This is a genomic window from Pseudomonas sp. A34-9, assembly GCF_029543085.1.
In the GTDB taxonomy this organism is placed as follows: domain Bacteria; phylum Pseudomonadota; class Gammaproteobacteria; order Pseudomonadales; family Pseudomonadaceae; genus Aquipseudomonas.
Window position 1 is genome coordinate 5,892,672 of record NZ_CP119967.1, and the last position, 115,343, is coordinate 6,008,014.

Annotated in this window: 107 protein-coding genes, 1 tRNA gene and 2 pseudogenes (1 of these 110 only partly in view); 69 read left to right on the forward strand and 41 right to left on the reverse strand. The window is 59.1% G+C overall.

Annotated features, from left to right (window positions below):
* Nucleotides 1-2,376 carry the 3' portion of a bifunctional diguanylate cyclase/phosphodiesterase gene (locus P3G59_RS26445; RefSeq protein WP_277759546.1) on the forward strand. Its footprint begins 1,371 nt before the window's first position, so 2,376 of the gene's 3,747 nt are visible here — the last part of the coding sequence; the start codon falls outside the window, past its left edge; it ends in the stop codon at nt 2,374-2,376.
* A gap of 15 nt (nt 2,377-2,391) precedes the next feature.
* Nucleotides 2,392-2,468, forward strand: a tRNA-Ile gene (locus tag P3G59_RS26450).
* Between the two features lie 120 nt (nt 2,469-2,588).
* Here the strand turns inward: P3G59_RS26450 and P3G59_RS26455 are convergent.
* From P3G59_RS26455 to P3G59_RS26465, 3 genes are read right to left on the reverse strand one after another with little or no spacing between them, the layout of a single operon-like run.
* On the reverse strand, nt 2,589-3,653 hold the full coding sequence (locus tag P3G59_RS26455; RefSeq protein ID WP_277759547.1) for a tyrosine-type recombinase/integrase: 1,065 nt from the start codon (nt 3,651-3,653) through the stop codon (nt 2,589-2,591).
* A gap of 4 nt (nt 3,654-3,657) precedes the next feature.
* Nucleotides 3,658-3,897 (reverse strand): helix-turn-helix transcriptional regulator, encoded by a 240-nt coding sequence (locus tag P3G59_RS26460; RefSeq protein ID WP_141129358.1) that lies wholly within the window; start codon nt 3,895-3,897, stop codon nt 3,658-3,660.
* Nucleotides 3,894-4,142, reverse strand: a complete 249-nt coding sequence (locus P3G59_RS26465; RefSeq protein WP_141129359.1) for a helix-turn-helix transcriptional regulator — start codon at nt 4,140-4,142, stop codon at nt 3,894-3,896. Before P3G59_RS26465 ends, P3G59_RS26460 begins: the two co-directional genes overlap by 4 nt.
* A gap of 85 nt (nt 4,143-4,227) precedes the next feature.
* Here P3G59_RS26465 and P3G59_RS26470 point away from each other — a divergent pair, with 85 nt between their 5' ends.
* The 7 genes from P3G59_RS26470 (at nt 4,228) to P3G59_RS26500 (ending at nt 9,507) form a co-directional block, all read left to right on the forward strand.
* Entirely contained in the window at nt 4,228-4,455 is a 228-nt protein-coding gene (locus P3G59_RS26470) for a hypothetical protein (protein WP_277759548.1), read from the forward strand.
* A 9-nt stretch (nt 4,456-4,464) separates the two neighbouring features.
* On the forward strand, nt 4,465-7,158 hold the full coding sequence (locus P3G59_RS26475; RefSeq protein ID WP_277759549.1) for a toprim domain-containing protein: 2,694 nt from the start codon (nt 4,465-4,467) through the stop codon (nt 7,156-7,158).
* 487 nt (nt 7,159-7,645) lie between these two features.
* Nucleotides 7,646-7,939 (forward strand): hypothetical protein, encoded by a 294-nt coding sequence (locus tag P3G59_RS26480; protein WP_277759550.1) that lies wholly within the window; start codon nt 7,646-7,648, stop codon nt 7,937-7,939.
* Nucleotides 7,940-7,952: 13 nt separating this feature from the next.
* On the forward strand, nt 7,953-8,204 hold the full coding sequence (locus P3G59_RS26485; protein ID WP_141129362.1) for a hypothetical protein: 252 nt from the start codon (nt 7,953-7,955) through the stop codon (nt 8,202-8,204).
* Nucleotides 8,205-8,266: 62 nt separating this feature from the next.
* The gene (locus P3G59_RS26490; protein ID WP_277759551.1) at nt 8,267-8,551 is read left to right on the forward strand and encodes a hypothetical protein; all 285 of its coding nucleotides are present in this window, start codon (nt 8,267-8,269) and stop codon (nt 8,549-8,551) included.
* A complete protein-coding gene (locus P3G59_RS26495) occupies nt 8,545-8,787 on the forward strand; it encodes a hypothetical protein (RefSeq protein ID WP_277759552.1) in 243 nt (80 codons plus the stop codon). Before P3G59_RS26490 ends, P3G59_RS26495 begins: the two co-directional genes overlap by 7 nt.
* A gap of 507 nt (nt 8,788-9,294) precedes the next feature.
* On the forward strand, nt 9,295-9,507 hold the full coding sequence (locus P3G59_RS26500; protein ID WP_277759553.1) for a hypothetical protein: 213 nt from the start codon (nt 9,295-9,297) through the stop codon (nt 9,505-9,507).
* Here P3G59_RS26500 and P3G59_RS26505 read toward each other — a convergent pair.
* Genes P3G59_RS26505 through P3G59_RS26515 form a run of 3 tightly spaced genes read right to left on the reverse strand, consistent with a single transcriptional unit; the run spans nt 9,483 to nt 12,604 of the window.
* A complete protein-coding gene (locus P3G59_RS26505; protein WP_277759554.1) occupies nt 9,483-9,740 on the reverse strand; it encodes an ogr/Delta-like zinc finger family protein in 258 nt (85 codons plus the stop codon). The two genes, P3G59_RS26500 and P3G59_RS26505, sit on opposite strands and share 25 nt — an antisense overlap.
* Nucleotides 9,741-9,792: 52 nt before the next feature.
* Nucleotides 9,793-10,635 (reverse strand): phage portal protein, encoded by an 843-nt coding sequence (locus P3G59_RS26510; RefSeq protein ID WP_277759555.1) that lies wholly within the window; start codon nt 10,633-10,635, stop codon nt 9,793-9,795.
* Nucleotides 10,571-12,604: a terminase family protein gene (locus P3G59_RS26515; protein WP_277759556.1), complete on the reverse strand. Its 2,034-nt coding sequence runs from the start codon at nt 12,602-12,604 to the stop codon at nt 10,571-10,573. The genes P3G59_RS26510 and P3G59_RS26515 overlap by 65 nt, the downstream gene beginning before the upstream one ends.
* Nucleotides 12,605-12,766: 162 nt before the next feature.
* Between P3G59_RS26515 and P3G59_RS26520 the strand changes: the two genes are divergently transcribed.
* The 23 genes from P3G59_RS26520 (at nt 12,767) to P3G59_RS26630 (ending at nt 30,218) form a co-directional block, all read left to right on the forward strand.
* The gene (locus P3G59_RS26520) at nt 12,767-13,690 is read left to right on the forward strand and encodes a GPO family capsid scaffolding protein (RefSeq protein ID WP_277759557.1); all 924 of its coding nucleotides are present in this window, start codon (nt 12,767-12,769) and stop codon (nt 13,688-13,690) included.
* Entirely contained in the window at nt 13,691-14,716 is a 1,026-nt protein-coding gene (locus P3G59_RS26525) for a phage major capsid protein, P2 family (RefSeq protein ID WP_277759558.1), read from the forward strand.
* Nucleotides 14,713-15,417 (forward strand): phage terminase small subunit, encoded by a 705-nt coding sequence (gene gpM / locus P3G59_RS26530; protein WP_277759559.1) that lies wholly within the window; start codon nt 14,713-14,715, stop codon nt 15,415-15,417. Before P3G59_RS26525 ends, gpM begins: the two co-directional genes overlap by 4 nt.
* Nucleotides 15,418-15,513: 96 nt before the next feature.
* The gene (locus P3G59_RS26535; protein ID WP_277759560.1) at nt 15,514-15,975 is read left to right on the forward strand and encodes a head completion/stabilization protein; all 462 of its coding nucleotides are present in this window, start codon (nt 15,514-15,516) and stop codon (nt 15,973-15,975) included.
* On the forward strand, nt 15,972-16,421 hold the full coding sequence (locus P3G59_RS26540; protein ID WP_277759561.1) for a phage tail protein: 450 nt from the start codon (nt 15,972-15,974) through the stop codon (nt 16,419-16,421). Before P3G59_RS26535 ends, P3G59_RS26540 begins: the two co-directional genes overlap by 4 nt.
* Nucleotides 16,411-17,091 carry a virion morphogenesis protein gene (locus tag P3G59_RS26545; protein ID WP_277759562.1) on the forward strand — a complete coding sequence of 227 codons (681 nt, stop codon included), beginning with the start codon at nt 16,411-16,413 and terminating at the stop codon, nt 17,089-17,091. The genes P3G59_RS26540 and P3G59_RS26545 overlap by 11 nt, the downstream gene beginning before the upstream one ends.
* Before the next feature lie 11 nt (nt 17,092-17,102).
* The gene (locus P3G59_RS26550) at nt 17,103-18,218 is read left to right on the forward strand and encodes a DUF2586 domain-containing protein (protein ID WP_277759563.1); all 1,116 of its coding nucleotides are present in this window, start codon (nt 17,103-17,105) and stop codon (nt 18,216-18,218) included.
* Nucleotides 18,219-18,224: 6 nt separating this feature from the next.
* On the forward strand, nt 18,225-18,677 hold the full coding sequence (locus P3G59_RS26555; RefSeq protein ID WP_025111123.1) for a phage protein: 453 nt from the start codon (nt 18,225-18,227) through the stop codon (nt 18,675-18,677).
* Entirely contained in the window at nt 18,677-18,889 is a 213-nt protein-coding gene (locus P3G59_RS26560) for a TraR/DksA C4-type zinc finger protein (protein WP_277759564.1), read from the forward strand. The genes P3G59_RS26555 and P3G59_RS26560 overlap by 1 nt, the downstream gene beginning before the upstream one ends.
* On the forward strand, nt 18,886-19,182 hold the full coding sequence (locus P3G59_RS26565; RefSeq protein ID WP_277759565.1) for a hypothetical protein: 297 nt from the start codon (nt 18,886-18,888) through the stop codon (nt 19,180-19,182). The genes P3G59_RS26560 and P3G59_RS26565 overlap by 4 nt, the downstream gene beginning before the upstream one ends.
* A complete protein-coding gene (locus P3G59_RS26570; RefSeq protein WP_277759566.1) occupies nt 19,179-19,712 on the forward strand; it encodes a lysozyme in 534 nt (177 codons plus the stop codon). Before P3G59_RS26565 ends, P3G59_RS26570 begins: the two co-directional genes overlap by 4 nt.
* Nucleotides 19,712-20,227, forward strand: a complete 516-nt coding sequence (locus P3G59_RS26575) for a lysis protein (RefSeq protein WP_277759568.1) — start codon at nt 19,712-19,714, stop codon at nt 20,225-20,227. The genes P3G59_RS26570 and P3G59_RS26575 overlap by 1 nt, the downstream gene beginning before the upstream one ends.
* Nucleotides 20,224-20,517 (forward strand): putative phage tail assembly chaperone, encoded by a 294-nt coding sequence (locus P3G59_RS26580; protein WP_277759569.1) that lies wholly within the window; start codon nt 20,224-20,226, stop codon nt 20,515-20,517. Before P3G59_RS26575 ends, P3G59_RS26580 begins: the two co-directional genes overlap by 4 nt.
* Before the next feature lie 169 nt (nt 20,518-20,686).
* On the forward strand, nt 20,687-22,672 hold the full coding sequence (locus P3G59_RS26585) for a phage tail tape measure protein (RefSeq protein ID WP_277759570.1): 1,986 nt from the start codon (nt 20,687-20,689) through the stop codon (nt 22,670-22,672).
* Entirely contained in the window at nt 22,669-22,986 is a 318-nt protein-coding gene (locus tag P3G59_RS26590) for a DUF2590 family protein (RefSeq protein ID WP_277759571.1), read from the forward strand. Before P3G59_RS26585 ends, P3G59_RS26590 begins: the two co-directional genes overlap by 4 nt.
* Nucleotides 22,983-24,158: a baseplate J/gp47 family protein gene (locus P3G59_RS26595; RefSeq protein ID WP_277759572.1), complete on the forward strand. Its 1,176-nt coding sequence runs from the start codon at nt 22,983-22,985 to the stop codon at nt 24,156-24,158. Before P3G59_RS26590 ends, P3G59_RS26595 begins: the two co-directional genes overlap by 4 nt.
* Complete coding sequence (locus P3G59_RS26600; protein WP_277759573.1) at nt 24,155-24,679, forward strand: phage tail protein; 525 nt, start codon at nt 24,155-24,157, stop codon at nt 24,677-24,679. The genes P3G59_RS26595 and P3G59_RS26600 overlap by 4 nt, the downstream gene beginning before the upstream one ends.
* 9 nt (nt 24,680-24,688) lie before the next feature.
* Entirely contained in the window at nt 24,689-26,386 is a 1,698-nt protein-coding gene (locus P3G59_RS26605; protein ID WP_277759574.1) for a phage tail protein, read from the forward strand.
* A gap of 8 nt (nt 26,387-26,394) precedes the next feature.
* Entirely contained in the window at nt 26,395-27,102 is a 708-nt protein-coding gene (locus tag P3G59_RS26610) for a hypothetical protein (RefSeq protein ID WP_277759575.1), read from the forward strand.
* Nucleotides 27,099-28,022 carry a hypothetical protein gene (locus P3G59_RS26615; protein ID WP_277759576.1) on the forward strand — a complete coding sequence of 308 codons (924 nt, stop codon included), beginning with the start codon at nt 27,099-27,101 and terminating at the stop codon, nt 28,020-28,022. Before P3G59_RS26610 ends, P3G59_RS26615 begins: the two co-directional genes overlap by 4 nt.
* Nucleotides 28,019-28,573 carry a DNA-binding protein gene (locus P3G59_RS26620; protein WP_277759577.1) on the forward strand — a complete coding sequence of 185 codons (555 nt, stop codon included), beginning with the start codon at nt 28,019-28,021 and terminating at the stop codon, nt 28,571-28,573. Before P3G59_RS26615 ends, P3G59_RS26620 begins: the two co-directional genes overlap by 4 nt.
* Complete coding sequence (locus P3G59_RS26625) at nt 28,570-29,274, forward strand: hypothetical protein (RefSeq protein ID WP_277759578.1); 705 nt, start codon at nt 28,570-28,572, stop codon at nt 29,272-29,274. Before P3G59_RS26620 ends, P3G59_RS26625 begins: the two co-directional genes overlap by 4 nt.
* A complete protein-coding gene (locus P3G59_RS26630) occupies nt 29,247-30,218 on the forward strand; it encodes a hypothetical protein (RefSeq protein WP_277759579.1) in 972 nt (323 codons plus the stop codon). The genes P3G59_RS26625 and P3G59_RS26630 overlap by 28 nt, the downstream gene beginning before the upstream one ends.
* Nucleotides 30,219-30,251: 33 nt before the next feature.
* Here the strand turns inward: P3G59_RS26630 and P3G59_RS26635 are convergent, their stop codons facing one another.
* Nucleotides 30,252-31,205 carry a fimbrial protein gene (locus tag P3G59_RS26635; protein WP_277759580.1) on the reverse strand — a complete coding sequence of 318 codons (954 nt, stop codon included), beginning with the start codon at nt 31,203-31,205 and terminating at the stop codon, nt 30,252-30,254.
* Between the two features lie 319 nt (nt 31,206-31,524).
* On the opposite strand from P3G59_RS26635, the pseudogene P3G59_RS26640 reads away from it, so the two are divergent.
* A pseudogene (locus P3G59_RS26640) lies at nt 31,525-31,953 on the forward strand (hypothetical protein); the annotation flags it as partial.
* A gap of 145 nt (nt 31,954-32,098) precedes the next feature.
* Here the strand turns inward: P3G59_RS26640 and P3G59_RS26645 are convergent.
* Entirely contained in the window at nt 32,099-33,052 is a 954-nt protein-coding gene (locus P3G59_RS26645) for a fimbrial protein (protein ID WP_277759581.1), read from the reverse strand.
* Nucleotides 33,053-33,372: 320 nt separating this feature from the next.
* Between P3G59_RS26645 and P3G59_RS26650 the strand changes: the two are divergent.
* The 13 genes and pseudogenes from P3G59_RS26650 to P3G59_RS26710 all read left to right on the forward strand — a co-directional run.
* Nucleotides 33,373-33,779, forward strand: a pseudogene (locus P3G59_RS26650) (hypothetical protein); the annotation flags it as partial.
* A 130-nt stretch (nt 33,780-33,909) separates the two neighbouring features.
* On the forward strand, nt 33,910-34,062 hold the full coding sequence (locus P3G59_RS26655) for a hypothetical protein (RefSeq protein WP_277759582.1): 153 nt from the start codon (nt 33,910-33,912) through the stop codon (nt 34,060-34,062).
* A 586-nt stretch (nt 34,063-34,648) separates the two neighbouring features.
* Entirely contained in the window at nt 34,649-35,389 is a 741-nt protein-coding gene (locus P3G59_RS26660; protein WP_277759583.1) for a hypothetical protein, read from the forward strand.
* A gap of 161 nt (nt 35,390-35,550) precedes the next feature.
* Nucleotides 35,551-36,012 (forward strand): Lrp/AsnC family transcriptional regulator, encoded by a 462-nt coding sequence (locus P3G59_RS26665; protein WP_007910086.1) that lies wholly within the window; start codon nt 35,551-35,553, stop codon nt 36,010-36,012.
* A gap of 178 nt (nt 36,013-36,190) precedes the next feature.
* Nucleotides 36,191-37,873, forward strand: coding sequence for an NAD(P)/FAD-dependent oxidoreductase (locus P3G59_RS26670; protein ID WP_277759584.1), 1,683 nt, complete (start codon nt 36,191-36,193; stop codon nt 37,871-37,873).
* 12 nt (nt 37,874-37,885) lie between these two features.
* A complete protein-coding gene (locus P3G59_RS26675; RefSeq protein WP_277759585.1) occupies nt 37,886-38,680 on the forward strand; it encodes a carbon-nitrogen hydrolase family protein in 795 nt (264 codons plus the stop codon).
* A 38-nt stretch (nt 38,681-38,718) separates the two neighbouring features.
* A complete protein-coding gene (pqqF, locus tag P3G59_RS26680; RefSeq protein ID WP_277759586.1) occupies nt 38,719-41,133 on the forward strand; it encodes a pyrroloquinoline quinone biosynthesis protein PqqF in 2,415 nt (804 codons plus the stop codon).
* A gap of 156 nt (nt 41,134-41,289) precedes the next feature.
* Nucleotides 41,290-41,364, forward strand: a complete 75-nt coding sequence (gene pqqA, locus P3G59_RS26685) for a pyrroloquinoline quinone precursor peptide PqqA (RefSeq protein WP_003422658.1) — start codon at nt 41,290-41,292, stop codon at nt 41,362-41,364.
* Nucleotides 41,365-41,445: 81 nt separating this feature from the next.
* Nucleotides 41,446-42,357 (forward strand): pyrroloquinoline quinone biosynthesis protein PqqB, encoded by a 912-nt coding sequence (gene pqqB / locus P3G59_RS26690; RefSeq protein WP_064388219.1) that lies wholly within the window; start codon nt 41,446-41,448, stop codon nt 42,355-42,357.
* A 140-nt stretch (nt 42,358-42,497) separates the two neighbouring features.
* Nucleotides 42,498-43,250: a pyrroloquinoline-quinone synthase PqqC gene (gene pqqC, locus P3G59_RS26695; RefSeq protein ID WP_277759588.1), complete on the forward strand. Its 753-nt coding sequence runs from the start codon at nt 42,498-42,500 to the stop codon at nt 43,248-43,250.
* On the forward strand, nt 43,247-43,522 hold the full coding sequence (gene pqqD, locus P3G59_RS26700) for a pyrroloquinoline quinone biosynthesis peptide chaperone PqqD (RefSeq protein WP_277759589.1): 276 nt from the start codon (nt 43,247-43,249) through the stop codon (nt 43,520-43,522). Before pqqC ends, pqqD begins: the two co-directional genes overlap by 4 nt.
* A complete protein-coding gene (gene pqqE / locus P3G59_RS26705; protein WP_277759590.1) occupies nt 43,494-44,666 on the forward strand; it encodes a pyrroloquinoline quinone biosynthesis protein PqqE in 1,173 nt (390 codons plus the stop codon). Before pqqD ends, pqqE begins: the two co-directional genes overlap by 29 nt.
* On the forward strand, nt 44,632-46,443 hold the full coding sequence (locus P3G59_RS26710) for a S9 family peptidase (RefSeq protein ID WP_277759591.1): 1,812 nt from the start codon (nt 44,632-44,634) through the stop codon (nt 46,441-46,443). The genes pqqE and P3G59_RS26710 overlap by 35 nt, the downstream gene beginning before the upstream one ends.
* Nucleotides 46,444-46,554: 111 nt before the next feature.
* Here the strand turns inward: P3G59_RS26710 and P3G59_RS26715 are convergent, their stop codons facing one another.
* The 3 genes from P3G59_RS26715 to P3G59_RS26725 form a co-directional block, all read right to left on the reverse strand.
* Nucleotides 46,555-46,713, reverse strand: coding sequence for a YqaE/Pmp3 family membrane protein (locus P3G59_RS26715; RefSeq protein ID WP_003228885.1), 159 nt, complete (start codon nt 46,711-46,713; stop codon nt 46,555-46,557).
* 109 nt (nt 46,714-46,822) lie between these two features.
* Nucleotides 46,823-47,143, reverse strand: coding sequence for a DNA-binding transcriptional regulator (locus P3G59_RS26720; protein WP_277759592.1), 321 nt, complete (start codon nt 47,141-47,143; stop codon nt 46,823-46,825).
* A 257-nt stretch (nt 47,144-47,400) separates the two neighbouring features.
* Nucleotides 47,401-48,684, reverse strand: coding sequence for an aminotransferase class III-fold pyridoxal phosphate-dependent enzyme (locus P3G59_RS26725; RefSeq protein ID WP_277759593.1), 1,284 nt, complete (start codon nt 48,682-48,684; stop codon nt 47,401-47,403).
* A 169-nt stretch (nt 48,685-48,853) separates the two neighbouring features.
* On the opposite strand from P3G59_RS26725, the gene P3G59_RS26730 reads away from it, so the two are divergent.
* Complete coding sequence (locus P3G59_RS26730; protein ID WP_277759594.1) at nt 48,854-49,768, forward strand: LysR family transcriptional regulator; 915 nt, start codon at nt 48,854-48,856, stop codon at nt 49,766-49,768.
* 227 nt (nt 49,769-49,995) lie between these two features.
* On the opposite strand, the gene P3G59_RS26735 is transcribed toward P3G59_RS26730, so the two are convergent.
* The 11 genes from P3G59_RS26735 to bioB all read right to left on the reverse strand — a co-directional run bounded on the left by P3G59_RS26735 (nt 49,996) and on the right by bioB (nt 64,790).
* The gene (locus P3G59_RS26735) at nt 49,996-51,774 is read right to left on the reverse strand and encodes an acyl-CoA dehydrogenase C-terminal domain-containing protein (RefSeq protein WP_277759595.1); all 1,779 of its coding nucleotides are present in this window, start codon (nt 51,772-51,774) and stop codon (nt 49,996-49,998) included.
* Between the two features lie 211 nt (nt 51,775-51,985).
* On the reverse strand, nt 51,986-53,782 hold the full coding sequence (locus tag P3G59_RS26740; protein WP_277759596.1) for an acyl-CoA dehydrogenase C-terminal domain-containing protein: 1,797 nt from the start codon (nt 53,780-53,782) through the stop codon (nt 51,986-51,988).
* A 90-nt stretch (nt 53,783-53,872) separates the two neighbouring features.
* On the reverse strand, nt 53,873-55,162 hold the full coding sequence (locus tag P3G59_RS26745; RefSeq protein ID WP_277759597.1) for a GGDEF domain-containing protein: 1,290 nt from the start codon (nt 55,160-55,162) through the stop codon (nt 53,873-53,875).
* A gap of 198 nt (nt 55,163-55,360) precedes the next feature.
* Nucleotides 55,361-57,463, reverse strand: coding sequence for a cytochrome c peroxidase (locus P3G59_RS26750; RefSeq protein WP_277759598.1), 2,103 nt, complete (start codon nt 57,461-57,463; stop codon nt 55,361-55,363).
* Nucleotides 57,464-57,736: 273 nt separating this feature from the next.
* On the reverse strand, nt 57,737-59,542 hold the full coding sequence (locus P3G59_RS26755; protein ID WP_277759599.1) for a phenylacyl-CoA dehydrogenase: 1,806 nt from the start codon (nt 59,540-59,542) through the stop codon (nt 57,737-57,739).
* A 275-nt stretch (nt 59,543-59,817) separates the two neighbouring features.
* On the reverse strand, nt 59,818-60,114 hold the full coding sequence (locus P3G59_RS26760; protein WP_034155044.1) for a hypothetical protein: 297 nt from the start codon (nt 60,112-60,114) through the stop codon (nt 59,818-59,820).
* Between the two features lie 107 nt (nt 60,115-60,221).
* Nucleotides 60,222-60,902 (reverse strand): dethiobiotin synthase, encoded by a 681-nt coding sequence (gene bioD / locus P3G59_RS26765; RefSeq protein WP_277759600.1) that lies wholly within the window; start codon nt 60,900-60,902, stop codon nt 60,222-60,224.
* The gene (gene bioC / locus P3G59_RS26770) at nt 60,899-61,708 is read right to left on the reverse strand and encodes a malonyl-ACP O-methyltransferase BioC (RefSeq protein ID WP_277759601.1); all 810 of its coding nucleotides are present in this window, start codon (nt 61,706-61,708) and stop codon (nt 60,899-60,901) included. The genes bioD and bioC overlap by 4 nt, the downstream gene beginning before the upstream one ends.
* Nucleotides 61,701-62,432 (reverse strand): alpha/beta fold hydrolase, encoded by a 732-nt coding sequence (locus P3G59_RS26775; RefSeq protein ID WP_277759602.1) that lies wholly within the window; start codon nt 62,430-62,432, stop codon nt 61,701-61,703. Before P3G59_RS26775 ends, bioC begins: the two co-directional genes overlap by 8 nt.
* The gene (gene bioF, locus P3G59_RS26780; protein WP_277759603.1) at nt 62,425-63,603 is read right to left on the reverse strand and encodes an 8-amino-7-oxononanoate synthase; all 1,179 of its coding nucleotides are present in this window, start codon (nt 63,601-63,603) and stop codon (nt 62,425-62,427) included. Before bioF ends, P3G59_RS26775 begins: the two co-directional genes overlap by 8 nt.
* Before the next feature lie 131 nt (nt 63,604-63,734).
* Nucleotides 63,735-64,790: a biotin synthase BioB gene (gene bioB, locus P3G59_RS26785; RefSeq protein ID WP_064388191.1), complete on the reverse strand. Its 1,056-nt coding sequence runs from the start codon at nt 64,788-64,790 to the stop codon at nt 63,735-63,737.
* A 91-nt stretch (nt 64,791-64,881) separates the two neighbouring features.
* Here bioB and P3G59_RS26790 point away from each other — a divergent pair, with 91 nt between their 5' ends.
* The 5 genes from P3G59_RS26790 (at nt 64,882) to rarD (ending at nt 70,712) form a co-directional block, all read left to right on the forward strand.
* On the forward strand, nt 64,882-65,616 hold the full coding sequence (locus tag P3G59_RS26790; RefSeq protein WP_277759604.1) for a ComF family protein: 735 nt from the start codon (nt 64,882-64,884) through the stop codon (nt 65,614-65,616).
* Between the two features lie 169 nt (nt 65,617-65,785).
* Nucleotides 65,786-66,550, forward strand: a complete 765-nt coding sequence (locus P3G59_RS26795) for a TOBE domain-containing protein (RefSeq protein WP_277759605.1) — start codon at nt 65,786-65,788, stop codon at nt 66,548-66,550.
* A gap of 70 nt (nt 66,551-66,620) precedes the next feature.
* The gene (locus tag P3G59_RS26800; RefSeq protein ID WP_277759606.1) at nt 66,621-68,522 is read left to right on the forward strand and encodes a PhoX family phosphatase; all 1,902 of its coding nucleotides are present in this window, start codon (nt 66,621-66,623) and stop codon (nt 68,520-68,522) included.
* Nucleotides 68,523-68,688: 166 nt separating this feature from the next.
* Nucleotides 68,689-69,663 (forward strand): serine/threonine protein kinase, encoded by a 975-nt coding sequence (locus P3G59_RS26805; protein WP_016983182.1) that lies wholly within the window; start codon nt 68,689-68,691, stop codon nt 69,661-69,663.
* A 161-nt stretch (nt 69,664-69,824) separates the two neighbouring features.
* The gene (rarD, locus tag P3G59_RS26810; protein ID WP_277759607.1) at nt 69,825-70,712 is read left to right on the forward strand and encodes an EamA family transporter RarD; all 888 of its coding nucleotides are present in this window, start codon (nt 69,825-69,827) and stop codon (nt 70,710-70,712) included.
* A gap of 223 nt (nt 70,713-70,935) precedes the next feature.
* Here the strand turns inward: rarD and P3G59_RS26815 are convergent, their stop codons facing one another.
* A complete protein-coding gene (locus P3G59_RS26815; RefSeq protein ID WP_007910018.1) occupies nt 70,936-71,454 on the reverse strand; it encodes a glycine cleavage system protein R in 519 nt (172 codons plus the stop codon).
* Nucleotides 71,455-71,907: 453 nt separating this feature from the next.
* Between P3G59_RS26815 and P3G59_RS26820 the strand changes: the two genes are divergently transcribed.
* Entirely contained in the window at nt 71,908-74,085 is a 2,178-nt protein-coding gene (locus P3G59_RS26820) for a malate synthase G (RefSeq protein WP_277759608.1), read from the forward strand.
* A gap of 147 nt (nt 74,086-74,232) precedes the next feature.
* Here P3G59_RS26820 and P3G59_RS26825 read toward each other — a convergent pair whose 3' ends face one another.
* Nucleotides 74,233-74,679 carry a response regulator gene (locus P3G59_RS26825; protein WP_077574803.1) on the reverse strand — a complete coding sequence of 149 codons (447 nt, stop codon included), beginning with the start codon at nt 74,677-74,679 and terminating at the stop codon, nt 74,233-74,235.
* A gap of 258 nt (nt 74,680-74,937) precedes the next feature.
* On the opposite strand from P3G59_RS26825, the gene P3G59_RS26830 reads away from it, so the two are divergent.
* The 8 genes from P3G59_RS26830 (at nt 74,938) to P3G59_RS26865 (ending at nt 84,189) form a co-directional block, all read left to right on the forward strand.
* Nucleotides 74,938-76,872 carry a putative nucleotidyltransferase substrate binding domain-containing protein gene (locus P3G59_RS26830; RefSeq protein WP_347276976.1) on the forward strand — a complete coding sequence of 645 codons (1,935 nt, stop codon included), beginning with the start codon at nt 74,938-74,940 and terminating at the stop codon, nt 76,870-76,872.
* Nucleotides 76,869-77,576, forward strand: coding sequence for a 3'-5' exonuclease (locus tag P3G59_RS26835; RefSeq protein ID WP_277759610.1), 708 nt, complete (start codon nt 76,869-76,871; stop codon nt 77,574-77,576). Before P3G59_RS26830 ends, P3G59_RS26835 begins: the two co-directional genes overlap by 4 nt.
* A gap of 336 nt (nt 77,577-77,912) precedes the next feature.
* Nucleotides 77,913-78,389: an RNA polymerase sigma factor gene (locus P3G59_RS26840; protein ID WP_238704364.1), complete on the forward strand. Its 477-nt coding sequence runs from the start codon at nt 77,913-77,915 to the stop codon at nt 78,387-78,389.
* Complete coding sequence (locus P3G59_RS26845; RefSeq protein WP_277759611.1) at nt 78,386-79,360, forward strand: FecR family protein; 975 nt, start codon at nt 78,386-78,388, stop codon at nt 79,358-79,360. Before P3G59_RS26840 ends, P3G59_RS26845 begins: the two co-directional genes overlap by 4 nt.
* A gap of 208 nt (nt 79,361-79,568) precedes the next feature.
* On the forward strand, nt 79,569-82,004 hold the full coding sequence (locus P3G59_RS26850; RefSeq protein WP_277759612.1) for a TonB-dependent siderophore receptor: 2,436 nt from the start codon (nt 79,569-79,571) through the stop codon (nt 82,002-82,004).
* 74 nt (nt 82,005-82,078) lie between these two features.
* Nucleotides 82,079-83,209, forward strand: a complete 1,131-nt coding sequence (locus P3G59_RS26855) for a PepSY-associated TM helix domain-containing protein (RefSeq protein ID WP_277759613.1) — start codon at nt 82,079-82,081, stop codon at nt 83,207-83,209.
* On the forward strand, nt 83,206-83,385 hold the full coding sequence (locus tag P3G59_RS26860) for a hypothetical protein (protein WP_277759614.1): 180 nt from the start codon (nt 83,206-83,208) through the stop codon (nt 83,383-83,385). The genes P3G59_RS26855 and P3G59_RS26860 overlap by 4 nt, the downstream gene beginning before the upstream one ends.
* 174 nt (nt 83,386-83,559) lie before the next feature.
* Nucleotides 83,560-84,189 carry a glutathione S-transferase gene (locus tag P3G59_RS26865; protein WP_277759615.1) on the forward strand — a complete coding sequence of 210 codons (630 nt, stop codon included), beginning with the start codon at nt 83,560-83,562 and terminating at the stop codon, nt 84,187-84,189.
* A gap of 181 nt (nt 84,190-84,370) precedes the next feature.
* On the opposite strand, the gene creD is transcribed toward P3G59_RS26865, so the two are convergent.
* From creD to P3G59_RS26885, 4 genes are all read right to left on the reverse strand, one after another.
* Entirely contained in the window at nt 84,371-85,741 is a 1,371-nt protein-coding gene (gene creD, locus P3G59_RS26870) for a cell envelope integrity protein CreD (protein WP_277759616.1), read from the reverse strand.
* A gap of 169 nt (nt 85,742-85,910) precedes the next feature.
* The gene (creC, locus tag P3G59_RS26875; protein ID WP_277759617.1) at nt 85,911-87,329 is read right to left on the reverse strand and encodes a two-component system sensor histidine kinase CreC; all 1,419 of its coding nucleotides are present in this window, start codon (nt 87,327-87,329) and stop codon (nt 85,911-85,913) included.
* A complete protein-coding gene (gene creB, locus P3G59_RS26880; protein WP_277759618.1) occupies nt 87,329-88,009 on the reverse strand; it encodes a two-component system response regulator CreB in 681 nt (226 codons plus the stop codon). The genes creC and creB overlap by 1 nt, the downstream gene beginning before the upstream one ends.
* Nucleotides 88,010-88,077: 68 nt before the next feature.
* Complete coding sequence (locus tag P3G59_RS26885) at nt 88,078-88,581, reverse strand: ATP-dependent zinc protease (RefSeq protein ID WP_007909997.1); 504 nt, start codon at nt 88,579-88,581, stop codon at nt 88,078-88,080.
* A 257-nt stretch (nt 88,582-88,838) separates the two neighbouring features.
* On the opposite strand from P3G59_RS26885, the gene P3G59_RS26890 reads away from it, so the two are divergent.
* Nucleotides 88,839-89,726 (forward strand): acyltransferase, encoded by an 888-nt coding sequence (locus tag P3G59_RS26890; protein ID WP_277759619.1) that lies wholly within the window; start codon nt 88,839-88,841, stop codon nt 89,724-89,726.
* 1 nt (nt 89,727) lies between these two features.
* Here P3G59_RS26890 and P3G59_RS26895 read toward each other — a convergent pair whose 3' ends face one another.
* On the reverse strand, nt 89,728-90,285 hold the full coding sequence (locus P3G59_RS26895) for a DUF2780 domain-containing protein (protein ID WP_123454131.1): 558 nt from the start codon (nt 90,283-90,285) through the stop codon (nt 89,728-89,730).
* A gap of 149 nt (nt 90,286-90,434) precedes the next feature.
* Between P3G59_RS26895 and P3G59_RS26900 the strand changes: the two genes are divergently transcribed.
* The 4 genes from P3G59_RS26900 (at nt 90,435) to P3G59_RS26915 (ending at nt 93,084) form a co-directional block, all read left to right on the forward strand.
* Nucleotides 90,435-91,070, forward strand: coding sequence for a sigma-70 family RNA polymerase sigma factor (locus P3G59_RS26900; protein WP_277759620.1), 636 nt, complete (start codon nt 90,435-90,437; stop codon nt 91,068-91,070).
* On the forward strand, nt 91,067-91,741 hold the full coding sequence (locus tag P3G59_RS26905) for an anti-sigma factor (RefSeq protein WP_277759621.1): 675 nt from the start codon (nt 91,067-91,069) through the stop codon (nt 91,739-91,741). Before P3G59_RS26900 ends, P3G59_RS26905 begins: the two co-directional genes overlap by 4 nt.
* A 209-nt stretch (nt 91,742-91,950) precedes the next feature.
* Entirely contained in the window at nt 91,951-92,289 is a 339-nt protein-coding gene (locus P3G59_RS26910) for a hypothetical protein (protein WP_277759622.1), read from the forward strand.
* Nucleotides 92,290-92,532: 243 nt separating this feature from the next.
* Nucleotides 92,533-93,084, forward strand: coding sequence for a serine protease (locus P3G59_RS26915; RefSeq protein ID WP_277759623.1), 552 nt, complete (start codon nt 92,533-92,535; stop codon nt 93,082-93,084).
* 254 nt (nt 93,085-93,338) lie between these two features.
* Here P3G59_RS26915 and fdhA read toward each other — a convergent pair whose 3' ends face one another.
* The 8 genes from fdhA to P3G59_RS26955 all read right to left on the reverse strand — a co-directional run bounded on the left by fdhA (nt 93,339) and on the right by P3G59_RS26955 (nt 103,313).
* Nucleotides 93,339-94,538, reverse strand: coding sequence for a formaldehyde dehydrogenase, glutathione-independent (gene fdhA, locus P3G59_RS26920; RefSeq protein ID WP_166223435.1), 1,200 nt, complete (start codon nt 94,536-94,538; stop codon nt 93,339-93,341).
* 173 nt (nt 94,539-94,711) lie between these two features.
* Nucleotides 94,712-95,569 (reverse strand): formyltetrahydrofolate deformylase, encoded by an 858-nt coding sequence (gene purU, locus P3G59_RS26925; RefSeq protein WP_008086918.1) that lies wholly within the window; start codon nt 95,567-95,569, stop codon nt 94,712-94,714.
* 124 nt (nt 95,570-95,693) lie between these two features.
* Nucleotides 95,694-96,326 (reverse strand): sarcosine oxidase subunit gamma family protein, encoded by a 633-nt coding sequence (soxG, locus tag P3G59_RS26930; RefSeq protein ID WP_034155013.1) that lies wholly within the window; start codon nt 96,324-96,326, stop codon nt 95,694-95,696.
* Nucleotides 96,327-96,460: 134 nt separating this feature from the next.
* Nucleotides 96,461-99,478, reverse strand: a complete 3,018-nt coding sequence (locus tag P3G59_RS26935) for a sarcosine oxidase subunit alpha (RefSeq protein ID WP_277759624.1) — start codon at nt 99,476-99,478, stop codon at nt 96,461-96,463.
* Nucleotides 99,475-99,804 carry a sarcosine oxidase subunit delta gene (locus P3G59_RS26940; protein WP_277759625.1) on the reverse strand — a complete coding sequence of 110 codons (330 nt, stop codon included), beginning with the start codon at nt 99,802-99,804 and terminating at the stop codon, nt 99,475-99,477. Before P3G59_RS26940 ends, P3G59_RS26935 begins: the two co-directional genes overlap by 4 nt.
* 14 nt (nt 99,805-99,818) lie before the next feature.
* Entirely contained in the window at nt 99,819-101,069 is a 1,251-nt protein-coding gene (locus P3G59_RS26945) for a sarcosine oxidase subunit beta (protein ID WP_003206307.1), read from the reverse strand.
* 20 nt (nt 101,070-101,089) lie between these two features.
* Entirely contained in the window at nt 101,090-102,343 is a 1,254-nt protein-coding gene (gene glyA / locus P3G59_RS26950; RefSeq protein WP_277759626.1) for a serine hydroxymethyltransferase, read from the reverse strand.
* A 259-nt stretch (nt 102,344-102,602) separates the two neighbouring features.
* A complete protein-coding gene (locus P3G59_RS26955; RefSeq protein ID WP_277759627.1) occupies nt 102,603-103,313 on the reverse strand; it encodes a TraX family protein in 711 nt (236 codons plus the stop codon).
* Nucleotides 103,314-103,439: 126 nt separating this feature from the next.
* Between P3G59_RS26955 and P3G59_RS26960 the strand changes: the two genes are divergently transcribed.
* Nucleotides 103,440-104,480, forward strand: a complete 1,041-nt coding sequence (locus P3G59_RS26960; protein ID WP_038363178.1) for a low specificity L-threonine aldolase — start codon at nt 103,440-103,442, stop codon at nt 104,478-104,480.
* 179 nt (nt 104,481-104,659) lie between these two features.
* A complete protein-coding gene (locus P3G59_RS26965) occupies nt 104,660-105,484 on the forward strand; it encodes an NAD(P)-dependent oxidoreductase (protein WP_277759628.1) in 825 nt (274 codons plus the stop codon).
* Between the two features lie 208 nt (nt 105,485-105,692).
* Here P3G59_RS26965 and gbcB read toward each other — a convergent pair whose 3' ends face one another.
* On the reverse strand, nt 105,693-106,793 hold the full coding sequence (gbcB, locus tag P3G59_RS26970) for a glycine-betaine demethylase subunit GbcB (protein WP_141126697.1): 1,101 nt from the start codon (nt 106,791-106,793) through the stop codon (nt 105,693-105,695).
* 297 nt (nt 106,794-107,090) lie between these two features.
* Here gbcB and gbcA point away from each other — a divergent pair, with 297 nt between their 5' ends.
* Nucleotides 107,091-108,386, forward strand: a complete 1,296-nt coding sequence (gene gbcA / locus P3G59_RS26975) for a glycine-betaine demethylase subunit GbcA (RefSeq protein WP_277759629.1) — start codon at nt 107,091-107,093, stop codon at nt 108,384-108,386.
* A 128-nt stretch (nt 108,387-108,514) separates the two neighbouring features.
* Here gbcA and P3G59_RS26980 read toward each other — a convergent pair whose 3' ends face one another.
* The 3 genes from P3G59_RS26980 to P3G59_RS26990 all read right to left on the reverse strand — a co-directional run bounded on the left by P3G59_RS26980 (nt 108,515) and on the right by P3G59_RS26990 (nt 115,270).
* Nucleotides 108,515-109,759: a metallophosphoesterase gene (locus P3G59_RS26980; protein ID WP_277759630.1), complete on the reverse strand. Its 1,245-nt coding sequence runs from the start codon at nt 109,757-109,759 to the stop codon at nt 108,515-108,517.
* 25 nt (nt 109,760-109,784) lie between these two features.
* Nucleotides 109,785-111,653 carry a hypothetical protein gene (locus tag P3G59_RS26985; RefSeq protein ID WP_277759631.1) on the reverse strand — a complete coding sequence of 623 codons (1,869 nt, stop codon included), beginning with the start codon at nt 111,651-111,653 and terminating at the stop codon, nt 109,785-109,787.
* 164 nt (nt 111,654-111,817) lie between these two features.
* Nucleotides 111,818-115,270 carry a GMC family oxidoreductase gene (locus P3G59_RS26990; RefSeq protein WP_277759632.1) on the reverse strand — a complete coding sequence of 1,151 codons (3,453 nt, stop codon included), beginning with the start codon at nt 115,268-115,270 and terminating at the stop codon, nt 111,818-111,820.
* Between the last annotated feature and the right edge of the window lie 73 nt (nt 115,271-115,343).

The following is a 115,343-nucleotide window of genomic DNA, read 5'->3' on the forward strand; positions in this document are numbered from 1 at the left end:
GATGGTTGCCTGCTGGAGGTCAACGAAGCGTTTGAAGAACAGATCGGACTGAAAGCCGAGGAAGTGCTTGGGCAAACGGCGACCGACCTGAATATCTGGGGAATTCCCGGCGTCGGTCCGGGCCTGCTGCAACGTTTGCAGGCGGGCAGCATTCGCAATCTGGAGATGCCTTTTCGCCGCAACAACGGCCAACTGTTCACTGGCCTGATTTCCGCCGAACCCTTCGATCTGGACACCACGCCAGCCCTGGTCGTCGTTGTGCGTGACATCACTCAGCTCAAGGAAACCCAGCAGCAACTGCAAACCTCCGAAGAGAAGTTCGCCAAAGCCTTCCATGCCTCGCCGGATGGTTTGTTGTTGTCACGGCAGAGCGATGGCCTGCTGCTGGAGGTCAACGAAGGTTTCAGCCGTATCACCGGTTTCAATAGCGCCATGTCGGTGGATCGTTCGGCGCTGGATCTGGGCATCTGGGTGAACCTCAACGAGCGCAAACAGATGCTCGACCTGTTGCACCGCGATGGCTTCGTCCGTGACTTCACCTGCCATATCCGTCGCAGTGACGGGCAGATTCGCCTGTGCGAAGTGTCCAGCCGTCCGCTGCCGATCGGTGAAGAAGACTGCATGCTGACCATCGCCCGCGACATCACCGAGCGCCACCTGATGCAGGAAAAACTGCAACAGGCCGCCACCGTGTTCGAAAGCACTGCCGAAGGCGTGCTGATTACCGACACCCAACAGCACATCAGCGCGGTCAACCGCGCCTTCACCGAGATTACCGGCTACAGCGAAAGCGAAGCGCTCGGGCATACACCGCGCCTGCTTGCCTCCGGCCTGCACGACAGCGCGTTCTACGCGGCAATGTGGCACCAGCTGACCGACGAAGGTCACTGGCAAGGCGAGATCTCCAACCGGCGCAAGAACGGCGAGTTGTACCCGAGCTGGCTGACCATCAGTGCCGTGCGCAACCGCGACAAATTCATTACCCATTTTGTCGCGGTGTTTGCCGACATCTCCAGCCTCAAACATGCGCAGGCCAAACTCGACTATCAGGCGCACCACGACCCACTGACCGGCCTGCCGAACCGCACGCTGTTCGAAAACCGTTTGTTGATGGCGTTGAACAGTCAGCAGGAAAACGGCGGTCAGGGCGCCGTGCTGTTTCTCGATCTCGACCGTTTCAAACACATCAACGACAGCCTCGGTCACCCGGTCGGCGACCTGCTGCTCAAGGGCATCGCCGTGCGCCTGAAAGAGCAACTGCGCGACATCGATACCGTGGCGCGCCTGGGCGGTGACGAATTCATCATCCTGTTACCCGGCCTGCAACAGGCCAGCGACGCCGACAACATTGCGTTCAAACTGCTCAATTGCTTCGGCGCGCCATTCCAGGCCGGCGAACACGAGTTCTTCATCAGCGCCAGCATCGGCACCAGCCTCTATCCACGGGACGGTTGCGACGTTGCCACACTGGTGAAAAACGCCGATGCGGCGATGTACCGCTCCAAGGCCAAGGGGCGCAACCGTGTCGAAAGCTACACCCGCGACCTCACTGCCCAGGCCAGCGAGCGCATAGCGCTGGAGCACGAATTGCGCCGAGCCATTGAGCGTGACGAACTGTTCCTCTACTACCAACCGAAAATCAGCCTCGATGACCATCGTCTGGTCGGTGCCGAAGCGTTGATCCGTTGGCGCCACCCGGCTTTCGGCGAAGTGCCGCCAGAACACTTCATTCCGTTGGCCGAAGAAAACGGCATGATCCTGCAGATCGGCGATTGGGTGCTGGAGACCGCTTGCCGGCAGATGTTTGAATGGAACCAGGTCTACGACAGCCTCGGCCCACTGTCGGTAAACCTCGCCGGTGCACAGCTGCGTCAGCCGAATCTGCTCGGACGCATCGAACAACTGCTCAAGGACAACCGCCTTCAGCCGGATTTACTGCAACTGGAAATTACCGAGAATTTCATCATGAGTCAGGCCGAAGAAGCGCTGGCCGTGCTGCACCAACTCAAACACCTCGGCGTGCAACTGGCCATCGACGACTTCGGCACCGGTTATTCTTCGCTCAGTTACCTCAAACGCCTGCCGTTGGACATCCTCAAGATCGACCAGTCATTCGTTCGCGGACTGCCCGACGACCCCCACGATGCGGCGATTGTCCGGGCGATCATCGCGCTCGGGCGGAGCATGCAATTCACGGTCATCGCCGAGGGCGTGGAAACCCAGGCGCAACAACAATTTCTCGCCGCCGAAGGCTGTGAACAGATCCAGGGCTACATCGTCAGCCTGCCGCTACCACCGGAAGAATTCGCGGCAACGTTTCTTCGTGTAACCGTATCGGATTATTCGGATAGCACAGCCGAGAAACCGTCGCTATAATCCGCGACCTACTGAGGGCCTATAGCTCAGTTGGTTAGAGCAGAGGACTCATAATCCTTTGGTCCACGGTTCAAGTCCGTGTGGGCCCACCAAATTGAAAGCCACGTATTACGTGGCTTTCGTCGTTTCTGGCATCTGAAAAAGTCGGTCAGATGAATTGCACAAAATGCGCTCCGTCCAAAATTCGTCCAATTTCAGTTTTGGACGGACGTTTACTCCACCTCAACGACTGCCGATTTCGCCTCCAAGAGGCTGGCCATTGGATTCAGATTGACGACCTCGGCCAAGTGTCCAGGGCTGAAGTGAGCGTACTTTTGAGTCATGGCCAACGTCGCATGCCCAAGCACCTTTTGAAGCGTCAGGATATCCCCGCCGTTCATCATGTAATGGGATGCGAAGGTGTGTCGCAGGACGTGCGTCATCTGCCCATCGGGTAGCTCTAATCCGATCGCCTCAACACTACGCCGAAAGGTGATGGCGCAAGGTCTGAACGGCAGCGCGGCTTTCAATCGTTCCTCAAGCCGTTTCGAGATTGGCACAGACCGGTTCTTGCTGGATTTCGTGCGGCTGTAATGCACCATCTGATTTCGCACCTGGCGCGGTTGAAGCGCTTCCGCTTCGCCCCACCTGGCACCGGTGGCCAGACACACCTCAGCGATCAGCCCGGCGTTTGAATCCCGTGTAGCCAGGTCACTCAACAGCAGCTTAATTTGATCCGCCAGTAGGTAGGCCATCTCTGTTTCGTCAAACTTGAGTTTGCGCACCTTGTCCAACGGGTTGTCGGCGTCCCACTCGCCCAGCCTGGCCAGTTCGTTGAAGACAGCACGTAGGTACGTCAGCTCATGATTCAGCATATTCGCGCTGACGGGCTTCGGATCCGCATCGCCCTTTGAGTAGCCAGCGCCTGGTGTCGTCCTGGAGTGCTTACCTTCTGCGCGCTCGGCGCGGTACTGCGCAAAGTGAGCAGACGTAAACTTGTGCGCCTTCGGGTTCCCCATTCGATTGACCATGCTGATCAAAAGCGCCAGACGCTGTTTGCCGGTCTTCAGGTTTTGCCCATGAACGACGTACCAGCGATTAACCAGCTCAAGCATGCTTCTGGCGTCGTGCTTGGCAGGTTTGGCAACCCGCCCCGACGCAGCCTCTCCCATAACCTTACTGTGGTAATGGGTCGCTTCGTTTTTGGTAGGGAAAATTCTGCGGGTTCGATAGCCGTAGCTGCCATCGGGGCGACAATCAACCTCGTAGCGGCCATCCGGTAGTTTCTTTATCGGCACGGGTTTACACAGGGCTGATCTGCCCTGCCTCCGGGATGGTTTGGCCGGTCATCAGCCACATCGTGTATTTGGTGAACTGAGGGTGCTGAGTAATTTTCAGAAGCTCCGACGACGCGACTGTCTTACTTCTCCCGTACTCATACCCTTTCCAGGTGTTGATCCCGATACCTGAAAGCTCACACATCTCAGACTGGGTAAGCCGCTCCCGAGTACGTATAAGGCGCAGCTTTTCACCGAGGTTCACTGACCGATCACTGGGCTTATCTGGCCACAGTCAGGTGCCGTCTGATCCGTCACCAGCCAGAGCGCGTATTTCATGAACCGAGGATGGGTGGTGATTTTCAGTAACTCGCCTGAACTCACCTCCTTCCGTGCCCCGTATTCGTAGCCCTTCCATGTCCCAAGCTTGATCCCTGTCACTTCACAGATTTCCGACTGAGTCAGCCGCTCGGTTAAACGAATTTCCTTGAGCTTTTGCCCGAGTTCCATGTGCGCCCCTTGACCTTGCTCATTTGAGTACTTAATATCCTCATATGTGTACTTTTGCTGCACATATGACGAAGGAGCTTATCAAATGCAGATCACCATAGACACGCCCTACACAACAGTTCGGGAGCTTGCGCGTCGGTCGGGACAATCCGAACGTGCGATCCGTAACGACATCGCGCGCGGCCGAATCCTTATCCGTGCCAAGGCCGAGGGATCCAAAGAAGCTCTGCTGATCAATATGGTCGCCCTGGCCATGGAAGCAGCAGAACAAGCCGAACGCGTGTCTGCCAAACCGACCTCTTCCAAGCGCTAAGGCCCGGTGATGAACGCAAGAACACGCATTACCTCCGACCAATTCGAAGAGATCTATCAGACTGACGTCGTCAAGGCGCTGGAGAACGATAGAGAGCTGGACTTCAAGGACGTCAGTGACAAGTACCTACAGAAAGGCACTTGTCCTAACTGCGGTCAGCAAAAGCTATTCATCAGTAGAGAAAAACCCTATCGGTTGAAGTGCAACCGCGATAACGAGTGCCAGTTCGAACAGAACACACGGGAGCGTTACAGCTACCTGTTCGAAAACTTGAGCGAGCGTTTCCCGGCTACTGAAGCCAATCCCAACGCCACGGCAGACGCCTATCTAAAGCGCAACCGCGGTTTTGATGTAGCCAAACTCGCCGGCTGGTACACCCAAGCTAAACGCAAGATGAAGTCGGGCGTTTGGGCCGATACCGTGCGTTTTCCGCTGTGCAATGGTTATTGGGAAAGGATCATCGACGAGAGCATGGTTGCCGCCAACAAAGGCGACAAAGCCGGCATCAAGTTCGAAATGTCTTACCAGAACAGCGGCTGGACGCCACCAGGGCAAACCATTGAAAAGAGCGATCGGGTCTACATCGTGGAAGGGATCTTCCACGCGATCGCGCTACACCTGGCCGGCAAAAAGGCGATCGCATCGATCAGTTGCGTGAACTTCCCTTGGGCGATCGTGGAAGCGAATAAAGGCAAGCTGGTGACATGGGTCATCGGCCTTGATGACGACAAAGCCGGTCACAAATACATTCCCAAGTATCTGAAGATGCTGCGCGGCATGACGGAAATAGCCTGGGTTGCTCTCGCCGGTGAACGCGATTGGGATGATGTATACCGGGATGGTGAACTGGACGACAAATTTCTGGACGACGCTTGTTATCGCGGCCGGCTGTTCACCGCTGAAAGCACAAACAAACTTGCCTACTTGCTGTACCTGCGCCGGCCAGCAGGGTTCTATCTGCTGGAGTTTCGTAACCAACTGTATTCGGCCCGGGTCAATCAAGCAGACCTGAGCAAGGATCTGGGCGAAGACAAGGTGGACGGCAACCGCGAGATCTTTTCCCGCAATGTGAAGATAGCGCAAATCTCCAACTGCATCCCCAGCCTGGATTATCTCGAAAAAGACATTATCACCGGCGAGCAACGCTACTACTTCGACTTCCGTTTTCCCGATCGCAGTCGGAGCGTTCAGGCACCACTACCTTCGAGCGCCATTGCAGAGCCGCGTGGTTTCGTTCGGGCAATGCTCGACTTCACGCCAGGCGGAAACTTTGAGGGCGGCGCTCGTGAGCTGGCGATGCTCAAAGCCAAATGGCTGAACGATGAGCGGCGTCCGGTGCGCACTGTTCGCAGCCTGCCGTTCATTGGCTACGACGAAGACTCAGGCACCTACTGCTATCCCCAGTTCGGATTTCATGGCGGTAGAGAGCTGCAGGTCAACAGTCACGGCTTCATCGAAGTCAAAGGCGCCGGGGTGAAAACCGCCCTGGTAAACACAAAGTTCGAACGCGGTACCGACTTTGATCCGGAGTGGTTTCCCGACTTCCTGGCAGTTCATAGCCTGAATGGCCTTGCGGCATTGTCGTGGTGGACAGCGTCGCTGTTCGTTCAACAGATTGGCGTTCAGCAGGCGTCGTTCCCTTTCCTCGAGCTGACCGGCGAACCAGGCGCGGGCAAGTCCACCCTACTGCGATTCCTGTGGCGCCTGATCGGTCGCGACAATATGGAAGGGATCAAACCCAGTGGCACCGGTGCCAGCGCCGTGGGCCTTTCACGCGCCCTTTCCGAAGTCAGCAACTTACCGGTTGTCCTAATCGAATCCGATCGGACTTACACCGATGCTCAGGGCCGTTCGGTGACGGTGCAGTTCGCCTGGGATGAAATGAAGACGCTGTATGACTATCACGCCCCTGTACGTGTAACCGGCGCGAAGACTACCGGTAACGAGACGCGCACCAGCATCTGGCGCGGTGCCTTGGCCATCTCACAGAACGAAACCGTGGATGGCTCCGAGGCCATTCTTTCGCGCATCGTGCATATGCACTGCACCAAGGATCACCACTCGCTGGCCCTAAAGCCGATGGCCGATCGGTTGAAGATCATGAAAGCCAAGGAGCTGGGCGGCTTCCTGCGCCGTGTACTGGCTTTCGAAAAGCAATGGTTGGAACGCTACTTCGAGGCATTCCCGCGCTATGAGAAACGTCTTCAGTCCATCAACGCCCTGACGGAAGCGCGGATCGTCCAGAGCTTCGCGCAAGTCCTTGCAGCGGCCTACGCAACCCAGGCGCTGTTTCCCACCTGGACGGACAGAGACACAGAAAGCCTGGCTAAGCATCTGGAGGCCCGCGCCATCGATCGCCAACAGCGCTGCCGATCGGAGAACCCGACCGCCGCCAAGTTCTGGCAGATCTATCACTACTTGAATGAAGACGTGGTGACCATCATCGATGCCGAAGGCGAACGTGAAGAGACCCGCGAAACGCTCAACCACAGCATCGACAAAGAACTCATCGGCATCAACATCGAGCATTTCCAGCAGGCCTGTAGAAAGGCTGGCCAAGACGTCATTCCTGACACCCAGTTGCGCCGTGCATTGGCCACCAGCACCACCCACAAATTCATTGAGACGCGTAAAGCACGGTCACGACTGGAGAAGCGTTCTCTGTGGCTGTGGTTCTTCAGCAAGCGGGGGGAGGCATCATGAAACGTATGGGTCAGCAGGTGTATCGGGTGTGCATGGGTAAGAGCTTGGCTTTTGTGCGAAGTCCCCTTGTTTGTCCGGAACATCCGGAACATTTCTATTCAATAGATATAAACATCAATAAATACAGTCACTTACTTACAAAAAAATGTTCCGGTCGCACTGGAACATTCCGGAACACACCGGAACGGATTGTGTTCCGGCATGTTCCGGCAATGTTCCGGTCAGCGTTTTTACCGGAACACGGCTGTAGCCCTTACAACACAAGGCTTACAGCCGATTCACAAAAAAACGTGTTCCGGAATGTTCCGGTAGTACCGGAACATTTTCGCTCAGCTACAGGCCCCGTAAATCAATGGTTACAGCCAATCACTTTTTAAATGTTCCGGATGTTCCGGACTCCGAGCGGTCTTGCGCGCGTTTTTTACTGGCGGACTCGACTCACCCTCCTGGATCAAGAGACCCAGGCTCATAAAGAAGGAGCAACACCATGCAAGTACAAGTCATCACCGGCGGCCAAGCCACAGGCAAAACCACCCGGCTACGCGCAATTCAAGCCGAACTGCAAAAGCAGGGGATCGAGGCGCCAATCCTCGTCGGCCAACAGTGGACTACCCCGTACTTCGTGAACCTGATCGCAGAGAAAGCACTGGCTGGGGCCAAGCAATTCCTAGCCGACGACTGCACCCAGTTCCAGATCAAAGCCGCGATGAATCTGCAAGCCCAAGGCATTCACTCCGGAATTCCATCTGACTTTGTGGTTCACCTGGTGCGCCAAGCGTAAGGAGGGGGCAACAATGATTATTCGCTTCGTAGCCAACACCCTGCCCGGCGAGCTGCCGTTACCGAGCAGCTACGTCGACCAGCGCTCACCGGAAGATCTGGCCGAGCTGGCAGCGGCCGCACATTGGAGGGATCACCCGGAGGACACGCCGACGTTCGTCACAGTGGTGCATATGCGCGACGTTGATGGGCATGACCTGGGATTGTTTGAAGTGCGCTGTGAACAGCGCCCGGTATTCACGGCAAGCCAATTGCGGCAGGCGTGAGAGAGACGGTGTCGAGGAGTTCGCACCTCCCCGACACCAACCACCACAAGAGGAGCAACACCATGCAAGCACAGCACCCAAGCAGCAGCGGTAGCAAGGCTATCACACCGCCCGGCCAGCGCAGCAGCACCTTCATGCCCCCTCGCCCTTTGTTGGCCACGGCGATGATTGGAGCGGCTTTGATCGGCTACCTGGTACACAAAACGCCGGACGCCCGGCAGCGTCTCGAAAGCCTGGCCGAAATGGCTCAAACCCTGGGCGATCTGTCCGATCGCGATGCTGACGTGGTCGCTCGACTGCTCGCCAAACCAATAGCAGTAAAACAGAAAGGAGTTAGCCCATGCTGATCGACGGTCAGTTTGTAGCAGTCAGTGAGGCGCAGTACGACGACGCCCGCGAACAGATGGAGTTGCCTGCCGACTTTCACTTGGTTGCGGCCACCGCCCTACTCCACCACAACACCGGAAATGGCATGGCGCATATTCCGTTGCCAGCGGGCTTGGTGGTTGCCGCGTTCGAAGATCCGAGAGGAAATAGGCGTTATGGTGTCGTCTCTCTAACAATGCATCGAAATAAACCGTAATAATTTTCCGCAGTTTGGATTCCAGAACTGTCTTATTGACAAGGGCGCTCCGGCGCCCTTTTTTGTCTTAACAAGGCCACTGTATCACCGCGAGCAACAATGTTTTATTTGCATGAAAACATAGTTTCATGCAAACAAACTAGACGGCACCCAACAGCAAGAACGATCAAATAAATTAAGAAAGTCGCAAAACTTTAGCTCTACTTCGACAATAATAGCCTCCTTCAACTAAAAAAACCTACAACCCGGAAAGCAGGAATCTACGCACTTAAGTAATTACGCATGCATGAAAATATAAATTCGTGCAGACAGCTTTGATTCTAAACAAATAAAAATGCTATCAAAGCTCCAGAAAGCGAGGGTTCCCAGATATACGAGAACCGTGTAGCTTTGATATGTAGGCAACGTAAAACACACACCAAACGCAATCAAAATACTAATTGACAATCTAATTTTTAAATTCGTAAAGTGCGCTGCAATTGATCCGCCCAGCATGGAGCCGAAGTAATGGACGAGCGCGTAATCATCAACACGAGAGATATTTTAGAAGAAGTTGCAAAAGTATTAATGTCGTTAAGCGTGTCAGTCGGTGCTCGACCACTTAACGAGGAAGAAAGCGGCGGAGTTGTAGCAACCATGACTTGGAGTCATGGTCGATTACTGGAATGTTCCAGAGAGCTGGGAGAATTGTTTAATCAGACGGGCAATGAACTGAGTTGATCAAATAACTGACGTTGCTGAGCAATCGGCATCGCACGTAGCCGGTCGAAAATCAATTGATCGACCGACTGGGCCGAGGGGCGCAAAGGGTGCGAGTAGGTAAGGCTCATCACAAACGTATGCCCGCAATGTAGATTGAGGCACTGGCAATACAGCTTTGCGTATTCCCGATTCATGTTTTCTCGCGACTCGATCCGAGCCTTACCCCCACAGTCCCTACAAGTGATCCGCATTGCGCCCCCTCTCAATGGTGTACGTACGCACACTATTCTACGTGAAGCCACTTCAAATCGCTGCGCCTGGCTCAATGGGTTCACGCCATCCGAGACGCCGATCAGGCCGCAGTGAATCATTTAATTGCTCGAATAACTGACAGATCGGACGGATTTCATTGTTGGTGTAAACCCGATCGATCTTTTCAATGTCGCCAAAACCACCGCTGTTCTCCGGAATAATCCCCGCCAGCGCCGGGTTCATCCGCCAGGCCGCAATGACGTCGTTACGGGTGATGTTCTTCACCTTCTCCAACTCATCTTTCGCCTGGAAGTCCCCCACGGGGATGATTTGAATCGCCTTTTCGGTACCGCCCGGGATGTTCACGAACATCGACCTGAAGTTACCCACACCCTTGCTCGCACTGATCTGCGCACGCAGCTCGTTTTCGTCGTCTTCGGTCAAATTCGGGTCGTTGGTGTAGAAGATATAACCCGCGTGGGCACCGTTGCTGTAATAGCGTCGGCGGAAAAGGGTCGCGGCCTCATTGAGTAACAATGCCTGCATACCGCCCAGGTAATCGGGAATGCCGTAGACGTCCTGCTCCACGTCGTAATTCATCACATGTTCGACGTCTTCCTGTTCGAATTCCACTTCCTTGCCGTCCGGCAGCAGCATCACAAAGCCGCCGTCTACTTTTACTCGCATGTTGATCGCCGCCAGGTGATCCATTTCCAGGACTTCGCCGAACACGTTGCGGTTCTTCAGGAAATAGGACTCGCCGAACACCATGAAATCCAGCCCCGCACGGCTCATGGTGCGAATGCTGCACCCCGCCGAAGGAATGAACTCACGCAGCAACAGGTTGCGCTTGAAACCGGGAATGGCGCCGTGGTGCGCGTTGGCCCGCAACAACTTCGCCAGCCCTTGGCGCGACACTGGAGGCGTGTAAATTCGGCCGTCGTGGCTGGCAAATGTGCCCAGATATTGACCGATGTTTTCGCTCAGTACCTGCTCGGGAGCGCCGAACGAAAACGCCCGCACTCGCCCTTGTGTTGGATTGCCGGTTTGCTGGTTTCTTCGCTTGCCCATGTGTACCTGTTCCGCTGAGTGTGTAGGAGCTTCGGCGCTGTTTGTTGGTGTTCAGTGGTTCGTGAGCCAGCGCGTGCATGATTGCCCAGGCAATGTCGGCATGGCCTGAAGCGTCGGTGCGTGAAGCGCTGTAGGTGACTTGGCCACCGCCTGTGGTGCCGCGCTTGATCGTCAGGAATGCTTGGGCGATATCGTTCCAGCCCGCGTCCCATTCGATGCGACTGCCTTGAATGGTGTCCTGCGCCTTGAGCACCAGTGTGTTTTTGGTTTCCAAGCTGTAATGGATCGAGGTCGCACGCGGATAAAAATCGCGCACCAGGTCAAACACGCCGTAGCCAATACCGGTGGTGTCGATACCAATGTGCTGCACGTTGAATCGCTCTGTGAGCTTCTTGACCTGATCAGCCTGGAACTTGAAGGATTGCCCACGCCAACTGTGCTTTTCCAAAATTCGGAACTTGGCGCCAGGCTCCAGCGGCGGGGCAATGACCACACAGCTTGCGTCATCACGGGTGCGGCTTGGGTCGTAGCCGACCCAAACGGGACTGTTGCCATACGGTCGCGGATCCTCCGGGTCGTAGTCCGTCCAGAGTGAAAGGTCGGAATAGCAGCGCTCCAAATCGGACAGCGCGAAAGCACTCATGCTGCTGTCGATAAATTTGCACCGGAACAACTGCTCAAACTTATCCTCGTCATACTCCAAGCGCAGTTGCTCGATGTCGAAAAGATCGCAACCACCGGCAATCGCATCGTCAATGGTGATGATCTTGCGCCACTGCCCATCCGGGCATAGCGCGCCGGCGCTGACATGTTTGTCGCTCGGCCACGGATCCTTGGCCGTCTTGCGTTTGCTGTTGCGAAACTTCTCCCCAGTCCAGAAGGGGTAAGCCTGGTGCGAAACAGCACTGGGTGTTGAAAAGTAAGTCTTGCGCCACTTTTTGTGAGTGGCCATTGCACTGGCTACGGTGTTCAGCTTTTCAAAGTCGCGGATCCAGAAATACTCATCCACGTAAACATGGCCGTGAGGGCCTTGGGCGGTGCTGCTGTTGGTACTGAGAAAGCGCAGTTCCGCCCCGTTGCTGAGCAAAATCGGGTTGCCCGTCAGCTCAAGCCCGAACCACTGCTGGGCGAACTGGACGATATAGCTTCGGAAAATTTCCGACTGGGCACGGCTGGCCGACAAGAACATTTGATTGTCCCCGGTCAGCACCGCATCCATGAATGCTTCGCCGGCGAAGTAGTAGGTCAAGCCTACTTGTCGACTCTTCAAAACGTTGCGGATCCGGCACGTCAGCGGGTTTTGTTTGGCTGCAAACAATTCCTTCTGATAGCCGTACATCTTGCTGATGAACTTATCCAGGAAGTTGACTTCGGTCAGGCCCGAAACATCGTTCTTCACCTTCTTTTCGCGCTTCTTGCCGCTCCTGTCGCCGCGCTCCCTACGCTTATCCTTGCGTTCGCCCTGGTCATGCGCCAGCGACTCACCTGCGACAACCGGCGCCGGTTTGCTCGACTGCTTCAACAGCCGATCGCGGACGGTGGTCAACCGGTCGAGTTCATCCAGCTCACCTTTGGTCAGCGTGGTCTGTTTCTCAAGGATCAACGTCAGGCGCCGGCTGACCGCTGTCAGCGGTTCTTCATCCGACAGCATCTCGTCCCAGCCGCCCTTGGCGATCCAGTAGTAGACGATTCGGATGTTCGGCAGCTTGAGTTGAGCCTGAATCTCTTTCGGCTTGCACCGACGCAAATAGAGACGTTTTGCGGCTTCTTTGACTTCGATTGAATAGAGCATGGACCGCAGTCTATGCGGCGAAAACGCCGAAAACGCGAGGTTAAATTCTGCGATTCTCCTAGATCGTGGAAATAGGAGAAAAGCAAAAGCAAAGCGTTTGTTTGGCGCTCATTGGCTCCCTATCGTGGCGGCTCAAACCACCGATTGAGCGCAGAAACGCCAATGCCCCGTTCCCTTGTTTCGCTTTGGAAACGTGTCGCCACCAGCGGCATCACCGCCGATGGTCGCGAGATCCTTCCACAGGAGCTGCGCGACTGCGCCGAGACCTACAATCCGTCGAAGTACACCGCTGTTATCTGGAGCGAACACGAACGCTGGATGGGCGCACACGGCACTGTTTACGCGGTGCGCGTCGTAGAAGAAGGCGGCGATTTGGACCCCGGCCAGATCGCCTTAGAAGCGCAATTGAAGCCGAACGACAAGCTGCTGGCATTGAACGACCGGGGAGAAAAGCTGTTCACCAGCATCGAAATCACTCCGAACTTCGCCGGTACCGGCAAAGCGTATTTGTCAGGCCTCGCGGTGACCGACTCGCCGGCCAGCCTGGGCACTCAAGAACTCTACTTTTCCCATAAAACCAGCAAGGCCGCTTATTTCGCGGCGTCGGTAGCGCTTGGCCAACTGCTGGAAGCAGAGCCAAAGAACGAAGTAGGCAAGTTGACCGCCTTGCTCACAAAGCTGTTCCAGCGCTTCGGAATCGAAGCCCCCCCCGAAACCCCGAACCCCCAATCAGAGAGCCAAACCCCAATGGATGAAGCCCAAGCCAAAGCGCTGGCCGCACTGGTCGAACAGTTGTTGGTCGTCGCTGCCGGCATTCAAACTTTGATCGCGCCAGACACTGCCGAAGTCGAAGCAGATTCGGAGCAAATCGACACCGTCGAAACTTCCGTTCAGGAAATTCTCGACACCGCTGAGGAAGAACGAGAGTTTTCACGCCGTCGCAAAGGCGTGACCAGCAACCAGGCACTGGTCAAGGCAATGGCAAACCTGGACAAGAAATTCACCGCTCTACTGGATACGCCGAAGGGCCGCAACGTCCCGCGCACCACCGGCGCGACCCAGAGCCAGAAGCGGAGAACCTTGTAAATGGGCGCCTCTCTCAGCAGCCACGCCCAGGAGCAGTTCGCACTTCTGCAGGACGACATGGCCGAGTCGTACAACGTCCATGACGTGTCTCGCCAGTTCGCGGTTGAACCGAGCATTGCCCAAGAGCTGAACGACAAAATCACTGAAAAATCCGACTTTCTCAGTCGCATCAACGTGGTTCCCGTCAGTGAAATCAAAGGGCAAAAGGTCATGCTCGGCGTGACAGGCCCGGTGTCCAGCCGCACCAATACCAAAACCAAAGACCGCGAAGCCAAGGACTTCAGCGACGTATCGGGCCTGGACTACGAGCTGTTCCACACCGAATCCGACGTCGGCCTACCCTTCGCGAAGATCGATAGCTGGGCCAAGTTCCCGGACTTCGCAGAGCGCTACAGCGCGGCGGTGCAACGCCAGATTGCGCTCGATCGCATCATGATCGGTTGGCACGGTGTCGAAGCGGCGGTACAGACCGACCTTGCGGCCCACCCGATGCTGCAAGACGTCAACAAAGGTTGGCTGCAACTGGCTCGCGAGCAGATCCCTGCTCAGGTGCTGAAGGAAGGCAAAGTCGCGGGCAAAATCACCCTCGGCCCTGATGGTGACTACGCCAACCTTGACGCCCTGGTGCACGACGTCAAACAGATGATCGATCCGGTTTTCCGTGATGCCGGCGACCTCATCGCAATCATCGGCAGCGATCTGTTGGCCAATGACAAGGGCAAGCTGTACGCCAAGCAAGGCGACACGCCGACCGAAAAAGAACGCATCGAAAACGCGCAGGTGATCGACACCTACGGCGGTTTGCCGTCCTTCGTCATCCCGCACTTTCCATCCACCGGCGTTGTCGTGACCAGTTGGGACAACCTTTCGATTTACTTCCAGGACAGCAGTTGGCGCCGCCATCTGATCGAGAACCCGAAACGTTCCCGCGTCGAAGATTACAACGGCCGCAATGAAGGCTATGTGATCGAGCAGTTGGAGAAATTCGCGGCGATCGAAGCCGGCAATCTGGAGTTGCTGCCGTGAGTATCGCCCTGGCCCACAAGCGGCGCGTTCTCGCGGAAGGCCCGGGCACAGTGGCCAGTGCGGAGCCTTATAGCTCCAGCACCGCGCTGGCCAGTCCTGCCAATGCACAGAAGCACCTCAAGCTGATGGAAAGCGCGCTGGCCGTGGATCTGGAGCGGCTCAGCAACATCAACAACCACGAAACGCGCCGCCTGATTAAGCGTGACGAGCTGCTGCCTAAGTACATGGAATACGTCGAGCGCTACCGCGACTCGGGACTGAATCACCCCAATCCGGTGCTAGTGCATGTCCTGGTCTGGCTGTTCGACACCGAGCAATTCGAATTGGGTTTGCAGGTCGCCATGTTTGCCATCAAGCAAGGCCAGTCGATGCCCGAAGGATTCAAGCGCGACGTGCCGACGTTCGTGGGTGACGCGGTGATCGACTGGGCCGAGAACGAGCAGAAGTGCGGGCGCAGCCCCGAACCATACCTGAGCGACATGATCCCGTTCGTGGATGGTGAATGGGATCTGCCGGCACAAATCCCGGCGCGCTATCACAAGTTGCTGGGCATCCGCGGCATTGACGCCAAGGCCTGGGAAACCGCCATCCATCACTTTGAACGGGCCACTGAGCTGCATTCGGAAATTGGCGTGGGAACCCGTCTGAAAGGCGCTCGCAAGGCGCTGGAAAAACAACAGGCTGACAACGCCTCCGAATAACCGACTACCCCCCCTGCGGGGAACTGTGGACATGAGTCGGCCATTTATGGCCCGCCCCATGAGAAACAGTTTCCCCGCCCTATTGAGTGCCCAGCAATGAGCTTTTCAGGGAAACCCACGACCTTCGTGGAACAGAACATCGAGAATGACGGCTTCTGGCCGAACCTCTCCGTGGCCGAGTTCCAGAAAGGTTACCGCCTGCCGGCGGAGTACCTGGTAGAGCTGCTGGTCACCGACTTGAATACCGCGATGATCGAGGTCAACCGCGACCTGGCCAAGCGCAAAAGTGACTGGCAGAACGTCGGACTCATCACCGTGGAGAAAGCCGACCCCATGGTGCTGCCTGAGCGCACGTTTCACGCAGCAACGTACAAACGCGCCGTTTATTGCCGCGCCAAGGCCAGTTTGCTGACCCAGTTCGCCACAGTGAACCGTCGCGAAAACGCAGAGAACATCGGCAAGGAATTGCCCGAACGCGGCGAAACCTTTCTGGAGTTCAGCCAGCAAGCCGTCCGTGTACTGCAAGGCCGTGGCCGCATTACGGCGGCGCTCCTGTGATCAAGTTACAAGGACTCACTGCGTACTTGCTGGAACGCCGTCTGGTCGCGCCTGAACAGCTCGACAGCTTCACCGAGCAGGTAAAGCTTTCGCTGATCTGGAAACCCGACGTCGCCGGCATGCACTTTGCCGACATGCACTATCGCGCCGCGATTGTCCTGGAGCGTTTCGCCGACCATCCAGCGCGCCTGATGGCCCTGGTGGGTAGTTGGCTGGAAAACCACGACACCGAGCGCGACCGGTACGAACTGCCGGCGCCGGATTTCGCTGTCGATCCGTTGGACAACGACCTGTTCGACGTGGAAATCACGTTGGAGTTTGTCGAGCCGCAGTATCTGGCCGAAGACCCTGCCGGCGAGATCGACGCCTTCGGCAAGAGCTGGGCTTTCGTGCCGTTTGACCTGTGGATTGCCGAGAACGGCGAGGTGGCCACCGGTGAGCGCTAATCCGTGCGACCTCGATGTCAGGGGGCTACTCAACGTCGACGCTCAACTGGCGCTCCTGGAACTGCCACCGGTGCTGCGCCGCCGCCTGCTGAACAACGTGACCAAGCGCGTGCGCTCGATGAGCCGCAAGCATCAGCGCGCCCAGCAAAACGTCGACGGCTCGCCGTTCGCTGATCGCAAGGGATCAGCCAAGGGCAAGAAAAAGATGGAAGCCGGGCTGGCCAAGCTGCTGCAAGTCACGCGAGTCAGCGCCGACGAAGCCGAACTGGGTTGGAAAAACGCGCTGACTCGCTGGGTCGCCACTCAGCAGCACAACGGTGCTACCGAGCGGCGTACTGCTGCGCAGATGCGTCGCTGGAACACCGTCCCGCCTGGCATCGCATGCACTGAAAAACAAGCGAAACGCCTGCGCCGTCTGGGTTTTCGCGTCCGCCAGAAGGGCAAAAAGACGCCGGCCCGGCCTTCGGTTGCATGGATTCAACAGCATGTGAACTACGCCAAGGCCGGTCTGCTGATCCGCATTCTGAACGATGAGAAAACCGAGACATCTGGCGCGCAAAGCTGGGACATCACCCTGCCAAAACGTCAGTTCCTCGGCGTGGCAACCGGCAATGAAACCCGTGACCTGATTAACCAGGTCTTTCAACAGATCCTAACTTCACCCCGTTAACGAGGCACTGCATGGCACTCGGTCAAGTCACCGTCGACAATCTCAATCTAGGCCAGGGTGCCGTGACAGAGGTTGAGCGTTACTTTCTTTTCATCGGCCCTGCGGCCAAAAACGTCGGTCAGTTCATCCCGCTGAACACCGACAGCGACCTGGACGCCGCTCTGGGCATCCCGGCGAGCGACCTAAAAACCCAGATTACCGCCGCTCGCTTGAACGGTGGCCAGCGCTGGGCCTGCATGGCGGCTCCGGTCGGCCCCGAAGGCGATTGGGCCACCGCACTGCAGAAAACCCAGCAACAAGGGGTGTCGGTGGAAGGGGTAATTGTCACCAAACCCGTGACAAAGGGTGACGAACTGTCGGCCATGCATGACGCGGCCGTTGCCCTGAACAACACCTACGGCCGCCGGGTTTTCTTTCTGGCGAGCAGTGCCGGCATCGCCGTCGACCAGACCTGGGCGCAGTACCTCACCGAGCAAAAAGCGTTGGTAGCGGGTCTGGCAGCGCCGCGCGTTTCACCTGTACCGCAACTGCACGGCAATGACCTGGGCGTGCTGGCTGGCCGCTTGGCTAATTCGGCAGTCAGCATCGCTGATAGCCCGATGCGCGTGGCCACCGGCCCGGTGTTGGGGCTTGGCGACGTGCCTATTGATAGCGAGCTGATTCCGCTGCCGTCCGCTGTACGCAGTGAACTGGATCGGGCTCGGTTTTCTGTCACCCAGACCTACCCCGACTATCCGGGTGTGTACTGGGGTGACTGCAACATGCTGGACACCCCCGGTAGTGACTTTCAGGTCGTGGAATACCTGCGCATCACCGATAAGGCCGCTCGCCTGATCCGTCCGCTGCTGATCCGCCGTGTCGCTGATCGTCGCTTGAACAACACGCCCAACAGCATGGCGGTGAACACCAACCAATTGATGGCGCCACTGCGAGCCATGGCGAAGTCCATCAAGTTCAACGGCGAGGTGTTCCCCGGTGACATCGAGCCGCCGAAAGACGGCGACCTGGTGCTGGAGTGGCAGAGCAAAACCAAAGTCGCGGCCTACATCAAGCTCAAACCCCTCAACTGCCCGAAAGACCTCACGGCGAACATTGCCCTGGATCTTTCCACTGATAAAGCGGAGTAACGCCCCATGGCAAAGATTGGCGGCAAGAACTTTGACGTGAGCCTGGGCGATATCGCGCTGCACGTCGAAAGCTGCACTTTGGATATCACCGACAACTCGGCAGTGGCCCAAACCCGGGGTGTGCCAGACGGCACTGTGGACGGTGACGTGGCCGCTGCCGGCGAATTTGAGCTGGATACCACCAACTTCAACCTGCTGATCGACGCGGCGCGCTCGGCGGGCAGCTTTCGAGGCCTCAAACCGTTCGATGCGGTGTTCTTCGCCAAGGCCGGCGAAGACGAGGAACTGCGGGTGGAAGCATTCGGCTGCAAGGTGAAGCTCTCCAGCCTGCTGGCGATCGATCCGAAGGGCGGCGAGAAGAGCAAACACAAGGTTCCGTTCGACGTGACCAGCCCGGATTTCATTCACATCAACGGCGTGCCGTACCTGGCTGCGACAGAGATCGAGGGGCTGCGCTAATGGTGGATTGGTTCGACCGTGCCCAGGAGCTGGAGCAACGCCAACGTGACCAGGCGATAAAGGTCCAGTTGAGCAAGCCCGTGCCGGTCGGGCCGAGCCTGACCCATTGCCAGGACTGCGACACACCAATCCCGCCGGCGCGCCAGGCGCACGGTGGCATAACCCGGTGCGTCCCGTGCCAGGCGGACGTCGAGAAGAGTAAACGCCGATGACCACTGAAACTTCGCGTCTGGGAACGCTGGAGCGGCAACTTGCCGTGATCGAGCACCGCATGAACGAGTTTGAAGGTCGTCACGAAACCGTGCCGACTCGCGTGACCAAGCTTGAGCAGCAATTCGAAAACATGACTGGCCAGCTCAAGGAACTGAACAAAGGCCAGCAGGAGTTGACCCTGGCGGTCAACGTGATCGGCTCTAAGGTCGGGCGCTTGCTGACCATCCTGACGCTGGTTGGCGCCGTCCTGCAGATGGTGGTGCCGGCACTGTTGCGGATGTGGTTCCCATGAGCCTGCGCGGCAGGATCATGGCCGGTGCGATCGCGCTGGCCAGCACGCCGCTGGTGATCTTCCTGGGCACCTGGGAAGGCAACGGCCAGAACACCGTTTACGCGGACAAGCTCGCCGGCGGACTGCCCACGGTTTGCAAAGGCATCACCCGGTTTACCAGCCCTTACCCGGTCGTTGTCGGCGACTACTGGTCACCCGCCAAGTGCGCCGAGGTGGAGCAACTGGTGATCCGCAAAACGCAGCTGCAGCTCGCCGAGTGCATCACCAACCCGAACGCCAGCCAGAACACGTTCGACGCACTCACCAGTCACGGCCACAACTTCGGTGTGACCAGCACCTGCGCCAGTCGAGCGGTCGCGCTTATCAACGCCGGCCGCATCACCGAGGGCTGCAAAGCTCTGGCATGGGCGCCGGACGGCAAGACGCCGGTATGGGCCTTTGTGACTGACGCCAAGGGCCAGAAGCGCTTTGTGCCGGGCCTGCACAACCGTCGGCTGGCCGAATCCCGGCTGTGTGCGGAGGGCTTGTGATGCTGCGCCAAGCTTTGTTCCTGGTCGTGTTGTGCCTAGTCGCCTGGATCGGTTTTGACTCGCTCGAAGGTCAGCGCGACGAAGCCAGGCGCGAGCGTGATAGCGCGAAATGGGAGGCCAGCGGCCTGCGGGAAGCGGCCCGAATCAGCGGCGAGATGCTGGCCGAGCGGGACGCGATCGACCAACGAAACACCAAGGAATTGACCGATGTACTCACTGAAAACAAGCGCCTGCGCCGCTCTGTTGGCGATGGCACTGGTCGGCTGCATGTCCGCGCGACCTGTACCGCCGCCGGATCTGTGCCCGCCACCGCCAGCACCGCCCGCGTGGCTGATGCAGGACGCGCCGAACTCGCAGCAGACGCTCGACCGGATTATTTCACCCTCCGTAATCAGCTCGCCCTAAGCCGGCAAATGATTCTCGGACTGCAGCAATACGTCCGTGGCGTGTGCCTGCGATCGCCAGCGCACCAGGACACGAATTCTTCCAACCTCAACAAGAGACCAACCCCATGAGCCAACAGAACAACACCGAAATCACCCTGGAAGTCGGCGAACAGGAATTCACCTTCAACCTGACCCCGGCCGACGTCACCAAGTACTTCAACGCCCTGACCCAAACCAACAAGGTCGCCCCAGGCAACAACCTGTTGATGACCACTGTACTGCAGGAACAAAAAAATGTGCTGAAACCGCTGCTGGGCAACCCGGTGATGGTGATGCAGCTCGCCGGCGCGCTGCTGGAAGAGTACGGCCCGAAGGTTGAGGTGCTCGTAAAAAAGCACTCGGCCACGCTGAGCGCTTAAGCGAAAACGGCTTGGGCCAGTTGGTGGCCCTGACGAACCACTGGCTACCTGGTGCCGAACCCACGCCCGAGGCGATGGGGACGGCCAAGTGGCTGGAGGACGAACACTGGAGACGCATGGAGTTTGCCGTGGCTAACGGCATCGCCCTTGCGCTGAACGGGTAACGACTTTGGCAGACCGTAGCGCCAGCCTGGCTTTCATCCTGAGCCTGACCGACAAGGTCACCGCGCCCCTGGGCAAGGTGAAAATGGGCTTTTCCGAGCTTGCGGATCAGAGCGAAAAGCACATCAAGACGATCGGCTTGGGCATGGCCGGCGTGACGGCAGCAGTGGTCGGGATTCGCGAGTCCATGGAACCGGCGCTGGAGGTCAATCGCGCCCTGGGCGACGTCCGATCGTTGGGCGTGGCTGAGGATGCGTTGTCTGCGCTCAATGCCAAGTCGCTGGAATTTGCGGTGAGCTACGGCGAGAACGCCAAGGATTTTGTGGCCTCGGCTTACCTGATCGAGGGCGCCATCAAGGGGCTTGCCGGCAACCAGCTCGCCACGTTCACCAACACCAGCAACTTGCTGGCGAAGGCCACCAAGTCCGACGCCGAAACCATGGGCGAATACGTCGGCACGCTCTACAACCTGCAAAAGTCCCAAGCCGACGCGATGGGGAAAGGCGCGTGGGTAGAAAAGCTCGGCGGGCAAACGGCGCTGGCCGTGCAACTGTTTCGCACCAGCGGCGCGGCGATGAAAGATGCATTCAAGGAAGCCGGAGCGATCGCCACCACATCCGGCGTCGACCTTGCCGAACAGATGGCGGTGATCGGCACGCTGAGCAGCACCATGGAAGGCGGCGACGCCGGCGGGCGCTACAAAGCGTTCTTCGAAAACATCGGCGCGGCTTCGGAAAAGCTGGGCATGCAGTTCACCGATCAGCAGGGAAAAGTCCTGCCGATGATGACCATTCTGGACAAGCTGCAGGGCAAGTTCGGTGATCTGACCAGCGCGTCGGCCGGGGCCAAGTTAATGGAGGCCTTCGGCGGCGAAGGCGCCCAGGTGATTGGCGCGCTGGCCAAGGATACCGATCGACTGCGTAACGGCATCGAGCAGCTGGGCAAGGTGCGCGGACTGGAGAACGCCGAGCAGATGGCCCGGGCCATGGTCGACCCGTGGCAACAGTGGGCGTCCTTGGTCGAAGTCATGCGGGTGGTGTTTGGCCAGGTGCTGATCCCGGTACTGACGCCGTTCATGAACAAGATGGTCGACATCGGCAAAACCCTGGTGCGTTGGTCGCAGATGTTTCCCAACATCACCCGGGTGATCGGCATCACCGCACTGACCATCATGGCGATCATTGGCGCCATGTCGTTGTTGACCGTCGTTGTAGGCGTTGCGCGGATGACCTGGCTTGGCCTGGTGTCGGTGTGGAAGGTTGTTCAGCTGCTCAACCTGCGCACGGTCGTCGGCTTCGCCCTGCAGAAACTGGCGATCCTAGCGTACATGGCCGTGATCTACACGCTCAGCGCCGGTCTTGCCCTGGTGCGCGGCGCCATGCTGCTGTGGCAGGGCGCGATCTGGCTGGTCAACGCGGCACTGTTGGCCAACCCGATGGTTTGGGTTGTGGTCGGTGTTCTCGCGTTGGTGGCGGTCATTGTCGCGGCGGTTCACTACTGGGACGAATGGACGTCTGCCCTGATGAACACGGCCGCGTTCCAGTTCGTCGCCGACAAGCTCCAGAAGCTGTCCGACTGGTTTAACTCAATGGGCGGTTGGTCAGGCATGGCCAAGGCGGCATGGGACAGCATCGTCGGCATTTTCACCACGGCCGTTAACGGCGTGATCGAGCTGCTGAACAGCATCCCGGGCGTAAACATCGAAGCGCGTTTCGGCGGCATGCCTGAAGTGCCTGGCGTCGATGCCGCGACCAATGCTGCTGACACCGCCAACGCGGCGCAGAAAGCCCAGCAGACCATTAACGCGGCAATCCCCAGCCTTTCGCCGGCGCGCCCTTCAGCGGTGCCGCCCGGTGGCTTGCTGACCAGCATCCAGAACAACAACAGCAGCCAGAGCAAGGGCACGCATGTGGAGAACGTGAACATTCACACGGGCAAGACTATGACGCCGCTTGAGATGGAAAACATGGTCGCAATGGCGGTCGGCGGATGAGCGAGTACGTGGATCTGCTGATCATCGATAACGACCTGGCACTGGATCCGTCGCATCAACCTTTGCTCATCGATGACCGCGCCTGCATTGCCCAGGACATCGCTCACATGATCCGCGACAGCGGGTTGCTGGTGACATTGGTGGCCGAGCGCGATCGGCTGCGGCAGCGTGACTGCATCCAGCAACTGGAACTGTTGGTGGAGGACGACCAACGCCTGGTGCCGGGTACGGCGCGGATCATCCAGCAGGAGCCAGGCGTGTACCTGGTCACTGCGAAAACCCTGAAATTTGGTTCGATTGAGGTAAGTCTGTGAGCCAGGTCGATTTTAAAAAGGTGATCGCCGACGCCGGCATCCCGACCACCGAGGCCGGTTTGAAGGCTGCGTGGGAAAAGGAAGTTGAAGCCCAGGGCGCGAAGGTGGCCAACACCAGCAGTTATTCGCCGTTCTGGCGGGTGATGACCGCGCTGGTGACCAAACCGGTGTTGTGGCTGTTGGACTTTCTGTGCCTGACGGTGCTGCCGAACTTTTTTGTCAAAACGGCTGTAGATGCCTGGCTGGACATGCTCGCCTGGGCGGTCAACGTCGAGCGTAAAGGCGCCACCAAAGCTCTCGGTAAATTGCTGTTTACCCGAGCCTTGCCGGACGGCGTCATGGAATTGGAACAAGGCATTGTGGTGCAGTCCGCCGCCATCAACGGCAACGTGTACCAATTGATTACCACGGCGCCGGCGACGTTCATCGCGGGCCAGCTGCAGCTGGAAGTACCGGTGGAGGCGATCGAATCCGGTAGCGGCTTCAATCTTGCCCCGGGTTACTACGCCATCCTGCCAGTTCCGGTACCGGGCATTGTCCAGGTGGTGAACAAGGACGGTTGGCTGGATTCGCCAGGTGCTGATCCGGAGCCGAACGACCAGCTGCGTTTGCGCGTGCGCAACCAGTTCTCGGCGGTGAACCAGTGGCACACCGATGCGGTGTATCGCGCCATGATCTCCGCTTTCCCCGGCGTGCGTCCGGACGGCGTCTACTTCGAACACGGCGCACCCCGTGGGCCGGGCAGTGCAAATGCTTACGTGCTGTTCGACGCTGGTGTGCCGGCGGCGACTTACCTGGAGCAAATCAATTCGCACATTCGCGACTTGGGCAACCACGGACACGGTGATGATCTGCTGGCCATGGTCATGCCGGAAGTGCCAGTGGGTGTCGCGATGAGCCTCTGGCCGCAACCGAATTTGAGCGCCGAGCAAATCGACTCGCTGAAGGGGGAGATCGAGCTGTTCATCCGGGCAGCGTTCCGGGAAAGCACGCCGCGCGACTATCAACCGACACTGACTTATCCCCAGTCGCGTTTCAGCTTCAGTCGCCTCGCGGAAGAACTGCACCAGCAGTTTGCCGATATAGCCTCACTGCGGTTTACCCCGGGCGTCGACATCACCAGCGGGTTAGACATCCCGCGCCTGACGTCGCTGAAGGTGAACGTGCAATGAACAAACTCAAACTGCCGTTTTGGCTGGGTGGCACTGAGCTGTCAAAGCTGGTTGCGGCTGCGCAAGCGTGGTGGGAAACCGTGACCGGCTGGCTGCGCTGGCCTTACTCGCAGATCGATCCTGACACCTGTCACATGAGCATCCTTGAACTGTGGGCCTGGCAGCGGGACGTGACACGTTTCAAGGGCGAACCCGAGTCCTTGTTTCGACTGCGCGTGAAATACGCGTTTATCAACTCGGTCGACGCCGGTAGCACTGCCGGCCTGAAGCGCATTTTTGAGCGTCTTGGTGTGGGTTACGTCGAGATCGAGGAACGCCAGCCCGACCGGGATTGGGACGTGGTGCTGCTGAAGTTCAGCAACGCACAGTTGTCGCTCAATCCCGAGTTGCTGCGTGTGCTGATCCAGCAATACGGTCGAACGTGCCGTCGCTACGACTTCGTAACCATGACCCCCGTGGGGCTACAAATCGCCCTGATTGACTTCAACGACGACCAGCAAACGCTGGTCGCCAGCCTGTAGGAGCGCACCGTGAGCGCCAGTATTACCTTGGCCGGCGAAAGCCAGATTGCCCTAAAACAAAGCCAGAAAAAGCCGCTGATCGTCAGCAAATTCATCTTTGCCAACATTCCACAGCTCAACCCGGAAACCCCGGTAGATCGAGCAGCGGGCAAACCGCAGGCCGGCCAGATCGTTCACGTCTACGACATTCCGCCGGAAAACGCCGGCTTCGTGAATCCCAACCAGGTCGTGTACAGCGCTCAGTTGGGGGCAGATATCGGCGACTGGGACTTTAACTGGGTCGGTCTTGAGGACGCAGACGGCCTCCTGTTCGCCGTGTCTTACGTACCTCTGCAACAGAAGCGCAGGAACATTCCGCCGGAGCAGATCGGCAACAACGTCACCCGAAATTTCCTGGTGGCCTATGACGGCGCCATGCAGCTCACCGGTATCAAAATCGATGCCAGCACCTGGCAGCATGACTTTACGGTGCGCCTTGCCGGCATTGATGAACGCGAACGCCTGAGCAACCGTGAGGTGTACGGCCGTGCCTGCTTTTTTGGTAACTCACTGGCATTCGGCAAGAGCGAAAACGGTTTTCAGCTGGGCGCAGGTATTGCCTACATCGAAGGCATCCGCGTTTTCATGGACAAGCCTTGGCCATTCACCGGCGTTATTCCGGCTGGAACAATTACGCTCGACGTCTGCCTGGAACGACAGTTAAGCGATCGGGTCGCGACATGGAAAGTCGTCTACGGCGAACAGGCCGATTACACCGACGCCGCTGGTGTCCGACATTACTGCGTGCCTATCGCCTTTTACACGTCCACGACTGAGTTCTGGGACGCACGCCAGCAGGAGCCAATCGCCGGGCCATTGGTTCAACACTTCGCGGCTCGTGAAGGTGATTACGCGAACCTGCGCGCTCGGGGAACGACGAAAGAAGACGTCGATCTGGGCAACCTGCCCAACGCAATCAGCGACGATCCGGCTACCAATAGTAGCGAGATTCTGGCCACTACCGCCGCGCTTAACCGGTTACATCAGCAGGTCGGGGATTCCATGACCGGTATGGTGGCGGCGTTCTCTATGAGTTGGCCGCCGGAGGGTTGGTTGAAGTGCAACGGCGCGGCAGTCTCGCGCACTACCTACGCGCGGTTGTTTGCCTTGCTCGGGGTTCATTACGGCGCCGGCGACGGATCCACAACGTTTAACTTGCCCGAAATGCGCGGGATGTTTGCGCGTGGGTTTGATGATGGACGCGGGGTGGATATCGGCCGGGATTTTGGCTCGTCCCAAGCTATGTCTATTCAGTCTCACGTTCACGCGGCTTCGTCTGGTTATGTCGCTGACCACGTCCACGGCGCCTGGACGGACGCGCAAGGCAACCACAATCACAGTGCTTGGACGGATGCTCAAGGCACCCACGATCACGGTTTTCGAATTGTCGATACCGGCGCAGGCATCAATGTGGGCTATCCAGCAGGGGGAAGCGTTTTCACTGAACTGGAAATCCCCGGTGGCAAGAACGCTGATGGCCGACCAATGCGTACCGACTATCAAGGCAACCATGCTCACAACGTCGGCATCGGCGCCGCCGGCCAGCACGCACACAACGTCGGCATTGGTGGCGCCGGTGGCCACTCGCATGGCATCAGCGTTTTCGCTGCCGGCGGAGCCGAAACCCGGCCGCGAAACGTCGCCCTACTTTTTTGCATCAAGTATTGAGATTGAACATGACTGACAAGATCGTTTATCAGACAAATCATCTAGGCCTGTTCGTCGCCGAGGTGGTGGCGGATGAATCGCCTTTGGAGCCGGGTGTGTACATGATTCCGGGCGGCTGTGTGGAGATCCCGCCGCCGGCGATCGCTGACCACCAAGCCGCCTGGTGGAACGGCCAAAACTGGCAGTTGGTGGACTACTTCGGCGGCGTAGTTGTGTACAGCACCGCCACTGGCGAGCCGCGCACGCTGGAAGGGTTTGAACCAGTTCCGGCGGGCTACACCATGAAGGCGCCCAAGCCGAATCAGATCTGGAAGAACGGTGAATGGATAGATGACCTCGACTCTGTATTAACTGCGCTCCAGCAAAAAACAATGCAGGCGATCGGCTCAGACTGCGCCGCCTACATTGCTGGAGGGTTCAACTCGAATGCCTTGGGCGAGACCTACCGTTACAGCAGCGCGATTGATGACCAAGTGAATTTGAATGGCTTGGTGCTGCTGGGCGTAGACGAAATTTACCCTTGTTATGACAGTCATCAGGTGATGGTGTTTCTGCCGCACACGATCGCCCAGTTGCAGAAAGTCAGTCTTGACCTGGTGCGCTTCAGGCAAGCGGCGCAGCAGCACGCGGAGACACTGCGTCAGGCTGTGGCAAAGGCGCAGAAAGACAAAGACCTGAAGGCAATGAAAGCCATCACCTGGACGCCGCCGGCATGACCTGGGCGCCAGTGACGATGCGCTGGCCAGAGCAGGCCACGCAATGGATGGGCGAACTGTCAGCGGCCAAGGATATGGCCGGTGGGGAGCTGGCCAGCACCGCTCAGCGTCTGGCCGGGCTTAGCGGGTTGGCCAATACCAACCCGGGGCCAGTCGGTGATGCTGCAAAAAGCGCGATCGCAGCCGGACGCGCAGCGCTGGCCGAGCAGTTGGGCCAGGTGCCGGCGTGCCTGGTCGTGACACCGTTTCAAAGCGGTATCGGCCAGGGCACGGGCTATCAGCGGTTTCTGTCCGCGCCCAACGCGCTGGAACATCTCGCCAAGAAACTGGAAGACGCCAGCGACAGCGGGCGCCCGACTGGGCCGCAATACGCACTATCGATCCTGTTCCTGGGCACCCGCCTGGAACAGCTGGCCAGCAGCTTGGCGCGATTCAATGCATTGCTGCCGATCCCTGACCTGGTGCGCACTGAGCGCCGCGCTCAACATCTGGTGAAACTGGAGAGCGAAAAGTGGGAGATCCCCGCCGCCGGGCCGCTGCCACGCTGGCAGGGTTTGCCGCTGGAGCGTTGCACGGTGGTCAAAGCCGCCAAACAGTCCATGGCGGGGCAATTGGCCGTGTTGGAAGGCTACGCCGCCGACAGCTCGCCGTTGGCCGATCTGGCGGCGCTGGCAGCGCGCAAAAGCGCCCAGCAGCAGGGGCGGGATAAGCAATTGGCTGAGCTGAAAGAGCTGCTGGCAGGGGGAAACCCTGACGTCAGCATGCGGGTACGCCTTATAGGTCCGGGCAATGCCAGCGAATTGCACCGCGAACTGCTGGCCGGCGATGCCCCGGGCCACGAATGGATTCAATGCGCCGGGGTTTTGTTGGTCGGCAGCAAAGAGGGACTGAGCTTTGTGCGGGAACTGGTGGGCCTATGACGCTGTTACTCGACGGGCAAAAAGTTCAGGGCAAAAACCTCAAGGTCACCGCCAACCTGCGCATCGAAAGCGGCGACATGTCCGGCCAGACCAGCAACACCGACAAGGCCCACAAGGGCTTCAAGCCCAAGACGCTGGCCGTCTCGCTGATGATTCCCTTTGTGGATAAAGCCCAACTGACAGATCTGATGCGCATGGCTGAAACCACGGCCAGCGGCGGGCAATTGCACCTGTACCGGATCGTGAACGACACGGCTGAAACCTTCGGCGTGCGTCAGGTGGAATTCTCCGACGGTGTCAGCGCTAGGGAGGCCGACACCCTGAAAGCCTGGCTTGTGCAATTCACGCTGAGCGAGCGCGAATCGAACCCTGAGAAAGTCGAAAGTCGACGCGCCGGCAACAAGGTAGACGCTCAAGGCGCCCCGGGTAGTCCGGTCGGTGACGGCGGTACCGGCAACGGCGAAGGAACCAGCGACAACCCCGCGCTGAGCGGCTTCGAAAAGGTGCTGGGACGTGTGGATAAGTGGCTGGGCGGGGGTGAGCAGACGTGAAGCTGCACAAGATACTTTCCATCAACGGCGCCCCGATCGCTCTCATCAAGGAGGACGTCAGGCTGGACGCTACCAGCCCTGGCCGGGCGAACTTCACCGTTCAATCCCCTGTGCCGCTGAAAGGACTGGTGACGCTGGATATCGGCTACAACGAGCGCACGCTGCAACGGCATTTCATCGGCTACATCGAGCGCTGCACCGCCGCCAACGCGGTGGAGCAGGTGTTGTTCTGCCGCGAGTTGGCCGCTGTGCTGGCCAACCCGCTGCCGTTGAACCTGCGTCACGTCGATCTGCGCGCTGTGCTGGCCGAGGTCAGTGAGCAAACCGGCTTGCGCTTTCGGGTGCCCGACCAGCCATACGCCGGTGTGAAGGCGCCGTACTTCTACAGCCTTGCCGCCGGTTACCAGGCGATGGACAGCCTAGCCCGCGTGTTCAGTATTCCCGACTTTACCTGGCACCAGCTGGGCAACGGCGAAGTGTTCGCCGGCAGCTGGGCCGACAGTTTTTTTGGCGCCCGGACGGCGCTGCAGATCCCCACGGAGCTGTTCGACGGCTACCAGGGCAACCAGAGCGCAATGGTGGCGGCCCTTCCCGGGTTGCGACCAGGTGCAACGATCAACGCCGGCGAACGTGTCACCAGTGTGGCACTCGCCAATGACCAGATGGCCATCCGATGGAAGACGCAATCCGCCGCGCTGTAGAGCGCCAGTTCCCCGAACTCACCGGCGGTTACCACTTGCCGCGCTTTGCCCAGGTCACCGCCGTGGCAGATGCGCCGGCGGACGCCGGGATCTGCGACGACTTCCGCCCGCGCTACGCCGTGGACATCGTCGTACTCGGCCCAGATGACGAACCAGATCCGGCCATGCCGCCGCTCACTGGCGTTCCGTTGCCGCTTCCAACCGGTGGCGAGGAAATGGGCATTTATGCCTTTCCCGAAGAAGGTACGCGGGTGGTGGTGTGTTTCGCCTACGGCCTGCCGAACAAGCCCTACATTCAATCGATCTTGCCGCACGGGCTGAGCATGCCGAAGGTGCCTAAAGGTGATCAGGTGTGGCAGCACAGCGATGCCGCCCAGCAGCGCGTCGACGCCGACGGCAACTGGCTACGCCAAACCGATGGCAAGATCCGTGATCAGGCGATCGAGCGCGAAGTTGAAGCCCTGGACAACCGCGAGCAGTTCCAAAGTCACACGCAGACGATTGATGACCACTCGACCGAATCTGTGGGAGGAGTGAAGACGATCGAGGCGCTGGGCGCGCTCAAGCTGATGTCGGGCGGATCCGCGAGCCTGGCGGCGGTGGACGATCTGCACCAGGCGACCGGTCGGGATATGAACGTCGTGGTGGGGCAAAAGCACAACGCCACGGTGGGAGGCGATATGCAAGAGCGAATTGAGGGGGTGCGCCGCAGCATCGCTGCGAAGGAGCAGCACCTGTTGTCACCGAAGAACTGGATTGGGTCGGAATCGATTAACTTATTTCAGGTTGTTTGCGATGTGCTTGAATTAATTGAGGATATGAATGTGCAAATCGCTATGCACAATCATGGGGTCACACCCGCACCGAACAATGCGGGCGATTTCACCTCTAATGCATCAAAAGCGTCTGCCAGTACGCTGAACCTCAGGCAAATAACGCTGTAGCCCAAAAGATTGACACCGGTAGGTTTGCTTTCATCATAGGTACTCAATCATATACATGATTTCCGCGTTGGCAGTACCAGGTTCAATCTCGTATCCGGCGGTATACTTATAGTATTTTGCTCGCAATTCAATCCAAATATCTGATCCAGACGAGAAGCCAGTAAAAGTATACTTTTTATTGAGGTTAAACTCCCTAGTGTCTGGAAAAAGTATTTGGACTGCTATTCCTTTGGCCGTAGAACTTGGGTTCAACCTTATTAGGCCGGTGGTTGGGGAGATGACCGGGGATGAGGCAGTAGGTATTAAGCTTAGTTGTACGCTGTTAATGCCTTGGGGGCAATTTGTTAGTCGAATTCCAATCTGCGACCATCTAGTAATAGGTGCTTCATACATGAAATCGGCGAGGGTGTACTTACCCATGTCTACAGCTATGTTGTCTGGTGAGGTGCAGGAGGCCGCTATGACGGTGGCACCGTTGATTTGAATAGATATTGGAGATATTTCTCCGAGTTGGACGTAGCCGAGAATTCCAGCTGGGATTGTGATGCTGCCCGTCACGTCTTTTTCCTTGATTAAGCTCAATTGCCAGCCCGAGTTATTCAAGCCAAAGGTGCCCGCATTACTTGTGTGGCTTGGATTTGGATAACCCGTTAGCTGTCCGAATGAGGCCGCATACAATTTCCAGGAGACTCCTGTATTGCCTATTGGAAATAGTGATGCCGCTGGCGTAGTAGTGCCCACATTGTTCTTGGCACCTACCAGATATGAGGTTGAGCAATTATACGAGCTATTAACTGTTCCCGCCAAAATTTCAGGGGATTGAAATATCACAGTTCCAGCCGGGGCATCACGGGGTATTGAAAGATTTGAAGGGATTTGAAAATTCACGGGATTTTGCTGATGTCCGCTGAGAAACTGGCAGACTGCCACTGCGTTAAATGACCAACTTAACAGTATTACAGACAAACCAATATATCTTATTTTCATCAATTATCACCTTCGTTTCCATGGTAGAGTTCAGACACGTATAGAGTGCTGGATTTTGAATTCCTGATGAGAAAGTTAGCTGTAGTGCTTCGTAATCTTCATTTGTGGAGAAAGAGTGGTTATTTAAGGAGTACTCTGTAGGTTCGTGCTGTATGTAGAAACAAGAAAAGTCTCATTCTCTTTGGCGCGCGATAGGCTTAGCTGCTGTGGATGAAAGGTTTGTATCAAGGGTGGATACACGATCCAGGTTATGCAGTCATCCGTTTTCGCCAACATTTACAGCGGGTCAATGTCCGATGGTCGACAGAAATCTATGCCAACCGAATCGGTGGGTGGGATGAAAACGATCGAGGCGCTGGGCGCGCTTAAGCTGATGTCGGGCGGATCCGCGAGCCTGGCGGCGGTGGACGATCTGCACCAGGCGACCGGTCAGGATATGAACGTCGTTGTGGGGCAAAAGCACAACGCCACGGTGGGAGGTGATATGCAAGAGCGAATTGAGGGGGGGGCGCCGCAGCATCGCTGCGAAGGAGCAGCACCTGTTGTCACCGAAGAACTGGATTGGGTCGGAATCGATTAACTTATTCAGGTTGTTTGCGATGTGCTTGAATTAATTGAGGATATGAATGTGCAAATCGCTATGCACAATCATAGCGTCACACCCGCACCGAACAATGCGGGCAACTTCACCTCATATGCATCGCGAGCTTCTACACACCAAGTGAAACTCAAAAAAATAACGTTATAGCCGAGCCTGCGGCGCCAATAAAGTGCGCTGTATTTATGAGCGCTCAATTAAATGCGCAACTAGAGTCGGCGCTACCAGGCGTAACACTGTGGCTAAAACCAATCAGGCTGCACTCTTTTTATTTGTTAGTCGTAAAATTCCCCAGTCATAAATATTCAATTATAAAGCTCAATTCAGCATTGGCCGTGCCGGGCTTTAGCGCTTCATTATCTATGTGATAGTATGCGGCGGTCATTGGAATTTCAAAGTTTCCACCTTTTGAATCATAGCCGTCATAAACCTCTTGGGTAACGCCATCAATTACCGCTGGCCGGCCATCGGAATGTTTTATCTGGATGCCAAGACCCTTAGCCGTGGAGCCGGAATTCAATCGGATGACTCCATATCGGAAACCGGCGGTCTCGCCGACTCTCATGAAGCTATAACTTATTTTATTCATGCCTGCTGGGCAATTATTCAGTTTTATGCCAAAAGCAACAGGAGTCGCGGTGCTTCCCGGTGCACTCCCAATTTCGCTGAGCGTGAAAGTACCCATTGGGACAGTGATATCCGGTGTTTCGCAGGTTGGCAGTTTCAGGGTAGCGCCATTGGTCTGAAAAAATATTGGAGAAATTTCTCCAGTATAGTAATAACCGAGAATACCAGAAGGAATTACCGTGTTTCCAGTCACAGCTGCTTCCTTAATTAATTGCAGTCGGTATCTAACGCCATTAAATCCGAAGGCACCAGACGGATTCAGCAAGGGACTTGGATATCCTTGAAGCCCTATTTCCGCGCTTCCTTGAATGACTTTCCATGCAATTCCCGTATCGCCTATTGGGTGTGTTCGAGCTCCTGGTCTGGTAGTGCCCACGTTGTTCTTGATGCCTAGGGGGAACGCAGCTGTGCATTTATAAGAACTCGCGATTGTCCCCAATGTGACTTCAGGAGACTCAAATATCACGCTTCCAATTGGGGCGTCCCAGGGTAATGAAATATCTGAAGGGATCACAAGATTTACTGGGTTTTGTCGGTGTCCTGCGTAAAACTCACAAACAGCCGAAGCATTAAGTGACCAACTTAACAGTGCTGCCAACAAACCGATGTATTTTACCTTCACAAATTATCACCTTCGCTTTTACGCTGGAGTTCTGCCACGTATAGAGTGCTGGTATTTTGAATGCGTTATGAGAAAGTGCTCCGCAGTTCTTTGCCACCCTCATTTGTCGAGAAAGAGTAGTTCTTCAGGGTGAATTTTGAAGGTCCGCGTTATCTGTGAAAATGAGAAAAGTCTTATTCTCTTTGGTGCGCGATAGACGGTAGCTGTTGTGGACGAAAGGTTTGTGCCAAGGGTGGATGCAGGATCCAGGTTATGCAGTCACCCGTTTCGCCAACATTTACAGCGAGTCACTATCCGATGGTCGACATAAATCTGTGCCAACCGAATCGGTGGGTGGGGTGAAAACGATCGAGGCGCTGGGCGCACTTAAGCTGATGTCGGGCGATCCGCGAGCCTGGCGGCGGTGGACGATCTGCACCAGGCCACGTGCCGGGATCTGACTCTGGTCGTGGGGCAGAAGTACAACGCCACGGTGGCCGACGATATGCAGGAACGGATCCAGGGGCTACGTCAGAGCGTGGCCAAAGTCAGTCAACGACTGGAGGTGCCAAAGACCTGGATCGGATCGAGCGGAGTGAATGTGTTGCAGGTGCTGTGTAATTTGCTCGACCTAGTGGAACAGATGAATAGCCAGCTACCCACCTCGACGCGGGCAACATTTGCTGCACGACCAAGTTCATGGCAGACCGTAGAGTTGACCATCACGTTGCCCCGGATCGCCGGATAGCGCCGACGCTCTTTCGGATCGAGCGCGACACCGCGCAAGCGCATGGGTGTGGCCAATACGTGCATGTTCCCCCTACTCGTCTGCGTTGAGGTCGAGTAGAGACTCGACGGCATAGCTCCTGGAATCTGGAATGAGCAAAGCCGAGTTGGCACGCCGCCTGGACGTACAGCGGCCACAAGTGGATCGTTTGGTCGATTTCCTACACCACTCCAAGATTGCGAACGTCGAACGCGCTTTGCAGCAGCTTGGGCGACGACTATCGGTGTCGATGGAAGCAGCTTAAGCCCAGCGGCAGAGCGTTGGAGACAAGCCCCCACAGCCCTGGCTGTCGGGGGCTTTTTTGCGCCTGGGGCGTTGATCGCTCCGCCTCTCTGGGAAATCCCGCCGCCAAGAAAAAAACTGCTGAAAAAGCACTTATCCCCCTCCCGCCGACGGGCTTTGCATCAGTTTTTTGTGCAAAGCGCTAAGGGAGTGCAATTGCCCCTCGGGATCAAGCGGGCCGGCGGGTTGCCAGGGCAGGCGGGCATTTCATGATGTGCAAGGTTTTGAAAGGGCATGCAAACGCGGTTAGTTTTTCCGTCCAAAGTCCGTCCAATTTAGACAGTTTTCATTACTGCACATATACACAGAAACGTTCGAAAACCATTGGTTTGCGGGTTTTGCTCAATGACCACGGTACTTTAACTCGGGCTCATAATCCTTTGGTCCACGGTTCAAGTCCGTGTGGGCCCACCAAACAAACAAAGGCTTACGCTAGATGGCGTAGGCCTTTTTTGTTTTTGTGTCTCGTCAGCCAATCAGCCGAATTCATCCCCTTGGATGTGAGAGGTGCGTGCGGGACATACGTAAATCAAATCGCGGAGCACGCAATGAGCGTAATGGAAAAGGAACTTCCAGAAATACACATCGACGACACCATCAAAGTTCTTGAACACTTGAGTACATGCAGGCCCCTGAAGGCATCTGCAAGGCGTAGCAGACTCGAAGTGAATGCAGAGAAATTTGCCAATTGGTGTCTCGTTCTCGGCGGTACCGGGATGGCCGTCGCTGCCTGCATGGCGTACTGGCATACATCGCAGAATCCGCTGCCGGAAGGGGCCAAATACCTGGCTCTTTATCTTGTGCTCGCCTCGACAATCGCTACTTTGCTGTCGCTGCTTACACCTATTCTGGCACTGATCCATGCGCTCTTCCGATGGGAGACCATCACCTTGAAAAGCATGATTGCCGATGTAAAACACGAGAATGCATTAGTAGATTCACTTCAACCTCATCCGGAAGTGGCACTTCTGGATGCAAAATATTGGCTCGAACTCAGAATCAATCGAGCAGAAGCACGTGTTGCCCTGTTTTTTGGAGAAAAAGCTGCAGCCCTTGCTTTGTTGGGCACGGCCTACGTCTGTGCGGAAAAATTCGGTGGTTTTCCCTGGATCAGTAAGACCTTGTTGGCCGGACCTGTGAGCGGAAACTGGGGAAATAGCGCCTTATTGATGATCATCGCCTTGGTACTTGGTCTTTCCATAGGAGCGGTATTGCTCAAACATGTAAATCTGCGATACCGCTTTCAGATCGAGCTTATCGATCAGGCGTTACGCAGAATGGCCAAATAACCGGCGATCCGAATCATGTAAAGCAGCGCAATTGCGCTGCTTTTTCGTTTCAACTCTTCGCTCCCCAATGTGGCAAACCATTCGATTACCGTCCACAAGCGTCTAGCCGGTTGAGCCTGTAACATGCTCGCTCCAGAATCCGCGCCCTATGGAGCCGCCCCTTGCCAGACATCCGCCCACCCGTGCTCGATGAAATCGACCGCCAGCTGATCGCTGCCCTGCAGATCAATGCCCGTGAAAGCGTGGCCATGCTTGCCCGGCAACTGGGCATTGCGCGTACCACGGTGACGTCGCGGCTGGCGCGGTTGGAGAAAGCCAAAGTGATCACCGGTTATGGCGTGCGCCTGGGTCAGCGCGTGGTCGATGGCGGGTTGCAGGCGTATGTCGGGATCAAGGTGCAGCCACGCTCCGGCAAAGAGGTGCTGCGCCGGTTGAGTGCGATGGCGCAGGTCCAGCAGCTGTGTGCAGTAAGTGGCGAGTTTGATTATGTGGCGTGGTTGCGTACGGATTCGCCGGAGCAACTGGATCAGTTGCTGGATCAGATTGGCAGTGTGGATGGGGTGGAGAAGACCACGACGTCGATCATTCTGAGCAGCAAGATTGATCGGGGGCAGCCGGTTTGAATTTTCTCACCGAGATTTCTCGGTCGAAATGAAGTCCAACATCGTCATTATGAACAATTTAATAGCAAAACGACGACACTTTGCGTCTTATTAACGTGTTCTGCGCTCCCTAGAATGGCTGGCATCTTTTCCTATACTCAGACGCGCATCCCGCGTCGGGTCGCCAGCAAGGTCAGCCATGAACAAGAACAATCGCCATCCTGCAGACGGTAAGAAACCCGTCACCATTTTCGGCCCGGATTTTCCGTTCGCGTTTGACGACTGGATCGAACACCCGGCCGGTCTCGGCACAATTCCTGAGCACCATCACGGCGCTGAAGTGGCGATCGTCGGCGCCGGCATCGCCGGCCTGGTGGCCGCTTACGAACTGATGAAGCTCGGTCTGAAACCCGTGGTTTACGAGGCCTCGAAACTGGGTGGCCGTCTGCGCTCGCAGGCCTTCAACGGCACCGACGGCATCGTCGCTGAACTCGGTGGCATGCGTTTCCCGGTGTCTTCCACCGCGTTTTATCACTACGTCGACAAGCTCGGCCTGGAAACCAAACCTTTCCCGAACCCGCTGACGCCGGCCTCTGGCAGCACCGTGATCGACCTGGAAGGGAAAACCCACTACGCACAGAAACTGGCGGATCTTCCTGCACTGTTTCAGGAGGTGGCTGACGCCTGGGCGGATGCGCTGGAAGCGGGTTCGCAGTTCGCCGACATCCAGCAGGCCATTCGCGATCGCGATGTGCCACGCCTGAAAGAGCTGTGGAACACGCTTGTGCCGTTGTGGGACGACCGCACCTTCTACGACTTCGTCGCCACCTCCGAGGCCTTCGCCAAACTGTCGTTCCATCACCGCGAAGTGTTCGGGCAGGTCGGTTTCGGCACCGGCGGCTGGGACTCGGACTTCCCCAACTCGATGCTGGAAATCTTCCGCGTGGTGATGACCAACTGCGACGATCACCAGCACTTGGTGGTCGGTGGCGTCGAACAAGTACCGCAGGGCATCTGGCGGCATGTGCCGGAGCGCTGCGTGCACTGGCCCGAAGGCACCAGCCTGAAATCCCTGCACCGGGGTGCGCCGCGCTCCGGCGTGAAGAAAATTGCCCATGCGGCGGATGGCCGTTTCGCCGTCACCGACAACAATGGCGACACCCGCGAATACGCCGCCGTGCTGACCACTTGCCAGAGCTGGCTGCTGACCACCCAGATCGAATGCGACGAAACCCTGTTCTCGCAAAAGATGTGGATGGCCCTCGACCGCACCCGCTACATGCAGTCGTCGAAGACTTTCGTGATGGTCGACCGGCCATTCTGGAAAGACAAGGATCCGGAAACCGGCCGCGACCTGATGAGCATGACCCTCACCGATCGCCTGACCCGCGGCACGTATCTTTTCGATAACGGCGACGACAAGCCGGGCGTGATCTGCCTGTCCTACTCGTGGATGAGCGACGCGCTGAAGATGCTGCCGCATCCGGTAGAAAAACGCGTCGAACTGGCGTTGAACGCGTTGAAAAAGATCTACCCGAAAGTCGACATCGCCGCGCGGATCATCGGCGACCCGATCACCGTGTCGTGGGAGGCTGACCCGCATTTCCTCGGTGCTTTCAAAGGCGCCCTGCCCGGCCACTATCGCTACAACCAGCGCATGTACGCGCACTTCATGCAGGACGACATGCCTGCCGAGCAGCGCGGGATTTTCATCGCTGGCGACGATGTTTCGTGGACCCCGGCATGGGTCGAAGGCGCAGTGCAGACGTCGCTCAACGCGGTGTGGGGGATCATGAAGCATTTCGGTGGTTCGACACATAAAGCGAACCCAGGCCCGGGTGATGTGTTCAAAGACATCGGCCCTATCGCCCTGCCCGAATAAGAGGAATTCCTGATGCGTGTAGCCCTTTATCAATGTCCACCGCTGCCACTGGAGCCCGCCGCCAACCTGCAACGCCTGCATCAACTGGCGATGGAGGCCAAGGGCGCCGATCTCTTGGTGCTACCGGAGATGTTCATGACCGGCTACAACATTGGCGCCGAAGCGGTCAGCACGTTGGCCGAGGTCTACAACGGAGAATGGGCGCAGCAGATCGGCCGGATCGCCAAGGCTGCGGGTCTGGCGATTGTTTACGGTTATCCGGAGCGCACCGCCGACGGGCAGATTTACAACGCCGTGCAGTTGATCGATTCGAGCGGTGAGCGCCTGTGCAATTACCGCAAGACGCATCTGTTTGGTGATCTGGATCGCTCGATGTTCAGCCCGGGTGATGATGACTTCCCCATCGTCGAACTCAACGGCTGGAAGCTCGGTTTCCTGATCTGCTACGACCTGGAGTTTCCGGAAAACACCCGACGTCTGGCCCTCGCCGGCGCCGAGCTGATTGTGGTGCCGACGGCGAACATGATTCCGTTTGATTTCGTCGCTGACGTCACCGTGCGTTCGCGTGCCTTCGAAAACCAATGCTACGTGGCTTACGCCAACTACTGCGGCCACGAAGGTGACATTCATTATTGCGGGCAAAGCAGCCTCGCGGCGCCGGATGGCAGCCGCATCGCCCAGGCCGGACTCGACGAAGCGCTGATCATCGGCGAACTCGATCGACAGCTGTTGCTCGACTCCCGCGCCGCCAATCGCTACCTCAGCGACCGTCGCCCCGAACTTTACGGCGCGCTCAACCAGCGCTAATCCGCTAGCATTGGCACTTCACTGTTCTGGAAGTGCCCATGCCTGCGCCGACTCAGCCCCGCCCCCACTCTGAAACCCTGGCCAACGGCTTGCGTGTGACCCTGCGTCATGTGCCCGGTCTGAAGCGCAGCGCCGCTGTGTTGCGCGTGGCTGCCGGTAGCCATGATGTGCCGTTGGCATGGCCGGGAATGGCGCACTTTCTCGAGCACTTGCTGTTTCTCGGCACCGAGCGTTTTCCTGCCGGTGAAGGGCTGATGGCCTACGTGCAGCGTCACGGCGGGCAAGTGAATGCCAGCACGCGCGAACGTGCTACTGACTTTTTCTTTGAATTGCCGACGCGCGCATTCAGCGAGGGGCTGGAGCGTCTGTCAGACATGCTCGCCCAGCCGCGTATGAATCTGGACGAGCAGTTGCGGGAACGGGAAGTGTTGCAGGCAGAATTTGTCGCTTGGTCGCAGGACTCTGCGGCGCAGCAGCAGTTTTCCTTGCACGAGGGTTTACCGGTAAAGCATCCATTGCGCGGGTTTCATGCAGGGAATCGGGACAGCCTTCAGGTAGAACAGTTTGAGTTTCAACAGGCGTTGAAAGACTTTCACCGGCAGTTTTATCAGACCGGGCAAATGGCCTTGAGTCTGGTTGGGCCACAGAGCCTTGAAGAACTGAAAGCGCTGGCGGAGACGTTCGCGGAAACTTTACCAACTGGGGATAAAGTTGCGCAGGCCAAGCCACTGCCGTTGGCGGTGAAAAGTTATCAACAGGTCGGTGAACAACGCGGCAGTCTGTTGTTTGCGTTTGATGCCTTGCCTGAGTCGTCTGCCGAGGCTTTGGCGTTTCTTTGCCATTGGTTGAACAGCACAAAACCCGGAGGCTTGCTGGCGCATTTGCAGCAGCAGAATGTGGCGGATGGATTGAACGCCGCGCCGATTTATCACTTTGCCGGGCAAGCGTTGTTGCATCTGCAATTCAGCGCGCCCTCCAAGCCATTCAATGTCATTCGCGAGCACGCTCTCGATTGGCTGAGTTTCTTTGCTCAGCAGGACTGGGCGCCTCTTCGCAAAGAATACGCGGCATTGCTGCAACGTCAGCAGCAAGTCTACGGTGCGCTGCAACTGGCGCGGCTCGATAGTGAAGCGTTCGAAGACGGGTTGTCTGACTCCGGCGTTAAAGCCCTTGAACAGATACTCAACGAAATCGGCACTGTGGATAACTTCAGCGATCACTGGAGCCTGCCTGCTGCCAACCCTTTCCTGCGAGCCAGCGAACCCTTGGCCAACGCCGGGCTGATTCGCGGCCAGACCAGCGCCCACCGGGGGCTGCGCACGTTCGCTCAGGATCGTTCGCGGGGCCGTCGTGAACGCTCGCCGATGCAGTTCAGTCAGGCGTTGCCGGACAACACGGATGAAGGCGCGATTTATCTGCGTTGGCAGGTGGAGTCTGCAGCCAGCGCTGATCTGCAATCGAGGCTGCAGCGTAGTCTTCGGCAAACGCAGCAAGACGCCCGAGAGGCCGGCGTCGACCTGTCTTTCAGCGCCTCTGGCAATCAATGGCTGCTGAAACTCATTGGGCTGCAAGAGCCAATGCCCAGCGTCCTTGAACACGCGCTGAAATCTCTGACGCAAGTTGACGCCGATTCGCCGCGCAGTGAGCCGCAAGCGCCGTTGAACCCTATCCGCCAACTGTTGAAAGCGTTGCCGGAACAGCTGCTGGAATCAGCCAAAACCGGCGACGACGCCAAACACCTGTGGACAACTTCACGCTGGGACGGCCTCGCCTTGGGTCTGAATCAACAGACTCAATCTGCCATGGGCCTGGCCCTGAGCCGGATTCCCGGGATTGCGGACAATCAGTTGCCAGCGCCGACGACGATCACCGCGCAAAAGCACTGGCGACCTATCGTTACCGCGTCCAGCGAATACGCCGCGTTGCTGTTCTGCCCGACCGCCAGCCGCAGCATCGCCGACGAAGCCGCGTGGCGACTGTTGGCGCAGTTGTGCCAGACACCTTTCTATCAGCGCCTGCGGGTCGAATTGCAATTGGGCTATGCGGTCTTCAGCGCACTGCGCCAGATGCACGGGCAAACGGCCATGCTGTTCGGCGTGCAATCCCCGAACACCCAACCCGTGGAACTGCTCGGGCACATTCGGCAGTTCTTCGAAAGCCTGCCAATGCTGGTCGAAAAGATTGATGAGTCGAGCTTCGAGCAACAGCGTCAGAGCCTCGCCGATCAATTCGACGACGCCAACCTGTCCGGCAAAGACGCCGCCGAACTGTTCTGGCAGGCCAGGCTTGCAGGCCACTCGTCGGATTATCTTGAGCAATTGGTCGCCGCCATCGGCCAACTGGATCGCCAGACATTGCTCAGCGCTGCACAGCTCTTGATCAACGCCGAAGGCGGCTGGCTCTGCCTCGCCAGCGATGCGGCGCCCGAGACCTCATGGCAAGCAGTAAATTGATCATTACCGAGGCTGCAAGGAGCTTTCTCAAAGATTCACGGGCAAACCCGGTGAAATTTTGAGTAACATAGCCGCCTAACTATTTGGAACATCGTTGCGCTGCCGTGGACTATACCTATGGACAGCGCTATCCCCCCCACCCTGAAGGAGACACCCATGTCCTGGACAAAACCGGCCTACACCGACCTGCGTATCGGCTTCGAAGTCACCATGTACTTCGCCAGCCGCTGAGTTCTGCTTACAGAGAACTGCAGTGCAACGCCTCGGCTCGCCGGGGCGTTTTATTTTCCGCGTTGAAATGATGGAGTGTTCATGTTCGTCCAGATTCTGGGTTCGGCCGCTGGCGGCGGTTTTCCGCAGTGGAACTGCAACTGCGTCAACTGCGCAGGTTTTCGCGACGGCAGCCTGAATGCCAAGGCCCGCACCCAGTCGTCCATCGCGATTTCCGATGACGGCGTGAACTGGGTGCTGTGCAATGCCTCGCCGGACATCCGTGCGCAACTGCAAAGCTTCGCCCCGATGCAACCGGGCCGCGCCCTGCGTGACACCGGCATCAGCGCGATCATCCTGATGGACAGCCAGATCGACCACACCACCGGCCTGCTCAGCCTGCGCGAAGGCTGCCCGCATCAGGTCTGGTGCACGGACATGGTTCACGAAGACCTGAGCACCGGTTTTCCGTTGTTCAAGATGCTCACCCACTGGAACGGCGGGCTGGACTGGAACCGCATCGAACTCGACCAGAGTTTCACCGTAGCGGCGTGCCCGAACCTGCGCTTCACCCCGTTGCCGTTGCGCAGCGCGGCGCCGCCGTATTCGCCACACCGCTTCGACCCGCACCCGGGCGACAACATCGGTCTGATCGTTGAAGACCTGAAGACCGGCGGCAAATTGTTCTATGCGCCAGGTTTGGGCAAGGTCGATGCACCGTTGCTGGAAATCATGGCGGGCAGCGACTGCCTGTTGGTCGACGGCACGATGTGGGATGACGATGAAATGCAGCGCCGGGGCGTCGGCACCCGCACCGGCCGTGAGATGGGCCATCTGGCGCAGAACGGCCCCGGCGGTATGCTCGAAGTGCTGGAACAGCTTCCCGAGCAGCGCAAGGTGCTTATCCACATCAACAACACCAACCCGATTCTCGACGAAGATTCGCCGGAGCGTGCCGAGTTGGCGCGGCGCAATGTTGAAGTGGCGTTCGATGGCATGAGTATTGTGCTGTAAGCATTTGAGACCGCTGCGCGGTCTATCGCGAGCAGGCTCACTCCTACATTGGAATGCGATCACCTGTAGGAGTGAGCCTGCTCGCGATAAGGCCGGCACAGACACCAGAGATTCCAACGGTTGTTCCCCGGAGAACCGCAATGACCGACACCCCGCTGTCCGCCGCCGAATTCGAAGCGGCCCTGCGCGCCAAAGGCGCCTACTACCACATCCACCACCCCTACCACGTGGCGATGTACCAAGGCCGCGCCACTCGCGAACAGATCCAGGGCTGGGTCGCCAACCGCTTCTACTATCAGGTGAACATCCCCCTGAAAGACGCGGCGATCCTCGCCAATTGCCCGGACCGGGAAATCCGCCGCGAATGGATTCAGCGCCTGCTCGACCACGACGGCGCTCCGGGTGAAGACGGCGGTATCGAAGCCTGGCTGCGCCTCGGTCAAGCGGTCGGTCTCGATCCGGATCAACTGCGCTCCCAGGAGCTGGTGCTGCCCGGCGTGCGTTTCGCCGTCGATGCCTACGTCAACTTCGCCCGCCGCGCCAGTTGGCAGGAAGCGGCCAGCAGTTCGTTGACCGAACTGTTCGCGCCGCAGATCCACCAGTCGCGTCTCGACAGCTGGCCACAGCATTACCCGTGGATCGACCCGGCCGGTTACGAATATTTCCGTACCCGCCTCGGTCAGGCGCGCCGTGATGTCGAGCACGGTCTGGCGATCACGCTGGAGCACTACAAGACCCGCGAAGGCCAGGAGCGCATGCTGGAAATTCTCCAGTTCAAACTCGACATTCTTTGGAGCATGCTCGATGCCATGAGCATGGCCTACGAACTGAACCGCCCGCCGTACCACAGCGTGACCGAACAACGCGTCTGGCATAAAGGAATCACCTTATGAGTTTCGACCGCAGCAAAGTCCCGACCTGGCGTCCCGGCTACCGCTTCCAGTACGAACCGGCGCAGAAAGGCCACGTGCTGCTCTACCCCGAGGGCATGATCAAACTCAACGACAGCGCCGCGCTGATCGGCGGTTTGATTGACGGTCAACGCGATGTCGCGGCGATCATCGCCAAACTCGATGAGCAGTTCCCCGGCGTGCCCGAGCTCGGTGACGACATCGAGCAATTCATGGAGGTTGCCCGTGCGCAGCACTGGATCGAACTTGCCTGATTCGTCGGTGCAAGTACCGCCAAAACCTGAAGTCGGCCTGCCGCTGTGGCTGCTCGCCGAGCTGACCTACCGCTGCCCGCTGCAATGCCCGTACTGCTCCAATCCGCTGGATTTCGCCGAGCAGGGCAAAGAACTGAGCACCGAGCAGTGGATCAAGGTATTCCGCGAAGCGCGGGAGATGGGCGCGGCGCAACTGGGTTTTTCCGGTGGCGAGCCGCTGGTGCGTCAGGATCTCGCCGAGCTGATTCATGAAGCGCGGCAGCTGGGTTTCTACACCAACCTGATCACCTCCGGCATCGGCCTGACCGAGCAGAAAATCAGCGACTTCAAGAAGGCTGGCCTCGATCACATTCAGATCAGTTTCCAGGCCAGTGACGAGCAAGTGAACAACCTGCTCGCTGGCTCGAAAAAGGCTTTCGCGCAGAAGTTGGAAATGGCTCGCGCAGTGAAGGCACACGGTTATCCGATGGTGCTGAACTTCGTCACCCATCGACATAACATCGACAAGATCGACCGCATCATCGAGCTGTGCATTGCGCTGGAAGCCGACTTCGTCGAGCTCGCCACTTGCCAGTTCTACGGTTGGGCGCAACTCAATCGTGTCGGCCTGTTGCCGACCAAGGAACAACTGGTGCGTGCCGAACGCATCACCAACGAATACCGCGCAAAACTGGAAGCCGAAGGGCATCCGTGCAAGCTGATTTTCGTCACCCCGGATTACTACGAAGAACGCCCGAAAGCCTGCATGAACGGCTGGGGCAGCATCTTTCTGACGGTTACCCCGGACGGCACTGCCCTGCCCTGTCATGGCGCCCGCCAGCTGCCAGTGCAATTTCCCAATGTGCGCGATCACAGCATGCAGCACATCTGGTACGACTCGTTCGGCTTCAACCGCTTTCGCGGTTATGACTGGATGCCCGAGCCGTGCCGCTCTTGCGACGAGAAAGAAAAAGACTTCGGCGGCTGCCGCTGCCAGGCGTTCATGCTCACCGGTGATGCAAGCAACGCTGACCCTGTGTGCAGCAAGTCAGAACATCACGGCGTGATTCTCAAGGCCCGCGAAGAAGCCGAGACCGCCACCCAAACCATCGAACAACTGGCCTTTCGCAATGAACGAAACTCACGCCTCATCGCCAAGGGCTGAGCCTTTCAGCGCCTCGCAAGCCGTCGCTGCCGGCATGGATTTCGCTGAACTCCAGCTCGGTGCCCATGGGCTGTTCTGGAATGAATATCGTCCGGAGGATGCCGCATGTCGGATCTGGCATTGGCGCGATGGCGTGGCGAAATGTCTGACGCCGAATGGCTTCAGCGTGCGCAGTCGGGTGTACGAATATGGCGGTGGCGCGTTTTGTCTGGCGCCGGACGGGGTGGTTTTTGTCGCTGAGGCGGATCAGCAGTTGTATCGCCAAAAGTTCGGTGGCGAGCCGCAAGCATTGACCTTGGGTGAATGTCGTTACGGCGATCTGCAATTTGCTTTCGGCCAGGTGCTGGCGGTGGAAGAACAGCAAGATCTGCATCGGCTCGTAGCCATTGATCTGACTGACGGGGCGCGTCATTTATTGGCTGAGGGTGCGGATTTTTATGCTGCACCCACGATCAGTGCGGATGGTCGGCGCCTGGCGTGGATCGAGTGGAGTCGACCCCATCAGCCGTGGACGTCGACCCGGTTGATGGTGGCTGAGCGCTTGACTGACGGCGCCTTCGGTTCGCCGCGATGCGTTGCCGGCGCCGAGATTGAAGAGTCCATCCAACAACCTCGATTCGATGCCGAAAATCGCCTTTATTGCCTGACTGATCGTGGTGGATTCTGGCAGCCGTGGGCTGAGACTTCCGCCGGTTTGGAGCCATTACCTGCTGCGCAAGCCGATCACGCTCCGGCGCCTTGGCAATTGGGCGGGTGCACTTGGTTGCCTGTTGAACATTCGGTTTTAGCCAGTTGGAGTGAAGGCGGCTTCGGCCGTCTGACTTTAGGCGATGACGACTTCACCGGTGACTACAGCCGTTTCCGGCATTTGGCTTTGGATGCGCAATTTATCTACTGCATCGCCGCCTCACCGATCAGTCCTTCGGCAGTCATCGCCATTGATCGAACTACGCGCGAAGTGAAGGTGTTGGCCGGTGGCGTAGCGCCCCTGCCTGCCGAACGCATCAGCCGTCCGCAAACCCTGCGTTACCCGAGTGGCGCGGGTGAGGCTCACGGTTTTTTCTATCCCGCCATGAGCGGTGAGACGAAACCGCCGTTGGTGGTGTTCATCCACGGTGGCCCGACGTCAGCCTGCTATCCGATGCTCGACCCGCGCATTCAATACTGGACGCAACGCGGCTTCGCCGTCGCCGATCTCAACTATCGCGGCAGCAGTGGTTATGGCCGGGAATATCGGCAAGCGCTGCACTTGAGCTGGGGTGAGGTGGATGTTGAGGATGCTTGTGCCGTCGTCACGTATCTTGCCGAACAAGGCTTGATCGACGGTGAACGCGCGTTCATTCGAGGCGGCAGCGCGGGCGGCTACACCACGTTGTGCGCACTGGCGTTTCAGCAAGTCTTCCGAGCCGGCGCCAGCCTCTACGGCGTCAGCGATCCAGTTGCGTTGGCGCGAGCGACACACAAGTTTGAAGGCGATTATCTGGACTGGTTGATCGGTGACCCCGGACAAGATGCCGAACGCTACGCTGCCCGCACGCCGTTGCTGCACGCGAGCAACATCCGCGTACCGGTGATCTTCTTTCAGGGTGAACTGGATGCTGTGGTGGTCCCGCAACAAACCCGCGATATGGTCACGGCACTGGAGCACAACGGCATTCCGGTCGAAGCCCACTACTACCCCGATGAACGCCACGGCTTCCGCCGCGCCGCCAATCAGGCGCATGCGCTGGAGCAGGAGTGGAAGTTTTATCGGCGGGTGATGGGGCTTTCGGACTGAAACCCTCTCCGTGCAGGAGCTGCGGCACGCTGCGATCTGTTGATCCTGATCCTCGAATTAAAATCAAAAGATCGCAGCCTTCGGCAGCTCCTACAGGGGATGCCGCCGAAATCAGCGCTTGGCGATGATGTACACCGCATGCACGATCCCCGGAATATACCCGCACAGCGTCAGCAGAATGTTCAACCAGAACGCCCCGCCAAACCCGACCTGCAGAAACACGCCCAGTGGTGGCAACAGAATAGCGATGATGATGCGAATGAAATCCATGGGGCAGCTCCTGTATGGGGGTTGGCTCGCTTGAGCCATACAAGCTAATCGACCTGCGCCGTTCGTCAGGGTTCAGTACTAATCACGGTATCGGTATCAAACTGATAGCTCAGCTAAGAATTTGCAGTCCGTGCTTCTGCACGATGCTCAGTAACTTCAGCGCCATTCCGCTCGGGTGTTTGTCTCCCGACTCCCATTGCTTGACCGTCGACGCGCTAGTGTTCAAATAGCGAGCGAATACCGGCTGGCTAACGTTATTGCGTTCGCGCAGAGCCTTGATCTGTTCCGCCGGGATCGCTTCAGGAACCGTTGCCAGACACGACTCATCAAACTCGCGCATTGTTGCCTTGCTGATTGCTCCGACAGCCAGTAGAGCGCTGGCTGATTCGTGTATCGATTCAGAAACCTCACTTTTAAATTTCTTACTCATGAAATATCTCCACAAACTCCTTCATCGCCAACAAATCCCGAATCTGCTCTTCGGTCAGTTGCGCGTACGCCTTGGCTAACTTTCTTAAATCCTTCAGTTCAGTGCCGTCTAAAAAACCATTCGTACGACGAACTCTCAAGCTCTAAACGCCATCTGCAAAATCCGGCCACAAAAAAACGCCCCACGCCAAAAGAATCAGGCGTGGGGCGTGCGTTATACCGCGAGACGGTTCTGGGAATCGGCTGGGAAACTTCAGCTCAAACGGCAATCCCCTTGCGGCATTGCAGTTGAGCGGTGCGCACTCGCGAAAAAGCACGGCCCAGGCGCAGAAGCATTTCGTCGATGTTGGCTTTGCTGACGGTGAGTGCCGGGGTGAAGCGCAGGCAGTTGGGGTGCGTGGCGTTGAGCAGCAGGCCTTCGTGCAGGGCGGCATGGACCACAGCGTCGGCGGAATCGTCCGACAGGGTCAGACCGTAGAACAGGCCTTGGCCGCGCAGTTCGCCGTGGTCGTAGCGGTGCGCCAATCGCGCCAATCCTTCGCGCAGGTGCTGGCCGTTATCGTTGACCTGCTGTAGAAAGCTGCGGTCGTGCACGCTGTCGAGTACCACCAGACCGGCCGCTGTCATCAACGCATTGCCGTGATGGGTGCCGCCGAGTTCGCCGGCTTCGAAACAGCACGCCTTGCCCCGAGCCAGCAGCGCCGCCAGCGGCACACCGCCACCAAGTCCTTTGCCGAGCACGACGATATCGGCGCGCACGCCGTAGGACTGTTCCGCGAGCAGAGCGCCGCAGCGGCCGATGCCGGTTTGCACTTCGTCGAGGATCAATAGAATGCCCAGTTCACGACAGAGTCGTTCGACACCCTTGAGGTAATGCTCGGTGGCCGGAATAACACCGGCATCGCTCTGGATCGGCTCCAGCATGATCGCGACGGTTTGCGCATCGACCGCAGCGTGCAGCGCCGGCAGGTCGTTGAACGGCACCCGATCAAAACCCGGCAGCAGTGGCGCAAAACGGTTGTGCAGATTGCAGCTGTCAGATGCGGAAATCGTTGCCAGGCTACGACCATGACAACCCTGCTTCGCAACAATAATCCGCGAGGCGTCGCCGCGATGCAGTTGGCCCCATTTGCGCGCCAGTTTGATCGCTGCTTCACAGGCTTCGCTGCCGCTGTTGAGCAGGTAAGCCTGATCGCTGGAAGTAGCAGCGCACAGGCGCTCGGCGAGGCTGAGCATGCCGCGATTGTGCAGATTGAAACCGGGGTTGATCAGCGCCTGCGCCTGACTGCTGATGGCTTTGACCAGCGCCGAAGGGCTGTGGCCAAGGCTGTTGGCACCACCGGCCTGAGAAAAGTCGAGATATGCGCGGTCGTTGCGGTCCCACAGCCACGAACCCTGACCACGGACGAACACCTGTTGCGGCCGTTCGACACTGGGCATCAACCGTTCGGCGTTAAGATTTTCGCTGTTTTCGGACGGATTGGCCTCGAAGGAAAGGTCATCAAGACTTGGCGTCTGCCGCCGCAAACTGAACAGATTCATTGAAAAAAACCTCGTTCGAGGTTTTTTGAACTGCCTATGCAAACACTGTCGAAGCGAACGCTATTCATCGCGCTTTCTGGCCCTGTAAGCCTTGTGAATGCGGTTAGACTAGGCGTACTGACGGCTCCGGGCCATTTCGATTTACCAGCATTTTCGATAAGCGTTACTTATGGATTTCAAACAACTGCGTTATTTCGTCGCGGTCTATGAAGAAGGTCATGTCGGCCGGGCGGCTGAACGCCTGTCGATCTCGCAACCGGCGCTGTCGCAGCAGATCCGCCAGCTCGAGCAGAACCTCGATGTCACCCTGTTCGAGCGCAGCAGCAAGCGCCTGCTGCCGACCCTCGCCGCGCACACGTTGTACAACCATGCCTTGCCGCTGCTTGATGGCTTGCAACGGGCACGCGAGGCGCTGGGCAACTTCAAGGGCCAGGCCTTGCGCACGCTGGCGATCGGCGTTTTGCAAACGGTACACACCAGTCTGGTACCGCAAATGCTTGAGCGGGTGCGCAAGGCGCAGCCGCATCTGGTGGTGCAGATCTATGAGTTGACCGGACTGGAGATCGAACGGCGCCTGCTCAACGGCTCGCTAGATATCGGCATCAGTTATCTCCCTCCGCGCCAACCGGGCCTGCATGGCGTCATGCTGTATGAAGATGAACTGACGCTGGTGATTCCGGCGGATCATCCGCTGCGTGAATTCAAGAAAGTCTCGATGCGTCAGGCCGCTGAATTACCGATGTTGCTATTGGGAGAAGAGTTCCAGATCCGCCAGATCTGGCAAGCGCAACTGACAGCCTTGGGGCGCCGCCCGCATGTACAAGCCGAGTTGAACAATATGGTGGGGATTCTCGACAGTCTGCCACACACCAAACTTGCGACGGTGCTGCCGGGGCGTTCGCAGAAGGAATACGACGATCAGGATTTGCTCTGGAAGCCGCTGAGCGAACCTCGGGTGCCGCTGAAAGTTGGACTGGTCTGTCGCGATGTGCAACGCCAACAAGCCTCGTTGGCGTTGTTGCGGACATTGCTGGAAGAAGTGATGGAACGTGAAATGAAACCGCCGCTGGATCCCTTGGCCTGAGCACTTTTCTGCAGGCAAAAGAAAACCCCGCCGAAGCGGGGCTTTGCAGACTGTTTCCCTGACATCCCTTTCACTCCGCCACCCTGGCAGAATCCTACGTGTCCGTGTTGTTGCTTTGCGCTTCCTGCGCGACGTCCATGAAATGTAGATTAGCTCTGGATCCAATCCGCGCATATGGGAGAACAGCAGCACGTCATGTAAGAGAATGCTTACATGACGTTACATCGTCAGAATTGCGCTGCATCCAACAGGAACAGCGACTCGCTGCCGGCCTTCACCGACGCGCTCAGCGAGTGAATACGCGGCAACAGGCGGGCGAAGTAGAAGCGTGCAGTACCGAGCTTGCTGGCATAGAAATCGTCTTGCGCTTCTTTGCCCAACGACGCCTTGGCCATCAGTGCCCACATGTAGGCATACGCCGTGTATCCGAATGCTTGCAGATATTCGACCGAGGCCGCGCCGATTTCGTTCGGGTTGTTTTTCGCCCGATCCAGCAGCCACGACGTCAACTCGTCGAGGGTGTCGACAGCGTCGTTCAATGGCTTGGTGAATTCGCCCAAGTCGGCATTGGCCGTCGCGGTGAAGTGGCGAATCTCGTCGGCGAAAAGCTTGTAGAACGCACCGCCGCTGCCGACGATCTTGCGCCCGACCAGATCCAGCGCCTGAATGCCGTTGGTGCCTTCGTAGATTTGCGTGATGCGCACGTCACGCACCAGTTGTTCCTGGCCCCACTCGCGGATGTAGCCGTGGCCGCCGAAAATCTGCTGGCCGTGCACGGTGGTTTCCAGCCCCAGGTCAGTCAGGAACGCTTTGGCCACCGGCGTCAGCAACGCAACCAGATCTTCGGCACGCTTGCGAGTCGCGGCGTCTTCGCTGAACTTGGCGGTATCGAGTTGCATCGCCACGTAGGTGGAGAACGCACGGCCGCCTTCGTTCGAGGCTTTCATGGTCAGCAGCATGCGACGCACATCCGGGTGGACGATGATCGGGTCAGCGACTTTGTCTTTGTTCTGCGCGCCAGTCGGCGAACGGCTTTGCAGGCGGTCGCGGGCGTATTCAACGGCGTTCTGATACGAACGTTCGCCGGTGGCCAGGCCTTGAATGCCGACGCCCAGACGCTCGTAGTTCATCATGGTGAACATCGCGGCCAAGCCTTTGTTCGGCTCGCCGACCAGATAACCGACAGCTTCGTCGAAGTTCATCACGCAGGTCGCGGAGGCCTGGATACCCATCTTGTGTTCGATCGAACCGCAGTTGGCCGGGTTGCGCGCGCCCAGACTGCCGTCGGCGTTGACCATGAACTTCGGCACCAGGAACAGCGAAATGCCTTTCGGGCCCGCCGGGGCGTCGGGCAGTTTGGCCAGCACCAGGTGAATGATGTTTTCGGTGAGGTCGTGTTCGCCGCCGGTGATGAAGATCTTGGTGCCGCTGACCTTGTAGGAACCGTCAGCCTGAGGCTCGGCCTTAGTGCGGATGATCCCCAGGTCGGTGCCGGCGTGCGGCTCTGTCAGGCACATGGAACCGGCCCAGACGCCGGCGTACATGTTCGGCAGATAGGCGGCTTTCAGTTCTTCGCTGGCGTGGGCGTTGATCGACAGGCAAGCGCCGGCTGTCAGCATCGGGTACAGACCGAAGGACAGGCTGGCGGAGTTGACCATTTCTTCGACTTGCGCCGACACGGCTTTCGGCATGCCCATGCCGCCGTAGGCCGGATCACCGCCGACGCCGACCCAGCCGCCTTCGGCATACGTCTGATAAGCCTGTGGGAAACCAGCCGGGGTGGTGACGGCGCCGTCAGCCCAATGACAACCTTCCTCGTCAGCGGCGCGGCTCAGTGGCGCGATGCTTTTGCTGGTGACCTTGCCGGCCTCTTCGAGAATGGCTTCAACGGTTTCGGCGTCGACGGTCTCGGCCAGAGCCGGCAGTTCGGCCCAGAGTTTGGCGACCTCGAACACTTCATTGAGGACGAAGCGCATATCGCGCAGCGGCGCTTTGTAGTCAGCCATGGCAAACCTCGCAAGATCTAAACAGGTGATTCGTGGAATGATGTTTTCTGAGCCCGAGTGTACCTCAACAACTTTTGCGACACATAGGGTCAACCGGTGACCGATTTGTTATTTTTAGTCACCACAAAAAGATCGCAGCCTGCGGCAGCTCCTACAGATAAAACTCGATCCCGTATAGGCGCTGACGCAGGCTGTGATCTTTTGATTTGCCTTACAACGCAAACAACTCCGCCGGCAGCTTCATCAAGCAATCACTCCCCGCCTCAATCGCCGCCCGATGCGCCGCCGTACGCGGCAACAGGCGCTTGAAGTAAAACTCGCACGTCGCCAATTTGCCCCGCAGGTAATCGGCCTCACCCTCGCCCGCCTCCAGCTGCGCCTGCGCCACCAGGCCCATGCGCAACCACAAATAGCCAAGGGTGATGTAACCGCTGTACATCAGATAATCCACCGACGCTGCACCCACTTCATCCGGGTTCTTCATCGCCGCCATGCCGACTTTCAGGGTCAGGTCGCCCCACTGCTGGTTGAGCTCATTGAGTTGTGCAACGAAGCTGCCCAGTTGTGGATGCTCAGCGTTGGCCGCGCAGAACTTATGGACGATTTTAGTGAAACCGCGCAGCAACTTGCCCTGACTGCCCAGCACCTTGCGACCCAGCAGATCCAGTGCCTGAATACCGTTGGTGCCTTCGTAGATCGGCGCAATCCGGCAGTCGCGAACCAACTGCTCCATGCCCCATTCGCGAATGAAACCGTGGCCACCGAACACCTGCATGCCGTGGTTGGTCACTTCCAGGCCGGTGTCGGTCATGAACGCTTTGCAGATCGGCGTGAGGAACGCCAACAAATCCTCGGCGTCCTGCCGTGCTTCGGCGTCACTGCTCAGATGTGCGACATCGAGCAACTGCGCGGTGAAGTAGGTCAGCGCGCGGTTGCCTTCGTTGAAGGCTTTCATGGTCAACAACATGCGCCGAACGTCGGGGTGGACGATGATCGGGTCAGCCGCTTTGTCCGGGGCTTTGGCGCCGGTCAGTGAACGCATCTGCAAGCGGTCGTTGGCGTATTTGATGGCGCCCTGAAAACTTGCCTCGCCCAGACACAGACCCTGCATGCCGGTGCCGAGGCGCGCATGGTTCATCATGGTGAACATGCAGTTCAGGCCTTTGTTCGCCTCGCCGATCAGATAGCCCTTGGCGCCGTCGAAGTTCAGCACGCAAGTGGCCGACGCCTTGATGCCCATCTTGTGTTCGATCGAACCGCAGGACACGCCATTGCGCTCGCCCGCTTCGCCGGCAGCATCCGGCAAGAACTTCGGCACGATAAACAGGGAAATCCCTTTGGTCCCGGCCGGCGCGTCCGGCAACTTGGCCAGCACCAAATGGATGATGTTGTCGCTCATGTCGTGTTCACCGGCGGAGATGAAAATCTTGCTGCCGGTGACCGCGTAGCTACCGTCGGCCTGAGGCACGGCGCGGGTCTTGATGATGCCCAGGTCGGTGCCGCAATGGGCTTCGGTCAGGCACATGGTGCCGGTCCACTGCCCGGCGGTGAGTTTGCTCAGGTAGGTTTCTTTTTGCTCGGCGCTGCCATGGGCGTGGATGGCCGACATCGCGCCATGGGTCAGGCCCGGGTACATGCCCCAGGACGTATTGCTGGAGCTGACCATTTCGCTGATCACCAGCCCCAGCGAAATGGGCAGGCCTTGGCCGCCGTAGGTCGGGTCTGCGGCCAGACCGTGCCAGCCGCCCTCGACGTATTGTGCGAAAGCCTGCTTGAAGCCTGTAGGGGTTGTCACCACGCCATTGTCGAACTGGCAGCCCTCTTCGTCACCACTGCGATTGAGCGGCGCGAGCACGTTCTCGCAAAACTTCGCGCCCTCTTCGAGGATCGCGTTGATCATGTCCGGGCTGGCGTCGTGGGCGCCGAGGGCGGCGTAATTGGCGTGGAAGTCGAAGACGTGGTCGATCAGAAAGCGCATGTCGCGCAGGGGAGCTTTGTACTCAGGCATGGTGGCTTCTCCGTCAGCAGATTGCCTCAACCTACTGCCGGCCACCACACCGGACAATCATTGTGCAGGCGCTGAATGCGCCGTCATCACTCAACCTGTGGCCGTGTCCATGCGCACCGCGCCGCGACGGTTTTGCCCGTAGGCCATCACGCAGTTGCGCCCTGCGCCTTTTGCGGCGTAGAGCGCCTCGTCGGCAGATTTCAGCACTTGTTCCGGGTTGCGCTGCTCCACTCGTTCGGCGACGCCGATGCTCACCGTCACCGACACACTGGACGCCCCCGAGCCCGCGCGGCGCTGACGACCTTGCTGATCATCCTGCGGTCGATTTTCCTGATTGCGCAGTTGGATGTTGTAGGAAGCAATCGACTCGCGGATCACCTCAAGATGCGGCATGCACTCTTCAAGGGTTTTGCCTGCGAACACCAGGGCAAATTCCTCACCACCATAACGATATGCCCTACCGCCACCGCTGATTTTCGACAGCTTGCTGGCGACTAATCGCAGCACCTGGTCACCGACATCGTGGCCGTGGGTGTCGTTGAATTTCTTGAAGTGGTCAACGTCGCTCATCGCCAGCACATAGTTGCGGCCAAGGCGCTGCATGCGTTCGTTGAGCGCGCGGCGCCCCGGCAGACCAGTAAGCTCATCGCGGAAGGCCATTTGATAAGCCTCGTGCGCAACTGCAGCGGCGATCATCAACATCACCTGACTGCACATGATGTTCAGGGTGAACGGCAGGATGAAGGTTTTCGGCAGCATCCAGAACACCCCGAGTAAGCCGACCAGTTGCGCCGCGTGCAATGGGCGTGGATTGCGCCAGTATTGCCAGGCCAGCAGCAGGAACGCCGAGATAAACACCGGGTAGGACAGCTGGATCAGACTCATCCAGGCGCCGTGCAGCGCCGGCCAGCGGATTTCCGAAAGCCAGATCAGCAATGCCTGTGGGTAACTTTGCTCCAGGCCCAATGCCACACTGCCAAAGGCCAGCAACACGGCGAAACGCGCAACCATGTCCTGAAACAGGTGCGTGCGCTCCTGCCACGCCGCAAACAGCCCAAACAACAACGGCAGCAATAAACAAACGAGGTGGAAGACCACCGCAGCGTCTTCTCGCACCTTGCCGTTGTCGCGGTAATAATCGGTTTGGGTATCGAGCAAGAAGTAGGCGATGTACACCGTGAGCATCAGAAACAGTTCACGCTGGCGTCGGTAAACCGCGCAATACGCGCCACCCAACAGCAGCACCAACGTCGGCAACACGTTGAACAGGGAAGTGAAGAACACGTTGAGGTCTTTGACGTACGCAGCCGCCAACCCCGCGAGTAACAACAGCAGTGAAGGTAGGAAATGGCTGAAACGTACAGCGGAAGAACGCGGCAAGGGTAAAGCTCCGACCCGTCATATCAAAGAGATGGCATTGTGCCTGCAATGTGGCCAGTTAAGCACACACAATGTGATCCAGATCACACGCAGTCTCTTTAACGGCAGAAAACCTGACTATCTGAGCGATTTGCCAAGTTTTTTGCCATCCGCGAGCCGCTGGCCACCATCAATGATGGCCAGGCTCGCAATTCCCCCTTACAGATCGTTATAGAACGGCAACAGCGGGCCTTCCGCAGGACTGCGACCCTCAGCACCGTAGGGTTTGAGATTGAGTGAAGCATCCGCTGCCTGGCGAGTCGTAACCTTCGGACTGGCCGGGCGTTGGGTCACGGCGTTTTCATCGCCAATATGGCCCTGCGGGATGACCAACGACGGGTGATCGAACGGCGCCCGCTCCCACGCCACGCGCGGATCGGTCAGGCCGACTTCCATGAACTTCACCAGCGCGTCGACTTCATCCGGCGTGAGGTTGAGGTTGGTCATGTCCGGATCGAGGTTCGAGGTGTTGTGCTGATTCGCCGAAGGGTGCTCAAAGCCGCTGGTATTGTTGGCGTCTTCGCCACGACGGTCGCCACCACGGTTGTAGAACTCCATCACCTGCTTGAGCGTGGCACGGCTGCCGTTGTGGAAGTACGGCCCGGTCAGCGCGATGTTGCGCAAGGTCGGGGTTTTGAAGGCTCCGTCGACCGAATCGCGGAAACCGACGTTGGGCTTGAGCGTGGCATCGCACGGAATCGCGGCGCTGAGTGGCGCTTCAAAGGTGCAGACATCGACGTCAAGCGGATCAGGAATGCTGCCGCCCTGCAACAGCTTGTTGTACTGACGGCTGAACGACCACGGGTTGCCCCAGGCATCCGCACCACCGAGCGCCAGGTCTTCAGAGGTAGGGCGCACGCCAGTGTTGTAGAAACCGTTGTCGTAGAGCGTTGTGAGGTTGTCGGCCATGACCATACGCTCGATGCGTTCACGCGGGTGCATCAGCAAACGGCTGGCGGCGTTGGTCAGCTCCGGGCCGCCATGGCAGTTCACACATTTACCCTTGCCGAGGAACAGGTTCATGCCCTGAACCTGCTGCGCGTTCATGGCGGTTGAATCGCCTTGCAGATAGGCATCGATCGGCGCCTGATCAGAAATCAGGGTGGATTCGTACATCTGAATCGCCAATCCGAAGAACAGCGGAAAGTTGGCCTCCATCTGCGTATACGACGCACCGCCGACCAGCACATTTTGCGTGGCGTTCCACAGGCGTGGCTGGAAGGCGTTTTTGATCAGTTCGCGATAGGTCGGGCGTCTCGCGCCGGATACGGGGGCGAGCACGGAATCGCTGGAGGAAATCCGCTGTTGCTTGAGCATCAACTGATCCAGCATACGCCGGCCGATATCGGCAAAGGTGCGACCGCCGCAGGACATCTCCACTGCGCTGCCCGGCGGGCCCACGGCTTGCGAAGCGGCAGACGCATCGTTGAGCGCCAGTCTGACTTTGGTCGCCACGGTGCTGCGCTCGCTGGTCACGTAAATGCCGGCGTCGGGATCTCGATTGCCGAACGGCGAGAATCCGTTGAACACGTTGTTGGCCCGGCCATCCCAGAAATTGCGCACGTTGAAAGCAGCGTTGATTACCGACGGCGCGTTGCGCCCGGTGCTGCGACGCACGTTAATGCCGCCGACCTGAAAGATGCCATCCGGTTGCTGGGTGCATTTGTCGAAACGCGGCTGATTGGGTTTGACGAAGTTGGCGTCAAACACGCCCTGAGACCCGACAACGTCATCGCTCGAATACACGATCGGCGAGTTGCGCTCCAGTGGATTGCTCAGCACGTGGGTAGGGAAATCGGTTTTCTTCAGCGTGTAGTTCGGCCCGCCCTTACCGCCGGACAGCGTCGCGTAGGACGCCACATCACCGGGAATGTCCGAGGCGACGAAGGGCTTGTTGAAGATCGAGGCGACGTTGGCATTGGTGTGCGCCTGGCCGGGGTTGAGCTGGTTGGTGATGCGATGATCGACGCCGGCGTGATAGTGACAGGATGCGCATGCCGTGGCGCCATCGCTGCCGACCTCCATGTCCCAGAACAGCGCCTTGCCGAGCAGGATCGCGGCGGAGCGGTTGAGCACGTAGTCGGTCATCAGGTCGACCTTGCGCCCGCCCTCGGTTCCAGAGGGATCGGGCGGCGTCATGCCGCGCAAGGACTGCAGGCTTGGCACCTCCGGAACCGGCGGATCGACTTCGGCCGGTGTAGCGGCCAGCGTGTTGAAAGTGGCGAATGCGAGGGCTAACCAGACAAGTCGGCAGATGTTCATGTGCTTCACCCTGACGGTTGTTGTTATGCGTTTTGCCGGGCGAGAGGCGTCGTGGAACAGGACTGGATGTCTCGTTTGCGCCGGTTAATCTGCGCAGTGCAATTAATTGGCCAGCCCCTGTAGAAACATTTTGCATCAATAAACACAGCAGTCGTCTGCTGGCAGCCACCGTTTCTGCTGGGTAATCGCCCCCAGAGTTGGGGGTTGAATCCAGCGCAAAAAAAAACCGCCGCCCCAAAGGAGCAGCGGTTTTTCAATAGACCGCGTTAAGGCTTAGTAGCCCAGTGCGAAGTCTTCTTCTTTCATGTCCATCAGGTTGTTGGCGCCCGACAGCATGGTGGCCACGTGCGTACGGGTACGCGGCAAGATGCGCTGGAAGTAGAAGCGCGCGGTTTGCAGCTTGGCGGTGTAGAACGCCGCGTCGCCGCTGCCTTCTGCCAGTTTCTCGGCTGCCACACGAGCCATGTCGGCCCAGAAGTAAGCCAGGCAGGCATAACCGGAGTACATCAGGTAGTCCACGGAGGCCGCGCCGACTTCTTCGCGATCTTTCATGGCAGCCATACCGACCTTCATGGTCAGCTCGCCCCATTCCTTGTTGATTGCAGCCAGCGGTGCGACGAACTCTTGAACAGCTTCGTTGCCTTCGTTGTTCTGGCAGAACTTGTGGACGATCTTGGTGAAGCCTTTCAGAGCCTCGCCTTGAGTCATCAGCACTTTACGGCCCAGCAGGTCGAGTGCCTGGATACCGGTGGTGCCTTCGTACAGCATCGAAATGCGGCTGTCGCGAACGTTCTGCTCCATGCCCCACTCGGCGATGAAGCCGTGGCCGCCGTAGATCTGCACGCCGTGGTTGGCCGATTCAAAACCGACTTCGGTCATGAACGCTTTGGCGATCGGGGTCATGAACGCCAGCAGTGCGTCAGCTTTCTTTTTCTCTTCTTCATCGACGCCGTATTTGACGATGTCGACCTGTTTGGCGGTGAAGTACACCATCGCGCGGTTGCCTTCGGCGAAAGCCTTCATGGTCAACAGCATACGACGTACGTCAGGGTGCACGATGATCGGGTCAGCGGCTTTGTCCGGTGCTTTCGGGCCAGTCAGCGAGCGCATTTGCAGACGGTCGCGAGCGTATTTGAGGCCGCCCTGGAAACCGATTTCGGCATGGGCAAGACCTTGCAGCGCGGTACCCAGACGTGCGGTGTTCATAAAGGTGAACATGCAGTTCAGGCCTTTGTTCGCCGGGCCGATCAGGTAACCGGTAGCGCCGTCGAAGTTCATCACGCAGGTGGCGTTGCCGTGAATGCCCATCTTGTGTTCCAGCGAACCACAGGTCACTGCGTTGCGTGCACCGACGGTGCCATCCGCATTGGGCATGAACTTCGGAACGATGAACAACGAGATGCCTTTGGTGCCAGCCGGTGCGTCCGGCAGGCGGGCCAGTACGATATGGACAATGTTGTCGGCCATGTCGTGTTCACCGGCCGAGATGAAGATCTTGGTGCCGGAGACTTTGTAGGAACCGTCAGCCTGAGGTTCGGCCTTGGTGCGCAGCATGCCCAGGTCGGTGCCGCAGTGCGGTTCGGTCAGGCACATGGTGCCGGTCCATTCGCCGGAAACCAGTTTGGTCAGATAGGCTTCTTGCTGCTCTGGAGTGCCGTGCTCGGAGATGGTGTTCATCGCGCCGTGCGACAGGCCTGGGTACATGCCCCACGACCAGTTGGCTTCGCCAACCATTTCGCTCACTGCCAGCCCCAGCGACTCCGGCAGGCCTTGGCCGCCGTGCTCGACGTCGTGAGCGAGGCTAGGCCAGCCGCCTTCAACGAATTGCTTGTAAGCCTCTTTGAAGCCCGTCGGGGTTTTCACGCCGGACTCGCTCCAGGTGCAACCTTCGAGGTCGCCCACGCGGTTCAGCGGTGCCAGTACCTGCTCACAAAACTTGGCGCCTTCTTCGAGAATGGCGTCAACCATGTCCGGAGTTGCGTCTGCGCAAGCCGGAAGGCTCTGATAGTGCGCTTCGTAGCCGAGCAGTTCGTCACGAACGAAGCGAATATCACGCAAGGGGGCCTTGTAGTCAGGCATAGCGATAAACCTCTGCTGATGTAACCGGGAATGAACGACCGCGTTGATTTGTTGTGACGGTCAAACAGTTGTTTGAAACATACGTTTACGCCGAAATCTTGTCAAGCATCGATCTTTTGCCGTTCGTCATCAGACCTTTCAAACGCGGGGCACAGCAAACCGCCATGATCTCGAACGAGCCACGGGCGCTGAAAAAAGATTAGTTGAGGGAGAAGGACTTACAACGAAAAACGCCGCGACAAGGCGCGGCGTTCAGGATGCAGATTGCGAAAAAATCAGGCGAAGGTGTCGATGATCGTACCGAGCACTTCGTCGGAGGCTTTGGCGACTTTCACGCCCAGTTCCACCTGGAATTTGCCTTGGGCCATCTGAACCATGTCGCTGCCCAGGTCCATTTGCTGGCTGCGATCCACGCCACGCAGACGATCGACCTGTGCCTCCGAAGACTGGCTGGTAACCGAACGCTCAATGGTGTTGTTGGCAATCTGGCTGGCGGCCTGATCGACGCGGTTCTGCCCGCTCTGAATCGAGCTCAGACCTGCATAAAACGCTGTGCTACCGGAGATTTCCATAACGATTCTCATCCTTGCGAAGGATCAATGGCGCCATTGAACCAGAGGCGCCAGGAAAACGCCCGTCAAAAACACTAATGGCACAGTGCCTGCCCATAGAGAAAAGCTTAGTCGAGCAAATCCAGTTGCAAATGATCCGCCACCGCTTCTGCGCTCAAGACCTTGAGTTTCGGCACGCGCCCCAGGCACGGCGCCGGAATCCGCTCGGCCAACGTCGCCAGATTTTCTTCCAGCCGTGAAGTCTTCGGATCGATGATATTCGCCACCCACCCGGCCAGTTGCAGCCCATCGCGAGCAATCGCCTCGGCCGTCAGCAAGGCATGACTGATGCACCCCAACCGCACGCCCACCACCAGAATCACCGGCAGCTTCAGCGCAATCGCCAGATCCGACAGATTGTCCTGATCTGCCAGCGGCACTCGCCAGCCGCCCGCACCTTCGATCAGAGTGAAATCGGCATTCATCGCCAGAATCTCACGCATCGGCGCCAGCAACGATTGCACGGTCAACGCTACACCGGCCTCGCGCGCTGCCAGATGCGGAGCAATCGCAGGCTCGAACGCCACCGGATTGACCTGTTGATAACTTAGCGGTAACGAGCATTCGGCCAGCAACGCCAACGCGTCGGCATTGCGCAACCCCTTGGGCGTCACGTCGCACCCGGACGCCACCGGTTTGCCCGCCGCCGTACTTAGCCCTGCCGAACGAGCTGCATGCAGCAACCCGGCGGCAACGGTGGTCTTGCCAACATCGGTATCCGTTCCGGTGATGAAATAGGCTGCGCTCATAAGGGTTTCTCCAACACGGCGTAGACCACCTGATAAGTCGCCGGCAACCCCGACGTCTCACGGAACTGCTCGTAAGCTTCGACCAGCCCGAGAATCCGCGCGCGCCCGGTCAATCCGTCCGGTCGCCCGGGATTCAGATTGTGCGCGCCCAAGGCTTTCAATTCATGGGTCAGGCTGCGCACATCCGGGTAATGCAGCACGTGCGGTCGATTCTCCAGACTCAGCGTGCGCAAGCCACTCGCCGCACACAACTGCTCATAACGGGCAAACTCGCGGAAGCGATTGACGTGCACCAGCCCGTCGACCTGCCGCCAGCTCTCGCGCAACTCAAATAGCGTCCCTGCACAAAGACTAGCAAACGCAAAAATCCCACCCGGTTTCAGCACGCGAAAAGCTTCGCTGAGCACCGCTTCGAAATCCGCGCACCACTGCACGGCGAGGCTGGAAAAGATCAGCTCGCAGGTCGAATCCTGCAAAGGCAGCCGCTCGGCATCACCGGCAATGAAATGCTCAGCGCCACCCAATGGACGCGCGTGATTGAGCATGCCCTCGGCAATGTCCAGCGCCAGTCCATGCCCGTCGACAAAACGCTCGGCCAGCGCCCGGGTGAAATAACCCGTGCCGCAGCCCAGATCCAGCCAGCGCGACGGTACGAAATCCACCGGCAAGCGCTGCAGCAACTGTGTACCGACATCACGTTGCAACTCGGCGACGCTGTCGTAACTGGCCGCCGCGCGGGAGAAAGAGGCCGCGACCTGACGCTTGTCAGGCAAGCCGCCAGGCAGCACAAGAGACAAATCAGTCATCACCGCACTCGTGTAGAAAAGCCTGAATAGCGCCCGCCAGTCCGTGGGGGTCTTCCAGAAGAAACGCATGACTGGCCTGTTCGATCAGACCAATTTCGATATCCGGCAACAAGGTGAACAACGCGCCTGCCGCTTCGGCAGGCACCAGTTCGTCGTGGCCGGCAAACAGATGAAACTGTGGGCCACGAAACGCCTGCAATGCTTCGCGGGTGTCCAGTTGCGCGAGCAATTCCAGTCCGGCCATCAACACATCGGGCGCGGTATGCGGTGCGCCGCCGAGCATCAGCCGCGACAAGCCGCGCGCATCTTGAGCGCCTTGAGCGCACAGCAGCGAGAAACGTTTGAGGGTCATGCGCGGATCGGCCTGACAACCGGCGAGAAACGCATCGAAGGTCTCGCCCGGCATCGCGTTCGGCCATTGTTCATGGGCAACAAAAGAAGGATTGCTCGCCAGCGTCAGCAACCCGCAGCAACGCTCGCCGCGCCGTGCCGCCAGTTCGGACGCAAGCATGCCGCCCAGCGACCAGCCACCGAGCCAGACGTCTTGAGGAATGCTCTCATCGAGTTCCTCGAGCCAATCTTGCAGGTCGCTGGAATCCAGCTCCGGCAACGGCTCGATTTCAACCTTCAGACGTTCGTCGAGCCCTTGCAAAGCGGCGGCCAGAGGTTCCATCGGCGACACACCGAGGCCCCAGCCGGGCAGCAGAATCAGGCGATCACGCATGGCTTGGCTCCGACGTCAGTTGGGCAAAGCAATCGGCCAGTCCCTCTAACAATAGCTGCACCTGCGCCTCGCTGTGCGCTGCGGTCAGGGTCACGCGCAGCCGCGCGCTGCCGGCGGGCACGGTGGGTGGGCGGATTGCCGTGACCATCAGGCCGCGCTCGCGCAACATCTGCGACAGCCGCACGGCGCGCCCGGCATCGCCAATCATGATCGGCTGAATCGGCGTGAAGCTGTCCATCAGGTCCAGCCCGATCTGCTCGGCGCCACGGCGGAACTGGCGGATCAACGTCCGCAGATGTTCACGTCGCCAGTGTTCAGTGCGCAGCAGCTCCAGACTTTTCAGCGTTGCGCAGGCCAACGCGGGCGGCTGGCTGGTGGTGTAGATGTACGGGCGGGCGAACTGGATCAGGCTTTCGATCAGCTCTTCGCTGCCCGCGACGAAAGCGCCAGCGGTGCCGAAGGCTTTACCGAGGGTGCCGACCAGTACCGGCACGTCTTCCTGACTCAAGCCGAAATGCTCGACGATGCCGCCGCCGTTCGCACCCAGCGGGCCGAAACCGTGAGCATCATCGACCATCAACCAGGCGCCTTTGGCCTTGGCTTCACGGGCCAGCGCCGGCAGATTCGCGAGATCGCCATCCATGCTGAACACGCCGTCAGTGACCACCAGCGTGTTGCCGGTGGCTTTCTCCAGACGTTTGGCCAGGCTGTCCGCGTCGTTGTGCAGATAGCGATTGAAGCGCGCACCGGATAACAGCCCCGCATCCAGCAGCGAAGCGTGGTTGAGGCGATCTTCCAGCACTGTATCGCCCTGCCCGACCAGCGCCGTAACGGCGCCAAGATTGGCCATGTAACCGGTGGTGAACAACAAAGCACGCGAGCGCCCGGTGAGATCGGCCAGTGCCTCTTCCAGCGCATGATGCGGACCGCTGTGGCCGATCACCAGATGCGATGCACCGCCACCGACGCCCCAGCGTTCAGCGCCGGCGCGCCAGGCTTCGATCACTTGCGGGTGATTGGCCAGGCCCAGGTAATCGTTGTTACAAAAGGCGAGCAAGGGTTTGCCGTCAACCACCACTTGCGGCCCCTGCGGGGACTCGAGCAGCGGTCGCTGGCGGTAGAGGTTTTCGGCACGACGGGCGGCAAGGCGTGCGGCGAGATCGAAAGACATGCAGGCCTCGCATCTGAAAAAAAGACTGTGTAGGAGCTGCCGAAGGCTGCGATCTTTTGGTGTTGTTTTTTAAAAGACAAGATCAAAAGATCGCAGCCTTCGGCAGCTCCTACATGGAATCCGTATGGTGATCAGACGGCAGCGTTATAGAACTGCTCGCTGCTCTTCTGCTCCACCAGCGCCTGCTCGATCGCGGCCTGGTGAACTTCGTCGGCATGCTCTTCACGGGCTTCAGGCTGAATGCCCAGGCGCGCAAACAGTTGCATGTCCTTGTCCGCCTGCGGGTTGGCGGTGGTCAGCAACTTGTCGCCGTAGAAAATCGAGTTGGCCCCAGCGAAGAACGCCAACGCCTGCATCTGCTCGTTCATCGCTTCGCGGCCAGCGGACAGGCGCACGTGGGATTGCGGCATGAGGATGCGCGCCACGGCGAGCATGCGGATGAAGTCGAACGGGTCGATGTCTTCGGCGTTTTCCAGCGGCGTGCCGGCGACTTTCACCAGCATGTTGATCGGCACCGATTCCGGATGCTCCGGCAGGTTGGCCAACTGGATCAGCAGATTGGCGCGGTCGTCCAGCGACTCGCCCATGCCGAGGATGCCCCCGGAGCAGATCTTCATCCCCGACTCACGCACATAGGCCAGCGTTTGCAGGCGCTCGCTGTAAGTACGGGTGGTGATGATGCTGCCGTAGAACTCGGGCGATGTGTCGAGGTTGTGGTTGTAGTAATCGAGACCGGCCTTGGCCAGTGCCTCGGTCTGATCCTGGTCGAGACGGCCAAGGGTCATGCAGGTTTCCAGGCCCATGGCCTTCACGCCTTCGACCATTTTCAGCACGTACGGCATGTCTTTGGCCGACGGATGCTTCCACGCCGCGCCCATGCAGAAACGTGTCGAACCGATGGCCTTGGCGCGAGCGGCCTCTTCAAGGACCTTCTGCACTTCCATCAGCTTTTCTTTTTCCAGGCCGGTGTTGTAGTGACCGGACTGCGGGCAGTACTTGCAGTCTTCCGGGCAAGCGCCGGTCTTGATCGACAGCAGGGTGGAAACCTGAACGCGGTTGGCGTTGAAATGTGCGCGGTGCACCGTTTGCGCCTGGAACAGCAAGTCGTTGAATGGCTGTACGAAGAGTGCTTTGACTTCGGCCAAAGACCAGTCGTGACGCAGGGTGGCAGTGGTGCTCGCGCTCATGGGCAATTCCTTGGTTATGCTTGGCTTGCGGCTGCGGGAACGGAATACCCACAGGTGCTACACGGATGTTCGGCATATTTAAGGAAGAGTCATGCGCTGTCAACCACGATACGAAGGACCGGTTTACATCTGTTTAAATAATATACAGACGTGCCTGCTCTGCGATGAACCGGCAGAAGCACAAATGCCCATCTGCAGCGCCTGCGAAACCGATCTGCCTTGGCTTGGCGAGCAGTGCGTCACCTGCGCTTTGCCGTTGGCCGCAGCGGGCCTGACCTGTGGCGAGTGCCTGCTAGAGCCGCCGGCGTTCGAACAGGTGGTCGTGCCATGGCTGTATGGTTTCCCTGTCGACAGTCTGATTACGCGCTTTAAACACAACGCGAAATGGCCGTTTGGCCACCTGCTCGCCGACGTTCTTGGGGAATACCTGCAACATCGCTTGGATGAGGGTTTGCCAAGGCCGGATGCGTTGTTGCCGGTACCGCTGGCGAAACAGCGCTTGCGTCAGCGCGGTTTCAATCAGGCTGCGATGCTGGCGCGTTGGTTGGGCAAGTCGCTGGATTTACCTTGCGAGGAAGATGTTCTGAGCAGAATTCAGAACACCAGCGCGCAGCAGGATCTCGATGCCAAGGCGCGTAAACGCAATCTGCGCCAAGCCTTCAGACTGAATCCCGATGCGCCAGTGAAGGGGCGACATCTGGCGTTGATCGATGATGTGCTGACGACCGGCGCCACCGCCCAGGCGCTGGCCCGGTTGCTGATGAACGCTGGCGCGGCACGGGTTGACGTCTACTGCGTGGCCCGCACGCCGAAACCCGGTACCTGAAGCCATCACATAACCTCTGTAGGAGCTGCGGCACGCTGCGATCTTTTGATCTTTAAAAACAAGATCGCAGCGTGCCGCAGCTCCTACAGGGGATTGGGTTTGGCTTGACTCTCGCGTCGCGAGCGGCCAACGTCCTCCCCCACCGCCACAGCAAAAAAGCGCCCTGTCCATGTCCATGCCTTCGCTGTTATCCCAGCACATCGTCCGCCGTCCGCAGCGCATCGCTTTGCTGCAACACATCGCCGAACAGGGCTCGATCACCCGCGCCGCGAAGAGTGCAGGCCTGAGCTACAAAGCCGCGTGGGACGCCATCGATGAGCTGAACAATCTCGCGCAAAAACCGCTGGTCGAACGTGCCGTCGGCGGCAAGGGCGGTGGCGGCGCGAAACTCTCCAGCGAAGGCGAGCGCGTTTTGCGCCTCTACCAAAAACTGCAGGCCTTGCAGGCGCAGGTGCTGGAAGCTGCGGAAGATGCCAGCGATCTGGATCTGCTCGGTCGCTTGATGCTCAGAACCAGCGCGCGCAATCAATTGCACGGCAAAGTCGTGGCGATTGAAGCGCAGGGCCGCAATGACCTGATCCGCCTTGAGCTGGCTGAAGGTCTGTGCCTCGACGCGCAGATTACCCACGACAGCACCGTGCACCTGGAGCTGCAACCCGGCACCGAAGTGGTGGCCCTGATCAAGGCCGGCTGGCTGGAATTGCTGAGCAACGAGCAATCTGCAACGTCTGGTCACAATCTTCTAAAGGGCACCATCGAAGCCATTCTCGACGCCGATGACGGCCCGAGCGAAGTGCGTATTACCCTGCCCAACGGCCATACCCTCTGCGCTCTGGCCGAGCCACTCGATTTGCGTACGCGCGGACTGAGCGTCGGACAAATAGTGCAGGTGCAGTTTTCGCCGGCCAATGTGCTGATCGGCACGCCGCTGTAATCAGGCGTTGCAACGAAAGCGTCATCGACGCTCATTAAGGTGGCTGCCAAAACCAAGCAGGGAGCCTGATGTGAGCCTATTAGAAGAAAACCAATCCACTGATCTGGAAAAGATGGTCGGCCTCAGCCGTCGCGGTTTCATCGGCGCGGGTGCGCTGTGCGGTGCAGCGATGTTCCTCGGCGGCAGTCTATTGAGCCGCAGCGCACTCGCCACCGGCGTCAGCGCCGGCAACAGCCGTCTGCTCGGTTTCGAGAGCATTCCGGCCGCGACCACCGACGTCATCAGCCTGCCCAAGGGCTACAAGTCTTCGGTGCTGATCAGTTGGGGCCAGCCATTGCACAAAAACGGCCCGGCCTTCGACCCGAGCGGTAACGGCACCGCGGCCGCACAGGAAGTGCAGTTCGGCGACAACAACGACGGCATGAGCCTGTTCGCCTTCCCCGACGACCGCAACCGCGCGTTGATGGCGATCAACAACGAATACACCAACTACCGCTACCTCTACCCGCACGGCGGCATGCCGCAATCGGCCGAAGACGTGCGCAAGGCGCTGGCCTGCGAAGGCGTGTCAGTGATTGAAGTGCAGCGCAAGAACGGCCAGTGGCAGTTTGTTCAGGGCTCACGCTACAACCGCCGCATTCACGGCAACTCGCCGCTGCGCATCAGCGGCCCGGCGGCCGGTCACGATCTGATGAAAACCGCTGCCGACAAACACGGCAAGAAAGTCCTCGGCACGTTCCAGAACTGCGCCAACGGTAAGACCCCGTGGGGCACTTACCTGACCTGCGAAGAAAACTTCACCGACTGCTTCGGCAGCAGCAACGCCCAGCAGCAGTTCGACCCGGCGCAAAAGCGCTACGGCGTCTCGGTCGCCAGCCGCGAAATCAACTGGCACCCGTACGACCCGCGCTTCGACATGGCGAAAAACCCCAACGAACTCAACCGACATGGCTGGGTGGTCGAGATCGACCCGTTCGATCCGCAATCGACCCCGGTCAAACGCACCGCGCTGGGCCGCTTCAAGCATGAAAACGCCGCACTGGCCGAGACCGATGACGGTCGCGCCGTGGTGTACATGGGCGATGACGAGCGCGGCGAGTTCATCTACAAATTCGTCAGCCGCGACCGCATCAACCACCGCAATGCCAAGGCCAACCGCGACATCCTCGACCACGGCACCCTGTACGTGGCCAAATTCGATGCTGGCGATGGCAACCCCGATCACCCCAAAGGCCAGGGCCAGTGGATCGAGCTGACCCACGGCAAGAACGGCATCGACGCCAGCAGCGGCTTTGCCGATCAGGCCGAAGTGCTGATCCATGCGCGCCTTGCCGCCAGCGTGGTTGGCGCGACACGCATGGATCGCCCGGAATGGATCGTCGTCAGTCCGAAGGACGGCCAGGTGTATTGCACCCTGACCAACAACGCCAAGCGTGGCGAAGACGGCCAACCCGTCGGTGGGCCGAACCCGCGCGAGAAGAACGTCTACGGGCAGATTCTGCGCTGGCGCACCGACCGCGACGATCACGCGTCGAAGACGTTTGCCTGGGACCTGTTTGTAGTCGCCGGCAATCCGGGCGTGCACGCCGGAACGCCGAAGGGCGGCTCGAAAAACATCACCCCGCAGAACATGTTCAACAGCCCGGACGGTTTGGGCTTCGACAAGGCCGGGCGCTTGTGGATTCTCACCGATGGCGACTCCAGCAACGCTGGGGATTTTGCCGGGATGGGCAATAACCAGATGCTGTGCGCCGATCCCAAGACCGGTGAAATCCGTCGGTTCATGGTCGGGCCGATTGGCTGTGAGGTGACCGGGATCAGCTTCTCGCCGGATCAGAAGACTTTGTTTGTCGGGATCCAGCATCCGGGGGAGAACGGCGGGTCGACCTTCCCTGAGCATTTGCCCAATGGCAAACCGCGGTCTTCGGTGATGGCGATTACCCGTGAGGATGGCGGGATCGTCGGCGCCTGACAGGCCCTCATCGCGAGCAGGCTCACTCCTACATTTGGAATGCGCTCCCCTGTAGGAGTGAGCCTGCTCGCGATAGCGTCAGTGAAGACACCAACCAACTCCCCCGCCGCCATCTGCGCTACCATGCTGGGCCGGACGCGGCAGCCTGCTGCGCGCAGGAGTCAGCATGGCCCACCCGTTTGAAACCCTCACCCCCGACCTCGTGCTCGATGCCGTTGAAAGCATCGGCTTCCTGAGCGATGCGCGCATTCTGGCGCTCAACAGCTACGAAAACCGCGTCTATCAAGTCGGCATCGAAGACTCCGAGCCGCTGATTGCCAAGTTCTATCGCCCGCAGCGCTGGACCAACGAAGCCATCCTCGAAGAACACAAGTTCACCTTCGAGTTGGCCGACGTCGAAATCCCGGTCGTGGCACCGCTGATCCACAACGGCGAAACCCTGCACGAACACGCTGGTTTCCGCTTCACCCTGTTCCCGCGTCGCGGCGGTCGTGCGCCAGAGCCGGGCAATCTCGATCAGCTGTATCGCCTCGGCCAGTTGCTTGGCCGCATCCACGCGGTCGGCGCGACCAAGCCGTTCGAACACCGTGAAGCGCTCGCCGTGCAGAACTTCGGCCACGCCTCGCTGAACACCTTGCTCGAAGGCAACTTCATTCCGAAAAGCCTGCTGCCGGCCTACGAGTCCGTGGCCCGCGACCTGCTCAAGCGTGTGGAAGATGCCTACGCCAACACGCCGCACCAGAACATCCGCATGCATGGCGACTGCCACCCCGGCAACATGATGTGCCGCGACGAAATGTTCCACATCGTCGACCTCGACGACTGCCGCATGGGCCCGGCGGTACAGGACATCTGGATGATGCTCGCCGGTGATCGTCAGGAATGTCTGGGGCAGTTGTCGGAATTGATGGACGGCTACAACGAGTTTCACGACTTCGACCCGCGCGAACTGGCGCTGATCGAACCGTTGCGCGCCTTGCGCCTGATGCACTACAGCGCCTGGCTGGCGCGGCGCTGGGATGACCCGGCGTTCCCGCACAGCTTTCCGTGGTTCGGTACTGAGCGTTATTGGGGCGATCAGGTGTTGGCGTTGCGTGAGCAGCTGTCCGCGCTTAACGAAGAACCTTTGAAGTTGTTCTGAATTAAAGATCAAAAGATCGCAGCCTTCGGCAGCTCCTACATGGATCGCATTCCCCTGTAGGAGCTGCCGAAGGCTGCGATCTTTTCGCTTTCTGGACACGACACATCTATACAACCTCCTTACAATCCCTCCTTTGTCAGCTGCCTGAGCAAGGATTCTGCATGCAAGCCGCCAACCCGCGTCGCGGGTATATTCTGGGCCTGAGCGCCTACATCATCTGGGGCCTGTTCCCGATCTACTTCAAAGCCATTGCCGAAGTGCCAGCCGTCGAAATCATCATCCACCGGGTGCTGTGGTCGGCGCTGTTTGGTGCGCTGCTGCTGATGGTGTGGAAACACCCGGGCTGGTTGCGCGAGTTGCTCGACAATCCCAAGCGACTGGCGATTCTGGCCTTGAGCGGTACGCTGATCGCGGCCAACTGGCTGACCTACGTGTGGTCGGTTAACAACGGGCGCATGCTCGAAGCGAGCCTCGGTTATTACATCAACCCGTTGGTCAACGTGCTGTTGGGCATGTTGATTCTTGGCGAACGCTTGCGGCGGATGCAGTGGATCGCGGTCGGTCTGGCGGCGGTCGGTGTGGCGCAACAGGTGTGGCAGGTCGGCAGTCTGCCGTGGGTGTCGCTGGTGCTGGCGTTGACGTTCGGTTTTTACGGTCTGATCCGCAAGCAGGCGCCAGTCAAGGCGTTGCCAGGGCTGGTAGTGGAAACCTGGATGCTGGTGCCGATTGCCATCGCCTGGCTGCTCTTTAACCAGACCGCGACCAGCGCTCAACCAGAGTTCTGGACCACGTCCCAAGCCTGGTGGCTGGTGGCGGCCGGTCCGGTGACATTGATCCCGCTGGTGTGCTTCAACGCCGCCACGCGCCACCTGCCTTACACCACGATCGGCTTCCTGCAATACCTGGCGCCGACGCTGGTGCTGCTGCAAGCCGTGCTGCTGTTCGGTGAACATCTATCGTCCAGCACACTGGTCGCGTTCATTTTCATCTGGGCCGGCCTGGCCGTTTACAGCGTCGATGCCGTGATCAGCTTGCGCCGGCGCGGCTGATCAAAAAACGTACAAACCTTCACAGGCCACGGTTCTCGTGGCCTGCATCGTTCCTTCCTAAGGTTATCCACAGCGTGATCCCCGCCGTTTGTGTGCAAGTCACTGAATGTTGGCGGTTTTTTGATCATCTGCGGCAAAGCCACGGCGGGCCTCGCGTTGCGGGGTGTCTCTACAGGTTATCCACAGGCAGGTGCACGTTTAAACTGGATAACCCGATCAGCGCTTAAACATCTGTGCGTAACACCAGTTCTACCATCAAATCGTCGGCCAGGGTTTCCAGGCGCGACTGCAAGACATCAAGCGACAGGGTCAATGGCACTGCAAGAATCGCCTCAGCGTGGAACAGCGGTTCACTGCTCATCGGTGCAGGACGCACCTCAGTCACCAGCCGCTCAAGGTTGACGCCCTGCTCGCTCAACAGCCGTGTGATGTCGCGCACAATCCCCGGCCGATCGTTACCCACCAATTCCATGGCTATCGGTTTCCAGGTGCAGGATTGTTCGATACCACTCTCGGCGATCAGCACGCGAATGCCGTGCGTCGACAATGCTTGTAAGGAATCGACTAATTCGTCGTAAGCCTCCGCCGGCACGCCGACCCGAAGAATGCCGGCAAACTGCCCGGCCATCCGCGACATGCGGCTTTCCAGCCAGTTGCCGCCGTGCTCGGCGATGCATTGGGCAATGCGCTCGACCTGCCCGGGTTTGTCCGGGGCGAACACGGTGAGTACGAGATGGTCCATGGCGCAGCCCTCTTGTCATGACTTTTGTTGTAGAAGAGCAAGTATAGGCAAGGGACCGTCAGCCGCCTCAGACGCCTGAAACGACAAATCGTGTACAACTTTTTATATTTAGCTGGAACAATCCATCTGTTTTTTGAGAACATCCCGTTCCGCGATGTGACCGCAATGCGACATGAGGTCGCAGAACGACGTAATTAGTCTGATTTTCACAAGCGCAACTCATCATGTAGTATGCCGCAGCGCGCACTACATAACGCTGGATCGATGTCTGCCCAAGGCATGCTCGCAACCCTGAAAGCCCCGTCAGCAAGGCCCCAAGCCGTTGATTGGTCCCAGCCCAGCCGCCAGCAATGGCATGTACTGGTCGGCAGGTTTGTGGTTTAAATGGCCAGAGGCTTCATTGTCAAATTGAAGAGCTGAAAAGCGAAATAGCTGAGCAGAGTGAGGCAAGCAATGACTGAACACGTTCAAGTCGGTGGCCTGCAGGTCGCCAAAGTCCTGTTCGACTTCGTGAACAACGAAGCCATTCCCGGTACCGGCCTCACCGCCGACAAATTCTGGGAAGGTGCCGACAAGGTCATTCATGACCTGGCGCCGAAGAACAAAGCCCTACTCGCCAAACGCGATGACTTCCAGGCACGCATTGACGCCTGGCATCAGGAACGCAACGGTCAGGCGCACGACGCCGTGGCCTATAAAGCCTTCCTGCAAGAAATCGGTTATCTGCTGCCAGAAGCGGCTGATTTCCAGGCAACGACACAAAACGTCGATGATGAAATCGCCCGCACCGCCGGCCCGCAACTTGTTGTGCCGGTGATGAACGCCCGCTTCGCTCTCAATGCCTCGAACGCCCGCTGGGGTTCGTTGTACGACGCCCTCTACGGCACCGACGCGATCAGCGAAGAAGGTGGCGCGGAAAAAGGCAAAGGCTACAACAAGGTGCGTGGCGACAAAGTCATCGCCTTCGCCCGTGCGTTCCTCGACGAAGCTGCGCCATTGGCTGCTGGCTCCCACGTCGATTCGACTGGCTACAAAATCACTGACGGCAAACTGCTGGTCACCCTCAAGGGCGGTAGCAACACTGGCCTGCGCGACGATGCGCAACTGATCGGTTTCCAGGGCGACGCCAACGCGCCAATCGCCATCCTGCTGAAACACAATGGTCTGCACTTCGAAATCCAGGTCGATGCCACCACCCCGGTTGGCCAGACCGACCCGGCCGGCGTCAAAGACATCCTGATGGAAGCGGCACTGACCACAATCATGGACTGCGAAGACTCCGTCGCCGCCGTTGATGCTGACGACAAAGTGGTGATCTACCGCAACTGGCTCGGCCTGATGAAGGGCGACCTGGCGGAATCCGTGTCCAAGGGCGGCCAGACGTTTACCCGCACCATGAACCCGGATCGCACCTACACCGCGCCGAATGGCGGTGAAGTGACGTTGCACGGTCGCTCGCTGCTGTTCGTGCGTAACGTCGGTCACCTGATGACCATCGACGCGATCCTCGACAAAGACGGTAACGAAGTGCCGGAAGGGATCCTCGACGGTCTGGTGACTTGCCTCGCGGCGATGCACAACCTCAACGGCAACACCTCGCGTCGCAACACCCGCACCGGTTCGGTCTATATCGTTAAACCGAAGATGCACGGCCCGGAAGAAGCGGCGTTCACCAACGAGTTGTTCGGTCGCATCGAAGACGTGCTGGGCCTTACGCGCAACACGCTGAAAGTCGGGATCATGGACGAGGAGCGCCGCACCACGGTCAATCTCAAGGCGTGCATCAAAGCGGCCAGCGAACGCGTGGTGTTCATCAACACCGGTTTCCTCGACCGCACCGGCGACGAAATCCACACCTCCATGGAAGCCGGACCGGTTGTGCGCAAGGCCGACATGAAGGCTGAGAAGTGGATCGGCGCCTACGAAAACTGGAACGTCGATATCGGTCTGAGCACCGGCCTGCAAGGTCGTGCGCAAATCGGTAAAGGCATGTGGGCGATGCCCGACCTGATGGCCGCGATGCTTGAACAGAAAATCGCCCACCCGCTGGCCGGCGCCAACACCGCCTGGGTTCCGTCGCCAACTGCCGCAGCACTGCACGCGCTGCACTACCACAAGGTCGACGTGTTCGCCCGTCAGGCCGAACTGGCCAAACGTGCTCGCGCTTCGGTGGACGACATCCTGACCATCCCGCTGGCGGTCAACCCGAACTGGACGCCAGAGCAGATCAAGAACGAACTGGACAACAATGCCCAGGGCATTCTCGGTTACGTGGTGCGCTGGATCGACCAGGGCGTTGGCTGCTCGAAGGTGCCGGACATCAATGACGTCGGCCTGATGGAAGACCGTGCCACGCTGCGTATCTCCAGCCAGCACATCGCCAACTGGCTGCGCCACGGTGTGGTCACCGAAGCGCAAGTGATGGAAAGCCTCAAGCGCATGGCGCCGGTGGTGGATCGTCAAAACGCCAACGACCCGCTGTACCGTCCGCTGGCACCGAACTTCGACAGCAACATCGCCTTCCAGGCGGCGGTCGAACTGGTGATCGAAGGCACCAAGCAGCCGAATGGTTACACCGAGCCGGTGCTGCACCGTCGTCGTCGCGAGTTCAAGGCGGCTAACGGCCTGTAAATTTGCGCTGATGTGAAAAAGCCCTGGTCGAGAGATCAGGGCTTTTTCTTTGGAAACGCAAAATCAAAAGATCGCAGCCTTCGGCAGCTCCTACATGACATCACCTGTAGGAGCTGCCGAAGGCTGCGATCTTTTGATCTTCAAACCTCAGGGTTCAATCCCCAATTCATGCTTCACCAACGCCAACAACTTGCCCGTATCAATCGGTTTGAGCAGAAAATCCACCACGCTCAAATGCATCGCCGCAATCGCATCTTTCACATCGGCATCGCCCGAGACGATGATGATCGGCATCGCCGCCCTTACCGACTCACGCACCTGGCGAATCAGCTCGAGCCCACCTACATGGCCCATGCGCAGATCGGTGATGACCAGCCCGATCGAAGGTTTCTCCTCCAGCATCTTCAGCGCAGTCTCACCACTGGCCGCCGTCATGCAACGAATGCCGTCCAACGCGAGAATCTCCGACAACAGCTCCCGGGCGTCCTTGTCGTCATCGACGATCAATACGCGCTGCGGTGGCAGGTCAGGTTCGAGCATGACTGCACTGAGCGCTTCTCGCTCGGCATCGCTCAAAATATCGTGGTCGGACATGGCGTTCTCTAAATGTTCAAATCAATCCCTTGGCAAGTGGTCAGACATCGCAGGGCAGAGCTTCAATGTGCACTTCGTCGGATTTTTTTCCAAGGGGGTAAGCGAGGGAATTTCCGACTGTTGGCGTAGGGCATCTCCGAAACGGCGCCAATGGTGGCAAAACCTAGACTTACGTCCAATGGGCACCCTGTCCATAGGGGCCGACCATGGCCGTAACGATCCGACAACAACAATTCGAAAAAGACTGCGGTAATGGTTATGAGTAAAGCGGATGCCTTCACCCAGGCAGGGAAAACCGCGGTATTGCAGAACATTCAGGGCACCCTGCAATTCCTCCAGCGCTTCCCGCCCTTCAATCAGATGGAACACGCCCACCTCGCGTATCTGGTGGAACAATGTCAGCTGCGTTTCTATGGCCAGGGCGAAAGCATCATCAAACCCGCCGACGGCCCGGTCGAACACTTCTTTATCGTCAAACAGGGTCGGGTGGTCGGCGAACGTCAGCACATCACCAAACCCGGCACCGAGACCACGTTTGAAATCACCACCGGAGAATGCTTTCCGCTGGCTGCATTGCTCGGCGAACGCGCGACGCGCACCGAGCATCTGGCCGGCGAAGATACGTTCTGCCTGCAACTGAACAAACTGGCGTTCATCAAGCTGTTCGCCCTGTCCAGCGCCTTCCGTGATTTCGCCTTGCGCGGGGTCAGCAGCCTGCTCGATCAGGTCAATCAGCAAGTGCAACAAAAAGCCGTGGAAACCCTCGGCACGCAGTACTCGCTGAACACCCGGCTGGGCGAACTGGCGATGCGTCACCCGGTAACCTGCAGCCCCGACACGCCGTTGCGTGAAGCGGTAAAGTTGATGCACGAGCAGCAGGTCGGCAGCATCGTGGCGGTGGATGAACACAAGGCACCGCTGGGCATTTTTACCCTGCGCGATCTGCGCCATGTCGTGGCTGAAGGCGTTGGCAATTTCAGTGAAGCCATCGAACGCCACATGACGCCCGCGCCCTTCTATCTGTCGCCAGATCACAGCGCGTTCGATGCGGCGATTGCCATGACCGAACGGCACATTGCGCACGTCTGTCTGGTCAAGGATCTGCGCCTGTGCGGCGTGGTTTCCGAGCGCGATCTGTTTTCCCTGCAACGAGTCGACCTGGTGCATCTGGCGCGCACGATTCGCAGCGCACAGCGCGTTGAACAACTGGTGAGCCTGCGCGGCGAGATCGGTCAACTGGTCGAACGCATGCTCGCCCACGGCGCGTCCTCGACGCAGATCACCCACATCATCACCTTGCTCAACGACCACACCGTGTGCCGGGTGATCGAACTGACTCTCGCCGAAAAAGGCGATCCCGGCGTGCCGTTCAGCTGGCTGTGTTTCGGCAGCGAAGGCCGCCGCGAGCAGACGCTGCACACCGATCAGGACAACGGCATTTTGTTTGCTGCCCGCGACGCCGCTCATGCGGCGGAGATTCGCGGCAAGCTGCTGCCGATTGCCCAGCAGATCAACCACAGCCTGGCGCTGTGCGGCTTCACGTTGTGCAAGGGCAACATCATGGCCGGCAACCCCGAGTTGTGTTTGTCGCGAGCGGAATGGGCGCGGCGTTTTGCGGCGTTCATTCGCGAGGCGACGCCGGAAAATCTTCTTGGGTCGAGCATCTATTTCGATCTGCGCGTGGTCTGGGGCGATGAAAAAAGCTGCGAACAGTTGCGCCGGGGCATTCTTGACCAGGTCGGCGACAACCGTTTGTTCCAGCGCATGATGGCCGAGAACGCCTTGCGCAATCGTCCGCCGGTGGGACGCTTTCGCGAGTTTGTACTGGCGCGCAAGAATGGCGAGAAAGCCACGCTGGACCTGAAGGTACAGGGCCTGACGCCGTTCGTGGATGGCGCGCGGCTGCTGGCGCTGGCCAATGGCATCGATGCCAACAACACCCTCGAACGCTTCCGTCAGTTGGTCGAAAAAGCGGTGATCGAGCGGCTGGACGGCGCGGCGTATGAAGAGGCCTATCACTTCATTCAGCAAACGCGCATGCAACAACATCAATTGCAGACGCGGGAGAACCTGCCCTACTCCAACCGTGTCGACCCGGACAGCCTCAATCATCTCGACCGGCGCATCCTGCGTGAATCCCTGCGCCAGGCTCAGCGCCTGCAAAGCAGCCTGACCTTGCGGTATCAGCTATGAGCCTGTTTTCGTGGCTGCGCCCGGCGAGTCCGGCGCTGCCGGCGGATTTTCAGCAGCGTCTGGCGAAGCTGCCGGCGACCACCGAGCTGAGCGAATGCACGCTGCGCGAACAACGTTGGGTGGTGCTGGATCTGGAAACCACCGGGCTGAACCTGAACAAGGATCGCGTGCTGTCGATTGGCGCGGTGGTGATCGAGGACGGCGCGATCGATTTCAGCCAGCAATTCGAACGCACGCTGCAATGTCGCGAACTGAAGCTCAGTCCCAGCGTGTTGATTCACGGGTTGGGGCCGAATGCGATCGCGGCGGGCAGTGAGCCGGCCGAGGCGTTGCTGGAACTCATGGAATTTATCGGCGACAGCCCGGTATTGGCGTTTCATGCGCCGTTCGATCAGCACATGCTCGGGCGTGCCTTGAAGGAACATCTGGGGCACAAGTTGCAGCCGGTGTTTCTGGATGTCGCCGACATTGCACCGCTGGTGTGTCCACAGGCGCAGATTCGTGAGGCCGGGCTGGATGAGTGGATCGACTGGTTCAAGCTTGAGGTGTTCGAACGGCATAACGCGAGCGCCGATGCGCTGGCGACGGCTGAATTGGCCTTGATTCTGTTTAGCCGGGCGCGGCAGCAGCAGATTCACAGTCCGTTGAATTTGCAGCAGCGGTTGAGTCAGTGGAAGCGTAGGCAGCAGGTGCCGTCGTTTTAAATCAAAAGCCCCTCACCCCAGCCCTCTCCCAGAGGGAGAGGGAGCCTACCGAGGTGTCTCGGGTTTTCCATCGACCTGAGAAACCGAGTCGATTATGGATTCACTAAAGATCGCTCAGATCGGTGTACCTCCAGAATATCCCCCGATCGGTCCCCTCTCCCTCTGGGAGAGGGCTAGGGTGAGGTTCTGCCTTTAGCCGCCCACCTGACCAGTGGCCAATTGCTAACCATTCCCACCTCTGCCACAATCGCGAACAATTCGCGTTAGTTAACATTTCCCAATCGGTGATGTCCGGTGTCGTCAGTCCCAAGCCCTCACAGTGAGCTCGTCGGTGCGATGTATCGTGACCATCGCGGCTGGCTGCTGGCGTGGCTGCGGCGCAATGTGGCCTGCCCGCAACGTGCCGAAGACCTCAGCCAGGACACTTTTGTGCGCCTGCTCGGTCGCGACGCCATGCTGACACCCCGCGAGCCGCGCGCCTTTCTGGTGGCAATCGCCAAAGGCCTGCTGTTCGACTACTTCCGCCGCGCGGCGCTGGAACAGGCCTACCTCACCGAATTGATGCTGATCCCCGAAGGCGAGCAACCGTCGGTGGAAGAACAGCAAATGATCCTCGAAGACCTCAAAGCCATCGACCGCTTGCTCGGCAAGCTGTCGACCAAGGCCCGTGCCGCTTTCCTCTATAACCGCCTCGACGGGCTCAGCCATGCCGAGATCGCCGACAAGCTCGGCGTCTCAGTGCCGCGCGTTCGGCAATATCTGGCCCAAGGCATTCGTCAGTGCTACATCGCCCTGTACGGTGAGCCGACGTGAGTCCGGCCAGTTCCAGTCCCGTACCGGCGCATGTACTGGATGCGGCGATTGCCTGGCAACTGACCCTCGATTCCAGCAGTCCGCTGGAGCGCGAAGAGTTCGCCAAGTGGCATGCGGCCAATGAAGAACACGCCCGCGCCTGGCGGCAGTTGGGCATGCTCGATCAACGTTTCAGCGTGGCCAAGGGCCCGGCCCGCAGTGCCTTGCTGCAATCGCGCGAAGGCATTCGCCGGCGGGTGCGCAAGCTCGGCAGTGGGCTGGCCAGCGTGGTGGTGCTTGTCGGTCTGGGGCTGTTCGCCAGCGAACGGTTTATGCCGCTGGATTACTGGCTCGCCGATCAACGCACCGCCACGGGTGAGCAACGCACCGTGCGCCTGTCCGACGGCACCGTGTTGAATCTCAACACCCACAGTGCGGTGGACGTGCGTTTCGATGACAAGCGCCGGCTGATCGTGTTGCAGGAAGGCGAGATTCTGGTTGAAACCGGTCATGGCGATGCGCGCCCGTTCATCGTTGAAACCCGCGAAGGCAGCATGCGCGCCTTGGGTACGCGGTTTCTGGTCAAGCGTGAAGAAGAAGGCACGCGTCTGAGCGTGTTGCAGTCGGCGGTGGCGGCGCATGCGCAAGCGAATCCCGAAGAACAGATTCTGCGCGAAGGTCAGCAAGTGTTACTGCGCAGTGACGGACTGGGCTCGATTGTCGCGCTCAACCCCGGCGCCGACGCCTGGACTCGCGGCATGCTGGTGGTCGACAACGCACGGCTGGGCGATCTGGTGCATGAGCTGGGCCGTTATCGCCGCGGGCATCTGGGCGTGGCGCCGGAAGTGGCAGATCTGCGGATTACCGGCAGCTTCCCGCTGCATGACACCGACAAGGCCTTGAGCGCATTGCTGCCGACTTTGCCGGTGCAGATCGAGCGGCACACGCCTTATTGGGTCACAGTCGCGAAGGCTGAGCCCTCCTCTCCTTGACCTGATCGTTCCCGCGCTCTGAGTCCCTGCCGAAGCGGACGCAGAGCGTCCATTGAGGCATTCCCACGCGGAGCATGGGAACGATCAACCCCACAGAAATGTGGCTGTTTTCCAGTTAATCGAAATTATTTTCATCTCGCCCTATCACTTTTTGCTTTTCATCCGGCACACAGGCAATTGAGAAATATTTCCATTCAGGAGCCGCCGTATGTCCCGTTCGCTAGACACCTTGTTGCGCCCCAGTCTGCTGGCCGTCGCCATCGCGCTCAGCGCGCCGCTGATCAGCAGCCCGTTGCTCGCCGCTGAACAAGCGTCCAGCGTGCGCGCCTACAATCTGCCGGCGGCGCCGCTATCCACCACGTTGAACCAGATCGCCAGCCAGGGCGGCCTCGCGCTGTCGCTGAACCCGTCGCTGGCGGCGGGCAAAACCTCGGCGCCAGTGAGCGGCCAGTACGATGCGGCGGGGGCTCTGCGCGCGGCCCTGCGAGGCACCGGTTTGCAACTGGAACAAAGCAGCAGCGGCACTTACAGTCTGGTCGCGGTGCCTGAAGGAACCCTGGCGTTGCCGGAAACTTCGGTCATCGGCGTGGAAAACCTCGAAAGTGCCTGGGGCCCGGTCGAAGGCTATACCGCCACCCGTACCGCTGCCGGCACCAAGACCGACACCGCGCTGGTCGAAGCACCGCGTTCGATCTCGGTGGCGACCCGTCAGCAAATGGACGACCGCAGCGTGCACAGCCTCGATGACGCCGTGCGCTACATGCCGGGCATCACCGCCAGCAGCTACGGCAGCGACACCCGCGCCGACTGGCTGCGTGTACGTGGTTTCGAACCGACCCAGTTCCTCGACGGCCTGCCGCTGCCGAAAGGCGTGTACGCCAACCCGAAACAGGAAACCTGGAACCTCGACCGCCTCGCCCTGCTGCGCGGCCCGGCCTCTTCGGTTTACGGCCAGACCCCACCGGGCGGCCTGCTCGACATGGTCAGCCGCCGCCCAAGTGCTGAAGCCAGCAACGAAATCCAGCTGCAGTACGGCAGTGACAACCACCGCCAGATCAACTTTGCCAGCACCGGCAAGATCGATGACGCCGGCCAGTTTCTCTATGGCCTCAGCGGCGTCGTACGCGACAGCGGCACACAGGTCGATCACGTCGACAACAAGCGTTACAACATTGCGCCGAGCCTGACCTGGAACATCGACGACGACACCAGGCTCACCCTGCTGAGCCAGTTCACCCGCGACGATACCGGCATCACCAGCCAGTTCCTGCCGGTGCAGGGCACCAAGATCAAGTCACCGTTCGGCGATATCTCCCATCACAAGAATCTGGGTGATCCGGACTGGGAATACTACGATCGCACCTACTACGCGCTGGGCTACGCCTTCGAACATCGTCTGAACGATGTCTGGCAGTTCAAGCAGAACCTGCGTTACACCAAGTCGGACCTGTCGTTCCAGTCGCTGACGCCGGGGTCGTACCCATTCACCGAAGTGGATGATCAAGGCAACGTCGGGCGCACCAGTACAAGCGTCGAAGAAGACATCAGCCAGTTCGCCGTGGACAACAACTTCCAGGCCGACTTCGCTACCGGCGATATCCGTCACACCCTGTTGTTGGGTCTGGACCACCAGCGCAGTAACACCAACTACACCTCGATCTTCGGCTTTTCGGATACCACTCCGGGCACCAACGTGATCACCCCGATCTACGGTCAGCCGATCGTACGTCCAGCGCGCTCCACCGCGTTTTACGATTATGACCAGAAGACCTACCAGACCGGCCTGTACGTGCAGGATCAGATGGCCCTCGACCAGTGGCGCCTGACCCTCGGCGGCCGTGAAGACTGGGTGCACACCAGCACCCGGTTCATCAACAAGGGCGATGCCACCAACACCCAGCGTGACAAGGCGTTCAGCGGCAACGCTGCGCTCAGCTACGTGTTCGACAACGGCTTCGTGCCGTACCTGTCGTACGCCGAATCCTTCCAGCCGACCACGGGCGCCGACGCCACCTCGACCGGCTCGCTCAAGCCGACCGAAGGCAAACAATGGGAATTGGGCATCAAGTACCAGCCACCGGGCAGCAAAACCCTGCTGACCGCCGCCGTGTATGACCTCACCCAGAAGAACGTCTCGGTCAACACCTTCGTCAATAACGTGTCGATCACCAGCCAGACCGGCGAGGTGAAAGTCAAAGGTCTGGAGCTGGAAGCGGTTTCCGACGTGACCGACAACCTGAAAGTCATCGCCGCCTACACCCTGGCCAAATCCGAAGTGCAGAATGGCGTCGACAAGGGCAATCGCCTGCAACTGATGCCGAATCAGCAAGCTTCGCTGTGGACCGATTACACCTGGCACGCCGGCGTCCTCGACGGCTTCGGCATTGGCGGCGGCGTGCGTTACACCGGCAACACCTACGGCGACAAGGCCAACACCTGGCTGGGCAAGGCCGATGCCTACACCGTGTTCGACGCGAGCGTGCATTACGACCTCGGCCGTCTGGACAACAGCCTCAAAGGCGCGTCGCTGGCGGTCAACGCGACCAACCTGTTCGACAAGGACTACATTTCCACCTGCGACAGCTTCTACTGCTACTACGGCGACCAGCGCAGCGTCGTCGCCAGCGCCACTTACAAGTGGTAAGCAACTGAGCTGAAACAGGCCCTGTGACCAGGCCGTCCCTCGTGGACGGCTTTGGTGTTTTTGAAGGTCATGAAATGAAAAGTAAAACAATTCGTCGCTGGTCGTTCGTCCACACCTGGACCAGTCTGGTCTGCACCGTGTTTTTGCTGATGCTGGCACTGACCGGTCTGCCGCTGATCTTTCATCACGAAATCGAGCACTTGCTCGGTGACGCGCCCGAAGTGCGCGAGCTGCCAGCCGACACGCCACGGCTGAACCTGGCGCAACTGGTCGAGGCCGCCGAAAAACATCGCCCCGATGAAGTCGTGCAGTACTTCGGTTTCGATGACGATGAGCCGAATGCCGTGCTGACGATCATGGCGAAAACCGCCGGCACCGAACCGAATTCGTCGCACACCTTCATGCTCGACGCGCGTACCGGTGAGGCGCTGGAAACGCCTTCAGCAAACGGCGGCTTGATGCTGTTTATCCTGCGCCTGCACGTCGACATGTTCGCCGGGCTGCCAGGCAAGTTGTTGCTGGCGTTCATGGGGCTGCTGTTTGTCGTGGCCATCGTGTCCGGGACAGTGCTGTACCTGCCGTTCATGCGCCGCTTGAAGTTCGGCACGGTACGTCAGGACAAATCGACACGGCTGCGCTGGCTCGACCTGCACAACCTGATTGGTGTAGTCACGCTGACGTGGGCACTGGTGGTCGGCGTGACCGGCGTGATCAGCGCCTGCGCCGACCTGCTGATCGCGGCTTGGCGCAACGATGCGCTGACGGCGCTGATCGAACCTTACCGCGATGCACCTGCGCTGACGCATCTGGCCCCGGCCACGCGTTTGCTCGACATCGCCGCCGAAGTGGCACCGGGGATGGAGCCTGATTTCATTGCCTTCCCCGGCACACGCTTTTCCAGTGAGCACCATTATTCGGTGTTCATGAAGGGCGGCACGCACCTGACCTCGCATTTGCTGACGCCGGTGCTGATCGATGCCACCACGCTGCAAGTCACCGCCGTGGCCGAACGGCCGTGGTACATGGACGCCATGGGCATGTCGCAACCGCTGCACTTCGGTGACTACGGCGGCATGCCGATGAAGATTCTCTGGGCCACGCTCGATGTGCTGACGATCATTGTCCTCGGCAGTGGCGTGTATCTGTGGGTGGTACGGCGCAAAGCGGCCAAGCCTGTACCGGAAACGGCGGAGGCCTCCACATGAAGCCGCGTCAGTCGAATTTCTGGAAGGTGTTCAGCACGCCGATCGTGATTGCATTGCTCAGTGCAGCGGGGTTGTTTGCGGCGTTGCTCGGGGACGGAATCTGGGATGCGTTGAGCTGGCTCGGGCTGGGTGTTCCGGCCTTTCTGGCGATACGAGGATTGTTGCAGCGAAGCTAAAGAAACCTGTGGGAGCGAGCCTGCTCGCGAAAGCGCTCTGACGTTCAACACCAATGTTGACTGTACCGACGCCTTCGCGAGCAGGCTCGCTCCCACATTGGTTTTGCGCTGGGCTTGAGGACGTGGCGTTACGCGCTATGCTGCTCCCTCATCGTTCTGATCGAGACCCTGCCAATGTCCGCCCCCAGCATGACCCTGTACCACAACACGCTCTCCCCGTTCGTGCGCAAAGTGATGGTATTGCTGCACGAAACCGGTCAGCAGGATCGCGTCGCCTTGCAAGACTGCGTGCTCAGCCCGGTCAGCCCGAGTGCCGAGCTCAATGCCGACAACCCGCTGGGCAAGATTCCCGCGCTGCGTCTGGCCGACGGCAATGTCATCCATGACAGCCGCGTGATCCTCGAATACCTCGACCAGCAACACGTCGGCAACCCGTTGATCCCCCGCGAAGGTGCGGCCCGCTGGCGCCGTCTGACCCTGGCCTCGATGGCCGACGGGATCATGGATGCGTCGGTGATGGTGCGTTATGAGCTGGTTTTGCGTGCGCCGGAAAAGCATTGGGACGAATGGCTCGACGCCCAGCGCGACAAAATCCGCCGCGCCCTCGCCGTGCTGGAAAGCGATGCGATTGCCGAGCTGACCAGCCACTTCGACGTGGCCGCCATCAGCGTGGCCTGTGCGCTGGGTTACCTCGACCTGCGCTTCCCGGACCTGGGCTGGCGTGATGCCAACCCGCAACTGGCAAACTGGTTCTTTGAAGTGAGTCAGCGACCGTCCATGATCGCGACGATGCCCAAGCCCTAAATCGGCGGCGCCTGTTCCGGCCTCTTCGCGAGCAGGCTCGCTCCCACATTGGAATGTGCACGCCTGTGGGAGCGAGCTTGCTCGCGAATGCACCACCTCGGTTCCACAGGCAAATACCCGATAATCCGCGTCATCAACTCATCCTTCCAGCACTGATCCTCACGCAACCCCAGCGACCGGCTCATTGCATCGCCCCCACATCAAACTCCAGCGGCTTGGCCGGCTTCTGCCCGATCCCGTACCAATCCAGTTTGCGCGTCAGCACCATGAACACACCAAGCAGACCGAACAGCAGCAATGAGCCCATCAACAACGCGTAATCCTCGGCACTCAGCAATCCATAAAGCAGGCCATACAGCGCTGCCAACCCCGCCGAAAAGCTCCACCCGTGGCGCACACTGCGCAGCACGTGGCACACATAGAACCCGATCAACAACACACAAGCACAGGCCGACAACAAATACGCCAGGGCAAAACCAATGTGCTCCGACAGCGACAGCAGCAACAGATAAAAGAACGCCAGGGCCACACCCACCAGCGCGTATTGCACCGGGTGCACGGCCAGGCTCTTGAGCACTTCGAACAGAAAGAAACCGGCGAACGTCAGGACAATGAACAGCAGCGCATATTTGATCGCCCGGTCGCTCTTCAGGTACTGATCCACCGGATCGATGAAGCTCACACCGAAGCTGCGACCGTTGAACGCCTCGCAATCGTTGCTGCTCACGCAACGGCTCATGGCGTCTTGCAGATTGGTGGAGAAAAACGTGGTCTGCCAATCGGCACTGAAGCCCTGATCATTGATTTCACGTTTGCCCGGCAGGAAGTTGCCGACAAAGCTTGGATGCGGCCAGTTGGCGGTGAGGCTGACGCTGCTGGTCTTGCCCACCGGCAGCACCTGCAATGAACCGGTGCCTTGCAGGCGCAGGTCGAAACCAAAGCTCAGCTCGGTGGTTTTGCTGGTGTCGAGTTGCGGCAACGTCACTCGCACGCCTTCACCGAGCCAGCCGACTTGAGTGCCCGGCACAAAGTCCAGACGCTGACCGTCAAGTTCCAGCTTCAGCGCATTTTCGATGCCACGAATGTCGCTGATGCCGACCGCGAGAAACGGTGCATCGAACTGGTAGTCGCTGAAATCTTCTTTGATGCCCAATTGCGCCGGCAACGAGAAATGGCCGTTGATGCGGTTGTCGGCGTGGAACAGCCGCGCCTCGTAAATACCCCGCGCCCGCAGTTCGGTTTGCACTTGGCCGTCGAGTTCGAAACGCTCCGGCAGGAAGTACAAACGCCCACGCTCTTCGCTCGGCTCGTCGTAACGCTGGTTGGTTTTGTCGTTGGTTTTCCAGTTGTGAATCACTTTGCGATACGGCACTACCATCACCGGCCCGCTCAGTTGCTGGCTGTAGCTGGAGCTGCGGGCGATGTCTTCAAGCACGCCGTCGCGCAACTGTTGGCGCTCGTCGATGACGCCGTCGATCATCAGCAGCGGGATCAACAACAGCAGGATCAGCAGGGCGATGGCGCCGAGCTTGATGGTCAGATTCTTGTTCATGGGACTCTCCCTGTTTGGATGGGCAGAGTCTGCTGGCGCTGTATGAGGGGAATGTGGGGGGAATATGGAGATTGTGTGGAAAGATCAAAAGATCGCAGCCTTCGGCAGCTCCTACAGATGTACGCGACCCTATGCAGGAGCTGCCGAAGGCTGCGATCTTTTGACGGAATCAAGGCAAGCGCAATGTCACTTCAACCCCATTCTCGACATTGCGAATCTGCATCGCCCCGCCATGCAACTTGACCACTTCTTCCACGAAGTTAAGCCCCAACCCCGTGCTTTTGCGCCCACTGTCCGGACGCGGCAACGAGTAAAAACGCTCGGTCAGACGCGGCAGGGCGTAATCGGGAATAGGGGCGGTTTCATTGAACAGACGCAGTTCGATCTGCTCTCCCCGGCGTTCGGCACTGAAACGTAGCAGCCCCTGCACGGGGGTAAAATCCAGCGCATTCTCCAGCACGTTGCCCAGCGCCTGACGCAGCAGAAACGGCTCGCCGATCAGCAGCAGATCCGCCGCAATGGCCTGTTCGATGCGCAGCTGTTTGCCTTCGATCCGCGCCGCCTGCCCCTGCAACAACTGATCAACCAACACCGCCAACGGCACAGCGACCCGTTCTTCAAGGCCCTGACGTTGTTCCACTTGTGCCAGATTCAACAACCGCTCGATCAACTGCTGCATCCGCGCACTTTCGCTGTCGATGTTGCCGACGAAGCGCAGTCGCTGAACCGGCGGCATTTCCCCTTGCAGCAACTCCGCCGCGCCACGGATCGCCGCCAGCGGACTTTTCAGCTCGTGGGTCAGCGTGTGCACATAGCGCTCGACGTAAGCCTTGCCTTCCAGTTGCGTGCGCATCTGCTCAACGGCCGTGGCCAGTTGTTCCAGTTCACCGCCACGGTAGTGCGGCACTTCCACCCTTCGGCCCTCACTCACCGCTTGGGCATAACCGGTCAAACGGTGCAGCGCGCGGCTCAGCCACCACGACAGCAAGGCGCCGAACAACAAACCGAGGCCGATCAGCCCAGCACCGTAAAACAGCAAACGCCGCTCGGTGCGATCGACATAAGGCTGCAATGAGCTGTTGGGCTTGGCCACGGTGACCACACCGATGATCTTGCCGTTGTCACGGATCGGCGCGCCGACATGCATCACCGACGAACTCGCGTCGTCGGGATCACTGCGACTCGAACGCGCACCGTACTCGCCGCGCAACGTCAGGTAGACATCGTTCCAGCGCGAATAATCCTGACCGACCGCCACGCCACTGGAATCGAGCACGACGATGCCCTTGGCGTCGGTCACATAGATACGGTGGTTGACCTGATTTTTCGGCAAGCCCCAAATCGTCGCTTGCGGCTGGCGCTCGCCATAGGCGCGTAGCAGCTCGGGCCAGCGGTTCTCGCTGAGGGTGCCGGCCTTGAAATCGTCGCGCAGGATTTCCGCCATCAGGTTGGCGGTATCGACCAGGGTTTCTTCGGTGGACTGGCGCACGCCGGGGCGGATTTCTTCCATCACCGTGTTGAGCACGAAATAACCGGTCAGGCCGATAAACAGCACATACACCAGAAAGATCCGCAGCCCCAGTGACATCAGCTGTGCCCCGGACTGTAGCTGTAACCGAGGCCGCGATGGGTCTGGATCGGCTCGGCATCGGCACGCACCAGCCGCAGTTTGGCGCGCACGCTTTTGATGTGGCTGTCGATGCTGCGCTCGTAACCGGCGTCGGCCGCCACGCCTAGCGCATCAAGCAACTGCTCGCGACTGAACACCCGCTCTGGTTGTTCAAGCAGGCATTGCAGCAGGCGGAATTCGTGGCGGGTCAGGCTTAATGTCTGGCCGCGATACATGATTTGAATGCGTTCCGGATCAATACGAAACAGCGTGGAAGTGGCTTCAATTACCGGGCGCGGTGCCATGCGTTTAAGGATTGCCTTCACTCGCGCGGCGACTTCACGCGGGCTGAACGGCTTGACCACGTAGTCGTCAGCACCGATCTCAAGGCCCACCACGCGATCGATCTCGGCATCGCGGGCGCTGAGGAACAGCACCGGCACTTCGCTGAAGCGTCGCAACTGTTTGCAGGTCTCGAAACCGCTGATGTCCGGCAGGCCGATGTCGAGGATGATCAGATCCGCCGGCGTTTGCCGCTGATGCTCCAGCGCCGCCGCGCCGAGGCTCAGCCACGTGGTGCTGAACCCCTCGCCCTGCAGGGCAAAAATCAACGTGTCGGCAATCGCCGCTTCGTCTTCGACAATCAGGATATGAGGCATGGCGTCCGAGCCCGTAGGTTAAGTGCGCGAACGGTGCCCCAAGCCTGACGTTACGTCAATGAGACCACTTAGCAGTCCGGCTTGTCGGCGGTGAAGCGCCGCGCCGGGTTCACTGCCGCGCCGAACTCGCGCAAGGCCTTGGCACCGATCAGCAGCGGGTAGTTGAAGTTGCTGCGGTCGGTCAGGTTGACCTCGACGGTACGCTTGACGTTGCCCAGGCACAGCTCCAGATCGACCACCGGCCGTTTGGCGACTTCGGTGCTTTCGCCCTCGTCCTCTTCATCCGAACGGCTCTTGATCTTGCTGATCCGCGCCACCTTGTGTTCGTAGACCTTGTTGCTGGCGTCCTTGGTACCGAGACGGAAACGCACCCATTCATCGCCATCACGGGTGAAGGTTTCGATGTCCTTGGCCGACAGCGAAGCGGTCAGTGCGCCGGTGTCCATCTTGGCCTTGAGCACTTCACCGCCGATTTCCGGCAGCGCGATGTATTCGTAGCGCCCGTACAGGGTCGGCTCGGCGGCCATGACCGGCAGGGCGACGAGGGCAAACAGTGCAAGGAGGGATTTCACGTAAGGGGCTTCCTTGAGAGGTTGGGCAACGGGATTTTAGACCGTTGCGCGCTTGATCGTTCCCACGCTCTGCGTGGGCATGCATCCAGTGACGCTCTGCGTCACAGGGACGCGGAGCGTCCCGGGCGGCGTTACCACGCAGAGCGTGGGAACGATCAGGTTAACGCGACTAAAGTGAAACATTCGTCAGTGCCGATTTGGCCTGTCGCGCGAAGCTGCTTATCATGGCGCGCCCATCCGTTTGCAAAGAGTTGCTTATGCGCCGCCTGCTCACCGGCTGTTTCGTCACCCTGCTGCTGTTGCTCAACACCCTGATCCTGATCGGGCCGTTGCTGGTGTTTGCCCTGCTCAAACTGGTGGCGCCCGGCCGCTGGCGCGACTATGCGTCGTGGGCGGTGATGTGGATTGCCGAGACCTGGGCCGAGATCGACAAGCTGATCTTCCGCCTGTGCATCCCGACCCAGTGGGACATTCGCGGCGGCGAAGATTTGCGCGGCGATACCTCGTATCTGGTGGTCAGCAATCACCAGTCATGGGTCGACATTCCGGCGCTGATCCAGACCCTCAACCGGCGCACGCCATTCTTCAAATTCTTCCTCAAGAAAGAGCTGATCTGGGTGCCGTTTTTGGGGCTGGCGTGGTGGGCGCTGGATTACCCGTTCATGAAGCGCTACTCCAAAGCCTTTCTGGCGAAGCACCCTGAGCTGGCCGGCAAGGATCTGGAAATCACCAAACAGGCCTGCGAGCTGTTCAAGCGACAGCCCGTTACCGTGGTGAATTATCTGGAAGGCACGCGCTACACCGCTGCGAAAAGCGCGCAGCAGCAATCACCGTTCAATCACCTGCTCAAGCCCAAGGCCGGCGGCGTGGCGTTTGTCCTGGCAGCATTGGGTGAACAGCTGGATGCGATTCTCGATGTGACGGTGGTTTATCCACAGGCGAAAATCCCGGGATTCTGGGATCTGATCAGCGGCAACGTGCCGCGCGTGATCATCGACATCAAGACCCGCGAACTCGACCCGGCGCTGTGGCAGGGCGATTACGAGAATGATCCGGCGTTTCGCCAGACCGTCCAGAGCTGGGTCAACCAGCTCTGGAGCGAAAAGGATCAGCGCATCGCCGAACTGCGCAGCGAGCGCGGCTGAATCAGCTACCGGTGCCGGCGCCCCAGATACTGCCCAGGCTCTGCAGCAGCGGGCCGCCGACGCCTTGGTCACCCAGATACTTGAGCAGCACCGGGGCAAACTGGCCGACCATGCCGCTGTCCATGCCCAGCGCACCGAAGGCATTGTTCAAGTCGTTGGTGTCCTTGACGTTGCCCAGTGCGTTTTCCAGCCCGGCGGACTTGCCCGACGACCCCAGCAACCCGCTCAGTGCCGCCAGGTTGCCGCCCCCGCCCGACAGCTTGTCGATGCCCGGCACTTCTTTGGCCAACTGCGAATAATCGGTGCTGCTCAATTGGTTCTTCGCCAGTCCAAGCATGGCGCTGGTGCCGCCGACGGCTTGTTGCGGCGTCACTCCCAAACCGGTCACGGCTTGCAGCAGGCCAGCCGTTTCCGAGGTCGGCGCGGCAGCGGTGGCAGCATTGCCGCCCTGCATGCTCGAAGCCGCCTTGGTCACATCGTCCAGACTGAAACCGGCAAACACCGGGCTGGCCGCAAGGGTCATCAGTGAAGCCATGGCAATACCGCGTGAAATCTTCATTCAGACATCCTCTTGCGCTGTAAAAATCGCCCATCGAAAGGCGACGAAACTGCCGGTTTGACCGGGTATCCGCCGGCATGTTCCGGCGCGGCGCATCCATTTTCATCCGGCCTGCGTATATAAAACGTGAAATCCCGGACGCCCTCGCGATGAATGGCACAACCGCTGTCGCTGAACTAGCCTGTGAACAGTCCGAGCCCAGCCCTCGTCGCTCGACCTTTGCCTGGAGAGTCGTCATTTCCATCGCCGACACCGATCAGCTGCGACAGCTGTTGGCCCAGTGTTCACTGGGTGATCGTCGCGCCTTCGAAACGTTGTACCGCAGCGTCGGCCCGTGCCTGCACGGCGTTGCCCTGCGTTTTATGGGCCGCACCGATCTGGCCGAGGAAGTGCTGCAGGAAAGCTTCGTGCGCATCTGGAACAACGCCTCGCGCTACGAAGCGCACCTGTCGGCGCCGCTGACCTGGATGATCAACATCACCCGTAATCAGGCCATCGATCAGTTGCGCAAACATCGTGAACGGCCACTGACCGATCTCGAACAGGACACACTGCCGGACGAAAGCCCCTCGGCTCACGACCAACTGAACAGCGCCCGCGAGGCTCAGACATTGAACCGCTGTCTGGACACCCTTGAAAGCATGCAACGCCAGTCGATCACCGTGGCCTACTTTCAGGGATTATCGTGCACGGAACTCGCCGAACACCTGGCCACGCCACTGGGAACGGTGAAATCGTGGATCCGTCGTGGCCTGGAACGCCTGCGCCGGTGCCTTGAGTCATGAACTACCAGACCCCTGCCCTGCGCCGCGCCCTGGCTGCCGATTACGCCATCGGGTTGATGCCTGCGGCAGCGCGGCGACGCTTTGACCAGTTGCTGCTGGATGACGCGGCATTAAGGGCTGAACTGGCGCAATGGCAGGAAAGCCTCGCCGCTCTCACCGCTGCGCTGCCGGAACATCCGGTGCCCGACCGCGTGTGGCAAGGCATCACCGCGCGGATCGAACCGCAAGTGCTGCATGTGCCCGAGAAGCGCCCGTTCTGGAACTGGCTACGGGTTACCGCTGCGCTGTGTTCGATCGTGGTGCTGCTCTTCCTCGGCTCGCTGTACAACCGCGACGACGCCCGCTACCGCGCCACCCTGCTGACGGCCGATGCGCAACCGGCGCTGAAGGTCGAGGCGCATGCGGATTATCTGCAAGTCGAGCCGCTGACGCTGGCGGCAGTTGATGCCGATCGCAGCCTGGAACTGTGGGCGATTCCGGTGGATGGCAAGCCGATTTCGCTGGGAGTGATACCGGCGGGTGGCAAAGGCAAGGTTGAGTTGAGTGAGGCGCAAAGAGCCTTGATCGGTAAACCGATTGCGCTGGCTGTAAGCCTCGAGCCGAAGGGTGGTTCGCCGACCGGGCAGCCGACTGGACCGGTGCTTTATCAGGGTGCTTTGGCAGCCCTCTAATTGCCAAGATCAAAAGATCGCAGCCTTCGGCAGCTCCTACAGGGAACGTGTAGGAACTGACGAAGGCTGCGATCTTTATAGTTCCACTTCCTCTTAAGATGCTCATCGTTATTTCCAATAAAACTAGAAACCCTGTCAGGTTTGACAGTTGGCATAAACCTTTAATACCGCCAACATTTCCGCTCCCATTACGTAACGGAGTACAAATAATGAAGCTGAAAATTGCCGCTGGTGTTCTGGTTAGCCTGGCCATGATGAGCACCGCCTATGCAGCAACTTGCCCGACACTTTCAATTACTCATTCTCAAGACAACGAAGATCTCACTTTCACCTCTGCACGCCTTAAAGATAAGGACACTGCCAATTCGGTTGTCATTTGTCGCTACGAAGGCAAGGACGACCTCGGCGCCTCGTCCGGTTACAGGAACGGCACTCCGGTCGAAGCCACCGGAGCCGGTTGGAAAGATAAGAAAGGCGAACCTTCGGATGATTGCCTAGTCACCGATGGAGACGCTAGCAAATGCTCGTTTAAAGAAAAGAAGAAATAATGCGTAAGGAGGGCAACCCGAGGGTTGCCCTTTTTTTCACCAGTGAAAGGGATTCGGGCAGTGTGTTGCAGACAACACATTCGTTTCAATAAGTTCATCAAGGTAGAAGTGAAGCACGGAACACATGCGTTAAATCCGCGCCCGAAAAAAAAACAGATGCAATACATATGTACCGCACTTGACGGTAGAACAACGGTTTAAATCAAACGGAGATACACAACCATCAAACTGAAAAGGCCGAATATGCAAAACGTTCAAGACATCATCACCGAAACAGTCACTACCGCTCTGACAGCACTCAACCCCACCGACTGGTTTTTCAATCCGCAAAACGCACCCGTGCGCGAGCCCTACCGCAAACACATCATCTGGCTGAAGAAACGCAATGACGAAGACAAACTCGTCGTGGTGATCAACGCAAGCGTGACGGTAGAAGGCGATTGCAACCCGTTCCCGACCTACTTTCCCAGGACACTGTTAGGAGAACTCCTCAAGTCTGCGTCGGGTTACTACCAGATTGCTCCCCCTCCCGCCCTTTTCCCAGGCAACCCGCAATGTCTCAACGCTCCTGACCAAACCATCCGGCTGATGCTCATGGGTAACGGCCTGCCTTACGCCAGCCGTTATCCGATTGTCATCCATGCTCACGAGGACATCGATATTTCATACGAGGTACAAGATAAAACCGAAGCCACTGATGAACCGGTACTTGCCAGTCTGCAAACGTACTCGGCAATGCGCCCTGACATCGAACAATTATTGAGGCTGCACAGGGTGGTAGATGTACCGAAGTGAAGCGGTTTAACTGGAGGTGAATGCCCTGCTGCTCCCGTGATCGCGTTCTTGTGAACTGTGCATCCGTCGCTGAACCGCTCCAGTTCAGAGAGCATTGAGCGACGGTTGCACAAGTGCCGATGTGTCCGGTTTCGACCACTGCGCGGTGCCAACGATGTCAGCGCTGCCGGTGAACCGTTGAACGGACTTCCTGGAAGTCTGAAGCGAATGTGAAAACGGCGACCGATAGTCGCCGTTTTTTATTGCCACATCGCTTAGGCCGCACTGAACAACTTATGCGGATCGATCACAAACTTCTTCGGTACGCCAGCGTCGAACTCGCCGTAACCTTCCGGCGCCTGATCGAGGCTGATGACCTGCACGCCCACCACTTCGGCAATGTTGATGCGATCCCACATGATCGCCTGCATCAGTTGGCGGTTGTACTTCATCACTGGAGTCTGACCCGTGTGGAAGCTGTGCGACTTGGCCCAGCCCAGACCGAAGCGGATGCTCAAGCTGCCCATTTTCGCGGCGGCATCCACAGCGCCCGGATCTTCGGTGACGTACAGGCCCGGAATACCGATCTTGCCGGCAACACGCACCACGCCCATCAGCGAGTTGAGCACGGTGGCCGGGGCTTCGGATTTCACTCCATCGTGGCCGTGGCCGCGGGCTTCGAAGCCTACGCAATCCACCGCGCAATCGACTTCCGGTTCGCCCAGCAGGGCTGCGATCTGTTCGTGCAGCGGCGTGTCTTTGGACAGGTCGACGATTTCGAAACCCTGAGCCTTGGCGTGGGCCAGGCGGATGGTGTTGACGTCGCCGATGATCACCACCGCAGCTCCCAGCAGCCGTGCCGAAGCGGCAGCCGCCAGACCAACCGGGCCAGCGCCGGCGATGTAAACGGTGCTGCCCGGGCCAACGCCAGCAGTAACGGCGCCGTGGTAACCGGTCGGCAGAATGTCGGAGAGGCAGGTCAGGTCGCGGATTTTCTCCATGGCCTTGTCGCGGTCCGGCAGTTTCAGCAGGTTGAAGTCGGCGTACGGCACCAGCACGTATTCGGCCTGGCCACCGGTCCAGTCGCCCATGTCGACGTAGCCGTAAGCGCCGCCGGCACGGGCCGGGTTGACGGTCAGGCAGACGCCGGTGTGTTGCTCTTTGCAGGAACGGCAGCGCCCGCAAGCCACGTTGAACGGCACGGAAACCAGGTCGCCGATTTTCAGGTTTTCGACGTCGGAGCCTTTTTCGATCACCTCGCCGGTGATCTCGTGGCCCAGCACCAGACCGGTCTGCGCCGTGGTACGGCCGCGCACCATGTGCTGATCGGAGCCGCAGATATTGGTGGAAACCACTTTGAGAATGACCCCGTGCTCGATCTTGCGACCGCGCGGGTCCTGCATTTTCGGATAGTCGATTTTCTGTACTTCGACCTTGCCAGCGCCGAGATACACCACACCACGATTGCCAGACATGCTTTCACCTCGCTGTTGTTTTTATGGAACCGCGTTGCCCAGGCAGGCAGCGCGTTGAGTGCTCGGGTACAGATGCTGTTTATGTGTTGCCTGTTATGGCCTCTTCGCGAGCAAGCTCGCTCCCACAGGGATACGCATTCCAATGTGGGAGCGAGCTTGCTCGCGAAAGCAATCTAAAGAACGACCGTGCGATTGGCGTTGAGGAACACCCTCCGCTCGATGTGATAACCGACGGCACGAGCCAGGGTCAGGCCTTCAATATCGCGCCCCTTGGCAATCAGATCCTCAGGGTAATGACTGTGATCCACCGCCTCGACGCCTTGGGCAATGATCGGCCCTTCATCGAGGTCGTTATTGATGTAATGCGCGGTCGCGCCAACCAGTTTCACGCCCTTGTTGTAGGCCTGGTGATACGGCTTGGCACCCTTGAATCCCGGCAGCAACGAGTGGTGAATGTTGATCGCCTTGCCATCGAGCTTGCGGCACAGCTCCGGCGACAGCACCTGCATGTAGCGGGCGAGGATCACCAGTTCGGCGCCGGACTCTTCGATCACCTGCCACACCTGACGCTCCTGCGACGGTTTGTCGTTGGGGTCGAGGGGGAAATGGTAGTAGGGAATCTGGTGCCAGTCGGCCAGCGGTTTCAGATCCGGATGGTTGGAGACGACAGCGGCAACGTCCATCGATAACTGGCCAATGCGCTGGCGATAGAGCAAGTCGTTAAGGCAGTGATCGGCCTTGGAAACCATGATCACCACTTTTGGCCGGTAGTTCGGCGCGGTCAGCTCGAAGATCATGCCGAACGCCTGCCCGCGCTCGGCGAGACCAGCGCGGAAGGATTGTTCGTCGAAACCGTCGGGCTGGCGAAACTCCACGCGAATGAAAAAACGCCCGGAGAGGCGATCATCAAAGGAATGGTGCTCGGTGACGTAGCAACCCTGCTCGAACAGAAAACGCGTGACCGCGTCCACGGTGCCGAGGACGCTGGGGCAGTCGGCGGTCAGAATCCATGTGTCTGGGGCGCGGCTCATATTTTATCCTCTGATCGTTCCCACGCTCTGCGTGGGAATGCCGCCATGGACGCTCGGCGTCCGCTCTTGGGACGCGGAGCGTCCCGGGATGCATTCCCACGCAGAGCGTGGGAACGATCATCCATCAGGCCTGAACACTCAACCCGTACTCAGCCGAAGCATCCTGCAACCACAACCACCAGTAATCCGAGAAGCTGCGACGAATCAGCAATTCCCAGGTGTCTTCGGCGGTGTGGCGAATCATCAGTTGCGACTTGGCGAACACCGTGCCGACCGCTTTGCCTACCGGGAAGTTATTCGGGTGCACGTCATAGCTGGTGGATTTCATCAGCACCTGACGCACATTCGGCCCGCTCAGTTCGAGCACTTGCTGGCCGCCGCTGACGTTGACGATCGCAATGTGCAGATCGCCCAGCGCTTCGCGCAGTTTCTGTTCGGCGGCAAACTCTTCGCCGCTTGGCACGATCAGCAACCATTCATCCGGGCCCATCCATTGCAGGCTGGTTTCGCCTTTGACGATCACGCTCAGGGCGCCGGGCAGTTCGATGCCCAGCGCTTTATGTACGCCGGCGGCGAACGCGGCATCGTGGCCATCGCCACGGATGGTCAGGTGGCCGAGGAGTTTCTTTTCCCGCACGATCACGCCGGCGTTCTTGCGGCCCTTGCCGACCAGGCTGGCGAGGTCGGCATGGTGCAGCGACGACTCGGCACGGGCCCCGGTGGTCGGGCGTTGTTGGTAAACATTGGCTGTGGTCATAAAGCACCTTCCTGAATTCTGTTGATCGTTCCCACGCTCTGCGTGGGAATGCCGCCATGGACGCTCGGCGTCCGCTCTTGGGACGCGGAGCGTCCCGGGATGCATTCCCACGCAGAGCGTGGGAACGATCAGTGTCAGATGTTCTGGCGATCACCCTTCGGATCGAAGAACACCGAAGAAACAATCTCCGCCTCGATCACGCTGCCATCGGCCAACGGTGCAAACACCCGCTCACCCATGCGCTTCAGACCGCCCTTGACCACACCCATGGCAAACGAATAACCGAGGGAGTTGTGCGCATAGCTGGAAGTCACGTGGCCGACCATGGTCATCGGGATCGCTTGCTTGGTGTTGAACACCAGCTGGGCACCTTCCGGCAGCCAGACGTTCGGATCGATCGGCTTGAGGCCCACCAGTTGTTTGCGCTGATCACGCACGCAGTCTTCACGGTTCATGCCGCGCTGGCCGATCCACGAGAACGGTTTGGTACGACCGACACACCAGCCCATGTTCAAGTCGTCCGGGGTCATCGAGCCGTCGGTGTCCTGGCCGACGATGATGAAACCTTTCTCGGCCCGCAGCACGTGCATGGTTTCAGTGCCGTACGGGGTCAGGTTGTACTGCTTGCCGGCCTCGACGATTTTCTCCAGCACGCCCATCGCGTAGTCGGCCTGCACGTTGACTTCGTACGACAACTCACCGGTGAACGAGATGCGGAACACCCGCGCCGGCACGTCGCCGACCAGACCTTCTTTCCAGGTCATGAACGGGAAGGCTTCGTTGCTCAGATCAATGTCAGTCACGGCGCTGATCAGCTTGCGGCTGTTCGGTCCGGACAGGGTCATGGTCGCCCAGTGGTCGGTGACGGAAGTGAAGTAAACCTTCATGTCCGGCCATTCGGTCTGGTGGTACAGCTCCAGCCATTGCAGCACGCGCGCGGCGCCGCCAGTGGTGGTGGTCATGACGAAATGGTTGTCGGCCAGACACGCCGTCACACCGTCGTCGAAGACCATGCCGTCTTCTTTGCACATCAGGCCGTAACGGGCCTTGCCCACATCGAGTTTGGTCCAGGCGTTGGTGTACACGCGGTTGAGAAACTCGCGGGCATCCGGGCCTTGAATGTCGATCTTGCCGAGGGTCGAGGCGTCGAGCAGGCCGACGCTGTCGCGCACGGCTTTGCATTCGCGCTTCACCGCTGCATGCAGGTCTTCACCGTTTTTCGGGAAGTACCAAGGACGTTTCCACTGACCGACGTCTTCAAACTCGGCGCCGTTCTTCACATGCCAGGCATGCAGCGCGGTATGACGCACCGGCTCGAAGATGTGCCCACAGTGACGACCGGCCACAGCACCGAAGGTGACCGGCGTGTAATTCGGACGGAACATCGTGGTGCCCATCTGCGGGATGGTCACGTTCAGCGAGCGGGCCGCGATGGCCAGGCCATTGACGTTGCCGAGCTTGCCCTGATCGGTGCCGAAGCCCAGCGCGGTGTAGCGTTTGACGTGCTCGACCGACTCGAAACCTTCGCGGGTTGCCAGTTCGATCGCCGCGGCCGTCACGTCGTTTTGCAGGTCGACGAATTGCTTCGGCGCCCGTGCGGTGTTCTTTTCGTGCGGCACCTGGAACAGCGCCAACGTCGGCTCTTCGTGACGGCTCAAGGCTTTTGGCAGCACGCCTTCGACAGTCTGGAAACCGGCTTCAGCGGCCGCGCGCACGCCGCCTTCAAAACCATCAGCGAGCGAATCACCGAGAGCGTAAACACCGTTGATGCCACCGACGCACACGCGTTTCTGCGGTGCTTCGCCCGGTACGAAACCGAGGATGTCTTCACGCCAGATCGGCTTGCCACCGAGGTGCGAAGCGAGGTGGACAACAGGGCTGTAACCGCCGGAACTGGCGATCACGTCGCAGTCGAGCCATTCACCAGGACTGGTCACAGCGTGTGCCTTGACATCAATCGCGGCGACGCGGGCAGCGGTCACGCGCTTGCTGCCACGAGCCTCGATCACGGCGCTGCCGGTGAGAATCCGAATACCTTTGGCGCGGGCTTCTTCCACCAATGCACCACGCGGATTGCTGCGCGCATCGGCGATGGCGACCACTTGCAGACTGGCGTCGAGCCAATCCAGCGCGACGCGATAGGCGTGGTCGTTGTTGGTCGACAGCACCAGTTTTTTACCTGGAGCCACGCCGTAACGGCGCACGTAAGTCGACACCGCACCGGCAAGCATGTTGCCCGGCACATCGTTGTTGCCGTAGACCAGCGGACGCTCGTGCGCCCCGGTTGCCAGCACCACACGCTTGGCGCGAACACGGTGAATGCGCTGACGCACCTGACCGATGGGCGCACGGTCACCGAGGTGATCGGTGAGGCGTTCGTGAATGGTCAGGAAGTTGTGGTCGTGGTAACCGTTGACCGTGGCGCGCGGCAACAGCAGCACGTCCGGGGTGTTCTTCAGTTCAGCGATGACGCTGGCGACCCAGTCCATCGCCGGTTTGCCGTCGAGGCTTTCGCGGGAATCGAGCAGGCTGCCGCCAAACTCTTCCTGCTCATCGGCAAGAATCACTCGGGCACCGCTGCGCGCAGCGGCCAGGGCGGCGGCGAGACCGGCAGGGCCAGCGCCGACGATCAGCACGTCGCAGTGCTGGTTCATGTAGTCGTAGGTGTCCGGATCGACTTCGGTCGGTGAACGACCTAAACCTGCAGCCTTGCGAATGTACTTCTCGTAAGTCATCCAGAAAGATTGCGGGTACATGAAGGTTTTGTAGTAAAAACCCGGCGGCATCAGCTTGCCGCCGACCTTGCCGAGAATGCCCATCATGTCGTTGTTGACGCTTGGCCAGCCGTTGGTGCTGGTGGCGACCAGACCTTGATACAACGCCTGTTGCGTGGCGCGCACGTTGGGAATCTGCGTGGCTTCAGTCGCGCCGATCTGCAACACCGCATTCGGCTCTTCGGCACCAGCGGCAAAGATCCCGCGAGGACGCGAATACTTGAAGCTGCGGCCAATGATGTCGACGCCGTTGGCGATCAGTGCGGCGGCCAGCGAGTCACCCTCGAAGCCTTTGTAGCTCTGACCGTTGAAGGTGAAGCTCAGCACTTTGTTGCGGTCGATCCGTCCACCGTTGGACAGGCGATTGGTCTGGCTCATACCTTCTCTCCCAGCGCCGGCGTGGCTGTTTTCGCCGTATCAGCCTTGTCGGTGAATTGCGGCTTGGTGCCGATCTTGTAGGTTTCGAGAATCTCGTAGGTCACGGTGTCGCGAGTGACGTTGAAGTACTGGCGGCAACCGGCAACGTGGTCCCACAACTCATGGTGCAGACCGCGCGGGTTATCGCGGAAGAACATGTAGTCGCCCCACTCTTCATCAGTGCAGGCGTTCGGATCCAGCGGACGCGGGATGTGCGCCTGGCCGGATGCGTGGAATTCCTCTTCGGAGCGCAACTCGCCGCAGTGAGGACAGAAGATATGCAACATGGGGATTTCTCCTGTTAGTGGGCAACCGCAGCAGCGCCGTGTTCATCGATCAACGCACCGTTGTGGAAACGGTCGATGGAGAAAGGTGCGGCCAATGGGTGCATTTCACCCTTGGCCAGACTCGCGGCAAACACGTTGCCCGAGCCAGGTGTGGCCTTGAAGCCGCCGGTGCCCCAACCGCAGTTGAAGAACATGTTCGGTACCGGGGTTTTCGAAATGATCGGGCAGGCGTCCGGGGTGGTGTCGACGATGCCGCCCCACTGACGGTTCATGCGTACGCGGGACAACACCGGGAACATCTCGACGATGGCCTGAATGGTGTGCTCGATCACCGGGTACGAACCGCGCTGGCCGTAGCCGTTGTAGCCATCGATACCGGCGCCGATCACCAGGTCGCCCTTGTCGGACTGGCTGATGTAACCGTGCACGGCGTTGGACATGATCACGCTGTCGATAATCGGTTTGATCGGTTCGGACACCAGCGCTTGCAGCGGGTGGGATTCGATCGGCAGACGGAAACCGGCGAGCTTGGCCATGTGCCCGGAGTTACCGGCGGTGACCACGCCGACACGTTTGGCACCGATGAAACCCTTGTTGGTTTCAACGCCGATGCACACGCCGTTTTCCTTGCGGAAACCGATCACTTCGGTCTGCTGGATCAAGTCCACGCCCAAGGCATCGGCGGCACGGGCAAAGCCCCAGGCCACGGCATCGTGACGGGCGACGCCGCCGCGTCGCTGAACGGTTGCGCCCATCACCGGGTAGCGGGTGTTTTTCGAGCAGTCGAGGTACGGAATCTCGTCAGCGACTTGCTTGGCGTTGAGCAGTTCGCCATCGACGCCGTTGAGGCGGTTGGCACTGACCCGACGCTCGGAATCACGGATGTCCTGCAGGGTGTGGCACAGGTTATAGACGCCACGCTGGGAGAACATCACGTTGTAGTTGAGGTCTTGCGAGAGGCCTTCCCACAGTTTCATCGCGTGTTCGTACAGGTGCGCCGACTCGTCCCACAGGTAGTTGGAGCGGACGATGGTGGTGTTGCGCGCGGTGTTACCGCCGCCCAGCCAGCCCTTCTCGACCACGGCGACGTTGGTGATGCCGTGCTCTTTCGCCAGGTAGTAAGCCGTCGCCAGACCATGCCCGCCACCGCCGACGATGACCACGTCGTAGACTTTTTTCGGGGTTGGCGTGCGCCACATGCGCTGCCAGTTTTCGTGGTGGCTGAGGGAGTGTTTGAAGAGGCCGAAGCCTGAATAGCGTTGCATAGTCGTTACTCCAAAACCGCTCAGCGATAAACCGCGAAGTCTGCGCACAGGGCCGAAACCTGCTGGGCAACATTGGCCTCGACATCGGCATCGCCGAGGTTGTCGAGGATGTCGCAGATCCAGCCGGCCAGCTCCACACATTGGGTCACTTTGAAGCCGCGCGTGGTTACCGCCGGGGTGCCGATGCGCAGGCCGGAAGTGACGAACGGCGACTGCGGGTCGTTCGGCACGGCGTTCTTGTTGACGGTGATGTGCGCACGGCCAAGGGCGGCGTCGGCGTCTTTGCCGGTCAGGCCCTGACGGATCAGGCTGACCAGGAACAAGTGGTTGTCGGTGCCGCCGGACACTACATCGTAGCCACGCTGGATAAACACGCTGGCCATCGCCTGAGCGTTGTCGATCACTTGTTGCTGATAGGCCTTGAAGCCTGGCTCTAGCGCTTCCTTGAAGCACACGGCTTTACCGGCGATGACGTGCATCAGCGGGCCGCCCTGGGCACCGGGGAACACGGCAGCGTTGAGCTTCTTCTCGATCTCTTCGTTGGCCTTGGCCAGGATCAAGCCGCCACGTGGGCCGCGCAGGGTTTTGTGCGTGGTGGTGGTGACCACGTCGGCGTACGGCAGCGGGTTCGGGTACAGACCGGCGGCGACCAGACCGGCGACGTGGGCCATGTCGACGAACAGCAGCGCGCCAACCTTGTCAGCGATCTGCCGGAAACGCGGGAAGTCCAGGGTCTTGGAGTAAGCGGAGAAACCGGCGACGATCATTTTCGGTTTGGATTCGACGGCGAGACGCTCGACTTCGTCGTAATCGATCAGCCCGGTGTCGGTATTGATCCCGTACTGCACGGCGTTGTAGAGCTTGCCCGAGGACGACACTTTGGCGCCGTGAGTCAGGTGGCCGCCGTGGGCCAGGCTCATGCCAAGAATGGTGTCGCCCGGCTGGATCAGCGCCAGGTACACGGCGCTGTTGGCCGAGGAACCGGAGTGCGGCTGAACGTTGGCGTAATCGGCGCCGAACAGTTGCTTGGCGCGTTCGATGGCCAGCGCTTCGACTTTATCGACGTGCTCGCAGCCACCGTAGTAGCGCTTGCCCGGATAACCTTCGGCGTATTTGTTGGTCAGGCCGCTGCCCTGGGCTTGCATGACGCGTTTGCTGGTGTAGTTCTCCGACGCGATCAGCTCGATGTGATCTTCCTGACGTTGCTCCTCGGCATTCATCGCCGCCAGCAGTGCATCGTCGTAACCCTGGATCTGGTCTTGCTTGCTGAACATCGCGTCTCTCCCAGCGGCATCTGTGCGCCATTCGTCTCGGTAAGGCACTGGCAATCATGGCAGTGCCCTTTGATGCCGATGGTATGACCGGCGCAGACAGCTCAAATGCCTGCGCGCGCCACGCAAAGGTGCGTTTACGACATGGCGGGAAATGACCCGGAGAATGCATCCCCCTGTAGGAGCTGCCGAAGGCTGCGATCTTTTGACTTTGGCTGTTTGAAGATCAAAAGATCGCAGCCTTCGGCAGCTCCTACAGGGGTTATGCGAGCAATTGGCGGACGGCGAGCAGCAGGAGAAAGTGTGTGGGATACAGGGCATATGCCCAGCGCCTCATCGGCAGTGGCTGAAGATGTCGCCCATGTCGCAACAGGAACATTCCGAGCATTGGCGCAAACACACAGGTGGCAATGCCGAGGATGGCAACGCTACCGCCGAACATCGCCGAGTCGTACAGCACCTGCCATTGATTCGCTGCCAGACATATCAATCCCGGTAGCCAGCTGAAATACCACGGACGGCGAAACACCAACAACATCGCCAGCGGCAACAGAACGCCGAAGAAGCCGAACATCAGTCGTTCAGGGAACACAGCGGCCAGCACCAGCGCGACAATCGCCAGCAGTCGCGCAATCCATGCCGGATCCTGCCAGCCCCGCGCCACCAGCAATCCCAGCGCCAGCGTCGGCATCACGTTCAAAGTATCCGGATCAGGAATGTACAACCGATATGGAATTTCACTGACGGCGCTGAACAGCAACAACCACCCCAGATACCGCCACTCCATCCGCCGCGAACCATCGCGCGAAAGATTCGCCGCCATCGCCAGACAAAACCACGGAAACGCCAAGCGCCCAGGCACATACAGCCAATCGGCGGAGAACCCGACATATCGCAGGTGATCGAGCAACATGCTCAGCAGCGCCAGCCACTTGAGCAGATCCAGCACGCCGTCGCGTTGAGTCAGGTGCATAATCGGCCTGCGTCCCTGTAATGTTCTGCCAGCGACATCCCGTGTGCTCCCCGGAAGATCTTCGGTAAAGTGCGCACCATCATTGACCACGAGCCTTCACAAGAGTCTCGACCACGGAAGCCGGCCATGACCGACAAGAGCCAACAATTCGCCAGCGACAACTATTCCGGTATCTGCCCTGAAGCCTGGGCTGCAATGGAACAGGCCAACCACGGCCACCAGCGCGCGTATGGCGACGATGAATGGACCGCACGCGCGTCCGACCATTTCCGCCAACTGTTCGAAACCGACTGCGAAGTGTTCTTCGCCTTCAACGGCACCGCCGCCAACTCGCTAGCCCTGTCGTCGCTGTGCCAGAGTTACCACAGCGTGATCTGCTCGGAAACCGCCCACGTCGAAACCGACGAATGCGGCGCCCCGGAATTTTTCTCCAACGGTTCGAAACTGCTGATCGCCGGCACTGAAAACGGCAAGATCACCCCACAATCGATCCGCGAAGTCGCGCTCAAGCGCCAGGACATCCACTACCCGAAACCGCGCGTGGTGACCCTGACCCAGGCCACTGAAGTCGGCAGCGTCTACACCCCGGAAGAAGTCCGCGCCATCAGCGCCACTTGCAAAGAGCTGGGCCTGCACCTGCACATGGACGGCGCACGCTTTTCCAACGCCTGCGCATTCCTCGGCTGCTCGCCGGCGGATCTGACCTGGAAGGCCGGTGTTGACGTGCTGTGCTTCGGCGGCACCAAAAACGGCATGGCCGTGGGTGAAGCCATCCTGTTCTTCAATCACAAACTGGCGGAAGACTTCGATTACCGCTGCAAACAGGCCGGGCAACTGGCGTCGAAAATGCGCTTCCTCTCGGCACCGTGGGTCGGCATCCTCGAAAACGACGCGTGGCTCAAATACGCCCGCCACGCCAACCACTGCGCACAGTTGCTGGCCGAACTGGTCAGCGACATTCCCGGCGTCGAATTGATGTTCCCGGTGCAGGCCAACGGCGTGTTCCTGCAACTGTCGGAACCGGCGATTGCCGCGTTGACCGCGAAGAACTGGCGGTTCTACACCTTCATCGGCAAGGGCGGCGCGCGCTTCATGTGCTCCTGGGACACCGAAGAAGAACGCGTCCGCGAACTGGCCCGCGACATCCGCGAAGTCATGTCCGCCTGACCTGACTGCACACCCTCCCCCCTGTAGGAGCTGCCGAAGGCTGCGATCTTTTGATCTTGATTTAAAAACAGAATCAAAAGATCGCAGCCTTCGGCAGCTCCTACAGGGATGGCGATGACTCTTGGTCTACATTGTCTGTCGAGCCCTTCGCTCACCTAACAATAAGCAGGAGCATCGGCATGTCGTTACAAGGCAAAACCCTGTTCATCACCGGCGCCAGCCGTGGCATTGGCCGTGAGATTGCGCTGCGGGCTGCGAAGGACGGGGCCAATATCGTGATTGCGGCCAAGAGTGCCGAGCCCCATGCCAAATTACCCGGCACCATCCACAGTGTGGCCAAAGAAGTCGAAGCGGCGGGCGGCAAGGCCTTGGCGCTGCAAGTGGATGTGCGTGATGAAGACGCCGTGCGTCAGGCACTGGCTCAAGCCAACGAACATTTCGGCGGCATCGATGCGCTGGTGAACAATGCCGGGGCGATCAAGCTCACCGGCGTGCAGCACATCGAACTCAAGCGTTTCGACCTGATGCACCAGATCAACACCCGCGCGGTGTTGCTGTGCAGCCAGGCAGCCCTGCCCTATCTGAAGAAATCCGCCGGGCACATTCTCAACCTGTCACCGCCGCTGAATCTGGCGAGCAAATGGTTTGCGCAGTTCAGCCCGTACACCGTGACCAAGTACGGCATGAGCATGCTGACGCTGGGGATGAGCGAGGAATTTGCCAGTTACGGGATCAGTGTCAATTCGCTGTGGCCGCAGACGATGATTGCGACGGCGGCGATTGAATTTCAGCTGGGCAACCGGGAGTCGTTCAAACAGGCGCGGACGCCGGCAATCATGGCGGATGCGGCGCATTTGATTTTGAGTAGTCGCGGACGGCAGATCAGCGGGCGATTGTTGATTGATGAGGAGATTTTGCGGGAAAGCGGCGTTAGCGAGTTTGAGCATTACCGGTTCGAACCGGGGAGTGATGCGGCGTTGATGACGGATTTGTTTGTTGACTGAAAAGCCCCTCACCCTGACCCTCTCCCGGAGGGAGAGGGGACTGATTGGGGGATGCTCCAGGAATACGCCGACCTGAATCTGCTTTGCCGAATCCATATTCGATAAGGTCGTGCAGGTCGATGTAGAAAGCCAGACAACTCGGTCGGCTCCCTCTCCTTCGGGAGAGGGCTGGGGTGAGGGGCAAGCCGAACGCAAAAATTCGCCCCACTCAGAATTCGATACGCACATCGCCCTTCGGCACGCTGCAGCACGACAAGATAAACCCTTCCGCCTCGTCATCCTCGGTAATCCCGCCGTTATGCTCCATCTCCACTTCACCGCCCAGCTTCAGCACCTTGCAAGTCCCGCAAATCCCCATGCCGCAAGCCTTCGGAATCATCAAGCCCAGCTTGGCCGCCGCCGCATGCACAGTCTCACCCGGCGCCACACGAATGCTCTTGCCGGACGAAGTGAATTCCACCTGATGCAGATCCGCCGCATCGATTTCCGGCGCATCGGCGGCCTGTTCCGCTTGTTCCACCGCATCGGCACGGGCTTCAGGCGGCGTGGCGCCGAAGGACTCCTCGTGATAACGCGACATGTCGTAACCGGCCACTTCCAGCAGGCGCTTGACCGCATTCATGTACGGCGTCGGGCCGCAGCAGAACACTTCGCGCTCAAGGAAGTCCGGCACCATCAGCTCAAGCATCTTGTGGTTCAGATAGCCGCGATAACCGGCCCATGGCTCGCCCAAGCCGTGCTTCTCACAGATCAGGTGCAGGCTGAAGTTATCGATCCGCGACGCCATGTGTTCCAGCTCGCGATGGTAAATGATGTCTTTCGGCGAACGCGCACTGTGGATGAAAGTCATGTCGACGTTGGCGTTGGTGTCGTAAAACCAGCGCGCCATCGACATGCACGGCGTGATGCCGACGCCGCCGCTCAGGTAGAGGACTTTCGGGCTCGGGAAGTCAATCGCGTTGAACAGCCCGACCGGCCCGTGCACCGCCAGTTCTTGCCCTTCATGCAGCGTGTCGTGCAGCCAATTGGAGACTTTGCCGCCCGGCACCCGCTTGATCGTCACCGAAAAGCTGTACGGCACCGACGGCGAACTGGAGATGGTGTACGAGCGCATGATCGGCTGGCCTTCGATTTCCAGCTCCAGGGTGACGAACTGCCCGGGCTTGAAGAAGAACAGGATCGGCTGATCAGCCATAAAGCAGAAGGTGCGCACGTCCCAGGTTTCCTGGATGACTTTGACGCAACGGACGATGTGTCGGCCATTGGCCCAGGTCTGGGTGGTGACCGGATTCAGGAAGCTGTTGGACATGCTGTTCTCCACGGCCGACTGTCGGCCTCATGTCGGCGATTCTGCGTATAGCGCAGACCGTCCGTTTACCTATCCGCGACATCGGCATACTTATCGCGACCAGCCCCCAACCACCGGGGGTTGCGCGTCGGGAACAGATTGCACCATGTCGCCCATGGATAAGGTTCCGCCCTGCGCCGGCCCCACACTCGCCCCAACACCAAGACGAATTCTTTACACCTTGCGTAGCAACCGTTAGCAGCACACCTGATTAGCCACTTTTCGCCGGCCACGCAGATGGCCATGAGGATCACATCGATGGACGTCACCGCAAAAATCAGCCTGGGCGATCCGCTGGAACCCGCACGCAAGGCCACCGCACAAATGCTCCAGGAACGCGAGCGGACGTTTTCGCTGCCACAACCGTTCTACAGCGACGAGCGGCTGTTCGATATCGACATGCAGGAGATCTTCCAGAAAGAGTGGTTGATCGCCGGCATGACCTGCGAGATCCCGGCCAAGGGCAACTACCTGACCCTGCAGGTCGGCAAGAACCCGATCATCGTCATCCGTGGCGCTGACGGCGTAGTCCACGCCTTCCATAACGTCTGTCGCCACCGTGGCTCGCGCCTGTGCACCAGTGAAAAAGGCAAGGTTGCCAAACTGGTCTGCCACTACCACCAGTGGACCTACGAGCTGGACGGCCGCCTGCTGTTCGCCGGCACCGAAATGGGCGCCGACTTCGACATGAAGCAGTACGGCCTGAAACCGGTGAACGTGAAGACGGCCGGCGGCTACATCTTCATCAGCCTGGCGGAAAATCCACCGGCCATCGATGACTTCCTGTCGACGCTGAACCATTACATGGAACCGTACGACATGGAGAACACCAAGGTGGCGATCACCACCACCTTGATGGAAAAGGCCAACTGGAAACTGGTGCTGGAAAACAACCGCGAGTGCTACCACTGCAACGCGTCGCACCCGGAACTGCTGAAAACCTTGCTGGAATGGGACGACGTCACCGACCCACGCGCCGATCAGGCGTTCAAGGATCACGTCGCCGCGTCCGCCGCTGCCTGGGAAGCCGAGAAGATCCCCTACGCCCACGCCAGCTTCGGCCTGCGCAACCGCATCGTACGCATGCCACTGCTCAAGGGCACCGTGTCGATGACCCTCGACGGCAAACAGGGCTGCGCGAAACTGATGGGCCGGATCAAGAACCCGGATCTGGGTTCGATGCGCATCCTGCACCTGCCGCATTCGTGGAACCACTGCATGGGCGACCACATCATCGTCTTCACCGTGTGGCCGATCAGCGCGCAGGAAACCATGGTTACCACCAAATGGCTGGTGCACAAAGACGCGGTTGAGGGCGTCGATTACGACGTGGATCGTATGCGTCAGGTGTGGGATGCGACCAATGATCAGGATCGGCGTCTGGCTGAGGAGAACCAGCGCGGGATCAACTCGACGGCTTATCAGCCTGGGCCTTATTCCAAGACTTATGAGTTTGGCGTGGTCAACTTTGTCGACTGGTACAGCGAGCGCCTGCTGAACAACCTCGGTGCCGAGCCGGCCCCGTACCTCAAGGGCGTCCCGGTTCAGGGCTAAGATCAAAGGCAAAAGCTTCGCGAGCAGGCTCGCTCCCACAGGGACTGGCGGTGTACACAAATTCTGTTATCACCACCGACCACTGTGGGAGCGAGCCTGCTCGCGAAGAGGCCGGCCCAGTCACCGCGTCACTTGGATGACCACCTCACCGAACCATCCTCGCCAATAAACTCCTCAAAAATATCCTCCCCCACCAAGCGGATTTTCGCGTAGCCGTTCAACACCCGATCCGGATACGCCGGGTCCTTCGCACTCTGCGTCTCCGACCACAACACCCGCGAATGCCCGTCCAGCTCACTGGCATTGCCATACGGAATCGCCCCGTGCCCTGCGCAGCGCGCATGCAAACCACCCTGCTGCGCATAGACGATGCCGTTGTGCAGATGCCCCCAATACCAGTAATCCGGTTCACGCCCCAGCGCATCGCACACCGGTTGATACAACGCCGTCTTGTTATGCCCGGAAATATCAAAGCCCTGATGATGGCTGAGCACCATGATCTTTTTGCGTTTCGGCAGGCCTTTCATCCACTCGATCTGCGGCTCGTTCAAGGTGCCGTCCATGTACAGATTCATCGCGTCTGACGCGTAGGCGGAATCCAGCCCGACCACCAGCCAGTCATCATTGATCAAGGCAAAATAACTGGTGCCCTGCTGCCCCGGAAAACGCTTGGCCAGTTCCTTGAAATAGCCGTGGGCGCCGCTGTACATCTCGTGGTTGGAGTTGAGGGTGAACGAGCCGTGGGTGCCCATCGGCCAACCGGCCATGTCGACATCTTCCTGGGAATGACTGCCGGCGTAATACACATCGCCCAAATGAACAGTGAAATCGGCCTGGGCCAGTTGCATCTGATTGGCCACCGACACCGCCGGCGCATGGCTGTCGAACGGCCCGGTGCCCCAGTCGCCGGCGATCGCCAGGGTCACGTCGCGATCCATCTGCACCACGGCCGGGTCGGTGCCGAACGTCGCGTGATGGCGCAGGTTCTCGATCCACTTCAGCAGCGCCTCGCTCCACAACAGATCGAGCAATTCCCACTTGCGACAACCGAGCAGACTGCCGTCCTTGAGCACGCGGGTTTGCAGTTGATCGGTCGATTGCGGCAACGGTGTGGCGTTGCCGATACGCAGGATCGACAAGCCGTGGGACAACTCCCACGGCACTGTCGGTTCATCCGTCGGTAACTCGCCGTTTTTCAGCACGTATTGCGCCTGATCGTGGCCGCGTTGCAGCAGTTTGATGATCGCCTGAAACTCCTGCGGCTCCAGCTCGCTGATGAGCTTCATCCAGGCCATTTCCATGCGCGTGAACAAGCCGTGAATGCGCACTTTGACCTTGTCGTACTCGTGTTCCCAATGACTGACCAGTGACATGGCGTATTCCTCTATCCGTAAGGGTTCACAGGGTTTTCATGAATTCGATCAGCGCCCGCTTGTCGTCGTCCGACAGCGTTGTGCCGTACAGGTGACCGCTGTTGTGGTTGCCTTCAAGGCGCGTGTCGTATTTGAAGTCGGCCGAGGCTTTGGCCTGGGCGCCGCTGGTGACGAAGCCGACGTTGACCGGGTCGTAAATATCCGAGCCGGTGATGAACACCTGCGGGCGTTTTTCCGGCGGTTGCAGCAAGTCCCACAGGGTCGGCACTGAACCGTTGTGCAGGTACGGCGCGCGCAGCCAGATGCCGTCGGTAGGCGTGTTGCTGTAGCTCTGGGTCTTGCGATAGGCGCCGAAGTCGAATGGCGGTTTTTTGAAGGAGTGGAATGCGGCCACCAAGCCTGTGGTAAACGAATCGAGCCGGTGCGGATCGGTGCCGAGCTGGTCGATGTTGGTAGTGACCTGTCCGGTATCGGCGCGACCGAAGTCATGACAACCGGCGCAGTTGTTGTCCCAGATCGGTTTGCCCTGCGCGACCTTCGCCTGATCCAGCGCCCACGGCCACGCCGGCGCCTTGTGCCCGAGCAGCCAGTTGGTCACGCGATTGAAGCTGGGCGGCAGCACCGATTCCGGCGTTGCACCCACGGCCATCGCGGCGGCGTAGTTGCGTTCGTGGATCTTGTTGTTATTGCCGTCCCAGTGCAGGTACATCGATTCGCGCGGTTTCTGGTTCCACACTTGCGGCAGGTCGACGGTGCCGATGGTCGAGTCATCCGGGAAGCCGAACACCACCATCTTCGTCGGGTTGAAGGTGTCGGTGCGACCCGGGCCCTGTTGCGGACGCAGCTTCTGCCAGGCGTAGGCCTGTTTCTGCTTGAGCAGCGCGCTTTTCGCCATGGGCATGATCAGGTAGCGGTTGTAGAGCTTCTCGAAAAAGCCGAGCTGGAACTTGCTGTTGATGGCCGCCATCACCGCGTCGGTGGTGAATTTCGGGTCACTGGCGCAATCGTAGGCGAACCACTGGAAGGCTTGCAGTTGCAGGGTGTTGGCCGGTGCGCTCGGCACATTGACGGCGACGTCGCTGGCATTGGCGCGGTAGGAACCGGTGTGGCACAGCGCGCAGTTCGGCTCGACGGTCGGGTAGCCGATCTGCCGTTTGGCCATACCGATCGGCAGGTCCTTGCCGTTTTCGAAGAGAAAGCCGAAGACTTCCCAGCCACCGGGTTTGGGCATCTTTTCCGGGCACATTTGCGGCAGCACGGCGAACAGGTAATACGGGATGCGCGCTTCGATGCCGAGGCCAATGGCGGCGTATTTGAAGTGGTCTTCGTCGGCGGCGTATTCCTGCTCAGGAACGACACGGAGCATCTGATACCAGGTCTGGTAACCGATGAAACCGAGCACCGCGACCACCACCAGCGTGCCGACCTTGAAGGCGTGACTCTGCCATTGCCGCTGCCACGCCGCCCGCCACTCGCGCCAGCCATCGTAGAGCAGCGCACATGGCCGGTTCTCTGGCGTGGTGCCCAAGTACAGCAAAATGCCGAGGATCAGGAAAAAGCTCAGATCGCCCATCAACATCGGCACGAACACCGAGCCCTGGATGCTGGTGTTGATCAGGTAAATCCAGAAGATCACCGCGATCAGCCGCGTCAGTACGCACAGCCAGGAATGCACCACGTAGCGCGGCGCGTTGAAGCCCGACGGCATGTAAAACACGCTGATGCCCACCAGCAGCATCCCGGCGTTTTCCAGCCATGGGTCGGAGAGTTGCGGCGGCAAACCGACCACCGATGTCAGCAATCCCGGCGCGAACAGCGCGGGGATCGCGAACACCATGTTCATCGCAATGCCGATCCAGATGAAGCGTTGAAACCAGCGGATGTAGCTGTCCATATCATCCATTTCCTTGTGCAGACCTGAGAGGTGTTGTGCCAGATGCACCGCTTTCGCGAGCAGGCTCGCTCCCACATTGGGTTGGGGATGCCCACTGGTTTTGTGACTGGCACAAAACCCTGTGGGAGCGAGCCTGCTCGCGAAGCGGTCGACTCGGTCTGCAGTCAACCGAGGGCAGTTTTCTCCAGGTGTTCAAGGATGATCGGATAGACATCGACCACCGCGTTCTTGCCGAACATGCAGTCGATGTGGCCGTAGCCCGGCACCACGTGTCGGCTGTAACGCTCTGGCCCGTGCATATCGCACAAACGCTGGTAGGTCTTGAGGGTGCTTTCCGGCAAATAACACTGGTTGTCGGCGCCGCTGATAAAACAGATCGGCAGGGTCAGCCGGTCAAAGTGCGGCATGTACACATCGTTGCCTTTGAAATCCACCAGATGCCCTTTGCGCACGATCAGCGCCAGGTGCTCGAAGGTCTCGATGTTCGATTCGCCGAACAACTCGTGCAGGTTGTCGTGCAGGGTTTCGTTGAGGGTGTCGTGGCGATACAGCGACGCGTACATGAAAGTGATGCGGTGGCACACCGGGTTGGTGCAATAACCCTGCGCCTCGATTCGCGCATAGCCGTTAAGAGCCTTGTCGTAGAGTTTGTTGAACCAGTTCTCCTTGCTGTCGGCGTAAGCGGTCATCGACTTTATGCCGATCGCATCGAGCATCCCCGGCAGGTGCAACCCGGCCTTCAGCCCTGTGGCCGTGGCGACTACGGTGTCAGCGGCAATCTGCGAGCAGACCACCGAACGCACGCCCTGCAAACCGGCGAGCAACGACATGAAGAAGGTCGTCGCGCCGTAGCAATGCACCACACATTGCACATCTTTGGCCTGGGTTTGCTGTTGAATCTGCGCGATGGCAGCCTTGAAATCGTATTGGGCGATCTGGTCGCCGTTCCACTCCTTCTTGCTCGCCGGCAGCAGAATGCTCACCCGGAAATCCAGCAGCCAGACGTCGTAATCGTGCTTGCACAGGTATTCCAGCAGGTTGGTCTGAATGGTGTCGGTGGAAAAAATATTCGAGCCCACGCCCAAACCATGCACCAGCATCACCGGGCCTTTGCTGCCGGCCTGATAACGGGTCAGGCGCAACTCGACCCCATCCTCGGTGGGGAAGAAATGCACCGCCGGAACGGGTGCATCCAGCGGCCGTTTCAACCGTGGCGGTGCATCCGGGTTGAAGTAGATATCGCCGGCAAACACGCCGCCGTAACTTTCCCAGAGAATCCCGGCGAAGAACTTGCCGAAGCGCGCCAGCCCTTCAATGCGCTCACGCTCGTTGCGCGCATTGAGCACTTTCATGGTGGTCATCTGCTTGGCGAAATCGGTCGGATGAATGTGCATCACCCCGGAGCCGATCACCTCGCCGGTCTTGTCCGGCCCGCGATACAGCGTCACGTACAAAGTGCTGGTGTCGTGCCAGATATTCAGCACGCCGTTGTCTTCCGGCACGGTTTTGAAGGCACTGAAAAAGTAATCGTTGCCGTCCTCGGCGGTCAGCTTCATATCGTATTTCATGTGGCGCGTGTCGACCTGTTGCTCGAATTGCTCAAACAGGTTGAACACACCGTTGCTGGCGGTCAGCGGTTCTGGCGACAGCGCCGGGGCGATGACGGTGCCGACAATCGTGGCCGCGTGCTCGGGTTCCTTGATCATCCGGTTGAGGTCGTTGGCGGTGATGGTCAGGGTGAAGTCGATCGGCGAATTGTCCGCCTCGCCGCGTTTGGCCGCCGCCTCATAGACTTTCAGATCGGTGCTTTGCGCGGCGGTGAAGGCCCGGGAGAAATAGCCCTTCATGGTTTCGGTGAACTGCACGCCGAGGGTCGGCGGCGCCACTTGTTTGCGCGGTGCCGACGGCAGCGTGTAGTCGATCTGCCAACCGCGGTCGGCGGCGAGCAGGCCCATGTTGCGCTCGCTCACGGCGGAAATGGTCAGCAGCGGATTGACCGCCAGCGACGTCGGAATGACCGCGCCGTCGGTCACGTACAGATTGGCGTAGACATCGGTGCCGGCGGCACCACTGAACACCTGACCCTTGTGATTGACCACGCCTTGTGCCGCGTCTTCACCCATCACGCAACCGCCCAACGGGTGCACCGAGACGATGCTGTGCTTGAGCAGCTTGGTCCAGATCGGATTCTCCACCCAGACCCCGCCCAACGCCTTGGTGCTCTGGTGCAGACGCTCGTTGCCGAGTGTGAAGTTCTCCTGCTCGCCAACGCCGGGCCAATCGATACGCAACTGATCCTTGCTGTCGAGGACCATCCGCCCCTGGCCGCTGTCGTGGCTCATGATCAGGTAGGTCTGCATGTTGTGCAGTGCGCCGTAATACGGGCCGCGCAGGAAGCTTTCCGCTTCGCGCTCCTTGTACTTCACCTTGCCGCTGAAGCTTTCATCGGTGGCCACGCCGATCATCTCGGCAAACCCGGCCATCGCCGGCACCATGGGCCGACCGAGGGCGCCGGGGATCGAGCCTTCCTCGATGACCATCCGGCTGCGCCAGTCGCCTTCGGTGCGCATGTCGATCACCGAGGTGATGCACGGACCGACCGGGTGCAGTTCCTTGGCCGGGTGCGCGCCGAAACCGATGCCGTTGATGGTCTGTTCGCAGTTGTGGCCGAAGCCGAGGATGTCACCATTGCCGCTCATGTTTTCGCCGAGCTGGCCGGACATCACCACGCCCTTGTCGCGCGAACGAAGGAGAATTTCGGTCGAGCCTAGCGTGCCGGCGGAGACCACGACGATATCCGCCTTCACGAACAACGTCGGTGCACTGAACATCTCACGCCCACTGTCGAGGTACTGGAAGTGCACGATCCAGCCGTCGCCATCACGCTCCAGATGCCGCACTTCGGCCTGGCAGAAAATCTCCGCGCCGTGGTTCCAGGCGTCCGGCAGATAGTTCATCAGCGTGGTGTTCTTGGCCTTGTTGTTACAGCCCGAAACGCAGTCGCCGCACTGGTTGCACGGCAGTTGCTCGACACCGACGTGGTTGAGGTTGTTCGGCAGTTTGTCGAAGGTCACGTTGATCGGCGGTTTGTAGAAGTGCGCGCCTTGCTTGAGGTAATCCGCCGATTTCTTGTTGGCGTCGAGCTTGGGCAGATTCGGTGCAGTGCTCGGGTAGGGATTGGGTTTGAGCATCTCGCGGGCGCGGGCGTAACCGTCCTTGAGCAGCGTGTCGCGGTGTTCACGCACGGCTTGCGGCCAGCGCGGATCATCGAACACACCAGGCTCCGGCTCGAGGGCAACGTTGGCGTTGATCAGCGACGTGCCGCCGAGGCCGCAACCGACCACGACGTTTTGCTGGGCGTTGACGTGTAAATCGAACAGCCCGGTGCGCGAGCCGATATGGCCATCCGGGTCGTGCACTTGCAGTTCCTCGGTGGCGGCGATCATGGTGTTGGGGTATTCGCCGGGCTGTATTTCCCGACCGCGTTCGAGCAGGCACACACGCTTGCCGGCACGGGACAGGCGCGAGGCAGCAATACCGCCGCCGTAGCCTGAACCGATAACGATCACATCGTAGTGTTCCTTGATCTCGCTGATGGGCGTTGAGATCCGTGTCATGGGGTGCATCCTCTAATCAGGCCGATGGGGCAACTCTGCGGTTGCCTGCAATCAATGGACGAACGAGCACCTG

Excerpts from the sequence above, each read along its gene's own strand:
- P3G59_RS26465 (WP_141129359.1), bottom strand. The coding sequence starts at position 4,142 with ATGGAACTCGGGCAAAAGCTCAAGGAAATTCGTTTAACCGAGCGGCTG.
- P3G59_RS26470 (WP_277759548.1), top strand. The coding sequence starts at position 4,228 with ATGCAGATCACCATAGACACGCCCTACACAACAGTTCGGGAGCTTGCG.
- P3G59_RS26475 (WP_277759549.1), top strand. The coding sequence starts at position 4,465 with ATGAACGCAAGAACACGCATTACCTCCGACCAATTCGAAGAGATCTAT.
- P3G59_RS26480 (WP_277759550.1), top strand. The coding sequence starts at position 7,646 with ATGCAAGTACAAGTCATCACCGGCGGCCAAGCCACAGGCAAAACCACC.
- P3G59_RS26485 (WP_141129362.1), top strand. The coding sequence starts at position 7,953 with ATGATTATTCGCTTCGTAGCCAACACCCTGCCCGGCGAGCTGCCGTTA.
- P3G59_RS26490 (WP_277759551.1), top strand. The coding sequence starts at position 8,267 with ATGCAAGCACAGCACCCAAGCAGCAGCGGTAGCAAGGCTATCACACCG.
- P3G59_RS26495 (WP_277759552.1), top strand. The coding sequence starts at position 8,545 with ATGCTGATCGACGGTCAGTTTGTAGCAGTCAGTGAGGCGCAGTACGAC.
- P3G59_RS26500 (WP_277759553.1), top strand. The coding sequence starts at position 9,295 with ATGGACGAGCGCGTAATCATCAACACGAGAGATATTTTAGAAGAAGTT.
- P3G59_RS26505 (WP_277759554.1), bottom strand. The coding sequence starts at position 9,740 with ATGCGGATCACTTGTAGGGACTGTGGGGGTAAGGCTCGGATCGAGTCG.
- P3G59_RS26515 (WP_277759556.1), bottom strand. The coding sequence starts at position 12,604 with ATGCTCTATTCAATCGAAGTCAAAGAAGCCGCAAAACGTCTCTATTTG.
- P3G59_RS26520 (WP_277759557.1), top strand. The coding sequence starts at position 12,767 with ATGCCCCGTTCCCTTGTTTCGCTTTGGAAACGTGTCGCCACCAGCGGC.
- P3G59_RS26525 (WP_277759558.1), top strand. The coding sequence starts at position 13,691 with ATGGGCGCCTCTCTCAGCAGCCACGCCCAGGAGCAGTTCGCACTTCTG.
- P3G59_RS26535 (WP_277759560.1), top strand. The coding sequence starts at position 15,514 with ATGAGCTTTTCAGGGAAACCCACGACCTTCGTGGAACAGAACATCGAG.
- P3G59_RS26550 (WP_277759563.1), top strand. The coding sequence starts at position 17,103 with ATGGCACTCGGTCAAGTCACCGTCGACAATCTCAATCTAGGCCAGGGT.
- P3G59_RS26555 (WP_025111123.1), top strand. The coding sequence starts at position 18,225 with ATGGCAAAGATTGGCGGCAAGAACTTTGACGTGAGCCTGGGCGATATC.
- P3G59_RS26560 (WP_277759564.1), top strand. The coding sequence starts at position 18,677 with ATGGTGGATTGGTTCGACCGTGCCCAGGAGCTGGAGCAACGCCAACGT.
- P3G59_RS26565 (WP_277759565.1), top strand. The coding sequence starts at position 18,886 with ATGACCACTGAAACTTCGCGTCTGGGAACGCTGGAGCGGCAACTTGCC.
- P3G59_RS26570 (WP_277759566.1), top strand. The coding sequence starts at position 19,179 with ATGAGCCTGCGCGGCAGGATCATGGCCGGTGCGATCGCGCTGGCCAGC.
- P3G59_RS26575 (WP_277759568.1), top strand. The coding sequence starts at position 19,712 with ATGCTGCGCCAAGCTTTGTTCCTGGTCGTGTTGTGCCTAGTCGCCTGG.
- P3G59_RS26580 (WP_277759569.1), top strand. The coding sequence starts at position 20,224 with ATGAGCCAACAGAACAACACCGAAATCACCCTGGAAGTCGGCGAACAG.
- P3G59_RS26590 (WP_277759571.1), top strand. The coding sequence starts at position 22,669 with ATGAGCGAGTACGTGGATCTGCTGATCATCGATAACGACCTGGCACTG.
- P3G59_RS26600 (WP_277759573.1), top strand. The coding sequence starts at position 24,155 with ATGAACAAACTCAAACTGCCGTTTTGGCTGGGTGGCACTGAGCTGTCA.
- P3G59_RS26610 (WP_277759575.1), top strand. The coding sequence starts at position 26,395 with ATGACTGACAAGATCGTTTATCAGACAAATCATCTAGGCCTGTTCGTC.
- P3G59_RS26615 (WP_277759576.1), top strand. The coding sequence starts at position 27,099 with ATGACCTGGGCGCCAGTGACGATGCGCTGGCCAGAGCAGGCCACGCAA.
- P3G59_RS26620 (WP_277759577.1), top strand. The coding sequence starts at position 28,019 with ATGACGCTGTTACTCGACGGGCAAAAAGTTCAGGGCAAAAACCTCAAG.
- P3G59_RS26630 (WP_277759579.1), top strand. The coding sequence starts at position 29,247 with ATGGAAGACGCAATCCGCCGCGCTGTAGAGCGCCAGTTCCCCGAACTC.
- P3G59_RS26635 (WP_277759580.1), bottom strand. The coding sequence starts at position 31,205 with ATGAAAATAAGATATATTGGTTTGTCTGTAATACTGTTAAGTTGGTCA.
- P3G59_RS26655 (WP_277759582.1), top strand. The coding sequence starts at position 33,910 with ATGAGCAAAGCCGAGTTGGCACGCCGCCTGGACGTACAGCGGCCACAA.
- P3G59_RS26660 (WP_277759583.1), top strand. The coding sequence starts at position 34,649 with ATGAGCGTAATGGAAAAGGAACTTCCAGAAATACACATCGACGACACC.
- P3G59_RS26670 (WP_277759584.1), top strand. The coding sequence starts at position 36,191 with ATGAACAAGAACAATCGCCATCCTGCAGACGGTAAGAAACCCGTCACC.
- P3G59_RS26675 (WP_277759585.1), top strand. The coding sequence starts at position 37,886 with ATGCGTGTAGCCCTTTATCAATGTCCACCGCTGCCACTGGAGCCCGCC.
- pqqF (WP_277759586.1), top strand. The coding sequence starts at position 38,719 with ATGCCTGCGCCGACTCAGCCCCGCCCCCACTCTGAAACCCTGGCCAAC.
- pqqB (WP_064388219.1), top strand. The coding sequence starts at position 41,446 with ATGTTCGTCCAGATTCTGGGTTCGGCCGCTGGCGGCGGTTTTCCGCAG.
- pqqC (WP_277759588.1), top strand. The coding sequence starts at position 42,498 with ATGACCGACACCCCGCTGTCCGCCGCCGAATTCGAAGCGGCCCTGCGC.
- pqqD (WP_277759589.1), top strand. The coding sequence starts at position 43,247 with ATGAGTTTCGACCGCAGCAAAGTCCCGACCTGGCGTCCCGGCTACCGC.
- P3G59_RS26710 (WP_277759591.1), top strand. The coding sequence starts at position 44,632 with ATGAACGAAACTCACGCCTCATCGCCAAGGGCTGAGCCTTTCAGCGCC.
- P3G59_RS26715 (WP_003228885.1), bottom strand. The coding sequence starts at position 46,713 with ATGGATTTCATTCGCATCATCATCGCTATTCTGTTGCCACCACTGGGC.
- P3G59_RS26720 (WP_277759592.1), bottom strand. The coding sequence starts at position 47,143 with ATGAGTAAGAAATTTAAAAGTGAGGTTTCTGAATCGATACACGAATCA.
- P3G59_RS26725 (WP_277759593.1), bottom strand. The coding sequence starts at position 48,684 with ATGAATCTGTTCAGTTTGCGGCGGCAGACGCCAAGTCTTGATGACCTT.
- P3G59_RS26730 (WP_277759594.1), top strand. The coding sequence starts at position 48,854 with ATGGATTTCAAACAACTGCGTTATTTCGTCGCGGTCTATGAAGAAGGT.
- P3G59_RS26735 (WP_277759595.1), bottom strand. The coding sequence starts at position 51,774 with ATGGCTGACTACAAAGCGCCGCTGCGCGATATGCGCTTCGTCCTCAAT.
- P3G59_RS26740 (WP_277759596.1), bottom strand. The coding sequence starts at position 53,782 with ATGCCTGAGTACAAAGCTCCCCTGCGCGACATGCGCTTTCTGATCGAC.
- P3G59_RS26750 (WP_277759598.1), bottom strand. The coding sequence starts at position 57,463 with ATGAACATCTGCCGACTTGTCTGGTTAGCCCTCGCATTCGCCACTTTC.
- P3G59_RS26755 (WP_277759599.1), bottom strand. The coding sequence starts at position 59,542 with ATGCCTGACTACAAGGCCCCCTTGCGTGATATTCGCTTCGTTCGTGAC.
- P3G59_RS26760 (WP_034155044.1), bottom strand. The coding sequence starts at position 60,114 with ATGGAAATCTCCGGTAGCACAGCGTTTTATGCAGGTCTGAGCTCGATT.
- bioD (WP_277759600.1), bottom strand. The coding sequence starts at position 60,902 with ATGAGCGCAGCCTATTTCATCACCGGAACGGATACCGATGTTGGCAAG.
- bioC (WP_277759601.1), bottom strand. The coding sequence starts at position 61,708 with ATGACTGATTTGTCTCTTGTGCTGCCTGGCGGCTTGCCTGACAAGCGT.
- P3G59_RS26775 (WP_277759602.1), bottom strand. The coding sequence starts at position 62,432 with ATGCGTGATCGCCTGATTCTGCTGCCCGGCTGGGGCCTCGGTGTGTCG.
- bioF (WP_277759603.1), bottom strand. The coding sequence starts at position 63,603 with ATGTCTTTCGATCTCGCCGCACGCCTTGCCGCCCGTCGTGCCGAAAAC.
- bioB (WP_064388191.1), bottom strand. The coding sequence starts at position 64,790 with ATGAGCGCGAGCACCACTGCCACCCTGCGTCACGACTGGTCTTTGGCC.
- P3G59_RS26790 (WP_277759604.1), top strand. The coding sequence starts at position 64,882 with ATGCGCTGTCAACCACGATACGAAGGACCGGTTTACATCTGTTTAAAT.
- P3G59_RS26795 (WP_277759605.1), top strand. The coding sequence starts at position 65,786 with ATGTCCATGCCTTCGCTGTTATCCCAGCACATCGTCCGCCGTCCGCAG.
- P3G59_RS26805 (WP_016983182.1), top strand. The coding sequence starts at position 68,689 with ATGGCCCACCCGTTTGAAACCCTCACCCCCGACCTCGTGCTCGATGCC.
- rarD (WP_277759607.1), top strand. The coding sequence starts at position 69,825 with ATGCAAGCCGCCAACCCGCGTCGCGGGTATATTCTGGGCCTGAGCGCC.
- P3G59_RS26815 (WP_007910018.1), bottom strand. The coding sequence starts at position 71,454 with ATGGACCATCTCGTACTCACCGTGTTCGCCCCGGACAAACCCGGGCAG.
- P3G59_RS26820 (WP_277759608.1), top strand. The coding sequence starts at position 71,908 with ATGACTGAACACGTTCAAGTCGGTGGCCTGCAGGTCGCCAAAGTCCTG.
- P3G59_RS26825 (WP_077574803.1), bottom strand. The coding sequence starts at position 74,679 with ATGTCCGACCACGATATTTTGAGCGATGCCGAGCGAGAAGCGCTCAGT.
- P3G59_RS26830 (WP_347276976.1), top strand. The coding sequence starts at position 74,938 with ATGAGTAAAGCGGATGCCTTCACCCAGGCAGGGAAAACCGCGGTATTG.
- P3G59_RS26835 (WP_277759610.1), top strand. The coding sequence starts at position 76,869 with ATGAGCCTGTTTTCGTGGCTGCGCCCGGCGAGTCCGGCGCTGCCGGCG.
- P3G59_RS26840 (WP_238704364.1), top strand. The coding sequence starts at position 77,913 with ATGTATCGTGACCATCGCGGCTGGCTGCTGGCGTGGCTGCGGCGCAAT.
- P3G59_RS26850 (WP_277759612.1), top strand. The coding sequence starts at position 79,569 with ATGTCCCGTTCGCTAGACACCTTGTTGCGCCCCAGTCTGCTGGCCGTC.
- P3G59_RS26855 (WP_277759613.1), top strand. The coding sequence starts at position 82,079 with ATGAAAAGTAAAACAATTCGTCGCTGGTCGTTCGTCCACACCTGGACC.
- P3G59_RS26860 (WP_277759614.1), top strand. The coding sequence starts at position 83,206 with ATGAAGCCGCGTCAGTCGAATTTCTGGAAGGTGTTCAGCACGCCGATC.
- P3G59_RS26865 (WP_277759615.1), top strand. The coding sequence starts at position 83,560 with ATGTCCGCCCCCAGCATGACCCTGTACCACAACACGCTCTCCCCGTTC.
- creD (WP_277759616.1), bottom strand. The coding sequence starts at position 85,741 with ATGAACAAGAATCTGACCATCAAGCTCGGCGCCATCGCCCTGCTGATC.
- creC (WP_277759617.1), bottom strand. The coding sequence starts at position 87,329 with ATGTCACTGGGGCTGCGGATCTTTCTGGTGTATGTGCTGTTTATCGGC.
- creB (WP_277759618.1), bottom strand. The coding sequence starts at position 88,009 with ATGCCTCATATCCTGATTGTCGAAGACGAAGCGGCGATTGCCGACACG.
- P3G59_RS26890 (WP_277759619.1), top strand. The coding sequence starts at position 88,839 with ATGCGCCGCCTGCTCACCGGCTGTTTCGTCACCCTGCTGCTGTTGCTC.
- P3G59_RS26895 (WP_123454131.1), bottom strand. The coding sequence starts at position 90,285 with ATGAAGATTTCACGCGGTATTGCCATGGCTTCACTGATGACCCTTGCG.
- P3G59_RS26900 (WP_277759620.1), top strand. The coding sequence starts at position 90,435 with ATGAATGGCACAACCGCTGTCGCTGAACTAGCCTGTGAACAGTCCGAG.
- P3G59_RS26905 (WP_277759621.1), top strand. The coding sequence starts at position 91,067 with ATGAACTACCAGACCCCTGCCCTGCGCCGCGCCCTGGCTGCCGATTAC.
- P3G59_RS26910 (WP_277759622.1), top strand. The coding sequence starts at position 91,951 with ATGAAGCTGAAAATTGCCGCTGGTGTTCTGGTTAGCCTGGCCATGATG.
- P3G59_RS26915 (WP_277759623.1), top strand. The coding sequence starts at position 92,533 with ATGCAAAACGTTCAAGACATCATCACCGAAACAGTCACTACCGCTCTG.
- fdhA (WP_166223435.1), bottom strand. The coding sequence starts at position 94,538 with ATGTCTGGCAATCGTGGTGTGGTGTATCTCGGCGCTGGCAAGGTCGAA.
- purU (WP_008086918.1), bottom strand. The coding sequence starts at position 95,569 with ATGAGCCGCGCCCCAGACACATGGATTCTGACCGCCGACTGCCCCAGC.
- soxG (WP_034155013.1), bottom strand. The coding sequence starts at position 96,326 with ATGACCACAGCCAATGTTTACCAACAACGCCCGACCACCGGGGCCCGT.
- P3G59_RS26935 (WP_277759624.1), bottom strand. The coding sequence starts at position 99,478 with ATGAGCCAGACCAATCGCCTGTCCAACGGTGGACGGATCGACCGCAAC.
- P3G59_RS26940 (WP_277759625.1), bottom strand. The coding sequence starts at position 99,804 with ATGTTGCATATCTTCTGTCCTCACTGCGGCGAGTTGCGCTCCGAAGAG.
- P3G59_RS26945 (WP_003206307.1), bottom strand. The coding sequence starts at position 101,069 with ATGCAACGCTATTCAGGCTTCGGCCTCTTCAAACACTCCCTCAGCCAC.
- glyA (WP_277759626.1), bottom strand. The coding sequence starts at position 102,343 with ATGTTCAGCAAGCAAGACCAGATCCAGGGTTACGACGATGCACTGCTG.
- P3G59_RS26955 (WP_277759627.1), bottom strand. The coding sequence starts at position 103,313 with ATGCACCTGACTCAACGCGACGGCGTGCTGGATCTGCTCAAGTGGCTG.
- P3G59_RS26960 (WP_038363178.1), top strand. The coding sequence starts at position 103,440 with ATGACCGACAAGAGCCAACAATTCGCCAGCGACAACTATTCCGGTATC.
- P3G59_RS26965 (WP_277759628.1), top strand. The coding sequence starts at position 104,660 with ATGTCGTTACAAGGCAAAACCCTGTTCATCACCGGCGCCAGCCGTGGC.
- gbcB (WP_141126697.1), bottom strand. The coding sequence starts at position 106,793 with ATGTCCAACAGCTTCCTGAATCCGGTCACCACCCAGACCTGGGCCAAT.
- gbcA (WP_277759629.1), top strand. The coding sequence starts at position 107,091 with ATGGACGTCACCGCAAAAATCAGCCTGGGCGATCCGCTGGAACCCGCA.
- P3G59_RS26980 (WP_277759630.1), bottom strand. The coding sequence starts at position 109,759 with ATGTCACTGGTCAGTCATTGGGAACACGAGTACGACAAGGTCAAAGTG.
- P3G59_RS26985 (WP_277759631.1), bottom strand. The coding sequence starts at position 111,653 with ATGGACAGCTACATCCGCTGGTTTCAACGCTTCATCTGGATCGGCATT.
- P3G59_RS26990 (WP_277759632.1), bottom strand. The coding sequence starts at position 115,270 with ATGACACGGATCTCAACGCCCATCAGCGAGATCAAGGAACACTACGAT.